General features: G+C 65.4%; 98 protein-coding genes, 2 tRNA genes and 4 pseudogenes (1 of these 104 cut by a window edge). 44 read left to right on the forward strand and 60 right to left on the reverse strand.

Features of this window, described 5'->3' with window-relative positions:
* Positions 1 to 492 precede the first annotated feature (492 nt).
* Positions 493 to 873 carry a hypothetical protein gene (locus G7Z99_RS09175; RefSeq protein ID WP_181093396.1) on the reverse strand — a complete coding sequence of 127 codons (381 nt, stop codon included), beginning with the start codon at positions 871 to 873 and terminating at the stop codon, positions 493 to 495.
* 146 nt (positions 874 to 1,019) lie between these two features.
* Between G7Z99_RS09175 and G7Z99_RS09180 the strand changes: the two genes are divergently transcribed.
* Positions 1,020 to 1,844 (forward strand): shikimate 5-dehydrogenase, encoded by an 825-nt coding sequence (locus tag G7Z99_RS09180; RefSeq protein WP_181093397.1) that lies wholly within the window; start codon positions 1,020 to 1,022, stop codon positions 1,842 to 1,844.
* 18 nt (positions 1,845 to 1,862) lie between these two features.
* Here the strand turns inward: G7Z99_RS09180 and G7Z99_RS09185 are convergent, their stop codons facing one another.
* The 3 genes from G7Z99_RS09185 to G7Z99_RS09195 form a co-directional block, all read right to left on the reverse strand.
* Positions 1,863 to 2,102, reverse strand: coding sequence for a hypothetical protein (locus G7Z99_RS09185; RefSeq protein WP_181093398.1), 240 nt, complete (start codon positions 2,100 to 2,102; stop codon positions 1,863 to 1,865).
* A 91-nt stretch (positions 2,103 to 2,193) separates the two neighbouring features.
* Positions 2,194 to 2,715 carry a lactoylglutathione lyase gene (gloA, locus tag G7Z99_RS09190; RefSeq protein WP_181093399.1) on the reverse strand — a complete coding sequence of 174 codons (522 nt, stop codon included), beginning with the start codon at positions 2,713 to 2,715 and terminating at the stop codon, positions 2,194 to 2,196.
* Positions 2,716 to 2,936: 221 nt separating this feature from the next.
* On the reverse strand, positions 2,937 to 3,311 hold the full coding sequence (locus tag G7Z99_RS09195) for a histone-like nucleoid-structuring protein, MvaT/MvaU family (RefSeq protein ID WP_181093564.1): 375 nt from the start codon (positions 3,309 to 3,311) through the stop codon (positions 2,937 to 2,939).
* 245 nt (positions 3,312 to 3,556) lie between these two features.
* Here G7Z99_RS09195 and cobF point away from each other — a divergent pair, with 245 nt between their 5' ends.
* Positions 3,557 to 4,303 (forward strand): precorrin-6A synthase (deacetylating), encoded by a 747-nt coding sequence (gene cobF / locus G7Z99_RS09200; protein WP_181093400.1) that lies wholly within the window; start codon positions 3,557 to 3,559, stop codon positions 4,301 to 4,303.
* Between the two features lie 36 nt (positions 4,304 to 4,339).
* On the opposite strand, the gene G7Z99_RS09205 is transcribed toward cobF, so the two are convergent.
* Positions 4,340 to 4,687 carry a response regulator gene (locus G7Z99_RS09205; RefSeq protein WP_181093401.1) on the reverse strand — a complete coding sequence of 116 codons (348 nt, stop codon included), beginning with the start codon at positions 4,685 to 4,687 and terminating at the stop codon, positions 4,340 to 4,342.
* Positions 4,688 to 5,074: 387 nt separating this feature from the next.
* Here G7Z99_RS09205 and G7Z99_RS20280 point away from each other — a divergent pair.
* The 7 genes and pseudogenes from G7Z99_RS20280 to G7Z99_RS09235 all read left to right on the forward strand — a co-directional run.
* Positions 5,075 to 5,410 (forward strand): annotated as a pseudogene (locus G7Z99_RS20280) (CHASE3 domain-containing protein); the annotation flags it as partial.
* Positions 5,411 to 5,530: 120 nt separating this feature from the next.
* A pseudogene (locus G7Z99_RS09210) lies at positions 5,531 to 8,416 on the forward strand (response regulator); the annotation flags it as partial.
* Positions 8,413 to 9,234, forward strand: coding sequence for a CheR family methyltransferase (locus tag G7Z99_RS09215; RefSeq protein WP_181093403.1), 822 nt, complete (start codon positions 8,413 to 8,415; stop codon positions 9,232 to 9,234). The pseudogene G7Z99_RS09210 and the gene G7Z99_RS09215, both read left to right, overlap by 4 nt.
* Complete coding sequence (locus G7Z99_RS09220) at positions 9,231 to 9,806, forward strand: chemotaxis protein CheB (RefSeq protein WP_181093404.1); 576 nt, start codon at positions 9,231 to 9,233, stop codon at positions 9,804 to 9,806. The genes G7Z99_RS09215 and G7Z99_RS09220 overlap by 4 nt, the downstream gene beginning before the upstream one ends.
* Complete coding sequence (locus G7Z99_RS09225; protein WP_181093405.1) at positions 9,800 to 11,026, forward strand: hybrid sensor histidine kinase/response regulator; 1,227 nt, start codon at positions 9,800 to 9,802, stop codon at positions 11,024 to 11,026. Before G7Z99_RS09220 ends, G7Z99_RS09225 begins: the two co-directional genes overlap by 7 nt.
* A gap of 45 nt (positions 11,027 to 11,071) precedes the next feature.
* Complete coding sequence (locus G7Z99_RS09230; RefSeq protein WP_060394135.1) at positions 11,072 to 11,449, forward strand: response regulator; 378 nt, start codon at positions 11,072 to 11,074, stop codon at positions 11,447 to 11,449.
* Positions 11,450 to 11,481: 32 nt separating this feature from the next.
* On the forward strand, positions 11,482 to 12,063 hold the full coding sequence (locus G7Z99_RS09235) for a flavin reductase family protein (RefSeq protein ID WP_181093406.1): 582 nt from the start codon (positions 11,482 to 11,484) through the stop codon (positions 12,061 to 12,063).
* Between the two features lie 10 nt (positions 12,064 to 12,073).
* On the opposite strand, the gene G7Z99_RS09240 is transcribed toward G7Z99_RS09235, so the two are convergent.
* Positions 12,074 to 12,472, reverse strand: coding sequence for a heme-binding protein (locus G7Z99_RS09240; RefSeq protein WP_181093407.1), 399 nt, complete (start codon positions 12,470 to 12,472; stop codon positions 12,074 to 12,076).
* A 156-nt stretch (positions 12,473 to 12,628) separates the two neighbouring features.
* Here G7Z99_RS09240 and G7Z99_RS09245 point away from each other — a divergent pair, with 156 nt between their 5' ends.
* Positions 12,629 to 15,139 carry a PAS domain S-box protein gene (locus tag G7Z99_RS09245; protein WP_258196990.1) on the forward strand — a complete coding sequence of 837 codons (2,511 nt, stop codon included), beginning with the start codon at positions 12,629 to 12,631 and terminating at the stop codon, positions 15,137 to 15,139.
* On the opposite strand, the gene G7Z99_RS09250 is transcribed toward G7Z99_RS09245, so the two are convergent.
* Positions 15,136 to 17,298: a GAF domain-containing hybrid sensor histidine kinase/response regulator gene (locus G7Z99_RS09250; protein WP_181093408.1), complete on the reverse strand. Its 2,163-nt coding sequence runs from the start codon at positions 17,296 to 17,298 to the stop codon at positions 15,136 to 15,138. The genes G7Z99_RS09245 and G7Z99_RS09250 overlap by 4 nt on opposite strands.
* A gap of 498 nt (positions 17,299 to 17,796) precedes the next feature.
* On the opposite strand from G7Z99_RS09250, the gene G7Z99_RS09255 reads away from it, so the two are divergent.
* Positions 17,797 to 19,767 (forward strand): BCCT family transporter, encoded by a 1,971-nt coding sequence (locus G7Z99_RS09255; RefSeq protein ID WP_181093409.1) that lies wholly within the window; start codon positions 17,797 to 17,799, stop codon positions 19,765 to 19,767.
* Positions 19,768 to 19,966: 199 nt separating this feature from the next.
* On the opposite strand, the gene yghU is transcribed toward G7Z99_RS09255, so the two are convergent.
* On the reverse strand, positions 19,967 to 20,806 hold the full coding sequence (gene yghU, locus G7Z99_RS09260) for a glutathione-dependent disulfide-bond oxidoreductase (protein ID WP_181093410.1): 840 nt from the start codon (positions 20,804 to 20,806) through the stop codon (positions 19,967 to 19,969).
* Positions 20,807 to 21,039: 233 nt separating this feature from the next.
* On the opposite strand from yghU, the gene G7Z99_RS09265 reads away from it, so the two are divergent.
* Genes G7Z99_RS09265 through G7Z99_RS09290 form a run of 6 tightly spaced genes read left to right on the forward strand, consistent with a single transcriptional unit; the run spans position 21,040 to position 26,461 of the window.
* Positions 21,040 to 21,885 (forward strand): STAS domain-containing protein, encoded by an 846-nt coding sequence (locus tag G7Z99_RS09265; RefSeq protein ID WP_181093411.1) that lies wholly within the window; start codon positions 21,040 to 21,042, stop codon positions 21,883 to 21,885.
* A 4-nt stretch (positions 21,886 to 21,889) separates the two neighbouring features.
* Complete coding sequence (locus G7Z99_RS09270) at positions 21,890 to 22,252, forward strand: STAS domain-containing protein (protein ID WP_181093412.1); 363 nt, start codon at positions 21,890 to 21,892, stop codon at positions 22,250 to 22,252.
* Positions 22,249 to 22,653, forward strand: coding sequence for an anti-sigma regulatory factor (locus tag G7Z99_RS09275; RefSeq protein WP_181093413.1), 405 nt, complete (start codon positions 22,249 to 22,251; stop codon positions 22,651 to 22,653). Before G7Z99_RS09270 ends, G7Z99_RS09275 begins: the two co-directional genes overlap by 4 nt.
* Positions 22,650 to 23,660, forward strand: coding sequence for an ATP-binding protein (locus tag G7Z99_RS09280; RefSeq protein ID WP_181093566.1), 1,011 nt, complete (start codon positions 22,650 to 22,652; stop codon positions 23,658 to 23,660). The genes G7Z99_RS09275 and G7Z99_RS09280 overlap by 4 nt, the downstream gene beginning before the upstream one ends.
* Positions 23,653 to 24,525, forward strand: a complete 873-nt coding sequence (locus tag G7Z99_RS09285) for a sensor histidine kinase (RefSeq protein ID WP_181093414.1) — start codon at positions 23,653 to 23,655, stop codon at positions 24,523 to 24,525. The genes G7Z99_RS09280 and G7Z99_RS09285 overlap by 8 nt, the downstream gene beginning before the upstream one ends.
* Positions 24,515 to 26,461, forward strand: a complete 1,947-nt coding sequence (locus G7Z99_RS09290; RefSeq protein WP_181093415.1) for a response regulator — start codon at positions 24,515 to 24,517, stop codon at positions 26,459 to 26,461. Before G7Z99_RS09285 ends, G7Z99_RS09290 begins: the two co-directional genes overlap by 11 nt.
* A gap of 437 nt (positions 26,462 to 26,898) precedes the next feature.
* On the opposite strand, the gene mobA is transcribed toward G7Z99_RS09290, so the two are convergent.
* From mobA to G7Z99_RS09305, 3 genes are read right to left on the reverse strand one after another with little or no spacing between them, the layout of a single operon-like run.
* Entirely contained in the window at positions 26,899 to 27,468 is a 570-nt protein-coding gene (mobA, locus tag G7Z99_RS09295; protein WP_181093416.1) for a molybdenum cofactor guanylyltransferase MobA, read from the reverse strand.
* A gap of 60 nt (positions 27,469 to 27,528) precedes the next feature.
* Complete coding sequence (locus G7Z99_RS09300) at positions 27,529 to 30,657, reverse strand: efflux RND transporter permease subunit (RefSeq protein WP_181093417.1); 3,129 nt, start codon at positions 30,655 to 30,657, stop codon at positions 27,529 to 27,531.
* Between the two features lie 11 nt (positions 30,658 to 30,668).
* Positions 30,669 to 31,838 (reverse strand): efflux RND transporter periplasmic adaptor subunit, encoded by a 1,170-nt coding sequence (locus G7Z99_RS09305; protein ID WP_181093418.1) that lies wholly within the window; start codon positions 31,836 to 31,838, stop codon positions 30,669 to 30,671.
* A gap of 237 nt (positions 31,839 to 32,075) precedes the next feature.
* On the opposite strand from G7Z99_RS09305, the gene G7Z99_RS09310 reads away from it, so the two are divergent.
* The 3 genes from G7Z99_RS09310 to ilvA all read left to right on the forward strand — a co-directional run bounded on the left by G7Z99_RS09310 (position 32,076) and on the right by ilvA (position 35,860).
* Positions 32,076 to 32,777 carry a response regulator transcription factor gene (locus tag G7Z99_RS09310; RefSeq protein ID WP_181093419.1) on the forward strand — a complete coding sequence of 234 codons (702 nt, stop codon included), beginning with the start codon at positions 32,076 to 32,078 and terminating at the stop codon, positions 32,775 to 32,777.
* Between the two features lie 6 nt (positions 32,778 to 32,783).
* Positions 32,784 to 34,100 carry an ATP-binding protein gene (locus G7Z99_RS09315; RefSeq protein WP_181093420.1) on the forward strand — a complete coding sequence of 439 codons (1,317 nt, stop codon included), beginning with the start codon at positions 32,784 to 32,786 and terminating at the stop codon, positions 34,098 to 34,100.
* Positions 34,101 to 34,303: 203 nt separating this feature from the next.
* Positions 34,304 to 35,860, forward strand: coding sequence for a threonine ammonia-lyase, biosynthetic (gene ilvA / locus G7Z99_RS09320; protein WP_181093421.1), 1,557 nt, complete (start codon positions 34,304 to 34,306; stop codon positions 35,858 to 35,860).
* 518 nt (positions 35,861 to 36,378) lie between these two features.
* Here ilvA and G7Z99_RS09325 read toward each other — a convergent pair.
* The 20 genes from G7Z99_RS09325 to xthA form a co-directional block, all read right to left on the reverse strand.
* A complete protein-coding gene (locus tag G7Z99_RS09325) occupies positions 36,379 to 37,569 on the reverse strand; it encodes a hypothetical protein (protein WP_181093422.1) in 1,191 nt (396 codons plus the stop codon).
* Positions 37,570 to 37,642: 73 nt separating this feature from the next.
* Positions 37,643 to 41,431 (reverse strand): leucine-rich repeat domain-containing protein, encoded by a 3,789-nt coding sequence (locus tag G7Z99_RS09330; protein ID WP_181093423.1) that lies wholly within the window; start codon positions 41,429 to 41,431, stop codon positions 37,643 to 37,645.
* 69 nt (positions 41,432 to 41,500) lie between these two features.
* Positions 41,501 to 42,325: a ChbG/HpnK family deacetylase gene (locus G7Z99_RS09335; RefSeq protein WP_181093424.1), complete on the reverse strand. Its 825-nt coding sequence runs from the start codon at positions 42,323 to 42,325 to the stop codon at positions 41,501 to 41,503.
* Positions 42,297 to 43,469, reverse strand: coding sequence for a GNAT family N-acetyltransferase (locus G7Z99_RS09340; protein WP_181093425.1), 1,173 nt, complete (start codon positions 43,467 to 43,469; stop codon positions 42,297 to 42,299). Before G7Z99_RS09340 ends, G7Z99_RS09335 begins: the two co-directional genes overlap by 29 nt.
* An 88-nt stretch (positions 43,470 to 43,557) precedes the next feature.
* Complete coding sequence (locus G7Z99_RS09345) at positions 43,558 to 45,483, reverse strand: hypothetical protein (protein WP_181093426.1); 1,926 nt, start codon at positions 45,481 to 45,483, stop codon at positions 43,558 to 43,560.
* The gene (locus G7Z99_RS09350) at positions 45,480 to 46,784 is read right to left on the reverse strand and encodes a lipopolysaccharide biosynthesis protein (protein ID WP_181093427.1); all 1,305 of its coding nucleotides are present in this window, start codon (positions 46,782 to 46,784) and stop codon (positions 45,480 to 45,482) included. Before G7Z99_RS09350 ends, G7Z99_RS09345 begins: the two co-directional genes overlap by 4 nt.
* Complete coding sequence (locus G7Z99_RS09355) at positions 46,781 to 47,791, reverse strand: polysaccharide deacetylase family protein (protein WP_181093428.1); 1,011 nt, start codon at positions 47,789 to 47,791, stop codon at positions 46,781 to 46,783. The genes G7Z99_RS09350 and G7Z99_RS09355 overlap by 4 nt, the downstream gene beginning before the upstream one ends.
* 9 nt (positions 47,792 to 47,800) lie before the next feature.
* Positions 47,801 to 48,937, reverse strand: coding sequence for a glycosyltransferase (locus G7Z99_RS09360; protein WP_181093429.1), 1,137 nt, complete (start codon positions 48,935 to 48,937; stop codon positions 47,801 to 47,803).
* On the reverse strand, positions 48,930 to 49,895 hold the full coding sequence (locus G7Z99_RS09365) for a glycosyltransferase family 2 protein (RefSeq protein ID WP_181093430.1): 966 nt from the start codon (positions 49,893 to 49,895) through the stop codon (positions 48,930 to 48,932). Before G7Z99_RS09365 ends, G7Z99_RS09360 begins: the two co-directional genes overlap by 8 nt.
* A complete protein-coding gene (locus G7Z99_RS09370) occupies positions 49,886 to 51,259 on the reverse strand; it encodes an O-antigen ligase family protein (protein WP_181093431.1) in 1,374 nt (457 codons plus the stop codon). The genes G7Z99_RS09365 and G7Z99_RS09370 overlap by 10 nt, the downstream gene beginning before the upstream one ends.
* On the reverse strand, positions 51,256 to 52,347 hold the full coding sequence (locus tag G7Z99_RS09375) for a glycosyltransferase family 4 protein (protein ID WP_258196991.1): 1,092 nt from the start codon (positions 52,345 to 52,347) through the stop codon (positions 51,256 to 51,258). The genes G7Z99_RS09370 and G7Z99_RS09375 overlap by 4 nt, the downstream gene beginning before the upstream one ends.
* Positions 52,344 to 53,918 carry a GumC family protein gene (locus tag G7Z99_RS09380; protein ID WP_181093432.1) on the reverse strand — a complete coding sequence of 525 codons (1,575 nt, stop codon included), beginning with the start codon at positions 53,916 to 53,918 and terminating at the stop codon, positions 52,344 to 52,346. The genes G7Z99_RS09375 and G7Z99_RS09380 overlap by 4 nt, the downstream gene beginning before the upstream one ends.
* Before the next feature lie 14 nt (positions 53,919 to 53,932).
* On the reverse strand, positions 53,933 to 54,955 hold the full coding sequence (locus G7Z99_RS09385) for a polysaccharide biosynthesis/export family protein (protein ID WP_181093433.1): 1,023 nt from the start codon (positions 54,953 to 54,955) through the stop codon (positions 53,933 to 53,935).
* 20 nt (positions 54,956 to 54,975) lie between these two features.
* Positions 54,976 to 55,623 carry a CpsD/CapB family tyrosine-protein kinase gene (locus G7Z99_RS09390; protein ID WP_181093434.1) on the reverse strand — a complete coding sequence of 216 codons (648 nt, stop codon included), beginning with the start codon at positions 55,621 to 55,623 and terminating at the stop codon, positions 54,976 to 54,978.
* A gap of 1 nt (position 55,624) precedes the next feature.
* Complete coding sequence (locus G7Z99_RS09395) at positions 55,625 to 56,371, reverse strand: sugar transferase (protein WP_181093435.1); 747 nt, start codon at positions 56,369 to 56,371, stop codon at positions 55,625 to 55,627.
* Positions 56,368 to 57,432, reverse strand: coding sequence for an NAD-dependent epimerase (locus tag G7Z99_RS09400; RefSeq protein WP_181093436.1), 1,065 nt, complete (start codon positions 57,430 to 57,432; stop codon positions 56,368 to 56,370). Before G7Z99_RS09400 ends, G7Z99_RS09395 begins: the two co-directional genes overlap by 4 nt.
* On the reverse strand, positions 57,429 to 58,781 hold the full coding sequence (locus G7Z99_RS09405) for a UDP-glucose dehydrogenase family protein (protein ID WP_181093437.1): 1,353 nt from the start codon (positions 58,779 to 58,781) through the stop codon (positions 57,429 to 57,431). Before G7Z99_RS09405 ends, G7Z99_RS09400 begins: the two co-directional genes overlap by 4 nt.
* A gap of 607 nt (positions 58,782 to 59,388) precedes the next feature.
* Complete coding sequence (locus G7Z99_RS09410) at positions 59,389 to 59,730, reverse strand: DUF7693 family protein (protein WP_181093438.1); 342 nt, start codon at positions 59,728 to 59,730, stop codon at positions 59,389 to 59,391.
* 326 nt (positions 59,731 to 60,056) lie between these two features.
* A complete protein-coding gene (locus G7Z99_RS09415) occupies positions 60,057 to 60,602 on the reverse strand; it encodes a cupin domain-containing protein (protein WP_060394104.1) in 546 nt (181 codons plus the stop codon).
* A 114-nt stretch (positions 60,603 to 60,716) separates the two neighbouring features.
* Positions 60,717 to 61,529 carry an exodeoxyribonuclease III gene (gene xthA, locus G7Z99_RS09420; protein ID WP_181093439.1) on the reverse strand — a complete coding sequence of 271 codons (813 nt, stop codon included), beginning with the start codon at positions 61,527 to 61,529 and terminating at the stop codon, positions 60,717 to 60,719.
* 213 nt (positions 61,530 to 61,742) lie between these two features.
* Between xthA and G7Z99_RS09425 the strand changes: the two genes are divergently transcribed.
* The 3 genes from G7Z99_RS09425 to G7Z99_RS09435 are packed head-to-tail and all read left to right on the forward strand — an operon-like array spanning position 61,743 to position 67,864.
* Entirely contained in the window at positions 61,743 to 62,393 is a 651-nt protein-coding gene (locus G7Z99_RS09425) for a GNAT family N-acetyltransferase (RefSeq protein WP_181093440.1), read from the forward strand.
* 54 nt (positions 62,394 to 62,447) lie between these two features.
* On the forward strand, positions 62,448 to 64,187 hold the full coding sequence (locus tag G7Z99_RS09430) for an autotransporter assembly complex protein TamA (protein ID WP_181093441.1): 1,740 nt from the start codon (positions 62,448 to 62,450) through the stop codon (positions 64,185 to 64,187).
* The gene (locus tag G7Z99_RS09435) at positions 64,184 to 67,864 is read left to right on the forward strand and encodes a translocation/assembly module TamB domain-containing protein (protein ID WP_181093442.1); all 3,681 of its coding nucleotides are present in this window, start codon (positions 64,184 to 64,186) and stop codon (positions 67,862 to 67,864) included. The genes G7Z99_RS09430 and G7Z99_RS09435 overlap by 4 nt, the downstream gene beginning before the upstream one ends.
* Before the next feature lie 106 nt (positions 67,865 to 67,970).
* Here G7Z99_RS09435 and G7Z99_RS09440 read toward each other — a convergent pair whose 3' ends face one another.
* Complete coding sequence (locus tag G7Z99_RS09440) at positions 67,971 to 68,360, reverse strand: transcriptional regulator (RefSeq protein WP_181093443.1); 390 nt, start codon at positions 68,358 to 68,360, stop codon at positions 67,971 to 67,973.
* Between the two features lie 403 nt (positions 68,361 to 68,763).
* Between G7Z99_RS09440 and G7Z99_RS09445 the strand changes: the two genes are divergently transcribed.
* Positions 68,764 to 68,952: a hypothetical protein gene (locus G7Z99_RS09445; RefSeq protein WP_181093444.1), complete on the forward strand. Its 189-nt coding sequence runs from the start codon at positions 68,764 to 68,766 to the stop codon at positions 68,950 to 68,952.
* A gap of 31 nt (positions 68,953 to 68,983) precedes the next feature.
* Here G7Z99_RS09445 and G7Z99_RS09450 read toward each other — a convergent pair whose 3' ends face one another.
* The gene (locus G7Z99_RS09450; protein WP_181093445.1) at positions 68,984 to 69,346 is read right to left on the reverse strand and encodes a fe2+ zn2+ uptake regulation protein; all 363 of its coding nucleotides are present in this window, start codon (positions 69,344 to 69,346) and stop codon (positions 68,984 to 68,986) included.
* A gap of 285 nt (positions 69,347 to 69,631) precedes the next feature.
* Here G7Z99_RS09450 and G7Z99_RS09455 point away from each other — a divergent pair, with 285 nt between their 5' ends.
* The 3 genes from G7Z99_RS09455 (at position 69,632) to G7Z99_RS09465 (ending at position 71,742) form a co-directional block, all read left to right on the forward strand.
* Positions 69,632 to 69,847 (forward strand): hypothetical protein, encoded by a 216-nt coding sequence (locus G7Z99_RS09455; RefSeq protein ID WP_181093446.1) that lies wholly within the window; start codon positions 69,632 to 69,634, stop codon positions 69,845 to 69,847.
* A 121-nt stretch (positions 69,848 to 69,968) separates the two neighbouring features.
* The gene (locus tag G7Z99_RS09460) at positions 69,969 to 70,478 is read left to right on the forward strand and encodes an acyloxyacyl hydrolase (RefSeq protein ID WP_181093447.1); all 510 of its coding nucleotides are present in this window, start codon (positions 69,969 to 69,971) and stop codon (positions 70,476 to 70,478) included.
* A gap of 709 nt (positions 70,479 to 71,187) precedes the next feature.
* Positions 71,188 to 71,742, forward strand: coding sequence for a hypothetical protein (locus tag G7Z99_RS09465; protein ID WP_181093448.1), 555 nt, complete (start codon positions 71,188 to 71,190; stop codon positions 71,740 to 71,742).
* Positions 71,743 to 72,026: 284 nt separating this feature from the next.
* Here G7Z99_RS09465 and G7Z99_RS09470 read toward each other — a convergent pair.
* Positions 72,027 to 72,111 (reverse strand) — tRNA-Leu (locus G7Z99_RS09470).
* Positions 72,112 to 72,161: 50 nt separating this feature from the next.
* Entirely contained in the window at positions 72,162 to 72,413 is a 252-nt protein-coding gene (locus tag G7Z99_RS09475; protein ID WP_181093449.1) for a hypothetical protein, read from the reverse strand.
* A 174-nt stretch (positions 72,414 to 72,587) separates the two neighbouring features.
* Between G7Z99_RS09475 and G7Z99_RS09480 the strand changes: the two genes are divergently transcribed.
* Genes G7Z99_RS09480 through G7Z99_RS09490 form a run of 3 tightly spaced genes read left to right on the forward strand, consistent with a single transcriptional unit; the run spans position 72,588 to position 75,586 of the window.
* Complete coding sequence (locus G7Z99_RS09480) at positions 72,588 to 73,763, forward strand: two-component system sensor histidine kinase NtrB (protein WP_181093450.1); 1,176 nt, start codon at positions 72,588 to 72,590, stop codon at positions 73,761 to 73,763.
* Positions 73,756 to 75,201, forward strand: a complete 1,446-nt coding sequence (locus G7Z99_RS09485) for an ATPase domain-containing protein (RefSeq protein WP_181093451.1) — start codon at positions 73,756 to 73,758, stop codon at positions 75,199 to 75,201. Before G7Z99_RS09480 ends, G7Z99_RS09485 begins: the two co-directional genes overlap by 8 nt.
* 19 nt (positions 75,202 to 75,220) lie before the next feature.
* Positions 75,221 to 75,586: a response regulator gene (locus G7Z99_RS09490; protein ID WP_181093452.1), complete on the forward strand. Its 366-nt coding sequence runs from the start codon at positions 75,221 to 75,223 to the stop codon at positions 75,584 to 75,586.
* Between the two features lie 64 nt (positions 75,587 to 75,650).
* Here the strand turns inward: G7Z99_RS09490 and csrA are convergent, their stop codons facing one another.
* From csrA to G7Z99_RS09520, 6 genes are all read right to left on the reverse strand, one after another.
* A complete protein-coding gene (gene csrA / locus G7Z99_RS09495; RefSeq protein WP_181093453.1) occupies positions 75,651 to 75,848 on the reverse strand; it encodes a carbon storage regulator CsrA in 198 nt (65 codons plus the stop codon).
* Between the two features lie 269 nt (positions 75,849 to 76,117).
* Complete coding sequence (locus tag G7Z99_RS09500; protein ID WP_181093454.1) at positions 76,118 to 77,137, reverse strand: DNA topoisomerase IB; 1,020 nt, start codon at positions 77,135 to 77,137, stop codon at positions 76,118 to 76,120.
* 63 nt (positions 77,138 to 77,200) lie between these two features.
* On the reverse strand, positions 77,201 to 78,289 hold the full coding sequence (gene modC, locus G7Z99_RS09505) for a molybdenum ABC transporter ATP-binding protein (protein WP_181093455.1): 1,089 nt from the start codon (positions 78,287 to 78,289) through the stop codon (positions 77,201 to 77,203).
* 1 nt (position 78,290) lies between these two features.
* Positions 78,291 to 78,971, reverse strand: a complete 681-nt coding sequence (modB, locus tag G7Z99_RS09510) for a molybdate ABC transporter permease subunit (RefSeq protein ID WP_181093456.1) — start codon at positions 78,969 to 78,971, stop codon at positions 78,291 to 78,293.
* Positions 78,971 to 79,729, reverse strand: a complete 759-nt coding sequence (gene modA / locus G7Z99_RS09515; RefSeq protein WP_181093457.1) for a molybdate ABC transporter substrate-binding protein — start codon at positions 79,727 to 79,729, stop codon at positions 78,971 to 78,973. Before modA ends, modB begins: the two co-directional genes overlap by 1 nt.
* Positions 79,730 to 79,930: 201 nt before the next feature.
* On the reverse strand, positions 79,931 to 80,248 hold the full coding sequence (locus G7Z99_RS09520) for an RcnB family protein (RefSeq protein ID WP_181093458.1): 318 nt from the start codon (positions 80,246 to 80,248) through the stop codon (positions 79,931 to 79,933).
* Between the two features lie 114 nt (positions 80,249 to 80,362).
* Here G7Z99_RS09520 and G7Z99_RS09525 point away from each other — a divergent pair, with 114 nt between their 5' ends.
* Positions 80,363 to 80,713, forward strand: coding sequence for a hypothetical protein (locus G7Z99_RS09525; protein ID WP_181093459.1), 351 nt, complete (start codon positions 80,363 to 80,365; stop codon positions 80,711 to 80,713).
* A gap of 70 nt (positions 80,714 to 80,783) precedes the next feature.
* On the opposite strand, the gene G7Z99_RS09530 is transcribed toward G7Z99_RS09525, so the two are convergent.
* Both G7Z99_RS09530 and G7Z99_RS09535 read right to left on the reverse strand, forming a co-directional pair.
* Complete coding sequence (locus G7Z99_RS09530) at positions 80,784 to 81,431, reverse strand: sel1 repeat family protein (RefSeq protein ID WP_219854159.1); 648 nt, start codon at positions 81,429 to 81,431, stop codon at positions 80,784 to 80,786.
* 318 nt (positions 81,432 to 81,749) lie between these two features.
* Positions 81,750 to 82,400, reverse strand: coding sequence for a LysE family translocator (locus tag G7Z99_RS09535; RefSeq protein WP_181093461.1), 651 nt, complete (start codon positions 82,398 to 82,400; stop codon positions 81,750 to 81,752).
* Between the two features lie 164 nt (positions 82,401 to 82,564).
* Here G7Z99_RS09535 and G7Z99_RS09540 point away from each other — a divergent pair, with 164 nt between their 5' ends.
* Positions 82,565 to 83,500, forward strand: coding sequence for a LysR substrate-binding domain-containing protein (locus tag G7Z99_RS09540; protein WP_181093462.1), 936 nt, complete (start codon positions 82,565 to 82,567; stop codon positions 83,498 to 83,500).
* Here the strand turns inward: G7Z99_RS09540 and G7Z99_RS09545 are convergent.
* From G7Z99_RS09545 to G7Z99_RS09555, 3 genes are all read right to left on the reverse strand, one after another.
* Positions 83,497 to 84,645 (reverse strand): M14 family metallopeptidase, encoded by a 1,149-nt coding sequence (locus G7Z99_RS09545; RefSeq protein WP_181093463.1) that lies wholly within the window; start codon positions 84,643 to 84,645, stop codon positions 83,497 to 83,499. The genes G7Z99_RS09540 and G7Z99_RS09545 overlap by 4 nt on opposite strands.
* 51 nt (positions 84,646 to 84,696) lie before the next feature.
* Positions 84,697 to 85,212 carry a DUF4880 domain-containing protein gene (locus G7Z99_RS09550; protein ID WP_181093464.1) on the reverse strand — a complete coding sequence of 172 codons (516 nt, stop codon included), beginning with the start codon at positions 85,210 to 85,212 and terminating at the stop codon, positions 84,697 to 84,699.
* 387 nt (positions 85,213 to 85,599) lie between these two features.
* Complete coding sequence (locus tag G7Z99_RS09555) at positions 85,600 to 85,914, reverse strand: DUF6124 family protein (RefSeq protein ID WP_181093465.1); 315 nt, start codon at positions 85,912 to 85,914, stop codon at positions 85,600 to 85,602.
* 88 nt (positions 85,915 to 86,002) lie between these two features.
* On the opposite strand from G7Z99_RS09555, the gene G7Z99_RS09560 reads away from it, so the two are divergent.
* The gene (locus G7Z99_RS09560) at positions 86,003 to 86,704 is read left to right on the forward strand and encodes a LexA family protein (RefSeq protein ID WP_181093466.1); all 702 of its coding nucleotides are present in this window, start codon (positions 86,003 to 86,005) and stop codon (positions 86,702 to 86,704) included.
* A 15-nt stretch (positions 86,705 to 86,719) separates the two neighbouring features.
* Here G7Z99_RS09560 and G7Z99_RS09565 read toward each other — a convergent pair whose 3' ends face one another.
* Genes G7Z99_RS09565 through G7Z99_RS09580 form a run of 4 tightly spaced genes read right to left on the reverse strand, consistent with a single transcriptional unit; the run spans position 86,720 to position 92,311 of the window.
* Entirely contained in the window at positions 86,720 to 88,711 is a 1,992-nt protein-coding gene (locus G7Z99_RS09565; protein ID WP_181093467.1) for an acetyl/propionyl/methylcrotonyl-CoA carboxylase subunit alpha, read from the reverse strand.
* Positions 88,708 to 89,517, reverse strand: coding sequence for a gamma-carboxygeranoyl-CoA hydratase (locus G7Z99_RS09570; protein WP_181093468.1), 810 nt, complete (start codon positions 89,515 to 89,517; stop codon positions 88,708 to 88,710). The genes G7Z99_RS09565 and G7Z99_RS09570 overlap by 4 nt, the downstream gene beginning before the upstream one ends.
* A gap of 3 nt (positions 89,518 to 89,520) precedes the next feature.
* A complete protein-coding gene (locus tag G7Z99_RS09575) occupies positions 89,521 to 91,128 on the reverse strand; it encodes a carboxyl transferase domain-containing protein (RefSeq protein WP_181093469.1) in 1,608 nt (535 codons plus the stop codon).
* Positions 91,129 to 91,147: 19 nt separating this feature from the next.
* Entirely contained in the window at positions 91,148 to 92,311 is a 1,164-nt protein-coding gene (locus tag G7Z99_RS09580; protein WP_181093470.1) for an isovaleryl-CoA dehydrogenase, read from the reverse strand.
* 324 nt (positions 92,312 to 92,635) lie between these two features.
* Between G7Z99_RS09580 and G7Z99_RS09585 the strand changes: the two genes are divergently transcribed.
* Positions 92,636 to 94,309 carry an AMP-binding protein gene (locus G7Z99_RS09585; protein WP_181093471.1) on the forward strand — a complete coding sequence of 558 codons (1,674 nt, stop codon included), beginning with the start codon at positions 92,636 to 92,638 and terminating at the stop codon, positions 94,307 to 94,309.
* 81 nt (positions 94,310 to 94,390) lie between these two features.
* Here G7Z99_RS09585 and G7Z99_RS09590 read toward each other — a convergent pair whose 3' ends face one another.
* On the reverse strand, positions 94,391 to 94,552 hold the full coding sequence (locus G7Z99_RS09590) for a hypothetical protein (protein ID WP_181093472.1): 162 nt from the start codon (positions 94,550 to 94,552) through the stop codon (positions 94,391 to 94,393).
* Between the two features lie 141 nt (positions 94,553 to 94,693).
* Between G7Z99_RS09590 and G7Z99_RS09595 the strand changes: the two genes are divergently transcribed.
* From G7Z99_RS09595 to glgB, 3 genes are all read left to right on the forward strand, one after another.
* A complete protein-coding gene (locus G7Z99_RS09595; protein ID WP_181093473.1) occupies positions 94,694 to 96,712 on the forward strand; it encodes an alpha-1,4-glucan--maltose-1-phosphate maltosyltransferase in 2,019 nt (672 codons plus the stop codon).
* A 145-nt stretch (positions 96,713 to 96,857) separates the two neighbouring features.
* Entirely contained in the window at positions 96,858 to 100,166 is a 3,309-nt protein-coding gene (gene treS, locus G7Z99_RS09600) for a maltose alpha-D-glucosyltransferase (RefSeq protein WP_181093474.1), read from the forward strand.
* Positions 100,167 to 102,377 (forward strand): 1,4-alpha-glucan branching protein GlgB, encoded by a 2,211-nt coding sequence (gene glgB, locus G7Z99_RS09605; RefSeq protein WP_181093475.1) that lies wholly within the window; start codon positions 100,167 to 100,169, stop codon positions 102,375 to 102,377.
* A 62-nt stretch (positions 102,378 to 102,439) separates the two neighbouring features.
* Here the strand turns inward: glgB and G7Z99_RS09610 are convergent, their stop codons facing one another.
* The gene (locus tag G7Z99_RS09610; RefSeq protein WP_181093476.1) at positions 102,440 to 103,447 is read right to left on the reverse strand and encodes a GlxA family transcriptional regulator; all 1,008 of its coding nucleotides are present in this window, start codon (positions 103,445 to 103,447) and stop codon (positions 102,440 to 102,442) included.
* 199 nt (positions 103,448 to 103,646) lie between these two features.
* Between G7Z99_RS09610 and G7Z99_RS09615 the strand changes: the two genes are divergently transcribed.
* The 3 genes from G7Z99_RS09615 (at position 103,647) to G7Z99_RS09625 (ending at position 105,408) form a co-directional block, all read left to right on the forward strand.
* The gene (locus G7Z99_RS09615) at positions 103,647 to 104,096 is read left to right on the forward strand and encodes an FAD/FMN-containing dehydrogenase (RefSeq protein WP_181093568.1); all 450 of its coding nucleotides are present in this window, start codon (positions 103,647 to 103,649) and stop codon (positions 104,094 to 104,096) included.
* A gap of 233 nt (positions 104,097 to 104,329) precedes the next feature.
* On the forward strand, positions 104,330 to 104,935 hold the full coding sequence (locus tag G7Z99_RS09620; protein WP_181093477.1) for an SCO family protein: 606 nt from the start codon (positions 104,330 to 104,332) through the stop codon (positions 104,933 to 104,935).
* Positions 104,935 to 105,408 (forward strand): copper chaperone PCu(A)C, encoded by a 474-nt coding sequence (locus G7Z99_RS09625; RefSeq protein ID WP_181093478.1) that lies wholly within the window; start codon positions 104,935 to 104,937, stop codon positions 105,406 to 105,408. The genes G7Z99_RS09620 and G7Z99_RS09625 overlap by 1 nt, the downstream gene beginning before the upstream one ends.
* Before the next feature lie 99 nt (positions 105,409 to 105,507).
* On the opposite strand, the gene G7Z99_RS09630 is transcribed toward G7Z99_RS09625, so the two are convergent.
* On the reverse strand, positions 105,508 to 105,825 hold the full coding sequence (locus G7Z99_RS09630; RefSeq protein WP_181093479.1) for an SCP2 sterol-binding domain-containing protein: 318 nt from the start codon (positions 105,823 to 105,825) through the stop codon (positions 105,508 to 105,510).
* Positions 105,826 to 106,065: 240 nt separating this feature from the next.
* Here G7Z99_RS09630 and sohB point away from each other — a divergent pair, with 240 nt between their 5' ends.
* Positions 106,066 to 107,088 (forward strand): protease SohB, encoded by a 1,023-nt coding sequence (sohB, locus tag G7Z99_RS09635; RefSeq protein ID WP_181093480.1) that lies wholly within the window; start codon positions 106,066 to 106,068, stop codon positions 107,086 to 107,088.
* Positions 107,089 to 107,239: 151 nt separating this feature from the next.
* Positions 107,240 to 107,313, forward strand: a tRNA-Cys gene (locus G7Z99_RS09640).
* Positions 107,314 to 107,411: 98 nt separating this feature from the next.
* On the opposite strand, the pseudogene G7Z99_RS09645 reads toward G7Z99_RS09640, so the two are convergent.
* The 4 genes and pseudogenes from G7Z99_RS09645 to G7Z99_RS09660 form a co-directional block, all read right to left on the reverse strand.
* Positions 107,412 to 108,460: pseudogene (locus G7Z99_RS09645) on the reverse strand (tyrosine-type recombinase/integrase).
* Between the two features lies 1 nt (position 108,461).
* Positions 108,462 to 108,707, reverse strand: a complete 246-nt coding sequence (locus G7Z99_RS09650; RefSeq protein WP_181093481.1) for a DUF4224 domain-containing protein — start codon at positions 108,705 to 108,707, stop codon at positions 108,462 to 108,464.
* Positions 108,708 to 108,773: 66 nt separating this feature from the next.
* Positions 108,774 to 109,169: a hypothetical protein gene (locus G7Z99_RS09655; RefSeq protein WP_181093482.1), complete on the reverse strand. Its 396-nt coding sequence runs from the start codon at positions 109,167 to 109,169 to the stop codon at positions 108,774 to 108,776.
* A 105-nt stretch (positions 109,170 to 109,274) separates the two neighbouring features.
* A complete protein-coding gene (locus tag G7Z99_RS09660) occupies positions 109,275 to 109,838 on the reverse strand; it encodes a hypothetical protein (RefSeq protein WP_181093483.1) in 564 nt (187 codons plus the stop codon).
* A 43-nt stretch (positions 109,839 to 109,881) separates the two neighbouring features.
* Between G7Z99_RS09660 and G7Z99_RS09665 the strand changes: the two genes are divergently transcribed.
* On the forward strand, positions 109,882 to 110,427 hold the full coding sequence (locus G7Z99_RS09665) for a hypothetical protein (protein WP_181093484.1): 546 nt from the start codon (positions 109,882 to 109,884) through the stop codon (positions 110,425 to 110,427).
* A 33-nt stretch (positions 110,428 to 110,460) separates the two neighbouring features.
* Here the strand turns inward: G7Z99_RS09665 and G7Z99_RS19855 are convergent.
* Positions 110,461 to 110,694, reverse strand: a pseudogene (locus tag G7Z99_RS19855) (DNA cytosine methyltransferase); the annotation flags it as partial.
* 165 nt (positions 110,695 to 110,859) lie between these two features.
* On the opposite strand from G7Z99_RS19855, the gene G7Z99_RS09670 reads away from it, so the two are divergent.
* Entirely contained in the window at positions 110,860 to 111,576 is a 717-nt protein-coding gene (locus G7Z99_RS09670; RefSeq protein ID WP_181093485.1) for a hypothetical protein, read from the forward strand.
* Positions 111,577 to 111,585: 9 nt separating this feature from the next.
* Here the strand turns inward: G7Z99_RS09670 and G7Z99_RS19995 are convergent, their stop codons facing one another.
* Positions 111,586 to 111,894, reverse strand: a complete 309-nt coding sequence (locus G7Z99_RS19995; RefSeq protein WP_308812286.1) for a site-specific DNA-methyltransferase — start codon at positions 111,892 to 111,894, stop codon at positions 111,586 to 111,588.
* 28 nt (positions 111,895 to 111,922) lie between these two features.
* Positions 111,923 to 112,777, reverse strand: partial view of a DNA methyltransferase gene (locus tag G7Z99_RS09675; RefSeq protein WP_308812287.1) — the 3' portion only. 21 nt of this gene lie beyond the right edge of the window; the window shows 855 of its 876 coding nt (coding positions 22–876); the start codon falls outside the window, past its right edge — the gene reads right to left on this strand; the stop codon is at positions 111,923 to 111,925.

Genomic DNA, 112,777 nt, shown 5'->3' on the forward strand with positions numbered 1-112,777 from the left:
ATACCGTTCGAACTGTTCGAGTGAGGGTGGAAGGCCCGAGCATATCTACAATGCGGGCTCGATGCCCTAGGAGCGGCTCTGCTTCATGGCCTTCCCTCGATGATCAGTCGAGAACTTTGGCCTGCAATGAGGCAAAAGTCGAGATACAAGGAGCGGCCCCTGTGCCGCGATGGGCCGCAAAGCGGCCCTAAAATCGATTAGCAGTAAGCCCCGGACCCTGCTAATTATCGTCATGTTCTCTGCGCGACAGCGCGGCGCCAAGGCGGCGGGCGGACTCCCACCGACCCACATTCGAGGCAACTGCCCGGTATCAGCCCACTGACTGGCCCCTGTGGGGGCGGGCTTGCCCGCGATGCAGACGCTGCCTGATCAGGTCCGGTCGCGGGCAAGCCGGTCATACACCCTGGACTGCACTGGCGTCACAACAGGCAAACGCGCTCCTGTTTACGCCTGGAGCCTTATCCAGGTCCAGCGTACTTACCCTGGCGCCTGTCACCAGCGCGGAGGGCCGTAGTACCCCGGCGGCGGACCGTAATGGCGGTAGTACTGCGGCGGTGGCGGCGGCGGCAGTACGCGCGTGTAGCGCTCGACGACATACGGCTGAGGCTGGTAGTACACCGGCGGCGGGGGAGCCTGGATGTAGACGGGGGCGGGCTCGTAGTAGACCGGTTGTCGCTCGTAATAGACCGGTTGCCGCTCGACGTACGCCGGCCGGTCGTGGCCACCTGAAACCACGGCCCCGACCACGGCGCCCACCACGGCGGCACCTAGCACCGGGCCTGCGCCGCGCCAGCCACCGCCATGGGCGGCGGCCGGGCCGCTGAAGGCCAGGATGCCGGTCAACAGGACCACGCCGGGAAGAAGACGGTTCATTGCTGCTATCCTCGCAAAACCCCAGGTTCGGGGACTGTCTATTTGACTGCCAAACCGCTTGCCCGAACACGCGCAATGGGTAAAGGTTGTGTAAGGCCCGACCAGCGGCCGACGCCTGCACACTCATCATCCAAGGAGCCCTGTCCATGACCGCCGTCCCCCCTAGCCGAGACACCGTACTGTGCATGTCGCTGGCCGGACGGCCCGGCACGTTCGGGGTGCGTTTTCACAACCACCTGTACCAACAGCTGGGGTTGGATTACTACTACAAGGCCATGAGCACCGATGACCTGCCTGCGGCCGTGGCGGGCATCCGTGCGCTGGGCATCCGCGGGTGCGGCGTGTCCATGCCTTACAAGGAAGCCTGCCTGGCCCTGGTGGATGAGCTCGATCCCTCGGCAGCTGCGATCGAATCGGTCAACACGCTGGTCAACACCGGGGGCCATCTCAAGGCCTTCAACACCGACTACCTGGCCATTCGCCAACTGCTCGACCTGCACCAGATCGACCCCACCACGGCCTTCGCCCTGCGTGGCAGCGGTGGCATGGCCAAGGCCGTGGCCTGCGCCTTGCGCGATGCGGGGTTCACCCAGGGCATGATCATTGCGCGCAATGAACAGGCAGGCCGCCACCTGGCCGACCTGTGCGGCTATCGATGGCAGTCGGAACTGGGCGACCTGTGCCCGCCCATGCTGGTGAACGTCACACCGATCGGCATGAGTGGCGGCCCCGAGGCCGAGCGGTTGGCATTCCCCGAGCAGGCCGTGGACGCGGCCGAACGGGTGATCGACGTGGTCGCGCTGCCAGCCCAGACACCCCTCGTGCGACGCGCACAGGCTGCCGGCAAACCGGTCATCACCGGGCTCGACGTGATTGCCTTGCAGGCGTTGGAGCAGTTCGTGCTCTACACCGGCATTCGCCCGGACGACGACCAGGTGGCCGCCGCCGTTGCCTATGCGCGTGAGGGCTGATCTCAAGGCCGATCGGCATCAGTGCGCAGGGCCGAGCTTCTGATCCACCAGCCAACGACCATGGGCCAGTGACGCGTGTTGCGCATTGTCCAGGTCGGCCATGAAATGCCCGCTATAGGGCAAGGGCACACGTCGACCGGTATGGCCGTCCGGGTCGGTGATGGCGCAGCCGCCTGCATAAGGCGTGACGAGCCCGGAGTGGGTCTCGACGCGTGCGGTAATGAGGTGATCGCGGTAGTGGCAGCTCAGGGTATGCATCGTCCTTACCTCGTCAAAGATGGTCGGGAAGTGCGGTCTCTCCGATATACCACGCGCAAGGGGCCAGGCAGGCCTGGCCCGACGAACGTACTTACAGGGCGGTAGGCTGGATGATCTCGACCCAGTAGCCGTCCGGGTCCTTGATGAAGGCGATGCTCTTCATGCGGCCATCGGTGAGGCGCTTCTGGAACGGCACGTCGAGCTGCTCGAAGCGTTCGCAAGCCGACTGGATGTCCGGCACGGACACGCAGATATGGCCAAAGCCACGCGGGTCGCTGTTGCCGTCATGATACACGGCGCCTTCTTCGTGCTCGGTGCCGTGATTGTGAGTCAGCTCGAGCACGCCGGGGATCGACTTCATCCACTCGGTGCGCTTGGCATCGTCTTCCGGGATCTGGGAGGCCTCTGCCAGTACCAGGAAGTACAGGCTGAACTTCGCCTCGGCGAAGTCACGCTTCTCGACCAAGGTGAACCCCAGGATACGGGTATAGAAGTCCAGCGAGCGGGTGATGTCCTTGACCCGCAACATGGTGTGGTTGAACACGAACTGCGCGGTGGCCGCATCCGGTTGCGCGGTGACACCTGGCAGGTGGGCGAGGGTTTGCAGGCTCATGGAAGCTCCAGGGCTAGGTCGGACGACAGGTCCGACGGTCAGACGAAGGTTCATGATACGGCAGTGAATCGATTGCGCAAATGAAAGCGCCCTGCTCGAGAGGAGCAGGGCGCTGGAAGAGAGGCCCGCATGTGCGGGCGCGTGATGGGGTCGCTAATCCGTTAGCTGGCTCAATGATGCAAGAGCCGCTGTGAAAAAAGTGTGAAGCGTGCGTCGATGAATCATGAGCGAACCCAACTTTCTACGGTATCGGCGCCATACTCCTGTTTCCAGGCTTTCAAGCCGCGGTGGTTGCCGCCTTTCGTCTCGATCAACTCACCGGAATGCGGGTTTTCGTAGACCTTGACCTGACGGGCGCGGCGCGTTGCCTTCTTGGGCGCACTGCCGGACTTTGGCGACGCCTGCTCGCGATGGTGCGGGTCGAGGATGTCGACGATGTCGTTCAGGCCTTTCTTGTAGCCTTTCATCAACTCCAGCAGTTTTTCTTCGAACTCGATTTCACGCTTGAGGCTGGCGTCTTGCTTCATCGATTCAAGTTGCGCGATTTGCGTCTGCAGGGCTTTTTCGGCAGCACGGAACTCAACAAGTCTGGACACGAGGGACACTCCTGGGCGTCGATCAATAAGGTGAAGTACGAAGAAGGTTGAAACACTCTACTTCAAATGCGTGGACACCTTCGAGTGTAGTAGCGACGATACGCCAGGTAAACTAAAACATTCTGTGTACGAGAAAGGAACTTTCCATACTTTTGCGCTGCACTGAAACGCCTTGCAAACTTGATAAGGCCAGGTGCATGTCATCGGCCTTCGAATGCCCATCCCTCTTTCAGGAACCTTCTTTCATGAAACGTTTGCTGCTGATCGGCATGGGGCCTGGTGATCCACGGCAGGTCACCTTCGAGGCGGTCGAGGCGATGCGCAGTGCCTCGGTGTTCTTCGTGCATGACAAGGGCGCGCGCACGGCCGACCTGCGCCAGGCGCGCATCGCCTTGCTGCATCGTTATCTCGAGCCTGACCGCTACCGTGTGGTCATGCTTCAAGACCCACGTCGTGACGTGCGCGAAGCGGATTATCAAGGCGCGGTCGGCGACTGGCACCGCCAGCGTGCATGCCTGTATGCCAAGGCGCTCGAGGACGAACTGGCGACCGACGCGGTCGGTGCGTTTCTGGTATGGGGCGATCCTGGGCTGTACGACAGTACGCTGCGCATCCTCGAGCACATCGTCCGACAAGGCGGGGCCTACGAAGTGGAGGTCATTCCGGGGATCAGCAGCGTTCAGGCGCTGGCAGCGCGTCACCAGGTGCCCTTGACCCGGCTGGGCCAGCCGCTGACGATTCTGCCAGGTCGGCAACTGGCGCAGTACCCGTCCGCGCACGACCGGGTGGTGATGCTCGACGGCAACTGCGCGTTCGCCGGGCTCGACGAGCCTGGCGTGTTCATCTACTGGGGCGCCTACCTGGGCAGCGCAGACGAAGTGCTCATCGCCGGCCCGTTGTCCGAGGTTCGCGAACGGATCCTCGAGACCCGCGACCGCTTGCGGCAAGAGAAAGGCTGGATCATGGACGTCTATCTGCTCAGGCGGCCCTGAGCCGCTTCGCCTGGGGTTGCGCCAGCGCCTGTCGACTCAGGCCAGGATGCTCTGCACCTTGTCCCGCAAGGCATCGATGCTGTAAGGCTTGCCGATCGAATGCATGCCTTCTGGCACCTGGAGGCTGTCGGCATAGCCGCTGGCGAACAGGATGGGCAGGTCGGGGCGCTCGGCCCGGACCTTGAGGGCCAGATCGGTACCTCTCATGTCCGGCAGGCCGACGTCGGTCATCATCAGGTCGACCACCGTGTCGGGATCGCTCAGGATCTTCAGCGCTGCGGCAGCGTCCTCGGCTTCCAGGACGGAATACGCCAGTTCGTCGAGCACTTCGACCGTCAACATGCGGACGATATCGTCATCTTCGACGACGAGCAGGGTGGGCATCATTAGAATCCTGTACGCAAATATTCTATATTCTGTGCCCCGCGAGGGGGCAGAAGTTCCGTCAGCATAACGTTGCCGTGGCAGCGAGGGAACGTTTGTCGCACGCGGGTTTCTGATTCCGGTCGAGCACAGCCCGGTCGTGCGCCTCTGGCCGCATCACCTGGCCGATGTCGACGCCAGCTTTGAGAGTACAAACCCTGTGCAGTTCGATCACGCGCACTTTTTTCTTCGGATCTTTCGTTCGGGCCTTCCTACATGATTCAAGCCGCCTCCATGGACCAGCGCAGTTTTCGCAAGCTGCTGGCGCGCAACGTCGGCCTGCCGCTGGGCTTGGGCCTGCTGGGCACCGTCGCCTTCGTCGGCGTGGTCGCCTACCTGTTGTCCGCGATGCAGTGGGTCGAGCACACCGACCGCACCATCGGTAACGCCAACGAGGCGGTCAAGCTGTCGATCGACCTGGAAACCGGCATGCGTGGCTTCCTGATCACCGGCAATGAAAGCTTCCTGGACCCCTACGAAGTGGCCAAGCCCCGCGTGCTCCAGGGGCTCGAGGACCTGCGCGAGCTGGTCGACGACAACCCGCAGCAGGTCGACCGGGTCAACCGCCTGATCGCGCTGCAGAACGCCTGGAACCAGTTCGCCAGCGAGATGATCGCGCTGCGCCGCAGCCAGGGCGCCTACCAGCAAGCCATCGGCAATGGGCGCGGCAAGCGCCTGACCGACGAGATCCGCCGCGAATTCGACGCGTTCATCAGCAGCGAACAGCAGTTGCGCTCCATGCGGCACGACACGGTCAGCACGGCCACCGTGACCGGCATCACCACCTTCATCCTGCTGCTGGTCTCGCTCAGCGGTCTGCTGGCCTACCTGGGTCGGCGCGATCTGCTGGCCCTGTCGGACAGCTACGTCGCCAACCTCCAGGCCCAGCAACGTGCTGCCGAACGCCTGGAACACCAGGCCTGGTTGCGCAATGGACAGACGCAACTGGCCGAGCAGGTGCTCGGTCAGCTCACCCTGGCGATGCTCGGGGACAACACGTTGCGGTTCTTCGCCAGTTACCTGGGCAGCGTGGTCGGGGCCTTCTACGTGCGTAACGCGCACGGCCAGCTGATCCGCGTGGCCAGTTATGGCCTGGGCGCCGAGGCGCAGGCGCGTGACCAGGTGCTCCAGGGCCACGAGGGCCTGCTGGCCCAGGTCGTCGGGCAAGGGCGGCAACTGCGCCTCGACACGCTGCCGGCCGATTACTACCGACTCAGCTCCGGCCTCGGTGACGGCCTGCCGCGCAGCGCGCTGCTGGTGCCGACGCGCGACGATGGGCAGGTCAACGGCGTGCTCGAACTGGGCTTCCTGCGTCCGCTGTCCGATCGCGACACCGAACTGCTCGAGCAGGTGGCGGACAACCTCGGCCTGTCGATCGAGACCGCGCGCTATCGTCAGCGCCTGCAGGAGGTGCTGGCCGAGACCCAGCAACTCAACGAGGAGCTGCAGGTCCAGCAGGAAGAACTCAAGACCGCCAACGAAGAACTCGAGGAACAGTCACGTGTGCTCAAGGAGTCCCAGGCCTACCTGGAGACGCAGCAGGCCGAGCTGGAGCAGACCAACGAGCAGCTCGCCGAGCGCACCGATGCGCTGGACCTCAAGAACAACGAGCTCAACCAGGCGCAGATCGAGCTGCAGGCCCGGGCCGATGCCTTGCAGCAGTCGAGCCGCTACAAGTCCGAGTTCCTCGCCAACATGTCCCATGAGCTGCGCACGCCGCTCAACAGTTCGTTGATCCTGGCCAAGTTGCTGGCCGAGAACGGCCAAGGCAACCTCAGCGCCGACCAGGTGAAGTTCGCCGAGTCGATCTATTCGGCCGGCAATGACCTGCTCAACCTGATCAACGACATTCTCGACATCGCCAAGGTCGAGGCCGGCAAGCTCGACATGCGTCCGGAGCATACCCCGGTGACGCGCCTGGTCGGCGGCTTGCAGTCGATGTTCGAGCCGCTGGCCCAGGACAAGGGCCTGACCTTCGAAGTCAGCCTCGAACCGGACGTGCCGGCAGCCCTGTTCACCGACCGCCAGCGCCTGGAACAGATCCTCAAGAACCTGCTGTCCAATGCCATCAAGTTCACCGACAAAGGCCGCGTCAGCCTGACGGTCAGCCCTGCACCTGACCAGGGCCTGGTGTTCGCCGTGCGTGACAGCGGCATCGGCATTCCTGCCGATCAGCACGAAGCCATTTTCGGGGCCTTCCACCAGGTCGACGGCACCAGCAACCGACGCTTTGGCGGCACGGGCCTGGGGTTGTCCATTTCCCGCGACCTGGCGCGTCTGCTGGGCGGGCAGATCCAGGTCAGCAGTACGCCAGGGGAGGGCAGCCTGTTCAGCCTCACGCTGCCCGCGCATTACGAGCCCGGCGAAACGCTCGCACCCAAGAAAGAAGCACCCGTACCTGCGGCGCTGCCCGCCGCGCTGGCAGTGCCCGTGGCACTGCCGCAAGCGCCGGTGGTACGGGTCGCGCCGACCTTCACCGACGACCGGCAGCATGCGCCTTTCGACAAGCGCTGCATCCTGGTGATCGAGGACGAGCCGAACTTCGCCCGCATTCTCTATGACCTGGCCCATGAGCTGGGCTACCACTGCCTGGTCGCCCACGCCGCCGACGATGGTTTCGAGCTGGCCGCCCGCTACATCCCCGATGCCATCCTGCTGGACATGCGCCTGCCAGACCATTCCGGCCTCACCGTGCTGCAACGGCTCAAGGAACAACCCGACACACGGCACATCCCGGTGCACATCATCTCGGTCGAGGACCGGGTCGAGGCCGCCATGCACATGGGCGCGGTGGGGTATGCGGTCAAGCCGGCCAGTCGCGAGCAGCTCAAGGAGGTCTTCGGTCGTCTCGAGGCCAAGCTGACGCAGAAGCTCAAGCACATCCTGCTGGTGGAGGACGACGCGCTGCAACGCGAGAGCATCGCCATGCTGATCGGCGACGAAGACGTGGAGATCACTGCAGTCGGTACGGCCGGCGAAGCCCTGGAACTGCTCCATGCCCACGTCTACGACTGCATGATCATCGACCTCAAGCTGCCGGACATGCTCGGCAACGAGCTGCTCAAGCGCATGACCACCGAGGACATCCGCGCCTTCCCGCCGGTGATCGTCTACACCGGGCGCAACCTGACCCGCGACGAAGAAGCCGACCTGCTCAAGTACTCGCGCTCGATCATCATCAAGGGCGCCCGGTCGCCCGAGCGCCTGCTCGACGAGGTCACGCTGTTCCTGCATAAGGTCGAATCGCAGCTCTCCCACGAGCGCCAGCGCATGCTCAAGACCGCTCGCAGCCGCGACAAGGTGTTCGAGGGGCGCAAGATCCTGCTGGTCGATGACGACGTGCGCAACATCTTCGCTCTCACCAGCGCGCTGGAGCACAAGGGCGCCCATGTGGAGATCGGCCGCAATGGCCGCGAAGCCATCGAGCGGCTCGAGCAGCACGACGACATCGACCTGGTGCTGATGGACGTGATGATGCCGGAGATGGACGGCTACGAGGCCACCCGGTTGATTCGCCAGCGTCCCGAATGGCGCAAGCTGCCGATCATCGCCGTCACGGCCAAAGCCATGAAGGACGACCAGCACCGCTGCCTGCAGGCGGGCGCCAACGACTACCTGGCCAAGCCGATCGACCTTGACCGACTGTTCTCCCTGATCCGCGTCTGGCTGCCGCAACTGGAGCGAATTTGAGTACCCACAGCAATACCGATATCGAGATCCGGCTGCTGATCGAGGCGATCTACCTCAAGTACAGCTACGATTTCCGCGACTACTCGGGTGCGTCGATCAAGCGGCGCATCCAGCACGCACTCGGCCAGTTCGACTGCCGCACGGTTTCGGCCCTGCAGGAGCGCGTGCTGCACGATCCGGCGATGTTCATGCAGCTGCTGCAGTACCTGACGATTCCGGTCAGCGAAATGTTTCGCGACCCAGGGCACTTCCTGGCGCTGCGCACCGAGGTGGTGCCGTTGCTGCGCACCTGGCCATCGATCAAGGTCTGGATCGCCGGATGCAGCACGGGCGAGGAGGTCTATTCGATGGCGATCCTGTTGCGCGAGGAAGGGCTGCTCGAGCGCACGATCCTCTATGCCACCGACATCAACCCCAGCTCGCTGGACAAGGCCAAGCAGGGCATCTATGCCTTGAACGACATCGAGCAGTACGCCGATAACTATCGCCTGGCCGGTGGCCGCCGCGATTTCGCCGACTACTACACGGCCGCCTATGACCACGTGATCATGGATGGCAGCCTGCGCGAAAACGTCACCTTCGCGGATCACAGCCTGGCCACCGACAGTGTGTTTTCCGAGACGCAGCTGGTGTCTTGCCGCAATGTGCTGATTTATTTCAATAAAAGCTTGCAAGACCGTGCCTTCGGCCTGTTTCATGAGTCGCTGTGTCATCGCGGCTTCCTGTTGCTCGGCAGCAAGGAGTCGGTCGACTTCTCGGCCTACAGCGGTCGTTTCACGCAGCTGGTCAAGCCTGAACGGATCTACCGCAAGTCATGAAGGCGATCCGTGCGGTGGTCATCGGCGCCTCGGCAGGCGGCGTCTCGGCACTGTTTCAGGTGCTCGGTGCGCTGCCTCAGGCCTTCGCCTTGCCGGTGGTGTGTATCCTGCACCTGCCCGAAGGGCGGCCCAGTCATCTGGCCGAGGTCCTGCAACGGCGCTTGTCGCGCCCGGTCTGCGAAGCCCTGGACAAGGCCACGCTCGAGCCGGGTTGGATCTACGTGGCAGGGCCGGGGTATCACCTGTCGATCGAGCGCGACTTCAGCCTGTCGTTGAGCCAGGAGGCACCGGTGCACCATTCGCGCCCGGCCATCGACCTGCTCTTCGAGTCGGCAGCCGACGCCTATGGCGAGGCGCTGCTGGGGGTCTTGATGACCGGTGCCAACGAAGACGGGGCCCGTGGCCTGGCCTGTATCAAACGCAAGGGTGGTCGGACCGTGGTCCAGGATCCTCGTGATGCCGAGGTCAGTCTGATGCCCGAGGCCGCGTTGGCCCTGCACCAGCCTGACCATCTTCTTACCCTGAGCGGTATCGGGCAGTTGCTCGCTACCCTGGAATCGAGCGCATGTTGAACACCATCACCGCCAAGCTACTGATCGTCGACGATCTGCCGGAGAACCTTCTGGCACTCGACGCCTTGATCCGGGGCGACCGCCGCGAGGTCCATCAGGCGCTGTCCGCCGAGCAGGCGCTGATGCTGCTGCTCGAGCACGAATTCGCCCTGGCCATTCTCGACGTGCAGATGCCGGGCATGAATGGCTTCGAGCTGGCCGAGCTGATGCGTGGCGCGGAGAAGACCAAACACATCCCGATCGTGTTCGTCAGCGCCGCAGGGCGTGAGATGAACTACGCGTTCAAGGGCTACGAAAGCGGCGCCGTGGATTTCCTGCACAAGCCGCTGGACACCCAGGCGGTGAAGAGCAAGGTCTCGGTGTTCGTCGACTTGTACTGTCAGCGGCAGATCCTCGGCCGGCAGCTCGAGGCGATCGAACGCAACCGACAGGAGCAGGCCGTGCTGCTGGAGCAGTTGCAGTCCACCCAGACCGAGCTGGAGCGGGCGGTGAGCATGCGCGACGACTTCATGTCGATCGTTTCGCACGAGCTGCGCACGCCGCTCAATGGCCTGATCCTCGAAACCCAGTTGCGCAAGATGCACTTGATCAACGGGAACCTGGAGGCTTTCTCGCTCGACAAGCTCAAGGCCATGACCGAGCGCGACGAACGCCAGATCAACAGCCTGATCCGGCTGATCGACGACATGCTCGACGTTTCGCGCATTCGTACCGGCAAGCTGTCGATCAGGCCCGACACCTGTGAACTGGATCGGGTGGTGCAGGCGCTGGTCGAAAACTTCGAAGCCCAGGCCGCCGCACTGGGCACCACCATCGAGCTGGAGCCTTGCGAGACCTTGTGCGGCTGCTGGGATGCGCTGCGCATCGAGCAGGTGCTGGCCAACCTGCTGTCCAATGCCCTGCGTTATGGCGAGCAGCGTCCGGTGCAGGTGCGCGTGTTCGAGCAGGACGGCATGGCCTGCGTGCAGGTCCAGGATCAGGGCATCGGCATCAGCCTGGCCAACCAGCAGCGGATCTTCCAGCAGTTCGAACGTGTGGCCCAGAGCCGGTCGGTGGCCGGGCTGGGGTTGGGCCTGTACATCTCCGACCAGATCGTCCAGGCCCACGGCGGGCGCATCGAGGTCCACAGCGAAGAAGGCCAGGGTTCGCGGTTCAGCATCTGGCTGCCGCTGCCCAAGTCCCTACATGAAACTGGTCAGGTGCAGGCAACCTCTGCGTGACCTCAAGGTCGTATGGCCAATCCTGTCGAATATCTAGGTTTTGAAATGAGTGAAGATGCACAAGATGTCGTACTGATCGTCGAGGACGAGGAGGCGATCCGCATGATCTTGCGCGATTACCTCGCCGGCGAGGGGTATCACGTGCTGGTGGCGGAGAACGGCGAGCAGGCGTTTGCCATCCTGGCGAGCAAGCCGCACCTTGACCTGATGGTCACTGATTTTCGTCTGCCCGGCGGTATCTCCGGCGTGGAAATCGCCGAGCCGGCGGTCAAGCTGCGGCCCGACCTGAAGGTGATCTTCATCAGCGGCTACCCGGCCGAGATCCTCGAATCCAACAGCCCGATCACCCGCAAGGCACCGATCCTGGCCAAGCCGTTCGACCTCGATACCCTGCGCAGCAAGATCCACGACCAATTGCGCTGACGCGTGCGTCAGCGAGAGGCAGAACCTGATCGATGAATGAACACGTTCGGCCGGTAGCGCTGGAAAAAGCCTACCGCCTGCTCAACCATGGCCCCACCGTGCTGGTGTCGGCCCGGCACGACGGCGTCGACAACGTCATGGCCGCCGCCTGGGCCTGCGCCCTGGACTTCGCGCCGCCAAAGGTCACCATCGTCCTCGACAAGATCGCCCACACGCGTGCCCTGGTCGAGGCCAGCGGCTGGCTGGCGCTTCAGGTGCCCACGGTCGGGCAGGCCGCCTTGACGCATCAGGTCGGCACGCACAGCCTGCTCGACCGACCGGACAAGCTGGCGTCCAGTGGCGTGGTGCTGCACCCGGTGGACGGCTACCCGGTGCCTCTGGTCGAGGGATGCTCGGCCTGGCTGATGTGCCGGGTGATCGACGAGCCGCACAACCAGCAGACCTACGACCTGTTCATCGCCGAGGTGGTGGCCGCCTGGGCCGATGACCGGGCGTTTCGCGACGGGCATTGGCTGTTCGAGCACGCTTCGCCGGCCTGGCGCAGCCTGCACTACATTGCAGGCGGCCAGTTCTATGCCATTGGCGAACCCGTGGTGATCGATCCGCAGGCGTGAGTCGGTCAGCCTACAGCGCGCCGACCCCGACCTTGGCGATCTCGGCATCCTGCTCGGCCTGTACGCCCGAGACGCCGATGGCGCCGATCACCAGGCCGTCGACCACGACCGGGACGCCCCCTTCGAGGGAGGTCAGGTGGGGCGCGGTCACGAAGGCCGTGCGGCCCTCGTTGACCATGCGCTCGTACTGCACCGTCTCACGCCGGCCCAGCGCTGCGCTGCGCGCCTTTTCCAGCGCGATGTAGGCACTGGCCGGTGCGCAACCGTCGAGTCGCTCCAGGGCCAGCGGGTGGCCGCCATCGTCGACGATGGCGATGCACACGGACCAGTGATGGTCGCTGGCATGCTGCCGGGCGGCCTGCAGCATGCGCAGGATGTCCTTGTGGTCCAGTACCGATTTGCTGTGCATGAGGTGCTCCGTGCCGTAGGGAAAGGCGGCAGTATGGCACCCGTGACGACCTGTCGCACGACGGTGCCCCGACAGATTGAACGTACCGCCAACAATACGCTCCTATGCACAGACGGCAACCAGATGCCCAGACCGAAGAATGCCGGGCACGCTGACATGACACGATCCTTCACCCCAGACATGACCTGCATCGATCGCGAACAACCGGGCTTCCTGCGCCAAGGCGGCGACGTCGCGCGGTTGTTGTGCCAATCCTCGTCCGTGACGCCGCTCCTGGGCGCACCGCACGACTGGCCCATGGCGCTCAAGACCGTCATGGCCACGCTCCTGCCGTCCAAGGCGCAGATCGTGCTGTTCTGGGGGCCTGAATACATCGCGCTGTACAACGATGCCTATGCGCCGACCATCGGCGCAAAGCACCCCCATGCCCTGGGCCGTCCGGCGATCGAACACTGGCGAGAGCTGTGGGATGACCTGGAGCCGCTGCTGCGCGGTGTGCGCGAAACGGGCGAGACGTTCTCGGCCACGGACCGCCCGTTCTATATCGAGCGCCATGGCCTGGGCGAAACCGCCTGGTTCGACGTGTCGTACTCGGCCGTGCACGATGAACACGGCGAGGTCGGCGGGGTGTTGTGCATCGTCACCGAGACCACCGAACGCGTGCAGTTCCAGCGGCGCCAGGCCTCGCTGTTGGCCCTGAGTCGGTCATTGCTCACCCTCAGCGACCCCGAGCAGATCCAGCGGGCAGGCCTGTGCCAGCTGGGGCGGGACCTGGAGGCCGCACGCCTGAGCCTGCTTCGCTGCGACACGCGCGATGAGCCGTGGCATGTCTGTGAAGCCTGGGCCGAGGCGGGCACGTGGCCTGCGGACGTCCCGCTGTGCCCTGTGTTCGACGCGGCGACACTCGACGCCTTGCAGCAGGATCGCGTGGTCCAGGACCACGTGGTCAGCCAAGGGCATCGCTCGACGGCCTTGTACGTGCCGATCCATCGCGCCGAGCGACTCGAGGCCTTGCTCGTGGTGCACATGCGCGACACTCGCCTGGTGCGCGAGCAGCAAGTGCAGTGGCTGGACGAGGCCGGCAAGCACATCTGGGCGGCCGCCGTTCATGCCCGCGCCGAACAGGCGCTCAAGGCCAGTTCCACGCAGTTGGCGGCCATGTTCGAGCAAGCCAGTGCAGGGATCGTCCTGTGCGACCGTACCTGGACCATCACGCGGGCCAACGACCGCTACTGCGACATGCTCGGACGCACGCGTGCCAGCGTGCTCGGCACCCGCCTGCAGGACCTTCCCGATGCCTGGATGACCGATCTGGGTGCTGCCCGGCATGTCGGCCCGCGCCAGGTCACCCGTTGCGTGCTGCGTCCCGACGGCCAGCCGGTGTGGGTGCAGTTGCAGGTCACCCGGCTGCTTCACGAGCAGGACGAACTGGCAGGCATGCTGTGCATGTGCATCGACGTCACCGCACGCGTTCAGGCCCAGGCCGAACTGCTGGCGTTGAACGAAAGCCTGGAGGAGCGCGTGGCCAGTGCCCTGGCCGAGCGCGAGGCGACCCTGGCCGAGCTGCACGAAACCCGCAAGATGGAGATGGTCGGCCAGTTGACCGGCGGCATCGCCCATGACTTCAACAACATGCTCACGCCCATCATCGCCTCCCTGGAGCTGCTGCGCCTGCGCCACGACGACCCGCGCAGTACGCGGCTCACCGATGGCGCGCTGCAGGCCGCCGATCGTGCGCGCACCCTGGTCGGTCGGCTGCTGAGCTTCGCCCAGCGGCAGACCCTCAAGCCTCAGTCGGTTTCGCTGGCCACGCTCATCGGCGACATGCGCGAGCTGATCGGGCGCTCCCTGGGGCCGACCATCGAGATCGGGCTGGACATCAATGCCTGCCTGCCCTCGGTGACCGTCGACCCGCACCAGTTGGAACTGGCCATCCTGAACCTGGTGGTCAACGCGCGTGATGCCATGCCCCAGGGTGGGCGGCTGACCCTCAGCGCGGGCGTGGAAGCCCACACGGCGCAAGGTATCCCCAGCGTCTGGCTGCGCGTCGCGGACACCGGTGTCGGCATGAGCGAAGAGGTGCTCGCCCGCTGTATGGAGCCGTTCTATTCCACCAAGACCATCGGCAAGAGCACTGGCCTTGGGCTGCCGATGGTGCAGGGTCTGGCCTTGCAGTCGCAAGGCGACTTCAGCATCCGGTCCACGCAAGGGCAGGGCACCGAGGTCAGCATCTGGTTGCCGGCCAGCCAGGCCGCGTGCGCCAGCCCGTGCGAGTCGTCCAGCGAGACGCCCATGGCTCGGCAGGTGACCCGTGTGCTGCTGGTCGATGACGAAGACATCGTGCGTCACGCCACCTGCCTGCAACTGCGTACCCTGGGCTATGACGTCACCGAAGTGGGCAGCGCGGCCTGCGCACGTGAGTTGATCGAACAAGGCCTGGGGGTGGACGTGCTGGTCACCGACCACATCATGCCGGACATGACCGGTGCGCGCTTGGCCTGCCTGGTGCGGCAACAGCGACCGGAGTTGCCCGTGCTGATCATCACCGGTTACGCCAACCTGTCGCCCGACGAATTGCAGGATTTCGACGTCCTGCGCAAGCCGTTCCGCCGGGCCGAGCTGGCGCAGAGCCTGGCACGCCTGATGACTGCCAGCGTGGTGTCCTAGGCGTCGACCTGATCCAGGAGCTTGTCCAGCAGCGCACAGACCTGCTCGGCGGAATAAGGCTTGGCGATGAACGGAAAACCCTGCACGCCGCGCTCGGCGATGACGTCGCTGTAGCCCGAGGTCAGGATCACCGGCAGTTGAGGATGGCGTCGACGGATCGCCTTGGCCAGCGCCAGGCCGTTCATGCCCGGCATCATCACGTCCGAGAAGACCACGTTCACGCAGAGGTCGTGGCTGTCCAGCAGATCGAGCGCTTCTTCGCCCGTGCGTGCCCAGCTGACCCGATACCCATGGTCCTGAAGGATTTGCTCGGCGAAGCTGCCGATGTCCAGGTTGTCCTCGACGACCAGCACGTGACTGCGCGCAGCCTCCCGTGACGACCGCTGGACGTCGGCAACCGGCACCGGGGCCGAGCGCTCTGGCGAAGTGACCTGCGGCAAGTACAGGGTGAACGTCGTGCTCTGCCCAGGCTCGCTGCGTACCTGCACCTCGCCGCCCGACTGCTTGGCGAAGCCGAAGACCTGCGACAGCCCCAGGCCGGTCCCTTGCCCGGAAGCCTTGGTGGTGAAGAAGGGGTCGAAGATGCGTTCGATCAACTCGGGGGCGATGCCCGTACCGGTGTCGATCACCGAAATCGCTGCGAAGCGTCCGAGCAAGGGCGGGTGCCCGCGCATGCTGGGCACGGCATGGTCGGGGTGCAGGCACAGGCGCAGCACGCCTTCACCGCCCATCGCATCGCGCCCATTGAGCACCAGGTTGACGATGGCGGTTTCGAGTTGCGCCAGGTCGGCGTGGATGTAGCAGGGTGCGTCGGGCAGCGTCAGCGCGATCTGCAACCGTGACCCGATGGCGGCGTCGAGCATGTCGGCGATCGCCGCCAGGCGCGGTGCGGCGGCGAAGGTTTCTGGCACCAGGGCCTGACGCCGCGCGAAGGCCAGCAGTTGCCCCGTCAGCTTGGCGCCGCGGTCGACCGAGTCGGCCATGGTCTTGATGTAGCGCGTACGCCGTGCTTCGTCCAGGTCCGGGCGCTTGAGAAAGTGGATCGACGAGCGAATGATGGTCAGCAGGTTGTTGAAGTCATGCGCGACGCCGCCCGTCAGCTGGCCGATGGCCTCGAGCTTCTGCGACTGGCGCAGCGCCGCCTCGGCATGTTGCAGCTGGGCCGTGCGTTCACCGACACGCTGTTCGAGCGTGGCATTGAGCGTGGCCAGGGCCGACGCTGCCGCCCGCGCCTCGGCGAACGACTGCACACGCTGGATGTGGGCCCAGCACCGTTCGGTGACTTCGCGGATCAGCGCCTGCTCGTATACGCTCCACACACGCGGCGCACGGTCATTGACGGCCATCAGCGCGATCAGACGGCCGTCCTTGAACAGCGGCATGCACACCGAGGCATGGATGCCGAGCTGCTGGTAGCTGACAGCGTCCGCAAGTGGCAGCTCGTCGAGCGCGTTGATCACCAGAGGCGCACCGGCACGCAGGCGACTCACCGCCAGGCTGCCGAAGCGTGACAGGTGATAGTGCCCGATCAGGCGCGGAGCGTCGTCCGCCACCCAATCGCCATCGATGCTGAAGCAGTCCTGGTCGGCATCCATCATGCCGTAGCCGCAGCTGGACAGGTTCAGCTGTTCGCCCAGCATGCGCGTGGTGGTGGCCATGATCAGGGCCGGATCGGTGGCGCTGGCGACGGCCCGGCCCAGGGTGTCGAGAAAGTGCAGGCGCTGGTTGGCCAGGACGGTCGCCGTCGTCTCGGTGACGGTGTCGAGCAGGCCGACCACATGGCCTTCGTGGTCACGGATGGGGCTGTAGCAGAAGGTGAAATAGGCCCGTTCAGGGCTGCCGCTGCGGTCGATGACCAGCGGGAAATCCTCGATGTAGAAAGCCTCACCCTGCAGGGTGCGCCGGGCCATGTCGCTGATGTCGCTCCAGGCCTCTTCCCAGACCTGGCTGAAGGGCCGGCCGAGCGCGGAAGGCTTGTCGCCCAGGATGGTGGCGAAGGCATCGTTGTGGAACGTCAGCAGGTCGGGCCCCCAGAGCACGGCCTGTGGGAAGCGAGAGGCCAGGCACAGTGCCAGGGTGGTCTTGAGCGTGTCCGGCCAGTGTTCGAGTGGCCCAAGGGGGAAGTCGGTCCAGTCGTGATTACCAATGCGGTCCGCCATGAAACCGCCACCTTCCAACCATCGTGCCCTGTACATCGTGATTCCTGTTTGCTCGAGCGTTTACTGACAGGCCATAGGGTGCACCGAGACGCCCGCCAAAGGCGAGTGATTTTCGTCGGCGTTCGAGAGGCCAGGCGCCCTGCTCATGGGGTGGCAGCGATGCTGCGGCTGCCTTCGTGGCACCGTACGACACCCTGTCACTGCCTGGCCGCTCGGTAGACAATACGCCTGGCGAACGCATGCAAGGGGTGCTCCGATTGTCCTGTCGGGTGGCCTCGGGGGGCGTCCTGTGTTTTCATGCCTTCCCTTCGGGAAGCCACGGATGTGGTGAATCGTATCAAGGGCACCGCTCGCTCGACGCTTGTCGAGTGGCTTCGCGCAGCGCGCCCGGCGTCGTTCAGCGTCTTGGTTCTCAGAGGCGAACGTCCTGGTAGGCCGCCGGTCGGAGTGTTAGCGCAAGCATAAAGCGTTGCCGTCGCATCAAGGAGTTGCCTATTAATGAATAAGAAGAACGAACCCGCCGAACTTGCCAAAATCAACCCGCCGGTCTTCTGGATCTCGGCGATCATCTTGCTGGTTCTGGTGCTGTACGCCAGTCTCTTTCATACCCATGCGCAAAACCTGTTCGCCACGATTCAAGGCTGGATCATCGGTAACGTCAGTTGGTTCTACATTCTCGCAGTCGCCGTGATCCTGGGCACCGTGGTGTTTCTGGCGGTCAGCCGCTACGGCGACATCAAGCTCGGGCCTGACCACAGCACGCCCGACTACAGCAGCACCACCTGGTTCGCCATGCTGTTCTCGGCCGGCATGGGCATCGGTTTGATGTTCTTCGGTGTTGCCGAGCCGGTGATGCATTTCGCCAAGCCTCCTTATGGCGACGGTGGAACGATCCAGGCGGCAGGCGAGGCCATGCGCATCACCTTCTTCCATTGGGGCCTGCATGCCTGGGCGATCTACGCCATCGTGGCGCTGATCCTGGGGTATTTCAGCTACCGTCATGGGCTGCCGCTGACCTTGCGTTCGGCGCTCTACCCCTTGATCGGGGAGCGTATCTACGGGCCGATCGGCCACGCCGTGGACATCTTTGCGATCATCGGCACGGTGCTGGGGGTGGCCACTTCACTCGGCTTCGGCGTCGCGCAGATCAACACCGGGCTCAACGCCCTGTTCGGGCTACCGGTATCGATCCCGATCCAGATCGCCTTGATCATCGGCACCACGTTCCTGGCAACCCTGTCGGTGGTGTCCGGCCTGGACAAGGGCGTGCGCCGGTTGTCCGAGCTGAACCTGGGGTTGGCGGTACTGCTGATGCTGATGGTGATCGTGCTCGGCCCGACCGTGCTGATCCTGCAGACGTTCGTGCAGAACACCGGGGGCTACCTGAGCGAGATCGTCAGCCGCACCCTGAACCTCTACGCCTATCAGCCAAGCGACTGGATCGGTGGCTGGACGCTGTTCTACTGGGGCTGGTGGCTGGCGTGGTCACCGTTCGTGGGGCTGTTCATCGCGCGGATTTCGCGGGGTCGCACCATCCGCGAGTTCGTGACCGGTGTGCTGCTGGTACCCAGCGGTTTCACCCTGTTGTGGATGACCGTGTTCGGTAACACCGCGATCCACATGATCCTCGATCAGGGGCTGACCGACCTGGCGCAGGCGGTGGATACCGACACGTCACTGGCGTTGTTCGCCTTCCTCGAGCACTTCCCGTTCGCGTCCGTCATCAGCACGTTGGCCATCGTCATGGTCGTGGTGTTCTTCGTCACTTCAGCCGACTCCGGGGCCATGGTGGTCGACATGCTGGCATCCAACGGGCAGGGCAACACGCCAGTCCGTCAGCGCATCTTCTGGGCGTCGAGCATGGGCCTGGTGGCTATCGCGCTGTTGCTGGCCGACGGCCTCAAAGCGCTACAGGCCGCCACCATCGCCAGTGCCTTGCCCTTCACCATCGCACTGCTGTTCAGCATGCGCGGCCTGCTCAAGGCGCTCAAGCTCGATGCCACCAAGCGCGGTCTGCGTCACCAGGCCCTGGCCATCTCACCGACGGCCTCGCGCAATGCCAGCAACTGGCAACGCCGCTTGCGGACCCTGGCCATGTTCCCTCGCCGTTCGCACGTGCAGCGTTTCATCGCCGAAGTGGGTCGCCCTGCCTGCGAGTCGGTGGCCGAGGAGTGGCGCCGCCAGGGGTACGAGTGCAGCGTGGACGAAGGCGAGGAGGGCAGCGTGATCCTCAAGGTCGGCCCGACGGACGACCCGTTCCTCTACGAGATTCGTCCTCATGCCTACGCCATGCCCAGCTTCGTGATGAGCGACACGCCGAACGAAGAGCGCAAGTACTTCCGTGCCGAAGTGCATTTGCGTGAAGGGGGGCAGGACCACGATGTGATGGGCTGGTCGAAGGACGAGGTCATTGGCGACATCCTCGACCACTTCGAACGGCACATGCATTACCTGCACCTGGTAGGTTGAGAAAAGACGGGCAGGCCCGCCCCCACGGGGTGGGCCAGTCAGTAGGCCAACGTCTGGCGGTTGCTTGGAATGAGGGCCAGTAGGAGCTGGCTTGCCAGCGATAGGGCCCGAGCCCGCTTCTACACATTGGCACTGCCGGGGGCACACGTGGCGACGATACTGGCGTCTCCCACGGCGCCCTGGGCGTGTTTCCTCCCTGTCAGTCCAGGTCCGCCGCCGAATGCCGCTCCGGCACCTGGCTGCCTTCCTCGCCCCACACCCGGTTCACCCGTGTGCCGCGCTTGACCGCCGGACGTTCGGCGATCGTCTTGGCCCAGCGCTGCACGTTCGGGTACTCCTGCACCGACAGGAACGTGGCCGCGCCGTACAGGTTGCCCAGCACCAGCTGCCCGTACCAGGGCCAGACCGCGATGTCGGCGATGCTGTAGTCGTCACCGCCCAGGTAGGCGCTTTCAGCCAGTCGACGCTCCAGCACGTCCAGCTGCCGCTTGGCCTCCATGCTGAAGCGATCGATGGCGTACTGGATCTTCTGCGGCGCGTAGACGTAGAAATGCCCGAAGCCGCCGCCCAGGTAGGGCGCCGACCCCATCTGCCAGAACAGCCAGTTCAAGGTTTCGGTACGGGCCGCGTGTTCACGGGGCAGCAGCGCACCGAATTTTTCAGCCAGGTACAGCAGGATCGAGCCGGATTCGAACACCCGCACCGGCGGCTCGACACTGCGGTCGAGCAAGGCCGGGATCTTGGAGTTCGGGTTCACGCCGACGAAACCACTGGAGAATTGGTCGCCCTCGCCGATACGAATGAGCCAGGCATCGTATTCGGCGTCGGCGTGCCCCAGGGCCAGCAGTTCTTCCAGGGCGATGGTGACCTTAACCCCGTTGGGGGTGGCCAGGGAGTACAGCTGCAACGGGTGCTCGCCGGTCGGCAGCGTCTTGTCATGGGTCGGGCCTGCCACGGCGCGGTTGGTGCTGGCGAACTTGCCCTCGGGCGAAGAAGGCTCGGTCCAGACGCGCGGGGGGACGTAGTCGGTGTCGCTCATGCAGTCGGTCTCCTGTGATCGAAAGAGGTCGCGTGAAACGGTCGCGTGAAACGGTGGACCGCACAGGTATGACATGGGTTCGCGCGCAGCGGCAAGCCATGGCGGCTTCCTGTAAGATGGCTCGATGCAATTATTCATCCGCGCGCACAACTATCCCGTGGCGCGGTGGTCACTGTCAGCACGTTGGCCCATGCCCCCTCGGCACGGGCCGCATCACCCTTCAGGAGCGCACCATGGCAGTACTGCACGACAGCACGTTGCACACCCTCAAGCAGCATCAAGCGCAACTACTGAGCGAGTGGGTTGCCGACCTCGAGACCCGCGGTGCGACCCGCAATCTCAGGGAGCACGACATCCGTCAGCAGACCACCGAGTTTCTGCAACTGCTGCTCGAAGGCCTGAGCGGTGATGCCGACATCGGTGGCGCCCACTGGGAGCAGACCCGTCGGTTCCTCGACAAGCTGTCGACCTCCCGTGCGCAGCAGGGCCATGACTCGCACCAGACGGCCTCGTTCCTCTTTGCCTTGAAAGGCCCGCTGTTCCGCCTGCTGCAACAGACCTTGCGCGAGCAACCTGCCGAGCTGACCACGCAACTGCTGAGCGTCTCGGAACTGCTCGACAGCCTGGGCCTGCATACCCTGCGCACTTACCAGAAGTCCCGCGAAGGCGTGATCAAGCGCCAGCAGGAAGAACTGCTCGAACTCTCGACGCCAGTCGTCAAGCTCTGGGACGGCGTGCTCGCCTTGCCCTTGATCGGCACCCTCGATTCGCAGCGCAGCCAGACCGTGATGGAGTCGCTGCTCCAGCGCATCGTCGACACCGGGGCGGAAATCGCCATCATCGACATCACCGGTGTGCCCACGGTCGATACCCTGGTCGCCCAGCATCTGCTCAAGACCGTCACGGCCATTCGCCTGATGGGCGCCGACGCGATCATCAGCGGCGTGCGGCCGCAGATCGCCCAGACCATCGTGCACCTGGGCCTGGACCTCGGCGCGTTGACCACCAAGGCCAGCCTGGCCGATGCCCTGAAGCTGGCGCTCAGCCGCCTGGGTGTCGACATCGGCAAGCGAGCGTAAGGACATGGAGCGCATCCCGATCTTGCAGATGGGCGAGTTCCTGCTGGTGACCATCCAGGTCGACATGTATGACCAACTGGCGCTGCGCTTGCAGGACGACTTGAGCGAACGTATCAGCCAGACCAGCGCGCGTGGCGTGTTGATCGACATCTCGGCGCTGGACATGGTCGACTCGTTCATCGGCCGGATGATCGCCAACATTTCCGCGTTGGCACGCATCATGGACGCCGAGACGATGGTGGTCGGCATGCAGCCGGCAGTGGCCATCACCCTGGTCGAACTGGGCCTGACCTTGCCGGGCGTGAGCACGGCGCTGAACGTCGAGCGCGGCATGGCGCAACTGCGCCTGCGCGTGAATGCGCGATGAGGCTGCGTGACAGCGGGACGCTACCGGTGCGTCTCGAGCAGGACGTGGTACTGGCCCGGCAACTGGTGCGCAAGCTGGCCAGCGAGGCCGGCATGCGCCTGGTCGATCTCACCAAACTGGTGACGGCCGTCAGTGAGCTGGCCCGCAACACGGTCGTCTATGGTGGGGGCGGGGACATGGACTGGAGCGTGCTGGAAGACGGCGTGCAGGTCGGTGTCCGGCTGCTCTTTCGCGACGAAGGCCCCGGCATCCCCGACCTCAAGCTGGCCCTGACCGATGGCTGGACCTCGGGCAATGGCATGGGCCTGGGCCTGACCGGCGCGCGTCGTCTGGTCGATGAGTTCGAGCTCGACACCACGCCCGGCAAAGGCACCCGGATCACGATCACCCGATGGACATGATCATTTCGGCTTCACTGACCCAGGTGCTGCCCATCGATGACGACAGCCAGGTCGGCCATGCCCGGCGCAGTGTCCAGCGTCTGGCCGAGCAGCAGGGCTTCGACGAGGTGAACGCCGGCCGCGCGGCGCTGGTCGCCACCGAGCTGGCCACCAACCTGATCAAGCATGCAGGCCAGGGCGTGCTGCATGTGCGCACGCTGCCTGGGCCCTCAGGCAACGGCCTCGAGCTGCTGGCCATCGACCGGGGGCAGGGCTTCGATGCCGACCTGTGCATGGCCGATGGCTATTCCACCTGTGGCACCCAAGGCCTGGGCCTGGGCAGCATCTCGCGCTTGACGCAGGTCTGCGACCACTACAGCGACGCCCGCGGCACCGTGGTGCTGGCGCGGCTGTACCCTCGCGCCGGCACCTGCGTGGACCTGCGCTTCGGCGTCAGCCAGCATTCGTTGCACGACGACCCGGCCTGTGGCGATACCTGGGCGCTGGCGATGACCGAGCAGGGCGTTGCCGCGCTGGTGATCGATGGACTGGGCCATGGCGAGGACGCCGAGGCGGCGGCGCACGCTGGTGCCGCCGTGTTCGAGGCGACGCCGTTCGCCGACCTGCAGGGCGCCATCGCGGCGATGCACCAGGCCATGCTCGGCACTCGTGGCGGCGCAGTGGCCTTGGCACGCTACGAACGGGCACGCCGTCATTTCAGTTTCGCCGGCATCGGCAACATCAGTGCCAGCCTGGTCGAAGGCACCCGTGCGCAGGGGCTGGCCTCGCACCCGGGCATCGTCGGCGGGCACTACCGCAAGGTGCAGGTGTTCGACTACGCTGAGCCCAGCGCACGCTGGCTGATCCTGCACAGCGACGGCTTGCAGTCGCGCTGGAACCTCAACGACTACCCTGGCCTGGTGCATTGCCATCCGGCCGTGATCGCTGCCGTGTTGCACCGCGACTTCTGCCGAGGGCGGGACGATGTGACGGTCGTGGTCATCGACCTGGAGAGCCCCCATGGCTGAGCCCTGCGCGAACGCCACCGAACAGGCGCTGCTGAACCAGCGCCTGCAGGTCGAGAACGAAGCCCTGCGCGCCGAACTCGACGAAACCAACCAGGGCGTGCTGGCGCTCTATGCCGAGCTGGACACCCAGGCCGAGCAACTGCGTCAGGCGTCGGACCTCAAGAGCCGCTTTCTGTCCTACATGAGCCATGAGTTCCGCACGCCGCTGGGCTCGATCCTGAGCATCACCAGCTTGCTGGCCGACGAGCTGGACGGGCCCTTGAGCCCCGAGCAGCACAAGCAGGTGGCCTTCATCAGCAATGCGTCGCGCGAACTCAGCGACATGGTCGACGACCTGCTCGACCTGGCCAAGATCGAAGCAGGGCGCATCACCATCTCGCCAGCCTGGTTCGACATGCTCGACCTGTTCGCCGCCTTGCGCGGCATGTTCCGGCCGATCGTCGACACCACGGCGGTCGACCTGATCTTCGAAGAACCGGTAGGCCTGCCGCGCCTGTACACCGATGACAAGAAGCTGGCGCAGATCCTGCGCAACTTCATTTCCAATGCGGTCAAGTTCACCTTGCGTGGCGAGGTCCGCATCTCGGCCCAGCTCGAAGGCGTCGACCGCGTGCGTTTCGCGGTCAGCGACACGGGCATCGGTATTGCCCAGGAGCTGCATGGCACCGTGTTCGAGGACTTCGCCCAGGTCGACTCGCCCTTGCAGAAGAAGCTGCGCGGCACGGGCCTGGGGTTGTCGTTGTGCAAGCAGTTCGCCGCGCTGCTCGGGGGCAGCGTCAGGGTCGAAAGTGTGCCAGGGGTCGGCTCGACCTTCTCGGTGATCATCCCGTTGGCACTGGCCCAGGAGAGTGCCGATGGGCTCTGACGTTCGCCTGCTGATCGTCGATGACAACGCCGCCACCCGCTACGCCTTGCGTCGTCGGCTGGACCAGCACGGCTACCGCATCCTCGAGGCGGCCACGGGCACCGAGGGCCTGGCGCTGCTCGACAGCCAGCCGATCGATGCGCTGATCCTCGACGTCAACCTGCCGGACATGAGCGGCTTCGACATCGTCCGCCGCCTGCGCGCCGACAGCCGTACCGCGCTGCTGCCGGTGATCCACGTGTCGGCCGCCTCGATCATGACCGGCGACATCATCACCGGCCTGAACGCTGGTGCCGACGCCTACCTGGTGCACCCGGTGGACACGGACGTGCTGCTGGCGACCTTGCGCACGCTGTTGCGGGTCCGCGATACCGAGCGTGCGCTGCGTGAGAGCGAGGCGCGCTTTCGCGAGATCTTCACCCACGTCTCGGCACCGATCGCCGTGCTCGATGCCGACTTCAAGGTCCACGAGTGCAACGAGGCGTTCGCCGGCATGATCCAGGACAACCACGGCCGAGAGCGGCTCGAGGCCTGCTTCGCACCGGGTCAGGAGGCCACGCTGGAGGCATTGCGCGAGCACCTGCTGCACGGGACACGCTGGAAAGGCACCCTGGTGATGAACGTGAAGGGCGAGCAGCGTGACGCCGAATGGCAATTGTCGCCGTACCGCGAGCAGGGCCTGAGCCTGGCGTTCATCGAGGACGTCACCGAGCACCGCCACCGCGAGCGTTCGCACCTGGCCCGACTCGACGACGCCACCACCCAGCTGGCCCATGAAGTGGCCGAGCGGGCCCGGACCGAAGCGCAGTTGCTGCAGCTGCAGAAGATGGACGGGCTGGGGCGGCTGACCGGCGGCATCGCCCACGACTTCAACAACCTGCTCACCGGCATCATCACCAGCCTGGAGCTGATCCGCAAACGCCTGGCCGATGGCCGCAGCGAGCGCGTCCCGATGTACACCGAGGCGGCGCTCAACTCCGCCATGAGCGCCGCAGCCCTGACGCACCGTCTGCTGGCGTTCGCCCGCCAGCAGCCGCTCGACACCCGGGCGGTGGACGTCAACGAACGCGTGCAGTCGCTCGAAGAGCTGCTGGGGCGCACCATCGGTGAACGCATCGACCTCAGGCTGCACCTGAGCGCCCAACCGGTGGTGGCCCTGGTCGACCCGGTGCAGCTGGAAAGCGCGGTGCTCAACCTGGTCATCAACGCGCGTGATGCCTTGCCCCGGGGCGGGCGAATCTGGGTGGAAACCGCGACCACCCGCGCCCTCGGCGACCCGAACCTGGTGGATGGCAGCTACGTCACGGTGACCGTGCGCGATGACGGCACCGGGATCGACCCAGGCGTGCTGGACAAGGTGTTCGATCCGTTCTTCACCACCAAGCCCCTGGGGCAGGGAACGGGCCTGGGGCTGTCGACCATCTACGGGTTCGCTCGCCAATCCGGCGGTCATGTGGCCATTCGCAGTGCCATCGGCCGTGGCACCGAGGTGATGCTGATGCTGCCGGCCAGTGCTCAGCCTGCCGTCGGTGTGCAGCCTGAGCCGCTGCCCGATCGCCAAGGCGCGGGCGAGCATGTGCTGATCGTCGAGGACATGGCCTCGGTGCGGCTGTCGGTGGCCGAAGTGCTGCGTGATGCCGGTTACCGCTGCACCTTGGCCGAAAGCGCGGCCCAGGCGTTGGCGTACCTGGAGGCCGACGGCAGCATCGAGCTGCTGCTCACCGACGTCGGTCTGCCGGGGCTGAACGGCCGGGAACTGGCCGATCGTGCCCGTGCGCTACGGCCGGCGTTACCGGTCTTGTTCATGACCGGGTACGCCGAGACCGCACTGGATCGCCAGGCGTTTCTGGGCGAGGGCATGGACATGCTGATCAAACCGTTCCAGATCGGGGAGCTGCTGGAGAAGGTGGGGCAAGGGGTGATGCGTGCAGGGTGAGCGCGCTGGTGGGTCGAGCGGGCGTGTTCAGCTTGGCGTGGCCCATGAAATGGCTGATCTCATGGGGCCGGAGGACCAGGCCTTTCAACGTCTCTGGAAAAAGCCTCAAGACAGGGTCACTGCTGCATCCATAGGCTCACCGGCCTGATACAGGCAAACCCGGTTCTTCTTGTGGGGGCTTGCTCGCGATCGTTGTGCCTGGAGGGGTTGAGTGGCTGATTTTACGGCCCCTGCGGGGCCGATCGCGGCCGGTCCGGCGCCCCGGCTGGGGCCGCTCCACGAGAACGGCGGCGTCCTGGCAAATCAGCACTGCGGTCCTCCTGTAGGAGCGGCCCCTGTGCCGCGATCGGGCCCGCAGGGGCCGCAAAGCCAGCCCTTCGGTTGCGGCAGTTGACCCGAACAGGTTCAGCGACAAGCCCGGCCTGCGCCGCGATGTCTTACAACCACGCCGGGCTGTTGAAGTTGTCCAGCCGCGCATCGTCCTCGGCACACTCCAGCGCCTGCAAGGGCATCTGTCGCAGGATCCGTTGCAGGCTGCGCTCGCCGTCCGCCCACGCGTGCTCCAGGAAGGGCAGCAGCGTACGCGGCAATACACTGAACATCGGTTGCCAATACCCGCCCTGGCGCACCATGGCCGGCTGATCGTGCGTCACGGCCAGCTGAATCAGGGCTTCGACGAGGGCACGGTCCACGCGCGGTGCGTCGCACGCCAGCAGGACCACCCAGGCGTGGCGCGCAGCAGTGAGCCCGGCGATGACCCCCGCCAGCGGACCGGGGAAGTCGGTCTCGGAATCGGCCACGCAGCGGTCGGCATAACGGGCATAGTGGGCTGCGTTGCGGTTGCAGGAAATCACCAGGTCATCGGTCAGCGGGCGTACCACGCGGTGCAGGTGCGCCACCAGCGGCTCGCCCTGCCAGCGCACCAGCCCTTTGTCGCGCCCACCCATGCGCTGCCCGCGACCCCCGGCCAGGATGAGCACTGAATAACGCGGCAACGGGGCAGGCATGGGATGGCTTCCTGGCAAAGACTCTCCAGACCCTCCCATGCCAGGCCCGACTTGTCCAGATCAGCGCGCGTCGGGCGGCGCCACCGGAGGCGTGGCGACGGGACGGCGGCGCCGTGCCAGGCGCGTCACCACCACGAAGAACACCGGCACGAAGACCACCGCCAGGGTGGCGCTGAGCATGCCGCCGATCACGCCGGTGCCGATCGCCTGCTGGCTGGCCGAGCCTGCGCCGCTGGCGATGGCCAGGGGCACCACGCCGAGGATGAAGGCCAGCGAGGTCATCACGATCGGCCGCAGGCGCAGGCGGGCTGCCTGCAGCGCCGCATCGACCGGGCTGTGCCCCTGGTCGAGCAGGTGCTTGGCGAACTCGATGATCAGGATGGCGTTCTTCGCCGACAGGCCGATCAAGGTGATCAGGCCGACCTTGAAGAACACGTCGTTGGGCAACCCGCGCAGGCTGACCGCCAGCATCGCGCCGAGGATCCCGAGCGGGACCACCAGCAGGACCGCCGTCGGGATCGACCAGCTCTCGTACAGCGCCGCCAGGCACAGGAACACCACCAGCAGCGACAGCGCCATCAGCAGCGGCGCCTGGTTGCCGGACAGCCGCTCCTGCAGCGACAGTCCGGTCCATTCCAAACCGACGCCCGCCGGCAGCGTGGCCACCAGGCGCTCGACTTCGGCCATGGCCTGCCCGGAGCTCACGCCCGCTACCGGTTCGCCGGAAATCGACACGGCCGGATAGCCGTTGTAGCGGGTCAGTTGCACCGGCCCACTGACCCAGCGCGCCTGGACGAACGCGGCCAAGGGCACCATCTGGCCGCTGGCGTTGCGCACGTGGATCTTCAGCAGGTCCTCGACCTGGCTGCGCTGGTCGCCCTCGGCCTGCACCACCACCCGCTGCATGCGGCCCTGGTTGGGAAAGTCGTTGACGTAGGTCGAACCGACGGCCGTGTCGAGCACCGCACCGATGTCGCTAAAGGCGATGCCCAAGGCGTTGGCCTGCCGACGGTCGATCTCCAGCTCGACCTGCGGGCTCTCGGCCAGCGACGCCTCGCGCACGTTGGTCAGCAGCGCGCTGTCCTTGGCCTGTGCCAGCAAGCGGTCGCGCGCCTGCATCAGCCCTGAGTAACCCAGCCCGCCGCGGTCCTGCAGGCGGAACTCGAAACCGCCCGATTCGCCCAGCCCGTCGATCGGCGGCGGCAGTACCGAGAACGCCACTGCATCCTTCAGCTGGCCGAACGCCTGGTTGGCGCGATCGGCGATGGCCTGGGCGCCATCCGCCGCGCTGCGCTCGGCCCAGTCCTTGAGCGTGGTGAACGCCAGCGCGGCGTTCTGACCGCTGCCGGAGAAGCTGAAGCCCAGGATCAGCGTGGTGTTGCCCACGCCTGGCTCGCCTGCGTTGTGCGCCTCGATCTGTGCCGCCACCTGCTCGGTGCGCATGCGGCTCGCGCCCGGCGGCAGTTGGATGTCGGTGATGGTGTAGCCCTGGTCTTCGGTCGGCAGGAAGGCACTGGGCAACTGGCTGAAGCCATACCCCAGAACCCCGAGCAGCACACCGTACAGCAGCAGGTAGCGACCGCTGCGCGCCAGCGCCTGGCCGACCCAGCGCTGGTAGCCGCCGCTCATGCGCTCGAAGCCACGGTTGAAGGCACCGAACAGGCCGCCGCGCCGGCCATGCCCCCCGGCAGGGAGCGGCTTGAGCAGAGTCGCGCACAACGCCGGTGTGAGGCTCAGGGCCAAAAAGGCCGAGAACAGGATCGACACCGCCATGGACACCGAGAACTGCTGGTAGATGATCCCCACCGAGCCCTTCATGAAGGCCATCGGCAGGAACACCGCCACCAGTACCAGGGTGATGCCGATGATCGCCCCGCTGATCTGGCCCATGGCCTTGCGCGTCGCCTCCCGTGGACCGAGGCCTTCCTCGGCCATGATGCGCTCGACGTTCTCCACCACCACGATGGCGTCATCGACCAGGATGCCGATGGCCAGGACCATGCCGAACAGCGTCAGCACGTTGATCGAGAACCCCAGCGCCAGCATCAAGGCGAAGGTGCCTGCCAGGGCCACCGGCACCACCAGGGTGGGGATGAGCGTGTAGCGCAGGTTCTGCAGGAACAGGTACATCACCGCGAACACCAGCACCATGGCCTCGAACAGGGTCATGATCACCTGCTTGATCGAGGCCTTGACGAAGGGCGAGGTGTCGTAGGGAATGTCGTACTTCACGCCAGCCGGGAACTGGTGCGACAGCTGCTCCAGGGTCTCGCGCACCCGCGTTGCAGTCTGCATGGCATTGGCGCCGGGTGACAGCTGCACCGCGAAGGCGCTGGACGGCTTGCCGTTCAGGCGTGTGCCGTACTGGTATTCCTGGGCGCCGATCTCGACACGGGCGACATCGCCAATGGTCACCACCGCGCCATCGGGGCTGGCCCGCAGGACGATCGCAGCGAACTCGGCCGGATCGCTCAGTTGCCCCTTGACGATGACGTTGGCGGTGATTTCCTGGGTTGCACGCCCTGGCAGATCGCCGATGCTGCCTGGTGCCACCTGGGCGTTCTGCGCGGTGATGGCATCGACCACGTCGGTGGGCGTCAGGCCCAGGCCGATCAGCTTGCGCGGGTCGATCCACACCCGCATGGCCCGCTCCGAGCCGTACAACTGCGCCTTGCCGACCCCCTCCAGGCGGCGGACCTCGTTCATCACGTTGCGCGCCAGGTAGTCGCTCAAGGCGATCTCGTCCAGGCGGCCGTCCTCGGAGGTCAGGGTCGCCAGCAACAGGAAGCCCGTGGAGACTTTCTCCACCTGCAGGCCTTGCTGGGTCACCGGGCGAGGCAGGCGTGACTCGACCACCTTGAGGCGGTTCTGCACGTCGACCTGGGCCAGGTCGGGGTTGGTGCCGGGCGCGAAGCTGACCTTGAGGGTGGCACTGCCCAGGCTGCTCTGCGATTCGAAGTACAGCAGGTGGTCGGCGCCGTTGAGCTCCTGCTCGATCAGGCTGACCACGCTTTCGTCCAGGGTCGCCGCCGAGGCGCCTGGGTAGACGGCGTAGATCTCGATCTGCGGTGGTGCCACATCGGGATACTGGGCCACGGGCAACTGCGGCAGGGCCAGCGCGCCGGCCAACAGGATGAACAGCGCCACCACCCAGGCGAAGACCGGGCGGTCGATGAAGAAATGCGGCATGGTTCAGGCCCTCACGGCGCGGTGGCGGCGGACGCCGACGCGGTCGGTTCGCTGGCGACCTTGACCGGGTCGCCGGGTTTGACGTGCTGCAGGCCCTCGACCACCACGCGGTCGCCGGCTTTCAGACCCTCGAGCACCACCCAGCGATCGCCCTGGGCACTGCCGAGCACCAGGGTGCGTTCGCTGACCTGGTCATCGGCGCCCACTACCAGCACTTTCGGCACGCCGGCGCTGTCGCGCAGGATCGCACGCTGCGCCACGCTCAGGCCCTGGGGTTGTACCGCCTGAGCCAGGCGCACACGCACGTAGCCGCCGGGCAGCAGGTCCAGATCCGGGTTGGGGAATGCGCTGCGCAGGGTCACCTGCTGGGTGCTCGGGTCGACCCGCAGGTCGGTGAACAGCAGCGTGCCGCTGTGCGGATAGACGCTGCCATCGGGCTGCACCAGCGTGACCGTGGCGGCCGCCTGGCCTGCCTGTCGCAGCTCGCCGGCGCGCAGGGCCTGGCGCAGCGCGGTCAGCTCGCCGATCGACTGGGTGACGTCGGCGTGGATCGGGTCGAGCTGCTGGATGGTCGCCAGGGGCGTGGTCTCGCCTTGGCCGACCAGTGCACCTTCGGTGACCTGGGCGCGACCGATGCGCCCGGCGATCGGTGCGGTGACGGTGGCGTAGCCCAGGTTCAGTCGGGCCCGCTCCCGCGCGGCCTGGGCTTCAGCCACGGCGGCGTCGGCCTGCATCAGGGTGGCGCGGGCATTGTCGTATTCCTGCCGGCTGATCGCCTCGATGTCGCTCAGCTCGGCATAGCGGCGCGCCTGCAGACGCGCCTGGTAGCGCGTCGCCTCGGCGCGCTTAACGGCCGCCTGGGCACTGTCGAGGTCGGCCTTGAAAGGCGCCGGGTCGATGCGGAACAGCACGTCGCCGGCCTTGACGTCGCTGCCCTCGCGGTACACCTGTTCGAGGACCACGCCCGCCACCCGCGCCCGCACTTCGGCGACCCGAGGGGCCAGCAGGCGGCCGCTGAGTTCGCTGCTGACGGCCAGCGGCTGGGTCTGCAGGGTTTCGACGCGTACCTCGGCAGGCGGGGCAGGCGGCGTCGGCTCGGCGGCGTCGTCGCAGCCGGTCAGCCACAGCAGGGCCAGCACGGCCAAGGTGCAGGTGCGCAAGGTGCAAGGGAAGGGCAGCATAGAAGAGGTCCGAAAAGGGGCAGGCAAAACGCCACACAGCGCGGCGTGAACGAGCACAGACAAGGGCGGGTCGGTGACCGTGCGCCGCCTGCCTGGGCAACGTTGCCATGCTACGTCACCGCGACCGATCAAGCCTGTGAACCTCTGTAGGTCATGTGTGAAAAAGTGTGAAGAAATCTCCGGCGCAGCTGTAGGATTCTTTATTCTGCCTGCCTCCGACGCCATGTGATCGCCATCATGCCCACTCTGCTCCTGGTCGAGGACGACAGCGCGCTGTCCGAGCTGATCGCCCGTTACCTGCACCGTAATGGCTTCCAGGTCCGCTGCCTGGCACGCGGTGACCAGGTGCTGGACGACGTGCGCCGTGACCCGCCCGACCTGGTCATTCTCGACCTCATGCTGCCCGGGCTCGATGGCCTGCAGGTGTGTCGCCAGTTGCGCCAGGCCTCGCAGACCCTGCCCATCCTCATGCTGACGGCCCAGGACGACAGCCACGACCAGGTGCTGGGGCTCGAGCTGGGCGCCGACGACTACGTGACCAAACCCTGCGAACCCCGCGTGCTGCTGGCACGTGTGCGCACCTTGCTGCGCCGCAGCACCCTCCACGAACCACGGCTTGACCCCCTGCGCATCGTCATCGGCGGCCTGTGCCTGGACCTGACCGAGCGTCACGTGACGTGGTGCGGGGCCGCGGTGGAGCTGTCGCGGGGCGAGTTCGACCTGTTGGTGGTGCTGGCCCGCCATGCCGGCGAGGTGCTCAGCCGCGATCGCATTCTCCAGCAGTTGCGTGGCATCGAGTTCAATGGCACCGACCGCTCGGTGGACGTTGCGATCTCCAAGCTGCGTCGCCGCTTCGACGACAACGCCGAAGAGGCGCGCAAGATCAAGACGGTGTGGGGCAAGGGCTATCTGTTCAGCCGCAGCGAGTGGGAGTGCTGATCGACCATGCTCAAGCTGCTGGTGCGCCTGTACCTGTTGATCATCGTCGCCTATGCCGGGGCCTTGCTGCTGGTGCCCGACGCGATCTTCGGCGCCTTTCAGGCGCGTTTCATGGCCTACAACCTGGACCAGGCCAAAGGTGTGCAGGCCTTGGTGGTCAGGCAATTCAAGCAGGTGCCTGAAGCCCGGTGGCCCGAGGTCGAACGGCAACTGGCCGAGGACTTCGCGCCCTTGAGGCTGCAATTGCTCCAGCGTGACCGGGCCGCGCTGTCGGACGCCGAGCGCATGCGCCTCGACCAGGGCCTGTACACCGTTCGCATCGGCGAGTGGGGGTACTACGACACCATCCTGGCGCCGTTGAACGGCCAGTGGCTGGTGCGTCTGCACTCGCCGCCGGACCCGCTGGACATCAACCTGCTGTCCTGGGGCGTCACAGTGCTGATCGGCGCCGTGTTGCTGGGCGGCCTGCTGATCTGGGTCTGGCCGCACTGGCGCGAGCTGGAGCGACTGAAGAACACCGCGCGGCGCCTGGGCCGAGGGGAATTGGCGGCCCGCACCGGGATTGGCGGGCACTCCAACATCGGTGAGCTGGCCAGCGTGTTCGACACCATGGCCAGCGACCTGGAGCGGCACATGAACCATCAGCGCGAGCTGCTCGATGCCGTGTCCCACGAGCTGCGCACCCCCCTTGCACGCCTGGACTTCGGCCTGGAGCTGCTGTTCGACGAAGTGCCCGCCGGCAGTCGCAAGCGCCTGCTGGAGATGGTCGGGCACGTGCGCGAGCTGGATGCGCTGGTGCTGGAGCTGCTGTCCTACAGCCGTCTGCACGACGCCGAGCAGGCACGCGAGCAGGTCGAGGTCGAGCTGCCGGCCTTTCTCGACAGCGTGCTCGGCGCCTTCGCCGAGGAGCTGGACAACCGGGGCGTGCAGTGGGACGTGTGCCTGGGCGATGAGCTGCGGCCTTTCGTGCTCGACCCACGGCTGACCGCCCGCGCCGTGCAGAACCTGGTGCGCAATGCCATGCGCTACTGCAACCACTACCTGCGCGTCAGTCTGGCGCTGGAGGCCGACGGCGCCTGTTGCCTGAGGGTGGAGGACGACGGCATCGGGGTACCAGCGCAGGAGTCCGAGCGGATCTTCCAGCCGTTCTACCGCCTCGACCGCAGCCGTGACCGCGCCACGGGCGGCTTCGGTTTGGGGCTGGCGATCAGCCGGCGAGCGATCGAAGGCCAAGGCGGGACGTTGAACGTCTTGCCCTCGGCGCTCGGCGGCGCCTGCTTCTGCATCCGCCTGCCCGCTGCCAGTGGGCGCCCGCTCACCTGAACGGGCCGTTCGAACGTGTTGACGTCCGAGCGCGGTACAGGCTACTGTCCCACCCATGAACACCTTCACGCCGTGCCGCGCCTTCGCCCTGATTATTACCGCCATCATTGGATTGGCGGGCTAGCGCGCACGTGCACCGAACCCGCCCTGGAGGCGGGTTCTTCGACTGACTCCCGGGCTTGCGAAACCACCAGGAGTCATCGATGACCTGCTTCGGCACCCCGCCTTCCGCTCCCGTTCGCCAGCTGCTGTCCGAACAGGTCCGCCGCATCCTCGCCGCCCCGGTCTACGACATCGCCATCGAGACCCCGCTGCACCCCGCGCCCGCGTTGTCGGCCCGCCTGGGCAATCAGGTGCTGCTCAAGCGCGAGGACCTGCAACCGACGTTCTCTTTCAAGATCCGCGGTGCCTATACGCGGCTGTCACGCCTGACCCCTGCGCAGCGTGCGCGGGGCGTGATCACCGCGTCCGCCGGCAACCATGCGCAAGGCGTGGCGCTGGCCGCCCGGCACCTGGGCCTGCAGGCCTGCATCGTCATGCCGACCACCACCCCGGAACTGAAGATCGAAGGCGTGCGTTCGCGAGGCGGGCAGGTGGTCCTGCACGGCGAGAGCTTCCCCCAGGCCCTGGCCCACGCCCTGGCCCTGGCCGAACGGCAGGGCGCGACCTTCGTGCCGCCGTTCGACGACCCGGACGTGATCGCCGGGCAGGGCACCGTGGCGATGGAAATCCTGCGCCAACAGCCAGGCGCGCTGGACGCGATCTTCGTGCCGGTCGGTGGCGGTGGACTGATCGCGGGCATCGCCGCCTACGTCAAGTACCTGCGCCCGGAGGTCAAGGTCATCGGGGTCGAACCGCACGATGCCAATTGCCTGCAGGCGGCGCTGGCCGCCGGTGAGCGAGTGATCCTGCCCCAGGTCGGCACGTTCGCCGACGGGGTCGCCGTGGCCCAGGTGGGGGCGCATTGCTTCGAGCTGTGCCGGCACTTCGTCGACGAAGTCATCACCGTTGGCAGTGACGAGCTGTGCGCGGCGATCAAGGACATCTATGACGACACGCGTTCGATCACCGAGCCGTCCGGCGCGCTCGCGGTGGCCGGCATCAAGCGCTACGTGGCCCGCGAAGGGGTCCGCGGACAGACCCTGGTCGCGATCGACTCAGGGGCCAACATCAATTTCGATCGACTGCGCCACGTGGCCGAGCGGGCCGAACTGGGCGAACAGCGCGAAGCGGTCATCGCCGTCACCGTGCCCGAGCGTCCCGGCAGTTTCCGCGCTTTCTGCCAGGCACTGGGCAATCGCCAGGTCACCGAATTCAACTACCGCGGCCAATCGGGCAAGCCGGCGCGCCTGTTCGTCGGCGTGCAGACCCACCCCCAGCACGACCCCCGCGAGCGTCTGCTCGAGGCGCTGCGCGGCGAAGGGTACGAGGTGCTGGACCTGACCGACAACGAACTGGCCAAGCTGCACGTGCGCCACACCGTGGGCGGGCATGCGGCACCGGGGGCGTCCGAACGCGTGCTGCGCTTCGAGTTTCCCGAGCGGCCAGGCGCCTTGCTGGGGTTCCTGGAGCGCCTGGGCAGGCGCTGGAACATCAGCCTGTTCCACTACCGCAACCACGGCGCGGCGCATGCCCGGGTATTCGTGGCGCTGGAGGTGCCGGAGGACGAACAGGCCGGCCTGCCGAATGCGCTGGAGGGCATGGGGTATCGGTACTGGGACGAGACGGACAATCCGGCGTATCGGCTGTTCCTGGGGTAGGGGGCGGTACTCGGAGGGGGCGAGGGGGCGGCGTCATGAACGCTGTGGGAGCGGGCTTGCCCGGGATGCAGGCGCTTTATCCGCAGGCGGATGTATGGGTGCATGCGGATTCGGTGGGAGGGGTTTTTCTGGAGGGTGGGGGATGTGCCTGCAGGGGTTGAGTGGCTGATTTTACGGCCCCTGCGGGGCCGATCGCGGCACAGGGGCCGCTCCTACACGAGAACGGCGGCGTTCTGGCAAATCAGCACTGCGGTCCTCCTGTAGGTTCACCCCTGTGCCGCGATCGGGCCCGCAGGGGCCGTAAGCCAGCCCTTTGGTTGCGGCAGTTGACCCGAACAGGTTCAGCGACACGACGCTTGTAAGACAGCTGCTTCCACACAGGAATAACCGCTTTGTCCGATCAGCGATGGAGTCCACATCGTATTGGCCAAAGACGTTGAAAAGCCTGGCCTGCAAGGCCCACAAGATAAAGCACGTCCTCCGTCCAGGCCGATACGACTTGAACAGCCAACCCCGCCTCACCGCTCTCGCATGAAGAACCCCGCCACGAACCGCCGAAACGTTTCGAGGCTCTTGAAATCGGCGTAACGCTTGAAGTGCTCGCTGTCCGGCTCCGGGCCGATCGGCTGCTCGAGCAATGACACCGACAGCACCCGGTCCCGGTCGGAGGTCAGCACCAGCTCGTCCATCACCGCCGCCCCGATCACCGGGCGGCGCATCTGCACCTTGACGCCTTTGCTCGCCATCCAGTCGATCAGCGACACCAGCGCCTTGAGCGGCTCACGCTCTTCGTCGCGGTAGACCGGAAACAGATGCCCGCGCGACAGCACCGGTACGCTGGCCACATGGATCACTTCGTAATACTGGCTGCCTGCCGTCGCCGGCGAGTACACCGCCAGGGCCAGCAGCGGGCCGGCGGTGCGCGCGCCGCCCCAGAACAGGTGATGGCCCTGCACGTCGAAGCCAGCCTCGTCACGCGTGGTGAGCACCTTGCGCGCCTTCACCGTTTCGACGCAGTCGAGCAGCAGGCCATGCCGTCTCGCGTTGCCGAACACCGTGGCGTCGCGCAAGCGGGCCTTGAGCATCATCATGTGCTTCATGTCCAGGCGGGTTTCCAGGTAGTTGCTGGCCGGCACTCGCTCGAGCAGCGGGTAGCGCGCCGCGACCCGGCGCAGTTCGGCGAATTGTCCGGTCAGGTCGCGCTTGAGGTGGGTGGCATAGAGGTTCAGGCCACTGGCTTCTATCCAGGTCAGCAGCAGCGACAGCAAGCGCTGTGGGTCACGCCGTTCGCCGGTCTGCGAGCCTGCCGTGGCGCTACCGCCAGCGGCCGATTGAAACGGGCCGATCAGCCGCAAGGGCGTGTCCGGCGGCAACCAGGCCGCCGGTGCCTCGGCCATCTGGGTGCGCTCGGCGTCCTCGCGCGCCTCCCGGGTGAAAGGGCAGCCGACCCGGTGATCGGGCGTGCCGGGGTTGTTCTTCAGAAACAGGGTACCGGTATGGCCGTTGAGCGTGACGTTGAGCACGGGTGACTCATCGGCGCGGCAGTCGCAGGCCAGCCAATGGCCTGCGCTGCGCACCTTCATCAACAACTGGTTGGCCTGCAGGACCCTGGGCCCGCCCAGCGTACCGGTGGCGAATCCCGCAAGCAGCGCTTCCTCGGCCAACGTCAGGCTGCGGACCGGGTCGCCGCTCTTTTCGATGATCCGCATGCCATGCTCCGCGCCAGTCGCCAGGGTAGGCTCAGAGCTTCCAGCAAAGCTGTCGGGCTTGCAACGGTCCGGCTCAGATCGGCCATTGCATGAGCAGGTCCGCCGGCCTCGCCAGCACCTCGGCACGCAGGGCCGGATCGGCCTGCAGACGGCGCAGCCTGCGCCACAGTTCGGCACTGGCCTGCTCGGGGTGTTGCAGGAAGAATGCGTGCTCGGTCAACCCACGCAGCTCACGCCGGTAGGCCAGGGGCAGGTCCGCCCAGATCTGCCAGTCCCCGGGCGAGATCCCGGCGAGCAGGTCTTCGTACTCGGCATCGGCCACCAGCAGGTCGACACCGGTGCGGGCGTGGTAGTCGCCGATCTGCGCCTGGACGCGGCTGGACAGCCACTCGCTTTCCAGGCGCAAGGCACGACCGGCGTCATCGGGCAGGTCGAGGTCGTCGGGCAGGTGCGTGAACTGGTTCTCGCTCAGGTCCAGGATCAAGGGTTCCTGCAAGCGGTCCAGGCCCTCAGGAAGCTGAGTCAGACTGCAGTTGACCAGGTACAGGCTGTGCAGCAAGGGGTGGTGGCTGACATTGGGGGCCTCGATCAATGGGTTGTCGGACAGGTCCACCAGACGCAGGTGTGGGTAGGTGTCCAGGCGGGCCTGGGTCTCGGCGCTCCAGGTGATGCGGTTGCCCGGCACGTCCAGCCACGCCAGCCGGTCCGGGGCGGTCACCTGGGGCAGATGGTCCAGCCGGCAACCTTCCAGGCGCAAGGCATACAACTGCGGGAAGCGCGCCAGCAACGTGTCCGGCACGCGCGTCAGGGCACGGTTGCGGCTGAGGTCGAGTTGGCGAACATGGGCGAAGTCATCCGGCAGCGACAGCGAGGCCAGGTCGACGTCTTCCAGCTCGAGGCCTGCCAGGTTCAGGGAAACCATGCTCTGACCGTCGGCCTGGTGGGTATCGAGATCGCGCCGCCAGGCATTGATCAGGGCGCGGCGTGCCCGCTGGCGACGTGGCAGGTCTCCAGCCCACTGGGTCAGGTCTGCGCGCAGCGCCTCCAGTCGCGCTTCCAGGTGGCGCAACTCGACCTCGGGCGTACGCAGGGTGCGATTCCAGTCGCGCAGTTGCCGTTCGAAGGCATGGTCGGAATCGCACGGGTAGAGACGACGATACCGCTCACGCAACGACCTGCGCAGCGGCGCCGCCATGGGGTAGTCGGTCGGCGCGCCGCCCCGTAGCGGGCCGCGCACGCGCGGGCGCTCCCCGGACGGTCGGCTCAAGCGACGTGACAGTGTCTCGCGCGAAGCGACCGCTTGCTGCCCGATGTCCGCGCGGAGCGCTCCGGCGTCATGCCACCCCAAGGCCTGGCGTTGAGCCGGCGTGAGCGCCTCGAGCACTGCCTGGCACAGGTCGGCGTGCAACGGGCCTGGGGCGGGACGCTCGCCCAGCCAGGGCTCGTACCCGCCCGGCAGGCGCAGCACTACACGCAGGTCGGTGGCCTGCAGGTGGCCTGCACTGAACACCGTCGGCCCCTCCGGGCTGGCGTCACGCAGCTCCAGGCGCAGGTGTTCGGGCCAGCGTGGCGAGCGCTCCAGGCCGGCGAGGATCAGCTGCTCGCTGAAAGGGCTGGCCAGCCGTGGCCGGTACAGGCCTTCGAGAGCGCGCGTCAACGGCAGCGCCTGGTCCACCTCACGCGCGGCGTCCAGGAAGAACGCCGGTGCGAGGCCCTCTTCGCGCCATGCCGTGCGTTCGGCTTCGCTCAAGCGCTTCAACAGGCGGCGGGCCAAGGGGCGCGAGAGGCGAGGGTAGGCCTGGCACAGCCGCGTCTCGGCGGCGTCGGCAGGGCTGGGCGGCAGGTAGGCCTCGTCGAACAGCGTCGACCATGGGGCATGGGGTGTCACGGCCAGGCGTGCCTGCGCCTGGCGTTCAGCGGCCAGACGCGCCAGCGTGTCGAGAAACAACGCCGGAGCCGGCTCGCCGCGCAGGTAGACCTGCCGCAGGCGGGCGGGGTCGACCCCCGTGCACTGGCTCGCCAGGTGCAGCTCGGCCTTGTCCAGCGTCGCACGCGAAGGCCCAAGCCGTTGCACCAGACGCAGCGGCGACCAGGTCGAGGGTCGCTCGTGTTCCACCCACCAGGCACCCTGGCCATCGTGGTGCATCACCGGGCGATAGGCCTCGGGCGTACCGGGCTTGAGCACCCGCCACTGGCCCAGACGGGCGTCCCAGGCCTGCTCGTACACCTGGCCCTCGAGGCGCACGAAGACCCGTGCGCCCTGGCGGTAGTGCCCCTGCGCGTCGGGCTGCAGCGTTTCGGGCAGCACGGCGTCGCTGGCATAGCCGTCCAGGTTCGGTTGGCGCAGGCGCAGGCTGCCATCGGCCCGCCGCACCTCGTCCAGCGATTCCATCAAGGGGCTGTTGAACAGGGCTGGCAGCGCGGTGCCTGCGGCGTGCACGCCTGCGATCAGCAGCAGGTTCAGTCCCACCGCCTGGCAATGCCGCAGGGCCAGGTCGCGGTCACCGACGCGCCAGGCCTCGTAGCCTTCGTACACCTCGTCGAGCAGTTGCCAGGCGGTGATCGCCACCAGGCAGGTGCCGACCGCCGGAATGAAGAACCCGGCCAGGGTGAGCAGATCGAGCCCCCGTTCCTCGAGTGCGGCCAGGCGTCGGCGGCGGGCCGCGTCGTCGGCATCGGCCGTCGGCACGGCAATGGCGCGCGCCTCCTCGTACACGCGACGCAGGTGATCGTCGTGCAGCCAGTCGAAGGGGTTGCCTTCGAGGGGGAGGCGCTGCACCGGCAGGCCCTTGCCCAGGTTCTGCGCCAGGATGCGCGTGAACTCGGCCTGGCGTGCATGCGGCACGTAGGCCATGAACGCGGCACACTGGGCGGCATCGCTCAAGACCGTGTCGAGCACGTCACCGAGCCGGGCCGCATCGCCCACCCAGCGCAGCGCCACTGGATTACCAGGCAGGTACAGCACCAGGCCGGCAGCGTCGGTGTGCAGCAGCAACGCTTCGTGCACGGGAATCCCGAACAGGTTGAGCGACCAGGCCGATGCCGTCTCGCCCGCGAGCCACCCGGCGATCTCGTCATGCGCCGCACCGCTGAGGTGATGGCGCAGGTAGGCCAGGTCGTTCGCCACCTGCAGGCGTGCCCGGTGCAGGGCCAGGCTTTGTGTGCGAAGACGCGCAGCGCCCTCGGCTGGCTCGAAGACCTCCCGCAGGTGCGCCTGGTAGCGTGCGCCCAGGTCCAGCTGGCGACAGGTCTCGGCGAAGGCTGCGGCGGTCAGCGGCAGGGGCGTGACCTGATAACGCTCCGACGGCAGCGCCAGGGACGCGCCAGGCAGGTCCGGGCTGACGAAGACCGACGCATGCACGGTGATCGGCGTGACCTCGATCGCGTCACGTCGTGCCAGCGCCGAGGGGGCCTCGAACACCACGTCGTCGGCGAAGTTCTGCAAGGCGGCCTGCAGCAGGCCTTGGCGCTCGTGGCGGTTGAGGTAGCGCGCGCCCTGCCAGTGCCAGGTGCGCTGCACGTGCAGCAACTGATAATCGTCCAGCGGACCGGTCAGGCCGTGGTCATGGGCCAGTCGCTCGCGCAGCAGGGGTTCGGCGAAGGCTTCGATCTGCTGCAGCCCCTTGAGGCTGCGTGCCAGCGTCTGCTCGGCGTGGCGCAGTGCGGCCTGGCTGGCCTCGACCGCCTCGCGCAGGTCAGGCGCGGCATTGGCGAACCAGGCTGCCTCCTGGCCCGGCAGGCCTTGCGTGGGGGTGTGGCTGTCGAGCACGGCGCGCCACTGCTCCAGGCCGGCGTACCGGCTCCAGGCAGGCAGGCGCTGGCGAATGAGGTCGTGGTGCGGGTTGGTGTCGAGCGAGGGCATGGGGCGTCTCCCGAAGTGAGGGAGACGTAGCAGACGGCAACCCGCGCCCGGCGACGGGGTAGCTATGCGCTACCCGGCCTTGCCTGTCCGTGCCCAGGGCCGTCGCAACGGCATCCGCGCGGCTCGAGGCGTCGCCCCGAGCATGCCGTAGCCCAGCGCCGGGACCCCGTCCAGGTGACGAAGCAGCACCTGGCTCAGCGACACCTCGGGCGCCAGGTACTCGTCGCCGAAGTCGTCGTGCCCCAGGGCAGTGGGGTGCGCCACCACTTCCAGCACCCCGTGGTCGGGTGCCTGGCCCGAGAGGAGGTCGGCCGGCGTGCAGACATGATCGGCCGTCACCCCGCAGAGGCGCTTCAGGCGCCAGTTGAGCAGCGTCTTGAAGGCCCGCTTGACGAACCCGATGTTGGCGCCGACGTTACGTGCCAGGCGCACCGGCACGCCTTGCTCGTGGGCGAAGCGGGCGACGATGGCACCGATCGGCCAGAGGTTGTGCACGTGCTGGTGCGAGTCGATGTGGCTGGGCACCAACCCATGTGCCAGGCAGTGCTGCCATTGGGCGCGCAGCTCGTCGAGCACCGCCGCGCGTTCGCGGGCGCTCAGGCGCAGTGCGTTGCGGCGCACGCACAGGTCCAGTTCGCCGTCCGCCGTGCAGAACCGGGGCTCGTCGAGCAAGGCCCGGCCCAGCGGGCGGCCGTAGGTCAGGTTGAAATGCAGCCCGATCCGGCCGCGCAGGGCGGGTTGCTGTGCCAGGACGCAGGCGGCCGCGAAGGCCGGCATGTTGGCCATGGCCGTGGCCGAGCTGATCACGCCGCGCTGGAACGCGTGCAGGATGACGGCGTTGGTGGGCGCGTCGAGCCCGAAGTCGTCAGCGTTGACGATGACCAGAGACGGCATTCGGTTGCTCCTTGGCAGGGGTAGAAGAAGGGAGGGGTGCCGGCGCGACGGCCTTGCGTCGCGCCAGGTGCGGTTTGAGCCAGCGCCAGCCGCGCAGCGCGCCGCCCAGCAGCAGTCCGTCGAGGCGCCAGCTGTAGCAGCTCAGGCGCCACTGGTCGACCTGGCCGGTCATGCGCTCGTGCAACTGGTGACTGGAGTTGGCCAGGCTGACCCGGGAGGCGTCGACCCACTCCCAACCGGCCTCCAGCCCCCAGTGGATGAACTCTTCGAGCAGCACGCGGCCACTGCCCAGGTCACGGTATTCGGGCACGAACGCCAGGTTGTAGTCATAGACCCGACCGCGCTCGAGCAGCCCCAGACGGTAGCTGATGCAACGTCCGTCGAGTTCGAGCAGCACCAGGCAGACCAGGCCCTCACGGGCCAGGGCGGTGAACGCCTGGTACATCCACTGGCGACGCTGCGGGCCGGAGAAGATGCCGACCTCGTCGTCGCCCTTCCAGCTGACGGCTTCCACGGCGCTCACTGCGTCGAGCAGGGCCTCGATGGTGTCAGGGCTGGCGATCACCCGGCGCACGGTGGCGCCGCTGGCCTTGATGCGCTTGCGCGCCCGACGCAGCTTGTAACGCGGGTCGCCGCTGACCTCCTGGCGGTCGGCCTCGCTGATCCGGTGCACCGGCACCTGGCAGGTCAGGCGCCGTTCGAAGGTCGAGCTGCGCGCCGCCCAGGTGTCCAGCCAGCTGCGGTGCGGTGTGCCATCGGGCACTTCGCTCAGGCGCAGCAAGGCATGAGGCAAGTGCTTGCGGATCGCTTGCAGTACCTGCCCGGCCAAGGCCGGTGGCAGGTCGATCAGCAGGGCGATCCGGTCGCTCAGCGGGTGCCCCAGGTGCTGCACCACGGGCACCGACAACGGCCCCGCCGGTTCCTGTTCGCGCACCAGCGGCAGGCACAGGCACAGGCGCTCGTGCCAGTACCCCAGCAGCACCTGCAGCCGTTGCCCAGGCTGCAGGGTGTCTTCGGCTGCACGCAGCCAGCCGAGGTGATTGAACGGGGTGCTGTCAGGCAGACGCTGACGCAATTGCTCGTACTCGTCGGCCGGAAACGCAGCGTCATGCAGCGAGTCGCACCAAGTCAGTCGCAAGTTCATGTCAAGGCTCCTCGACGGTGGAATAGCAGGGCAGGCAGGGCAGCAGAAGCGGCCGAAGGGACGCTTGGCAGGTGGCAGTTAGCAGACGTCATGGCGCGCTCCAGGACAGTGCGAACACCGTCTGTGCGGGCAACTCGAACTGCAGTTGATCGTCTTCGCAACGCACCGCGCCCTCGCGCACCTGCGTATCGGCGCCGAACAACGCCAGGCGCGTGGCCGGGCATCCCAGCGCCGCCAGGCTGATCCGTTGCAGGCGATCGGCCTTGTTCACGCCCAGCACGGTGCGCTGTTGGTCACGGGCCATGGCCAGGGCATCGACTTCGAAGGCATCGTTGTCCAGCGCCATCACCTGGTCGAGCCAGTGACGGGCGATGAACTGCTGGACCAGGCCCACGGGCTTGAGGCCGACCCCTGCCGGTGGGCGCACGGCCAGCATGCCTTTCGGCCAGCCGGGCTCGTCGGCCAGGTGGAACCAGTTGAGCATGTCCAGCAGGCCGTCGGCCGACGCGTTGATCACCACCGAGGTCCACCAGAGCGCCGCGTACTGGGTGTTCTGGTCGTACGGGCTGAGGCTGGCGCCACTGGAGAGGTTGGTCTGGTCGAGCAGCAGCGCCTTGCGCGGGCGCCCCTGGGCGTCACGCCCGACCAGGTCGGCCGCCTGCTGGACGCTGTCCCGGTAGCGCCGCGTGGCCAGCAGGTCACGCACCATCCATTCGTGCCAGGCCAGCGCGTCGATTTGGGCATCGTGGGCCGCCAGCAGGCGACGTGCCCAGTCGATGCCGCGGCGTGCCTGGGCCTGCTCGACGAAGGGGCCGTCCAGCAGTCGCGAGGAGGCCGGCATGGCGATGCGTACCCCGGCTTCGCGTGCGCCCGGACTCTGCTGGACGCGCTCGGCCAGGGTCTGGAAATACGCCTCGAACGCCTCGAAGCTGCGGTAGTTGAGGTTCGGCTCGTCGGCGAAGGCCAGGTAGTGCAGGCCACCGCCGCCGCGCGCACGCGTGGCGGCCAGCCAGGCATCCAGGCCGGCCAGGGTGGTGCGATCGGCCGACAGTTCGGCCACCCGACCGCGTGCGGCGAGCAGGGTGATGTCATGGCGGATGCCAAAGCGCTTGAGGTACAGGTCGCGCCAGCGGTCCTCGTAGTGGGGCCGTTCGGCCATGATGTCGACCAGGCTGTAGAAGCCGCCGGCGGTCGGCGCCAGGGCATCGAGCGCCGCGTGCGCCACCGGGGGCAGGGGCTCGTAGGGCAGGGCGACACCCAGGTCCGGGGTGTGGCCCAGCACCTGGCCACGCCAGGTCAGGTGCACCTCGCCGTCGGCAGGCGCCGCGGGCTGGGCCTGGGGCGCCAGGGCTTCCGGGGTCTGGGCGAACAGGTTGTCGCTGCCGTCGAGCCAGAACGCTGTCTTGCCCTCGCCGATCACCGTCAGGCGCCAGGTTTCGTCCTGCGTGCTGACCGGCAGCGGCAGTTGGTCGAACCGCCAGTAGCGTGGGTAGCTGTTGAGCCACAGGCGCAGGCTGTGCCCGTCGCTCAGGCGCTCGGCCAGCACGGCCCGCGCACCGCCGTGGTACTTGCCGGCCAGGACGGCCGTCTGGCCGGCCGTCACCCGCGCGTACCAGACCGGCGCGGTCCGGGTGTCCAGGCTGAAGTGCACCTTGGCCGGCGCCAGGCGCGCCACGGTGCTCGCGTCATGGCTGATCTGGTAGCGGCGAAAGCTGTAGCCGGGCACTTCCAGGCGATAGGGGCCCTGGTCGGGCGTGAGCGGCCAGCTCAGGTCGCCCCTGGGCTGGTCGGCGGCGATGTTCTGCTGGGCCACCAGTCGGCCGCGACCGTCGAGCAGGTACAGCTGCTCGGCGTTGGCACGGGCCTGCCAGGCCGGGCGCCAGGTGATGCGCAGCGTGTCGGCCTGGCGTGGCGCCAGGTACAGGCTGGCATCGCGCACCCCGTCCCAGGTCAGCGTCTGGGCACCGACCGGCAGGGCCAGCAGGCAGGCCAGCACCAGCAGCCATCCCCTCATGCCGGCCGCCCTTGCAGCATCTGCCGCAGCGGCACGTAATCGCTCGGCAGCACGATCAAGGTCTGCCACACCGGCACCTTGCCCAGGCGGCAGTAGACCATCAGCATCCAGCCGGTCACCAGCAGGTAGCACGTCGAGGTGGCGATGGCCGCACCGAGGATGCCGTAGGCCGGGATCAGGAGCACGTTGAGCAGCAGGTTGAGCGCAGCGGCCGTGCCCATGATCAGCGACACCGTGCCGGGCTTGTCCTTGCCCAGCAGGTCCAGGCGCAGGATGCTCGTGTAGCACATGGCGAACATGCCCGGCAGCAGGGCCAGCAGGGCCGGGTAGGCCGGTTCGAATTCGGCGCCGAACAGCGTGACGATCAGCCACTTGCCGATCAGCGCCATGCTCAGGCAGGCGCCGAGCATCACCGTGCCGGTCAGGCGCAGGGCGATCGGCGTCAGCTTGCGCATGTGCTCGTCCTGTTGCAGCAGGCGTTTCATCAGCGGTGTGGTGACGGCCTCGGGCACGATCAGCAGCAGCTCGGCGGCGGCGCTGGCCATGGCGTAGTGGCCCACGGCGGTGCTGCCGATCAGGGCACCGATGAACAGGTAGTCCGAACGCAGGATGATCTGCTGGAAGATCACGTCCGGATGGCTGCGTGCGCTGTAGGTCAACAGTTCACGCTGGCCGACGCGGTCCCAGCGCAAGCGCAGCGAGTGCGACCGGGACAACCACCACAGCCCCAGCGCCAGTACCACTGCCAGGCCCATCAGCCAGCTGATCAGTGCGGCCTCCAGGGCCTGGCCGCCCCACATCCAGAACATCGCCAGGAACAGCAGCAGCGGCGCCAGCGACTCGGTCAGCCGCAAGGCGTTGAAGGCATCGACGTTGCCACTGGCGTTGTGCAGGTTGAGCAGGCCGCTCTTGAGCACGGTCATCGGCACGGCGATCAGCAGCAGCCAGGCCAGCAGGCCCAGTTGCAGGGTGACCTCCAGGTCGGTGGCGAACTCGCGCACCAGCGCCACGCAGAACAGCGTCAGCAGCAGGGCCAGCAGGCACCCGTAGACCAGCACCTGAGTGAGCAGCAGGCCCATCGAGCGCTGCTTGGCCGCCTGGTAGCTGACGGCGCTGTTGAGCCCGCCGCTGGTGATGGCGCTGATCATCTCCGGCAGCGAGCTGAGCAGGGCGAACAGGCCCCGCTCGCTCGGGCCCAGGATCCGCGCCAACAGGATGTTGCGCAGCAGGCGCAGGGCGATCATCGCCAGCTTGGTGCCGACGCTCAGCACCAGGTGACGCACATAACTGTTACCGCTCATGGCCGGTTCCCTCGACTGATGCGCCAGGCCAGCAACGCTGGACGACTGGCATTGTGCTGACTGACCCCGATGCGCGGCAGCGCCAGGGGGTCGTCGTGGGCCTGGCAGACGCCGATGCGTGTGCTCAAGGCCCAGGGGTAAGCGTGCTTGGCGACGTGGGTGCGCACGCGCGCATCGTGGTCGCCATTGGGGTAGCAATACACCGGCAACGGCGCCTGGCAGCCGGCACGCAGGGCGTCGTGACTGCGCTTGAGCTCCTCGTCCAGGGCGTTGTCGTCGAGCAGCGGCAGCAAGGCATGGCTGGCCCCGTGAGGCCCGAAGCGGATCAGCCCGGACGCTTCCATGTCGCGCACCTGGTCCCAGTCCATGGCCTGGGGCAGGGACTCGGGCGGACAGACGTCGGTCAGCAGGTGCAATGCCTGCGGGCTGAGGGTCTTGAGGCTTTGCAGGTAGCGCGCGAGCAACAGGCTGCGCGCGGTGGGCTGGGCGTGCAGGAAGTAGTTCACCGGCAGGGGTCGGCCGAGCTGGCGCAACTGCTCGATCAGTCGATAGCGCGGCGCCTCGCCATGGCTGCCCCACAACGTCTCGCCGACGCTTTCCCACCAGAACCGCTGGCGGCTGCCGATGTAGTCGGTGGACAGGAAGATGCTCGCCGGCACCTGGTGCTTGACCAACAGCGGGAAGGCATTGGAGGCGTTGTCGCGCCAGCCGTCGTCGAAGGTCAGGGCCACCCGCGGGCGGGCCGGGCGGTCAGCCCGACCGTGCCCCTGGAGCAGGTCCATCAGACTGACGCACTCGAAGTGGTGCGACAGCCAGCCGAGCAGCCCATCAAAGGTGGCCTGGCCGATGCACAGCTCGTTGCGGTGCGGCAAGGCCGCACTGGCATCGTCGGGCAGCACCCGGTGCAGCATGAGGATCACCCCGTTGTCCTGCAGTTTCTTGCGGCCGGACGGGGAGTTGAAATACAACCATCCGCTGGCCTGTTTGATCAACGTCTTGAGCGGCATGTCCGGGTCTCAACGGTTCTGGTTTGGGTTCCACTGGCTGTAGCTGTGCCCACGCAGGAACTGCCACAGCCCCACGCTCATGCCCGCCAGGGTCACCAACAGGAATGCCGCCAGGCGGAATGGCCTGGGCAGGCGCCGACGCACGTCGAGCAGACCGAGGACCGCCACGCCATAGCCGAGCAACTGGGCCGCCAGCATCCAGCGGAACAGGCCTGGCTCCAGGGCCAGCCAGACGGTGGCCAGCAGCAGCGGCAGCAACAGCACCGGTGCCAGGCGGCGGATCAGCTTGTGGCTGATCAAGGCGATGGCGTACAGGCCATGGCGCATCGGGTTCAGCAGCTCGCGCCGCGCCGCCAGGCTCAGCAGGCCACCGACGGTGACCCGCTGGCGGCGACGGAACTGCTTGTCGGCCTCGTCCACACCCTGGTCGAGCACGATGGCCTCGGGAACGTAGACGATGCGCTTGCCCGCAGCGGGCGCGCAGGTGCTGATGAAGAAGTCGTCGTTGACCTGCTTGGGCACTGCCTGATACAGCGCGCGGCGCAGCGCCAGCAACGCGCCGTCGGCCGAGACCATGCAACCGGTGCGGTTCTCCACCTTGCGCACCCAGGCTTCGTAGTGCCGGTAGAGGCTGTCGCCCAGGCTCAGGCCCTTGCCGACGACCGGAATGATCATGTGCCCGGCGCTGGCACCGACCTCAGGGTCGGCGAACGGCGCCAGCAGCAGGCCCAGGGTGTCGTCGGCCCATTGGTTGTCGGCGTCGGTGAAGACCAGCAGCTCGCCGCGGCTGACACCGACCCCGGCATTGAGCACGCCGGCCTTGCCCAGGCGTGGCAGGTCGAGCACCTCCACGCGTGGGTCGCCCAGGCTGCGCGCCAGCTGGACGGTGGCATCGGTCGAACCGTCGCTGACCACCACCACCTGCAGGTCGGCGGCCTGGTAGTCCTGACGCAGCACGCTGCGCAGCTTGTCGACGATGTGACGCTCTTCGTTGTGCGCAGCGATCACCACGCTGACCCGCTGCGGCGCGAGAGGGCCCGGCCGGCGGCGAGGGAAGAACGGCGCGGCCAGGGTCAGCAGCACGGGGTAGCCGATCCAGGCGTACACGGGGAGCAGCAGGCACATCCAGAATACGAGTTCAGCCACGGGCGGGCCTCCTTGCAGTGCGGTTGAACAGACTGAGCACGAAGGCCGCGCCCGCCAGGTGCAGACGAATCCAATGCAACCCCCACAGTTGCAGCACGAACAGGGGGTCGCGGTGCTTGAAACTCTGACGCAGGCTCAGGGCCAGCGCGGGCAGGGCGCCCAGCGCGAGCAGCATCAGGGCCGGGCCGACGTGGCCGGCCGACAGCAGCGCCAGGACCAGGGCGTCGAGCAGCCAGATCCCCAGCGACAGCAGGGGAAAGCGCAGCAGGCGCATGCTGGCGCCATGGCTGCGCAGCAAGGCCAGGTGACTGCCCTGGCGCCACAGTTCCTTGCCGACCCATTCCGACCAGCTGCCTTCGAAGCCCCAGTGCAGTACCACCGGCGCGCGTACGGCGCGCAGGCGAGCGCCGGCGGCATGCAGGCGCAGGGTGAAGTCCTTGTCCTCGCCGGTGCGCAGGTGCTCGTCGAAGCCGCCGACCGCCTCGAACCAGGTGCGGCGCATCAACAGGTTCGGGGTCGGCAACCAGTGGCTGTCCTGTACCAGGGCGCCGGCACGCAAGGTGCGACGCTGCCAGGCATAGGCGAACCAGGGTGCCTGGCGCGGCGTGTCGCAGTCCAGGGCGAACACGTCGCCCTCGCCGCGCCGGTGCAGGTCGAGCAGGCGCTGGAGCCAGTCGCCTGGCACCTCGATGTCGGCATCCAGAAACGCCAGCCAGTCACCCCGGCTGGCCTGGGCGCCGCGGTTGCGCAGGGCGCCGATCGGCAGGCCGGGCACGCTGAGCACACGGGCGCCGTGCTGGCGCGCCAGGCGCGGGCCTTCGTCGTCGGAGCCGTTGTCCACCACCACCAGTTCGCAGCGCAGCCCGGCGACCGTGGCGGCCTGACGGGCCGCCTGGAGGGTACGCACGATGTGCCGCGCTTCGTTGAACATCGGGATCACGATGCTGATCAGTTGCACGGTAAGGCCTCCTGCTGGCGAGGTTCGGCGGCCTGACGGACCAGCACGCTGGACAGCGCCAGCATCAGCCACAGGTACTTGTGGTTGTAGGCGGTCAGGAACATCAGGAAGATGCCCATGGCCATCATGCTCATGGTCAGGTGTGTCATCAGGTCGGCCTTCTCGTGCTCGCCCTGGTTCAGCCAGAGCCGCCGCGCCCGCCAGAAATTGCGGATGGCCAGCAGCACCATGCCGACGAACAGCAGGCCGGCCGGAACGCCGGTCTCGCTGGTCACCTGCAGGTAGGTGTTGTGGGCGGCGCGGTACAATTCGGCGGCCTTGTTGCTCGGGGCGAAGGCCACGGCATAGCCACTGTGGGCGTAGTGCAGCGGGAAGGTGCCCGGCCCGGTGCCCAGCACCGGGCTGTGAGCGATCATCGAGCGGCCGACCAGCAGGTACGAGGCACGGCGCCCGAGGGATTCGTCCTTGTGGGCGTTCACGCCGCCCTTGAGCAGCATCAGCGACTGGATTCGCGCGGCGTAGCCTTCAGGCATCAGCGCCGCGCCGGCCGGGATCAGCACGGCCAGGCCGAGCATGGCGAAGCCCAGGTGCCGGGGACGGATGCGCGCCACCTGTTCGCGGTAGTGCACCAGCAGGATGCCCAGGCTCGCCAGCATCACCACCAGCCCCGAACGCGATTCGGTCTTGGTGATGCCCGCCAGCAGCAGCAGGCAGCAACCGATCCAGAACAGCCGCAGCGGCAGCCAGCGGGTCTTGATCGCCAGCCACAGCGCCAAGGGCATGGCGAAGGTGATCAGCAGCGCGAAGTTGTTCGGGTCGAGCGACGCCGAGGCGCGACCGCCTTGCTGGTACTTGGCCATGAACAGCGCGAACAGGCAGCTGACGCACACCGTGACGGTGACCAGCCGGGCCAGCATCGGCAGGCTCAGTTCCCGCGCCACCAAGAGGGTGATGCCGAAGATGATCAGGCCCACGCTGATTTCGCGCAGGTGTTCCAGCGACATCGCCAGCAGGTCGCTGGTCCACAGGCTCAGCAGGTACAAGGCCAGAAACGGCAACAGCAGCCGCCACTGGTTGCTGGCCAGCCGGCTGGCCGGCAGTTGGCGCACGGCCAGTTGCAGGGTGAGGATCAGGATCATGCCGACGCCGACCAGCTTGGCCCCGGACAGCAGCTTGTCCTTGAGGATGCCCTCCAGCGGGACCAGCGCGGCGATCGCCAGCAGCCCCCAGGCCGGCTTGCGGTACAGCAGCAGGGTGCCCGCCAGGCCCAGGACCGCGCCTGGCGCCAGGGCCGGGTACGGGCTGGCCAGCAGGCCGAGGCTGACCAGGGCCACCAGGCCGACCAGCGACAGAGGGATGATCATGCCAGGGCCTCCCGTGCGGCCAGTTGGTACACCTGCGCCCACTGACGCGCCAGGGTCGGCAGGTGGAAGTGCTCGCGCTGGGTCTGACGGGCGCGGGCCACCAGTTCTTCGGCCTGGGCCGGGTCGTCCAGCAAGGCCTGCAACTGCTGGCCCAGTTCCTGGGTGTCCAGGGGTGTGGCCAGCAGCCCGCTGTGCCCGTGGCGAATCACGTCAGGCACGCCGCCGACCGCGAACGCCACCACCGGTACGCCGTCCTGCATGGCTTCGAGCAGGATCATCGGCGTGCCCTCGGTGCGCGAGCTGATCACCAGTGCATCGAGGCGCGCCATCCAGCGGCGCATGTCGGTCTGGAACCCCGGCAGGCTGATGCGCTCGGTCAGCCCGGCGGCATCGATGCGCGCTTGCAGGGCTGCGCGTTCCGGGCCGTCGCCGAGCATCACCGCACGCACCCGAGGCTCGCGCTGGCACAGCGGGATCAGCGTGTCGAGAAACAGGTCAGGGCCTTTCTCGCTGCTCAAGCGGCCGACGAAGCCGGCCAGCCAGTGCGCGTGACCGTTGCTGCGTGGCGTGGCGCCCTGTGGCTCGGGCAGGCCGTTGCGGATCACCCGCAGCTTGCCGGCGGCCACGCCCGCCTGCTGGTGCAGGCGCTCGATGCTGTCGGCCACACAGACCACCTGGTCGACGGTGCGGGTCCGGCACAGCTGCAGGCTCAGCCAGGTGTAGAAGCGCTGCTTGCGACTGCGCGGGGTGAACCCGTGCTGGGTGACCACCATCGGCAGGCGCCACAGCGTGGCGCCGACCCAGCCCAGCAGCAGCCCCTTGAAGTTGTGGCTGTTGAGCAGCGGGCGCTGGCGCCGTTCGCGCGCCAGCAGTTGCAGCAGCGCGACCAGGTTCGGGCAGCTCTGGCACTCGATGCCCGCCTGGCGAAAGCGCGTCAGCAAGGCCGGCGGCGCGCCGAGGAACAGCACCCGGTGCCGTCCTGGCGTGGCCTGGCAGTGGTCGAGCAGCATGCGCTCGGCGCCGTAGAAGCCGCCGCTGTTGAGCAGGTGCAGGACCGTGCGCGGCGCGCTGGGCGCGGCGGCGTTCAATGCCGCACCCAGTGCATCAGACGCGGCAGGCTCCAGCGACGGTGCGGGTTGGCCAGGACCGGGGTGTGTTCGTTGATCACCAGCAGCACGGGCAGGCCCAGTTGCTGGCCGATCTGTGCAGGGTGCTTGAAGCGATGGTCGAAGAATTCCTTGACGTAGACCACGGCGATGGCCAGCAGCAGGCCGGTGAGCAGGCCGAACGGAATGATCAGCCCAGGCTTGGGAAACGCTGCGCTGGTCGGCTCGTACGGCGCGCTGAGGATACGGGCGTTGGACTGGCTGCCGTCGAGCAGGCCCTGGCCACGGCTTTCTTCATAGCGCTGGGCGTAGGTCGAGAAGGCGCGGTGCAGGGCTTCGATCTCGGTGTCGAGCTGACGGGTCTGGCTCTGGGTCTCGCGCAGCTGGTGGATGCGTGCGGTGTACTCGGCGATGCGCGCGGACTTCTGGTCGATCACCTGCTGGGTCACCGCTAGGTCCTGGGTGCGCTCGCGGATACGGTTGTCGACCACCTTGAGCAGCTGGTTGCGGGTGGCGTTGAGCTGTTCGCGTTGCAGCAGCATGGGGTCGGAACCGGCCTGGAAGATGGCCAGGTCACTGCTGTAGCGCGTCATCTGGTTGGTCAGCTGTTCGCCGAGCTGCTTGATCTCGCGGTCTTCCAGCGCCAGGTTGTCGACGGTGGTCACGAAGGTGTACGGGAAGCTGTAGTCGGCGAGCTTGGCCGAGTTGGCCGCGGTGCGGCTGGCCTTCAGGTAGTCCAGCCATTGCTGGTTCTGCAGCAGGCGATCGCGGGCCGCGTTGAGCGCCTGCTCCTCGGTGTTGATGGCGTTGAGGCGGAAGGTCATCTCCTCGCGCGGGTCGGACGAGCTGATCGCTTCGAGCAGGTTCAGGCGCTGGGTCTCCAGCTCGCCCAGACGGGTCTGGTAGTGCAGCTTCTTCTGCTGGTAGAAGGCTTCCGGCAGCTCGTTGGACTGCAGGTCCTGACGGTTCTTCAGGAAGTTCTCCAGCAGGCGGCCGAGGAACACCGTCCCCAGGTGCGCATCCTTGGCCGAGTAGTTCAGCGAGATCACGTTCGAGCCGGGCAGGGCGGCGATGTCGAGCTTGCTCAGCGCCTCGTCGGTCAGGCCGTCGAGTTCGCCGTCGCGTGGCACCGCGTCCTCGTCGGCGAACAGCGCTAGCACCGGCTCCACCACGTGCTGGCGCACGGGCGTGATCAGGTGGTCGCGCAGCCAGCTCGGTTCAGGCTGGTAGTAGCCTTCGGTGCGCAGCTGGCTGATGGTCTCGCGGATCAGTGACGGCGAGCGCAGGATGTTGCTCTCGGTTTCCATGTCCGCCAGGCTCGGCGGGATGAAGGTGTCGGCCTGCTGCCCCAGGGCCGAGCTGGTGTCGCTCTGCGAGAGCTTCTTGGACTGCACGATGACCTGGGCGGGGATGTCGTAGCGCGCGCTGAGCACGAACGGCAGGACCAGGGCGAACACGGCGAAGACCAGGAAAATGCGCTTCACCAACTGCTGGTTGGCGAAGAAGATCCTGAAGAACTCGTGTACGTAGTTCTCTTTGGGTTGGGTAATCATGGACGGGTCCCTGGTCAATTGCCGATGCTGTTCTTGTTGTCAGCGCGATAGCTGAAGCCGAAGTTGACGCCTTGGAACAGCACCACGTCGGCCAGTTGGCGGCTCAGCTCGCCGGCGCTGGCCAGGGCGGTCTTGGGCACGTAGAGCATGTCTTCCGGTTGCAGGTAGGCGATCTGCGCGCCGCTGCCGTCGAGGGCCTTGTCGACGTCGTAGTGCACGGCCTGCACATGGTTGCCGGTGCGGCGCATGATCACCACCGAGCCGAGCTTGGCCTTGAGGGTCGGGCCACGGGCCAGGGTCAGGGCTTCGAGCACCGAGACCGGGCGGCGGATCGGGAACGACCCCGGCTGGGCGACTTCGCCGAGCACGTAGATCTCGTTGGCGGCGGTGGCCTTGAGCAGCACGTCGACGGTCATCCGGCCGGGCAGGCTGGCGTAACGCTGGTTGAGGTGATCGCGCAGCTGGTCCAGGGTCAGGCCTTGCAGCGGCACCGAGCCGATTTCCGGGAAGGTCGCGCGGCCATCGGTGCCGACGATGATGTCGCGGCTCATGCCGCTGCCGGGGTGGCTCAGGGCGCTCTTGAGGTTGGCGTCGCTGCTCATGGGGGTGAGCACGCGCAGGGTCACCTGGTCGCGGTTGTTCTGGAACACCCGCTTGTTGCGGAACTCCTGCTGGATCACCGTTTCCGCCTGGCTGGCGGTCAGGCCGGCGACGCGCACGGCCGAATTGGTGCTGGGCAGGGTGATGCTGCCGTCGGGCTGCACCAGCTGGCTGCCGTTCAGGCCGCTGGCCGAGAGGAAGTTCAGGTCCACCGTGTCGCCGGGCTGGAGGGTATAGGTGCCGGTGCTGGTGTTGGGGAAGTGGAAGATCACTTCAAGCACGTCCTGCGGACGCAGGACCTGCTCGCGGCCACCCAGCTCGGAAGCCTGCGCTTCGGCGGGTGCGGCGGTGAGGATCTGCACCGGGATCTCGCGGCTCTGCTGACCGGCGCAGCCGCTCAGGGCCAGCACGCACAGGGCGATGGTCGGGTAGTTCATGGTCGTCTCCTGGGCCTGGTTCAGAGGTTGTTGTAGAGCCACTGGGGCATGTAGTACTTGCGTCGGTTGAAGACGCTGCCGATCAACCGCGCGCCGGCCTGGGTCAGGCGCAGGCTGGCGGCCTGGGCGACTTCCAGGCGGGTCTGCTCGGCGCACACCACCAGGATCACGCCGTCGACCATGGTGCCGATCACCAGGCTGTCGGCGTTGACGTAGATGGCTTCGCCGTCGATCACCACGAAGCGGTACTGGTTGCTGAACTGGCGCAGCAGCGCACGCAGGCGGTCCGGGTCCAGGCGCTCGCGCCCACGCAGCCAGGTACCGCCGGGCAGCACGTCGAAGGGCTGGTCGGGCAGGCGTACCACGCAATCCTGGGCCAGGGGCGGGGTGTCGCGGTCGAACAGCAGGTCGGTGAAGCCGCGCAGCTTGCCCAGGCCCAGTTGCTGGCTGAGGCTGCCGACACCGGCGCTGGTGTCGATCAGCAGCACGGTGCCGGCGCTCATCAGCGCCAGTTGGCTGGCGAAGGCCAGGGCGCTGGTGCTGGTGCCGCTACCGCTGTTGGCCGAGGTCAGCAGCAAGGTGCGCTGTTCCAGGTCGAGCACGGTGGCGGTCAGGTTGGTCTCGCTGGGGGTGGCGATGCTCAGGCGCCGGGATATAGAACCGTCCATCTCAACTTGCTCCGTGGCCGCTGAAGACTTTGAAGGGCGTCTTGAACAGGATTTTCAGGTCCAGCATCAAGCTCTGTTCGTGGATGTAGCTCAGGTCCAGCTGCACGCGCTGGTCGAAGTCGATGTCGCTGCGCCCGGAGATCTGCCACAGGCCGGTCATGCCCGGGTAGATGCTCAGGCGGGCCAGGTGCGCGTCCTTGTAGCGGTAGGCGTTGAACGAGGTCGGGCGTGGGCCGACCAGGCGCATGTCACCGGCGACCACGTTGAGCAGGTTGGGCAGCTCGTCGAGGCTGGTGCGGCGCAGCAGCGCGCCGATGGCGGTGACGCGTGGGTCCTTGTCGATCTTGAAGTCGATGGCGTCGGCGCCGTGCTTGTTCAGGTGGCGGACCGAGTCCTTCAACGCCTCGGCGTTGGCGACCATGGTGCGGAACTTGAACATGCCGAAGGTGCGGCCGCGGTAACCGGTGCGCTTCTGCACGAAGAACACCGGGCCTGGGCTGCTGCGCTTGACCAGCACGGCGAGCACCAGCAGCAGCGGCGAGATCGCCAGCAGCAGCACCAGCGCACCCAGGCACGACAGCACGCGGTTGGTGCGCGACAGGGTCCAGGCACGGCCGCCGACACGGCCGGTCAGCCAGCCGCGGCCTTGCATGTGGATGGCTGCGTCGATGCGCTGGCGATGCGCCGGGTCCAGGCGCTTGTCGTGTGTGAGCGTTTCCAGGGTCATGCTTTTCGCTTGTCCGGTCATGCCAGCCTCCGATGGTCCGCCTGCTCGCCGAACGCCGGATCTTGGCCGGCCCCTGGCGTGTAGTACTGTTGAAACCAGGCGACGAAACGCCCGAGCCCTTCATCCAGGGAAATCCGTGGGGTGAAGCCGGTGACCTGCTCCAGGGCGCTGGCATCGGCCCAGGTGGCCAGGACGTCGCCAGGCTGCAGCGGCAGCAGTTCGATGACCGCGTCGCGTTGCAGGTGATGCTCGAGCAGGGCGACGTAGTCGATCAGCTCCACCGGGCGCTGCCCGCCGATGTTGAACAACCGCCACGGCGCCTGGCTGCTGGCCGGGTCCGGCTGGGCCGGGGTCCAGTCGGGCCGCGCCACGGGAGGGCGCGGGATCAGGCGCACCAGGCTTTCGACGATGTCGTCGATGTAGGTAAAGTCGCGCTGGTGGCGGCCCTGGTTGAACAACTGGATCGGCCACCCTTCGCTGATCGAGCGGGCGAAGTGGATCGGCGACATGTCCGGGCGGCCCCAGGGGCCATAGACGGTGAAGAAGCGCAGACCGCTGCACGGGATGCCGAACAGGTGGCTGTAGCTGTGCGCCATGGCCTCGTTGGCCTTCTTGGTGGCGGCATACAGCGACAGCGGGTGGTCGACGCCGTCCTGCACGCGGTAAGGCGTGTTCTGGTTGGCGCCGTACACCGAGCTGGACGAGGCGTACAGCAGGTGCTGCACCGGGTTGCGGCGGCAGCCTTCGAGCACGTTGAGAAAACCGCACAGGTTGCTGTCGACGTAGGCCTGGGGGTTCTGCAGCGAATAGCGCACCCCGGCCTGGGCCGCCAGGTGCACCACCACGTCCGGGCGCTCGGCGGCGAACAGCTGGGCTACGCCATCGCGGTCGGCCAGGTCCAGCGTGTGCAGCGCGAACGGGCCGACCTGCGACTCGATCCAGCGCACCCGCGCGGTCTTGAGCGCGGGGTCGTAGTAGTCGTTGAAGTTGTCCAGGCCGATGACCTCATGGCCATCGCGCAGCAGGCGCAGCGTGGTGTGCGCGCCGATGAAACCGGCTGCGCCGGTGACCAGGACCTTCACGAGGCGACACCTTGCGGGGCGACCTGGCGCAGACCGATCCCGGCATAGCTCAAGCCATGGGCGGCCAGGTGCTCGGGGTTGTACAGGTTGCGCCCGTCGATGACGGTCTTGGCGCGCAGCTTGGTGGCCAGCAGGCCGAAGTCGACCACCCTGAAGTTCTTCCACTCGGTGCAGATCACCAGGGCGTCGGCATCCTGCAGGGTGTCGTCACGGGTGGCGCACAGGTGCAGGTCGTCACGGTAGCCATAGAGGCGTCGGCATTCGTCCATCGCCTCGGGGTCATAGGCCCGCACGCTGGCGCCCTCGGCCCACAGCGCTTCCATCAGGTAGCGGCTGGGCGCTTCGCGCATGTCGTCGGTGTTGGGCTTGAACGCCAGGCCCCACAGCGCGATGGACTTGCCGGCCAGCTGGCCACCGAACTGGTGCTTGAGCTTGGCGAACAGCACCTGCCGCTGCCGGTCGTTGACGTCGCTGACGCTTTGCAGCAGGCGCAGAGGCATGCCGCTGTGCTCGGCGGTATGCAGCAGCGCCTTGATGTCCTTGGGGAAGCACGAGCCGCCGAAACCGCAGCCGGGGTAGATGAAGTGGTAGCCGATACGCGGGTCCGAGCCGATCCCCTTGCGGACCGCTTCGATGTCGGCACCCAGGGTCTCGCTGAGGTTGGCCAGCTCGTTCATGAAGCTGATGCGCGTGGCCAGCATGGCGTTGGCCGCGTACTTGGTCAGCTCGGCGCTGCGGTTGTCCATGAACATCAGTTTTTCGTGGTTGCGGCAGAACGGCGCGTACAGCTCGGCCATCTGCGCGCGGGCCACCTCGTCCGGCGTGCCGACGATGATCCGGTCCGGGCGCAGGCAGTCGGCCAGGGCGCTGCCTTCCTTGAGAAACTCCGGGTTGGAGACCACGCGCACCTGCAGGTGCGCCTTGCCCAGCGCCTGCAGCTCGTCGCGGGCCAGGGCCAGCACCTTGTCGGCGGTGCCGACCGGCACGGTGGACTTGCAGATCAGGGTGCGGTCGGCCTCCATCAGGCGGGCGATCTGCCGGGTGACCTCGAGCACGTGGGTCAGGTCGGCCGAGCCGTCTTCGTCCGGCGGGGTGCCGACGGCGATGAAGATCAGCTCGGCATGGGCGACCGCGTCGCTGGCCTGGGTGCTGAACAGCAGGCGACCCTGCTTGATGTTGTCCTCGAGCATGGCCGGCAGGCCAGGTTCGCTGATCGGTGGGACTCCCATGCTCAACTGGTTGATCTTGTGGGTGTCGATGTCCACGCACAGGACTCGATGCCCGACGTCTGCCAGGGCGGCTGCTTGTACAAGACCGACGTAGCCGGTGCCAAATACGCTCACGTCCATGTCGGCGTGCCTCGCATTGAAGGGTTGAAGGAAAGGGCGAACTGACTGTGTGGAATTCTTTATAGCGCAGCTTGTCGGCTTTGCGTCAAATGAATGGCATGTTGCGCAGGGATTACACCGGGTCGAGTTAAGGCTCTTTGCCATCAAACCCTTCTGAATCGGGGGTTTGGCGGTGAAACTTATTTGACGGATCGTGGTCGGGAATCCGATGAACGGTCGTAAGTGGCTGAAAATAGGGGTTTCTGACGATAGAGAGAGAAAAATCGAGGGCTGTCAGGGCGCCAAGATACTAGATGGTTTTAGCGTCAGAAAATCGTCAATTTTTCTGAGTTGCTTATTTTTTGTCCAATCCGGAGGGTTTGGACAGTTTGCCGACCGTGCATTTGGGTGTTTCAAATATGAAACGATTTTAGGGGTGGCGTCTGTTTCAAGCAGGCGTAGGTGATGGCGCAGGCGGTCAACCCTGAAGTCGGACTGGCCGCTGGCAAGGTGCCTGACAGGGACGTCAAGGCAGGTCGAATACGTGGGGAGAGGTGCGAAGGGCTGGAGGCGATGTGTCGTCAGCGATGCAGGTGTTCCGAGCGGCGCTCGAGCATGAGCGGCGCCATCAGTTTGCCTGAGGGCGGCCTTCGTCGAGCAGGCGATCGAGCTGCGCCCGTTCCCAGGTGCTGAGCAGCTCGACCGGGTCGGTGCCCGGGCGGCTCCAGTGCTCGGCAGTGCCCTGGCGGCCCAGCAGGTCATGCGCCTGGACGCAGGACAAGCGCTGCTCATCGCTCAGCAGGACGAGCGTGCAGCCATCGATGGCAAGGCTCACATGGTTTTGCTGAGCCGTCAGCACGGTCAGGCGGGCAGTGCCCAGCGCGGCGTCGCGCAGCCATTGGCACACCTCGCGGCTGGTCAGGTGCGGCTGGGTGGACGCCGAGGGGGTGGTGGGGTCAGGTAGCAGCATCGTGACGCGCCGTGTTGGAACGAGTGAGAGGATCAGGGTATTGCCTTCGACGTGAAGGATCGCCTTGGGATGGCCTGCCAGCCGTGGTGCCTTGGCGGGCCTCATCGCCGGCAAGCCGGCTCCCACAGGTTCTGGTTTCAAGAATGCATCAGGCCCAGCGCTCCTGTTGGGGCAGTGCCTTGGCGGGCCTCATCGCCGGCAAGCCGGCTCCCGCAGGTTCTGGTTTCAGAGGCGCATCGGCCGTGAGGACTGGCGCTTGTGGGAGCAGGCTTGCCCGCGATGCTGGCACCGAGCGGGTGAGCCTGGCGCCCCACGTCAAGCCCGTTTCAGAAGTTCGCCGGGGTGTTGGCGCTGATGATCTCGGCTTCATCGGGGCCGATGTTCTTGAAGCTGTGCGGCAGGGTGGTCGGAATGTAATAGCCATCCCCCGACCCCAGCACGCTGACCTGGCCATCGACCCACAGCTCGACCGTGCCGCGCGTGACCAGCCCGCATTCCTCGCCCTGGGTGTGCACGATCGGCTCGCCCGAATCGGCCCCGGGTGCATACAGCTCGCGCAGCAGGCGCATCTGCCGGTTCTCGACGCTGGCGCCGACCAGCAGCATGCGCAGCCCGTTGCGGCCCAGGTCCGGCTGCTCGCCGGCGCGGAACACGTAGCGCTCTTCGCGCGCGGGCTCGTCGAAACTGAAGAACTCGGCCAGGGACATGGGAATGCCTTCGAGCAGTTTCTTCAGCGAGCTGACCGAAGGGCTGACCCGGTTCTGCTCGATCTGCGAGATCGTCGAGTTGGTCAGGCCGCTGCGGCGCGCCAGCTCGCGCTGCGACAGGTTGCTGCGTTCGCGTACCAGCTTGAGTCGTGTCCCCGTGTCCATAGCCGCCTTAGATGAGAGGTATCGAAAATGATGGGCGGAGCATTAAAACACACTCCGCCGAACGACGCGCTGTACGGCGTGCATGGCTGGACCCCGTGGCCTGACAGGCGGGTCTCAGGCCAGTTCCAGCCAGATCGGCGCATGGTCCGACGGCTTGTCCATGCCACGCAGCTCAAGGTCCACGCCAGCGGCCTTGAGCCGTGACAGCAGGCCGTCGGAGGTCAGGATCAGGTCGATGCGCAGGCCGCGCTTGGGCGTGTCCTCGAAACCACGGCTGCGGTAGTCGAACCAGCTGAAGCAATCGTTCACCTCAGGGTGCAGGTGGCGGAAGCTGTCGGTCAGCCCCCAGTCCTTGAGCCGCTGCATCCAGTCGCGCTCCTCCGGCAGGAAGCTGCACTTGCCGGTCTTCAACCAGCGGCGGGCGTTGTCCGGGCCGATACCGATGTCGCAGTCCTGCGGGGAGATGTTAACGTCGCCCATCACCACCAGGGGTTGATCAGGGGCGAACTGGCTTTCCAGCAGCTGCTGCAGGTCGTGGTAGAAGCGCTGCTTGGCCGGGAACTTGGTCGGGTGGTCGCGGCTTTCGCCTTGAGGGAAGTAGCCGTTCATGACCGTGATCGGCAGGCCATTGGCGTCGGCGAAAGTGCCCCAGATGAAGCGTCGCTGTGCGTCGTCCTCGTCGGTGGCGAACCCCTTGTGCATGCTCAGGGGCGCCTGGCGCGAGAGCAGGGCGACGCCGTAATGACCTTTCTGTCCATGAAAATGCACGTGATAGCCCAGGGCTTCGATGTCGGCGTAGGGAAACTGCTCGTCGCTGACCTTGGTTTCCTGCAGGCCGATGACGTCGGGCTGGTGCTTCTCGATCAGCGCGGCCAGCTGGTGCGGACGGGCGCGCAGGCCATTGATGTTGAACGAGACGATCTTCATGGGCAGGGCCATCCTGAGAAAAAGGTGCCGATCCTAACGGACATTGGCGCGCCTCACCAGGGTGATGCCGGGCGGCGAAGGCTGGCAGGCTTCAGGCGGCCCACGGCCTGTCCCGCCTCGGCCTGGTCATTCAGACCGAGCCAGGTGTGAACGATTGACCCCGCGCGAGCCTCCAAGGCTGTCACGATGCCGCTGCCAGGAGGCCAGCCCGCCATGCCCGAACCTACTGCCACACCCGCGCGCCTCTGCCTGCTCGACCGAGGCTATCGCCGCGAAACCCGCGCCTTGCTGTTCGAGGCCTATCGCCGCGAGCCGGCCGTCGGTCATCTGCTCGATGCCGATCGCCCCGGCTTCGAGCGCCGTTTGCGCACGGTGATCCGTGCCTGGGTGCGTCAGCACTACTACCTGCAACTGCCAGCGCTCGGGCTGATGGTAGGCGACGAGCTGATTGGCGTCGCGCTGATTACACCACCCCTGCGTCGTCTAGGGGTCACCGACAGCTGGGTCTGGCGTCTGTGGATGTGGTCAGGGGTGGGGCTGCGCCGTACCCGGCGTTACCTGGATTACCAATGGGCGATCAACGGCTGCCTGGCCAGCCAGCAGGTGCACCTGCTGCCGTGGCTGGGCATCGACCCTCGCTTTCAAGGCCGGCACTACGGCGAGCAGCTGCTGCAGGCGGTGCATGCCTGGTGCGCCGAGGATACCGGCTCGCACGGGGTCGTGCTGGCGACCGGCAATGCCCATTACCTCGATTTCTGCCTGCAGCAGGGGTACGAGGAGGTCGGCGAAGTCGCCTTGGGGCCGGTGCGCGAGCGGGTCTTCCATCACCCGTTGCCGCCGTCGGTCGAGATGCCCCAAGCCTGACCTGATAGACATGTCAGGCTTTCCCTCGTACTCAGCTCTGGTAGCATGCCCGGCATGACGCATACAGGAAGAATCATCTGGGGCTTGGCGCTGCTGGCCACCAGTCTGGCCGCAAGCGCTCAGAGCGAGTTGCGTGTCCAGGTCAAACCCGCCAACAAGGCGCTCAGGTCCAACGTCGAAGGCTACATCGGTAGCCTGGGCGATCGGGACGCGGAGGCCTTGACGCGTTTCAGCCGGGGTGCCGAGGAGCAGGCGCGCAAGGCGGCCCAGGCGTTGGGCTATTACCAGGCGCAGATCGACAGCGACGTGATCCCTGCGGCCGGGGACACCCCGGCGCGGCTGGTGATCAAGATCGTGCCGGGCGAGCCGGTGCGGCTGCGCCACGTCACGATCAAGGTCGAAGGCCCGGCCAGCACGTTCGATCGCTTCCGCGTGCCGGACAACCCGGGGCTGCGTTCCGGGGCGGTGCTCAACCACGGCAACTACGAGAACGCCAAGCACCAACTGGAGAACCAGGCCTCGCGCTACGGGTTCTTCAGCGGTCGCTTCACCGAACAACGGCTGGCGGTCGACCCTCGGGCCGGCATCGCCGACATTGCCCTGGTCTACCAGAGTGGGCCTCGCTACCGCCTCGGTGCTGTGCGTTTTGGCGGCGACACGCCGCTGGACCAGGACCTGCTGCAGCGCATGGTCTCGTTCACGCCGGGCACGCCCTACGATTCGCAGTTGATCGCCGAACTGAACAACGACCTGCAGTCCAGCGGCTACTTCGAAGGCGTGCGGGTCGATGCCTCGCCTGCCGCAGCCGTCAACGACGAAGTGCCCGTGCAGGTCCAGCTGGAAACCCGCAAGCCGCGCACCCTGGGGCTTGGCCTTGGGTATTCGACGGACGTGGGGCCGCGCGGCCGGGCCAACTGGACGCGCCACTGGGTCAACCCGCAAGGCCACAGCTATGGCTGGGAGGCGGAACTGTCCGCACCTCGGCAGAACGTGGGCCTGTGGTACGACGTACCGCTCGACCCACCGCTGACCGACAAGCTGCGCTTTGCCGGCGGTTACCAGAACGAAGAGATCGCCGGGACCGATACGCTCAGCAAGCTGCTCACGGTCGGCCCGGAATGGCACAGCAAGCTGCCCAGTGGCTGGAAACGCGTGATCTCGCTCAAGTACCAGCGTGAAGAGTACCGCCTGGGTGACGACTCCGGGCTGAGCAACCTGCTGATGCCGGGCGTGACCTACGCCTTCCTGCGCAGCGACAACAAGATCGATCCGCACAACGGCTACCGCCTGCAGTTCGACGTTCGCGCCGCCAAAGAAGGGCTGGTGTCGGACACCGACCTGCTTTACGGCAACGTGCTGCTCAAGGGGCTGACCACCGTGGCCGACCGACACCGCCTGCTCGGGCGCCTGGCGTTCGGCGGCAACTTCACCAACGACTACACCCACAGCGTGCCACCGTCGCTGCGCTTCTTCGCCGGTGGCGACCAGAGCGTGCGTGGCTACGACTACCAGACGCTGTCGCCCGAGAACAGCGATGGCGACCGTGTCGGTGGCCGCTACATGATCGCGGCCAGCGCCGAATACCAGTACGAGGTCGCCGACAAATGGCGCATCGCGACGTTCATCGACCAGGGCAACGCCTTCAACAGCCTCGACCTGCCCAGCCTCAAGACCGGCGTCGGCGTCGGCGTGCGCTGGGTCTCGCCGGTCGGGCCGCTGCGCCTGGACCTGGCCCACGCGCTGGACGATGACGGCGGGATTCGTTTGCACTTTTCCATGGGGCCTGAGCTGTGAGGCGTTTCCTAAAACCGGTGTTGCTGAGTGTGCTGGCCCTGCTGGTGCTGATCCTTCTGGCCCTGGGTCTGGTGCTGGGCACCTCGGCCGGCAGTCGCTGGGCGTTGGGCCTGGTGCCAGGGCTCACGGTCGAAGATTTCCAGGGTCGCCTGGGCGGACGCTGGCAGGCTCGCCATGTGCAGTGGGTGCAGGGCGAAACGCGTATCGACCTGCAGGCCCCGCTGCTCGAATGGTCGCCCGCGTGCCTGCTGCGTGCCACGCTGTGCATCGATGCACTGCGCGCCGAACGCATCGACATGGCCTTCGCGCCGAGTCAGGCCGACCCGGACAGCGGCCCGTTGCAGCTGCCCGACCTCGACCTGCCCCTGGACATCGAGCTGGGCGAGCTGAGCGTCGGCCAGTTGCGGCTCGATGGCAGTGAGCTGCTCGGGGATCTGCAACTGGCGGCGCACTGGGAGCCTGCCGGGCTGCGCATCGACACGCTCAAGCTGCAGCGCGACGACCTGCACGTCGACCTGCAAGGCCTGGTCAAGCCCGCTGGCGACTGGCCGTTGCAGGTGGCAGGGCAGGTCCGGTTGCCTGAGGTCGACGGCCGCGCGTGGCGGCTGGACGTCCAGGTGAACGGGCCATTGAAGCAGAGCCTCAATGTGGTCGCCGACAGCAGTGGCTACTTCGACGGTCGGCTCGACGGGCAGGTTCACGCACTGGCCGAGCACCTGCCTGCCTCGTTGCACTTGCAGTCCAAGGCATTCAAGCCCAGCGCGGCCTTGCCCGACACCTTGGCCCTCGACCAGCTGAGCCTCAACGCCGAGGGGGACCTGCTCAAGGGCTTCGCCTTGACCGGTGCGGCTTCCCTGCCTGCCGAGCAAGGGGCGATCCCGCTGCTGCTCAAGGGGCGTGTGGATGCCCAGGGTGCGCAACTGTCCGGGCTCGACCTGGTGGCCGGCGAGCAGCAGCACCTCACGCTTCAGGCCAACGCCGACTGGTCCTCCGGCGTGAGCGCCGACGCGCGCATCGACTGGCTGGACTTTCCCTGGCTGCGGCTCTACCCCATGGAACAGGCGCCAGCCGTCAGCCTGCACCGTTTCAGCGGGCAGGTGACCTACCGCGATGGGGCCTACGAGGGTGAGTTCAAGAGTGACCTGAACGGCCCGGCCGGTGCCTTCAGCCTGGCCAGCCCGTTCAAGGGCGACCTGACCCAGGTCAGCCTGCCTTCGCTGGCGCTGGTAGCCGGGCAGGGGCGTGCCGCCGGCAAGGTGGCGGTGCGGTTCGCCGACACCTTGGCCTGGGATGTCGACCTGCAGGTATCGAAGCTCGACCCGGCCTACTGGGTCGCCGAACTGCCTGGCACCCTGGGCGGACCGTTGCGCAGCCAGGGCGAGAAACAGGGTGATCGGCTCGACCTGACCGCGCAGCTCGACCTCAAGGGCCGCCTGCGCGGTCAGCCGGCGGTGCTCAAGGTGCAGGCAAGTGGCGCTGGTGAACGCTGGACGCTGGCCGACCTGGCGATCCAGCTGGGCGACAACCGCATCAAGGGCAGCGGCAGCCTCGAGCAGCGCTTGGCTGGGCGTGTCGACATCGACCTGCCGCGGCTGGGCCAGCTATGGCCGCGCCTGCAAGGTCAGGTCAAAGGCCAGCTCGATGTGGCCGGCACGCTTCAGGCGCCCGAAGGGCATCTTGAGCTGCGCGGCCTGCAACTGGCCCAGGAGCAGAACCGCCTGCAGCGGCTCGATGTGCAGGCGCGGTTGGACGGCAAGCAGCGCGCGACCGTGGACCTCAAGGCCACAGGCATTCAGGCAGGCGAGACCGCGCTGGGCAATCTGCAGGTGACCGGCCGCGGCGACAGTGTGCAGCAGGCCATGCAGCTGGCGTTGGACGGCCCGCAGCTCAAGCTGGCGCTGGGGGCCGACGGCAAGCTCGACCAGGGCAACTGGCGAGGGCGCCTGGGCAGCGGGCGCATCCAGGCCGGGGGCCAGGACTGGCAGTTGCAGTCCCCGGCGCGGGTGCAGTATCTGAGCAACGGCCAGATCGATGTCGGGGCCCATTGCTGGCGCTCGGGGTCGGCCAGCCTGTGTGGTGACGAGCAGCGACTGGCGCCCGAACCGCGCCTGCGCATGCACCTCAAGCAGTTCCCGCTGGACAGCCTGGCGCAGTGGATGCCGGACGATTTTCGCTGGCAGGGCCTGTTGAACGCGGACCTGAACGTCGACATCCCCGCCAGCGGCCCCAAGGGCACGGTGCAGGTGGACGCCAGCGGCGGCACCTTGCGCGTGCGCGAACAGCAGCGTGGGCAGTGGGTCGACTTCCCGTACCGCGCCTTGCGCGTGTCCAGCACCCTGGCCCCGCGCCGCGTCGACACACGGCTGACGTTCCAGGGCGGTCGCCTGGGCGAGCTCACGCTCGACACCCGGATCGATCCGCTGGGCAAGGACAAACCTCTGTCCGGCAGCTTCAACCTGGCGGGGCTGGACCTGTCGATCGCCAGGCCGTTCCTGCCGATGGTCGAGCAACTGGCCGGTCAGCTCAACGGCACCGGTCAGCTGGGCGGCACGCTGCTGGCTCCGCAGGTCAACGGCAACGTCGCGCTGACCGGGGGGCAGGTCGGAGGCGGCGAACTGCCGATCAGTGTCGAAGGCCTCACCTTGCGGGCGGCCATCGCTGGCGAACAGGTCCAGCTCAACGGTGACTGGCGCAGCGGCAGTGCCGGTCGTGGTCAATTGGCCGGCAACCTGACCTGGGGCCAGGCTCTGGCGATGGACCTGCGGCTGACTGGCCAGCAGTTGCCGGTCACCGTCGAGCCCTATGCGACGCTCGACGTGGCGCCCGACCTGAACATCCGCCTGATCGACGACAAGCTTGCGGTCACCGGCAAGGTGCAGGTGCCCAAGGGGCAGATCACCATTCGCCAGTTGCCACCCTCGACGGTCAAGGTGTCCGACGACACGGTGATCGTCGGGCAACAGACCGAGGAGGGCAAGCCGCCGATGGCCATCGCCATGGACGTGGACGTGGAGGTGGGGCGCGACAAGCTGGCCTTCAGCGGCTTCGGCCTGACCGCCAACCTGCTGGGGCACGTGCATATCGGTGACAACCTCGATACCCGCGGCGAACTGCGCCTGGCCGACGGTCGCTACCGCGCCTACGGCCAGCGGCTGACCATTCGACGCGCCCGCCTGCTGTTCGCCGGCCCGCTCGACCAGCCGTACCTAGACATCGAGGCCATCCGCCAGGTGGACGACGTGACGGCGGGCATCCGCCTGACCGGCAACGCCGAGCAGCCGACCACCGAAGTCTTCTCGGAACCGGCCATGAGCCAGGAGCAGGCCCTGTCGTACCTGGTGCTGGGGCGCCCTCTGGGTAACACTGGCGAGGACAACAACATGCTGGCCCAGGCCGCCCTGGGGCTGGGGTTGGCGGGCAGCGCCGGCGTCACCAGCAAGCTGGCGACCGGACTTGGCATCGAGGATTTCCAGCTCGACACCGAAGGCAGCGGCGATGCGACCAGCGTGGTCGCCAGCGGCAACCTCACGGACAAGCTCAGCCTGCGCTATGGGGTCGGCGTCTTCGAGCCGGCCAATACCATCGCGCTGCGCTACAAGTTGAGCCAGAAGGTCTATGTAGAGGCGGCCAGTGGCGTGGCCAGCTCCCTGGACATTTTCTACAAGCGGGATTTCTGAGGGAGGCGTTTGTCAGCGGCAAGCAAAAGCGGGATCGAGCACAGCTTCGATCCCGCTTTTTTTGTTTTTGCTTGCAGCTTGCCACGCGTGCCCCCCCACCTCATCCTCAGGTCGCAGGGCGATGACCATTGTCGAGACGGCGGATGTTGCCGATCTGTCGCAGGCTCAGGCCGTAGCGGTCGGCCAGCAGGCTGCGCGACAGGCCGTCGGCGCTCTCGCGCTGGATCTGCAGGTTGCGCACCTGGCGCAGGAAGTGATCGGCCTTGGGGATTTCCAGCGCCATGCCGGCATAGCGCTTGATCAGGGCATCCAGTGCATCGGGGGGCAGGATGTCGATCAGTTTGGTGCGCTCGCGGTACTTGGGAATGTACTTGGGGCGTCCGCCATAGGCGCACGTCAGGCGGTACGCATTTTCGATCCCGATGCACTCGATCAGTGACTGCAGCGACAGAGGCAGTTGTTCGACGTCGATCAGTTTCAAGTCATGCAGTTCCATGGATAGGCTCCTTCGACAGATGGATGCCGGAGCGTGGTCGAATCGTCACACGCCTTGGGCTCGCCGGCCTTTGTGAGGCGGCGTGATGATTCTCGGCGAGCACTCGATGGGTCGCTAGGCGCTATCTGGCCCCAGGTTTGTAGCTAGGGCAGTCTGGGTTCGCAGGCAGTGAGAGCTTCCAACGTAGGAAGTTGCCTCACCAAAACCGTGCAGCGGACGGTTTTCCTAGAGTGGTCGCAATACCTGGCGAGGAAGCTTCGCCTACCCTCTGGGTCGACGTGGACACGGTTCTGCATGCCCGTGAAGCGGCTTGCGAGGCGGCCGGACATCGTCATGGGCAAGGCGATAAGCTATGCTGCCGCGCAAAACGGCCAGCCGGCTTCAATGCAATGGGAACTCTTCAATGACACACGTGCAGCGCCTGAAATACTCGCTTCTGATCATCCTGGTGGTACTGGGCATCATGCTGGGCCTCTCGCACCTGCAAAAGCAGGGCACCATCAGCGAGCAGACCTTCCAGTACCTGGCCATTGCCGTTGCCGTGGTGGTCGTGGTGATCAACGGGATCCTGCGGCGCAAGGTCAAGCCTTGATGACAGCCGACCCTGGCGGTCGGCCACGAAGTCAGCGCGACCGCCGTTCGAGCAAGGCGCTGGCCTGAGCGTGCAGGGCATAGCACTTGTCGTCGCCCAAATGGATCACGCCTTCGCTGCACAAGCGCTTTAGCACTTCACGCACGCTGAGAAAGGACAACGGGATGTCCAGCTGTTCGAGCTGCGCATGCACCCCGCGCACGCCGATGCGTCGCCCCTCGCGCTCGGCGCGGTGCAAGGCATCGATCACCTTGAGCCGGATCAGGCTGGTGCGCAGCCCATAGACACGCAGCAGCTCGCGAATCTGCTCGTTGCACGCGCGGTCCTGTGCAGCCTGGGCCGCTTGCGTGACGGTGGTGACGGGGGAGGGCGGCGACGGCTGCGGGTCGTGCATGCGAATACTCCTTTTCGTGGGCGGTCCCGAAAAATCATGGCCTTAAGCAATAAGACGAACGAGCCGCGACAATCTGCAATGGGCGATCGAAATAGAGAGGGGCTGAATGCACCGCCGATGCCTGGGCGCACTGAGGATCGGCAGCGAGGTCTACCTCGTCGACTTCACCCTGTCGGGCGTGTTGCCCAGCTGCGAACAGGCCGAGACCGACGCTGCCAGGGCCGAGGCGGTTGACCTTGTGCGCGGATCGGCCTATACAGCCCAGCCCGGTCCAGAGCCTGCGCCATGCACGAAGACGACGATGACCTGCACGAACCCGAGCACGATCACCTGCTCGACCATGAGTTTCTCGATGACGACGACAGCGAGGACGGCGAAGACGCCGCGGATGCGCTCGACGACCTCGACGAACCGGAGGTGCACGAGGCGGCCGAAGACCTGCTGGCGTTCGACGACGAGGAACGCGACCACCCAGCCTGGTTCGACGACTGTGATGACTGAGGTGCCTTTTTCAGTCCGGTTTCAGACGTTTCAAAATTTTTCACGTTGTCAGGGAACGATTTGATGGCACTATGCTTCTGATGGGCTACGTTCAAATAACACCATTCAGAGCCACCGTGATATGAAAAAAACTATCGTCGCCGCACTGCTGTCCCTTTCCGCCTTTTCGGTCTCCGCTGCCGAGATTTCGGGCGCTGTAGGTGCCACCAGCCAGGGCGGCCTGACCGCTCGCGTCGGCATGGGTTTCGGTTGGGACAAATCCTGGTTCGAGACCGACACCGGCCGTTTGACCGGTTACTGGGACGCAGGCTACACCTACTGGGAAGCAGGCGACGCCTCGGGCGGCGCGCACTCGCTGTCGTTTGCACCCGTGTTCGTCTACGAGTTCGGTAACGGCCACGTCAAGCCGTTCGTCGAGGCCGGTATCGGGGTCGCGGTGTTCTCTGGCACGACTGCCGGCAATCAGGAGTTGGGCTCGGCCTTCAACTTCGAAGACCGCATTGGCGCAGGCCTGAAGATCGGCGAGACCCAGCGTGTGGGCTTGCGTGCCATTCACTACTCCAATGCGGGTATCAGGCAGCCCAACGACGGTATCGAGTCGTTCTCGCTGTTCTACAGTCACGCGATCTGAGTCGTCTCGTCTGAGGCCGGGGGCTGCCAGCCCTCGGCTTGACTGTCTTCTTCGTCCGTGCCGGCGTTCGTAGCGATCTTTTGGCTCTTGGCACACTCGAGTTTTAAGCGCATGGGGTACCAGGGCAGACCCACTGGTCACGGCCTTGTGCGGCACGCTTTCAACGGCACTGAACGAGATGAGTTACAACGTGGATTGGGTCGAGGTGCAACTATCGCACGCTGGAGACAACAAGATCCGGAGGACCAGTCCAAGCAACTACTTCAGACTTCACCCAGGCAACGCCGTGGGTACTCAGCTTTAATGAGTAGGTCTTGATGACCCGCTCCTGCTGGTACGGTAAGCGAAGCGCCACAGGCTGCCCATCAGCATATATGGCGCTTTGCTGAATCACTTCGAGTTGAAGCTGCCCAACACCCGCTTGGTCGCATCGTCGTCCTTGCCCTTGAGCCCCTATTTGAACGTCTGAGCGATCGCCTCGTGCTGTGTGCCCCCCACCAAGCCAGCGCAGCTTAAAAACAGGTGGCGAGCCGCTGGTGAGGAAGAACATGCACAAGCGGAGGGCCTGCTCGCTCAAGCCCGCAAGCGGCATGGCCTTGCTCGAGCTAGAGCAAGGAAGGTTTCGGTTCGATGTTCCAAATATAATCCCTGGAACCTTATTGCTGTAATTATGTCAAGATGTCCGCATGCTCTAAACTATGGGGTTACCATGATAGCACTGAAGCCAGCCTTTCAAGTTCTAGCGTTAAGTGCTCTTTGCTTAAGTAGTGCTTTTGCTGAAGAAGTAAAGTACAACTGTCAAAATTCCAAGGTCAAGGTGAATATACAGCCTCAGCCTCTCGCTTCTGCGCTAGATCAGCTGACCCTTCAAACGCATTGTCCAATCTCACGGGATGCTGATCTCAAAGGTGTGATTGGCAAAAAAGTCAGCGGTTATATGACACCCATCGATGCGCTCGTTGAGCTCTCAAAAGACACAGGGTTGGAAGCCTCAACTTTGCGCCAGGGGCTAGGTGTAGGAAAATATGAGCAGGATAAGCTAGCGCTTCGTGCTGCTGGCTTGAAGCATGACCTTGAGAAGGCTGTCGATAAAAAGTCAATGACTCAAGAGCGGGCGAGGCGCTTGAGTCAGAAGTTGGACAAGATAGTCGATGAAGCTAAAGAGCTGGCGATGAGGCAGGGTTTTGTAAGTTCTGCCGAAATCGCCAGTTATGAAAGAAGCATGGCGGATATAGCTAAATCGATTGCACCTGTCGCGCGTTAAGCGGATTGCAAAAAGCGCTCGAAGCTTCAGATTACCGGCCAGGGTTGGGCACCTTCAGTTGCAGCTCGTATCCAGACTGACCTAGGCACAGAGCTGTAATTTGGAGCGCAGCGAGTGCTACACACCGCTGCATCCTCATTCGTCCAGCTAACGCCCCATCCATGGGCGCAGCGTCAGCGAACATAGTAGGGCGCAGCGTCAGCGAACATAGTACATCGATCCGTACACTGCCCAAGCCTGAACGCAAAAAAGCCCAGCGAATGCTGGGCTTTTCCATCTCGATCTGGTGCCCCGAGCCGGACTCGAACCGGCACACCTTGCGGCGGCGCATTTTAAGTGCGATGTGTCTACCAATTTCACCATCGGGGCGCGATGTGAAGCGGCCAATTAGACACCGAAAGGCCGCGTAAATCAATAGCTTAAGCCGAGTCGGCGGCCTGTGCGCCAGGGTTTGCGGACGTAGGCGTCATGGCGTCGGCGATGCCGCGCAGCTCACTGACGGAGGCCTGCAGGTCATGGATCTGCTGGTGCACCAGCGCGATGTCGGCCTGCTGCGAGCCACGACTCAGGTAGGCGGCATGGCCCTGAAGCGCCCTTGAAATGGCTTCGAGTTCGCTTGCGGTACGTCTGAGGTCTTCTTGCAGGCTTTGCGTACGGTGGGGTGCAGACATGAACGTTCCTGGTCGGCAAGTGAGGGGCATCGAAATGGCGACTATAGGCCACTCCCCGTGTGGCTGCCATGTCTGCGGCGCCTGAACACCTGGACAAGTATTCGACCACCGGTCGCGTCGGACGCGTGGCTGATGTACCCTGCCTGTCGAATTCTTACGCGGTAGGGAGCTTCCATGGTTTCTGGCGACCGCCTCGTGTCTGGCAACGATCAGACCAACGCCTATGAGCAACTCGTTCAAGCGGTGATCGACTACGCCATCTACCGGCTCGACCCTACTGGCCGCGTCGTGTCATGGAACAAGGGCGCGCAACGCATCAAGGGCTATGCCGCCGAAGAGGTGATCGGTCAGCACTTCTCGCTGTTCTTCACCGAACAGGATTGCGCCCAGGGTCGCCCCGAGACGTTGTTGCAGCGCGCCTTGCGTGACGGTGTCTCTCAGGACGAAGGCTGGCGGGTACGCAAGGATGGCACGCGTTTCTGGGCGCTCGTCGCGCTGGACGTGATCCGCGATGAACAGGGTACGATCGTCGGCCTGGCCAAGGTGACGCGTGACATCACCGACCGCAAGGACGCCGCCGGCCAGCTCGATGCCATGCGCGCGCAGCTGTTCCAGGCACAGAAGCTCGAGGCGCTCGGGCAGCTCACCGGTGGCCTGGCCCATGACTTCAACAACCTGCTGACGATCATCCTCGGTTCGGCCCGTCTGGCCTTGGCCAGTCAGGATCCGGCGCGTGTCGACACCCTGCTCGAGCACATCGTCGCGGCTGGTGAGCGCGGCACCGAGTTGACGCAGCAACTGCTGAGCTTCGCCCGGCATCGGCAGCTGGAAGTGAGCGCCATCGCACCTGCGGCCGTGATCGCGTCTACCCAAGGCCTGATCGGGCAGGCGCTCCCTGAGCGCATCACGCTGGAGCAGGTGCTGCAACCCGCGTTGCCCTTGATCGAGGTGGATGTCGGGCAGTTGCAGATGGCGTTGTTGAACCTGGTGTTCAATGCCCGTGATGCGATCGAAGGCCGTGGAACGGTCAGCCTGCGGGCCGAACTGGCCGAGCTGTACGGCGAGCCGGAGGGGCTGCAAGGCTTCTATGTCCGGTTCGACGTCTGCGACACCGGACAGGGGATTGAACCTGCGATCATGGCGCGGGTCTTTGAACCATTCTTCACGACGAAAGCCTTCGGCAAAGGCACCGGGCTCGGCTTGAGCCAGGTGTATGGTTTCGCCAAACAGAGTCAGGGCACCGTCCAGGCAAGAAGCACCTTGGGCGGGGGTACCTGCATGAGTCTTTTTATACCGGTCTGGGCCGGTCAGTTCGATGCGGCACAGGACACAGGTCACGCACATGGTTGAAACACTCAAACGCCTCACCACGGGTATCGAAGGGCTGGACGCGTTGCTCAAGGGCGGTCTGCTGACGGGCGGTGCCTACATCGTCCAGGGCAATCCCGGGTCCGGCAAGACGATCATGGCCAACCAGATGGCCTGCCATCATGTGCGTCAGGGCGGACGTGTCCTGGTCGGCACCCTGTTGGCCGAATCCCATGATCGCCTGTTCCAGTACCTGTCGGGCCTGACGTTCTTCGACCCGGCCCTGGTGGGGCGTGAAATCCAGTATTTGAGCGCCTTCGGCACGCTGGAACAGGAAGGCCTGCCGGCCGTGGTCAAGCTGTTGCGCCGGGAAATCGCGCGTCAGCAGGCCAGCCTGCTGATCATCGACGGGCTGCTCAACGCCCGCTCGCGTGCCGACAGCAGCCTCGACACGAAGAAATTCATTTCCGAGCTGCAGGGGCATGCGGCGTTCGCCGGCTGTACGGTCCTGTTGCTCACCAGCTCGCGCCTGGAAGAAGGCAGCCCCGAGCACACCATGGTCGATGGCGTGATCGAGCTGAGCGAGATGCCTTTGGGCAGTCGTGCGATTCGTCAGGTGCAATTGCGCAAGACGCGCGGCAGCAGCGCGCTGTCCGGTGTGCACGAGTGCGAGATCACCCAGGACGGCCTGCAGGTCTATCCTCGTCTGGAAGCCCGGTACAGTCGTCCTTCACAGTTGGGCGAGGCGACCCTGCAGCGGATCTCGAGCGGTACCGAAGCCTTGGATCACATGATCGGAGGGGGGCTGCCCGAAGGCGGCGTGACGCTGGTCCTGGGCCCTTCGGGCATCGGCAAGACCTCGCTCGGGCTGAGTTTCCTGGCCGCTGCCACTCCCAGCGCGCCTGCCTTGCACTTCGGGTTCTATGAAACGCCACCGCGTCTGGTGCTCAAGGCGGCGGCGCTGGGGTTCGATTTTGCCGCGCTGGCCGAGGAAGGCGCGCTGCACTGGTGCTGGCAGCCGACCACCGAAGGGCTGCTGGATCAGGTAGGCGAACGCTTGCTGCGCCATGTGGATACGCATGGCATCAAGCGTGTGCTGCTCGATGGCCTGGGCGCGTTCGGACGCCTGACCAACGATTCGCCACGGCTCAACGAGTTCTATCGGGCGCTGACCGGCGAGTTGCGTGCGCGCAATGTCAGCAGCATGGCGACGTGGGAGATGAGCGATCTGCTCGGTACGTCATTCAACGCGCCAGCGCCCGAACTGTCGGGCATCATCGACAATCTGGTACTGATGCGCTTCGTCGAGCACGAGGCCAGGCTCAAGCGGGTGTTGTCGGTGGTGAAAGTGCGCGACAGCGATTTCGATCCAGCGTTCTATGAGGTGCTGATGCAAGCCAAGGGGCTGGGTTTGCGCAGGTTCTTCGGAGGCGGTACCGCGATGAATGCGGGTTTGCCGGTGCACAGTGCGAACCTCTGACGCAACGGTTGCCCCAGGCATGCCAACCATCCTGGTGGTCGACGACGAGTACCTGATCGCCGACATCCTCGGGTTCGCGCTCGAGGACGAAGGCTTTCATGTGTTCACGGCCAGCAATGGACGCGCGGCCCTGGAGATGCTCGGGGCCCAGTCGATCGACCTGGTAATCACCGACTACATGATGCCGGTGCTCAATGGCCAGGAGCTGGTCACAGCCATTCGCGCCGAGCCGACCTTGTCGAAGCTCCCGGTCATCCTCATGAGCGGGGCTCAGGCCAACCAGGCGCAGGTGGGCCCTGCGGCGTTCTGCGCCGTGTTCGAAAAGCCGTTCGATGTCTGGCGGATGATCGCCAAGGTGCGGGAGCTGCTGGAAGGGAGGCGGTGAAAATCATGCGCTGCCCGACGGGACGGACAGGCGAGCGCATCAAAAGGCGATGAGGCGGGTCGAATCAGCGTGGATCGTCCGCGCGCTCCGGCGCCGGGCTGCCAGCCTGGATACGTTTGAAAATCTCTTCGCGGTGCACCTGGACATCTTTGGGTGCGTCGATGCCAATTCTCACTTGCATCCCTTTGACACCTAGAATGGTGACTTTGATGTCGTCATTGATGACGATGCTTTCGCCAACCTTGCGGGTGAGTATCAGCATGTACTTCTCCTTGGTGATGAACTGCGCCGTGCAGACGGTCCTGCCACGGTCGGGAGCGGGGCCCCATGGCCTTGTCCCTCTTCCTAATCATTAAAGACGCTTGCAGCGCGGAGTAATTCCCTTCGAGGTGAAATCTCCTGCCGGTCTTCGCTGCAGGAGCCGAGTGGTTTCCGATCCGCAAACCACTCGGCGAGGTGCTCTGGTGCCAAGGATAGGGGGCTTCGCGTCAGATGGGAAATTTCTCTGAAGCATCGGTGGAATAGTCAGGCTCAATCGACGACGACTTCCAGGGCCTGGAGGAACTTGAGCAACACCACTTCTTCCGGTTCCAGCCCTTTGCGCGCACGGCTGTGGCGCAGTTCGGCCAGCTTGCCCAGGCTGAAGTGCTCGATCACCGCGGGGTGGATGTAGCACTTGCGGCACACGGCAGGGGTGTTCCCCAGCTTCTGGGCGACTTGCTTGACGATGGTCGCGACGTGCTGCTTGCCATGGGTGGGTGGCTCCCAGGGCAATGGGCGCAGCAAGTCCAGCGCCAACGCACTGCCGGCCCAGGTGCGATAGTCCTTGGCGGTGAAGTCGGCACCGGTCAGTTGCTGCAAGAACTGATTGATGTCGCTGGAACCGACGCTGTGGCGCTCGCCGTGTTCGTCCAGATACTGGAACAGGGACTGGCCCGGCAACTCCAGGCAGCGCTTGAGCACGGCGGCCAGGCGCCGGTCACGCAAGGTGACATCGTGGTCGACGCCGCTCTTGCCGCGAAAGTGGAAGCGAATGGTGTGGCCTTTGACGTCCACGTGGCGGTTGCGCAAGGTCGTCAGCCCGTAGGATTTGTTGTCGCGCACGTAGCGGTGGTTGCCAATGCGGATCAGCGTGCTGTCGAGCAGGCTGACCACCAGGGCCATGACCTTCTCGCGGTCCAGACCGGGCCGGGCGAGATGCTGGTCGATCTGCTGGCGCAGTTTCGGCAGCGCCTGGGCGAAGGCCAGCATGCGGCCGTACTTGTGCCCGTCGCGCAGGCTGCGCCATTCCACATGGTAGCGGTACTGCTTGCGCCCGCGGGCATCGCGACCGGTCGCCTGCAGATGGCCCTGCGGGTCGATGCAGATCCACACGTCGGTGTAGGCCGGCGGGATGGCCAGGGCCGCGATGCGTGCGAGCACCTCGGCATCGCGCACGCGCTGGCCGTCGGTGTCGAGGTAGATGAAGCGATCACGCCAGCGCTTGCGGCTGTAGCCGGGGTGGGTGTCGTCGACGTAGTGCAGGGAAGGGGGCAGCAGACACTCGGGCATGGCAGGGTCCGTTTCGAGGTGTTCATTCGATGGACATCAGCGGCCGGCCAGCGTGCCCCGTTTTCAGCCAAGCAGCGCCACCGACTTGATCTGCGCCCATAACGCCTGGCCCACGTGCACGCCCAGCTGGTCGGCCGAATAGCGCGTGATGCGCGCCAGCAGGGGCTGCCCGCCTGCGTCCAGGGCCACCAGCAGGTGGGCCGGGTTCTCTGTCGCCTGGCAGGCGCGCACCGTCACCGGCAGGCGGTTGAGGATGCTCGAGGCCTGATCTTCGGCCAGGCTCAGGCTCACGTCGCGTGCCTGGACCTGCACGCGCAGCCGGCTGCCGGGTGCACGCGAGCCATGGGCGATTCGCAGGCAGGCGTCCTGACCCGGCAGGCGCAGCGCCAAGAGGTGATAGTGGGCGTCATGGTCCAATACCTGGACGTCGAGGGTCACGCCGGCATCGTCGGCCTGTGCCAGCGACAGGTCCAGGCGTGCCAAGGTCTCGGCGATCGGCCCGCTGGCGAGCGCCCGACCTTGCTCGAGCACCACCAGGTGGTCGGCCAGCCGCGCCACCTCGTCCTGCGCATGGCTGACGTACACCACCGGGATGTCCAGTTCGTCGTGCAGGCGCTCCAGGTAGGGCAGGATCTCGCGCTTGCGCGGCCCGTCCAGTGCGGCCAGGGGTTCGTCCATCAACAGCAGCCTGGGGCTGGTCAGCAGCGCCCGGGCGATCCCCACCCGCTGCGCTTCACCGCCCGACAGCGTGGCGGGGCGGCGGTCGAGCAGGTGGGCGATGCCCAGCAGGGCGCAGGCGTGTTCCAGCTCGACCCTGCGCTGCGCCTGGGCGATGCGTCGCCAGCCGAACGTGAGGTTGGCGCGCACGTCCAGGTGCGCGAACAGGCTGGCCTCCTGGAACACGTAGCCGATCGAGCGTCGATGAGGCGGCAGGAAATGACCACGGGTACTGTCCTGCCAGACCTCTCCATCGACCTCGATGAAGGCCTCGTCGGCCTGCTCCAGGCCCGCGAGGCAGCGCAGGATCGTGGTCTTTCCCGAGCCGGATGGTCCGAACAGCGCACTGACGCCGCAGCCGGGCAGGCTCAGGTCGACCGCCAGCGTGAAATCCTCGCGCGCCAGGCGCAGGTTGACCTGTAGCGTTCCGTGCATGTCAGCTCCAGCTGCCGTGGCGGCGTCGGCCGGCGTACAGCACCAGCAGCACCAGGAAAGAGAACACCAGCATGACGCCCGCCAGCCAATGGGCCTGGGCGTACGCCATCGACTCCACGTGATCGAAGATCTGCACCGACACCACCCGCGTCATGTTCGGGATGTTGCCGCCAATCATGAGCACCACGCCGAACTCGCCGACCGTGTGGGCGAAGCCCAGGATCCCGGCCGTGACGAAGCCAGGACGCGCCAGGGGCAGGACCACGTGCACGAACCGATCCCAAGGGCCGGCGCGCAGGGTGGCCGCCACTTCCAGCGGGCGTTGGCCGATGGCGCCGAACGCGTTCTGCAGCGGCTGGACCACGAACGGCAGCGAGTACACCACCGAGCCGATCACAAGGCCGGTGAAACTGAACACCACGGTGCCCAGGCCCAAGGCCTGGGTCGCCTGGCCGATCCAGCCGTGCGGGCCGAGGGCGATCAGCAGGTAGAAACCGATCACCGTGGGCGGCAGTACCAGTGGCAGTGCCACGATCGCGCCGACCGGGCCGCGCAGCCAGGAGCGGGTACGCGCCAGCCACCAGGCGATCGGCGTGCCGATCACCAGCAGGATCAGCGTGGTCAGGCTGGCGAGCTTGGCTGTCAGCCAGATCGCGCCCAGGTCACTGGCATCGAGCGGCATCAGATGTCATAGCCGTAGGACTTGATCACCTGGGCGGCCTTCGGGCCTTTGAGGTAGTCCATGAAGGCGCGCGCGGCCGGATTGTCCTGGCCTTTCTTGAGAATGACCGCGTCCTGGCGGATCGGCGTGTGCAGGGTCGCGGGCACGATCCACGCCGAACCGCTCTGCAGTGCGCCATCCTTGTAGATCTGCGACAGCGCGACGAAACCCAGTTCGGCGTTGCCGGTCGAGACGAATTGATAGGCCTGGGTGATGTTCTGGCCCTCGACCCGCTTGGCCAGCGTGGCCTGGGTCAACCCCAGCTTGTCGAGCACTTCCATGGCCGCCAGTCCGTAAGGCGCGGTCTTGGGGTTGGCGATGGCCAGGTGCTTGAAGTCGCCTTGCTTGAGGACCTCGCCCTGACCGTCGACATAGCCGGGCGTGGGTGACCAGAGCGCCAGGGTGCCGATGGCGTAGGTGAAGCGTGAGCCAGGCACGGTGGCGTGTTCTTGTTCGAGCTTGGCAGGTGTGGTGTCGTCGGCGGCCAGGAACACATCGAACGGCGCGCCATTGTTGATCTGCGCGTAGAACTGTCCGGTAGCCCCGTACGCGGCGACCAGGGTATGGCCGGTGTCGTGTTCGAACGCCTGGGCCAAAGCCTTGACCGGTGCGGTGAAGTTGGCGGCGACGGCGACGTTCACCTCGTCGGCCGAAGCCGATTGGGCGCAGGCGAGCGCTAGCAGCAGTGGAGCCGCGAAACAGGAGAGCAGAGGGCGCATGAAGGGAGGTCCTGGGTTTTCGTTATAGACAGGACTATATAGCGACAGGGCCGCCGACGGGAAGCGTGCATCCATGGCGCAGGCGTGCATTGCAGGCAAGGGAGGGATCTTCAGGTTCCATGGCGGTGGAGGGGCCATGGAGTGGATCAGGCTGGTGCCTCGACTGCGCACCAGCTGAACAGTGACCCGTGCAGCGATCGATCACTTTTTCTTGGGAACGATTTCCATGATCACGCCATTGGTGATCTGCACCAGGACGTAGTGATCATCGATATCCACCCATTGGCTTACCTCGTCTTCCGGTGCCTTCAGCCCCTTGGCCTTCCAGTCCTTGATGGCCGCTTCATCGCGCTTGTACTGATCGGGCGCTTTGTCGCCCTGTTTCAGCTCACGATTGCGGGTCTGGTCGTTCTGGATGGATTCATCGGTCTTGCCAGCATCGGCGGCCTGGGCAGCCATGGGCAGACACGCGAAGGTGCCAGTCAGCAGCAGTGCGGACAACAGATGGCGCGGGTTCATGTAATTCTCCTTTCTGACATGGCATGTACTCGTCTGACAGCAACAGGCCACGAACAATTCACTCGAGCTGCACGCCAATGCTAGAGTCGGCTCCTTTTTCGAGGAGTGCGACAGATGCGACGAATCCTGACGATGGGCGCGGCAATGCTGCTGGCGGGGTGTGCCTCCTCGGTGATGCAAGAGGCGCGTCTGCGTGCGCCGGACGCCCGCATGGACTCGGCCAAGCCGCCGGTGCAGGTCGCCCAGTGCATCCAGTACAGCTGGCAGGACGAGCGCACCTTCGGGGTGGACGCCAGTGGTTACTTGGAAGCACGCGAGGCAGGGGTGTACACCGTGCATGTGCGCGATGCCGAGGTGTTCGTGGATGTGCGGCCGCAGGCCGGGGGCAGCCAGGTCGACTTCTATGCCCAGCGCCAGGAGGGCGCCGCGTTGCAGCGTCGTGCGACGGCCGCCACCTGCCTGTGACATCGGCGGCGTGGCCGTCAGGGGCAGGCAACCTGCGGCGAGGGCCCTGGCATGAGGGCATCGCCGGGCTTCAGTGATTGCTCAGCAGTCGCCGTTGCGCCGCCGCGCAGCCGTTGATCTCCACCGCCTTGAGCAGCAAGTCCCGGCGTTGCGATGAGTCCAGGTCGCCCAGCAAGCGATAGACCTCGGCCTGATAATCCCGTTGTCGACCCCACTGCATGGCCAGCCCCTGGGGACGATCACGGCTGCACTCTAGGCGTACCGCAGGCTGCGGGTAATAGGCAGCGTACAGGGTGGCCATGCCCGGGATCGCCTCCAGCGCGTCGCGGTAGCTGGCGCTGGCATTGAAGGGCGGGCACCACGTGGCGATGGCCGGGGCCGGCGGTGCGAAGCCTTGCTTCAGGCTGGCTTCCAGCAGCGGGCAGGCTGCATCGGAAATCTCGTCGGCAGGCAGGTAGTTCATGTAGTACAGCGCCAGCCGGTATTGCGCCACGGGGTGCCCCAGGCTCACGGACTTCTTCAGCAACGCCACGGCGGTCGGCAGCGTGCGCGCCATGGCCTGGCCTTGTCGGCTCAACTCGGGGTCGTTGTCCGCCGTCTGCAAGGGGCTGGCATCGTTTGGCACGTCAGCCTGCTCCAGCAGTGGCAGCGCCTGCCGGTAGAGCAGGTCGGCATGCGCGTCGATGCGCACGTCCATGGCCGAAGCGGCCACCGGCATCAGGACGGCCAGCAGGGCGGGAGCCACCCGGGCCACCGTCACAGGCAGGTCCGCTGGGCAGGGAAGGCGCCGGCAGGGCGCTGGGACGAGCGGGCGGTGTCAGTATTCATGCGGATGTCGTGGCGCCTCGGCCTATCTGGGCTACAGGGGGCTATTCTAGCCACGCTCCCCCCGTTGCCGAAAGCCATGGCAGCCCTGATTCGGATCAGCTGAGTGGATGACGAGGGTCGCAGGTGTCCGGAAAGAGTGCGTTTGCACCCTTCCAACCGCTTTAGAGCCGGTGCCGATGAGCATCTGCTCCGCTCATCGGTCTGTCCGTCATGAAACCGGGGCCAGCGCCAGATGCAGGTTGTGGAGCAGCCCCACCACGGCCATCAGCAGCAGCGCCCCACCCGAGACCAGGCTCACAGAGTGCGCATGGCGTGCTGAAGCCAGTCGGTGGGCGATGAGCACGTACAGGCTCAGCACCGACAGATCGACCAGCACCCAGACCCCGGTCAGTACGGCCAGGCTGGTCTCGAACGTGTCGGTCACGTGAAGGAATTGCGCGAAGAAGGCCACGAAGAACAGGATGTCCTTGGGGTTGCAGAGGCCGACCACGAACCCTTGTCGCACCCCGCTGGATCTGGCCGGCGCCTGCGGATCGGCCAGCGACGCCGACACGTCGGACACACGAGGGCGGTTCAGACTGCCACGCACGGCGTCCAGGCCCAGGTACCCCATGTACAGACAGCCCACCAGGCTCAGCCCGCTGAGCCAGGCCGCATCGAGCGCTGCGCCCGCGACGATCGTCCAGGCCGCCACTGCGATCAGCACCAGCGAGGCCGCATTGCTGCCCAGGGCGGTCAGAAGCGCCTGCCAGGCGCCGTTGCGGGTAGCGGCCGTGAGCACCAGCGCGACGACCGGCCCCGGTGTGGCGATCAGCAGCAGAACGGTCAAGGCATAGGTGCAAAGCAGGGCGGTATTCACAGCGGCTGATACTCCAGGCGGCATCACGGGCGCTTTTCGAGGGCGCACAAGAGGGAGGTCGAGAAGGCTCGACCCGAGGCCGGCATTTTCGGGTGCTGGAGCCACGCTGTAAAAGACCTGGAACTGGGCCTGATGATAAGTATGGCTAATGGTAAAGTCGCCCCATGTCAGAACGTATCCCCGCCCTGCAAGCCCTGCGTGCCTTCGAGGTAGCGGCTCGCCATGGGTCCTTCACGCGCGCCGCCGAGCAGTTGTGCATCAGCCAAGGCGCGATCAGCCAGCACGTCAAGACCGTGGAGGCGATGTTCGGCTGCGCCTTGTTCGAGCGTCGTGGCCCTAGGCTGAGGCTGACCGAGCACGGCCGATCGCTGGCCACGCAATTGGGGGCCGGGTTCGCCTTGATCGAAGACGCCTGCGCGGTGCTCAAGCACGAGCGGCATGGCATCCGGCTCAAGGCACCGTCTACGGTGAGCGTGCGCTGGCTGTTGCGGGCGCTGGACACCTTTCGCCAGCAGGCCGACGGGTTCGCGGTGCACTTGTCGAGCGTGTGGATGGACGTCGACCAGGTGGACTTCCAGAGCGAGCCTTACGACTGCGCTGTCCTGCTGGGCGGCCCCAAGGGGCACGGCGGTGCCGACAGCCTGGCGCTGTTCGACGAGTGGCTGGTGCCCGTCTGCAGCCCACGGTACCCGATCGATGCGCACCTGGGCCTGGCGGCCTTGAACCGGTGCCAGCTGCTGCACCCCTCACTCGACCGACGCGATTGGCGCCGCTGGCTGGCCGCCGTCGATGGCACGGGGGTCGAGGTCACACGCGGGCAGGTGTTCGACACGCTCGACCAGGGCATCAGCGCCGCTGTTCAGGGGCTTGGTGTGTCGGTGGTGGACCTGGCATTGGTCAGCGACGAACTGGCCTGTGGCCGCCTGGTCATGCCCTTCCGGCAGGCCGTGGCCACGGGCGATGGCTACCGCCTGCACTGGCCAGGCGGCAGCCCCAAGCGCGCGGCGCTCCACCGCCTGGGCGACTTTCTGCAGCGATGCCCGCCGGCCATGATGACCGACGGGATCGAGTGGATCGGCCTGCAGGACCCGGGTCGTTAACGCAGCGCGTCGACCAGTTGGCCGAGGGTGTTGAGTACTGCGCCAGCCAGGGCCTTGGAGCGCTCGCCTGACCAGCCGGTGAGGGCGTTGGGGGCGTCGTCATGGTCCTTGAACGGCATTTCCAGGGTCAGCGCCAGGCAGTCGTAGGCTTGCCCTACCGCATTGCAGGCCAAGGCCAGGTTGGCGTGCCCCGGTTGGTCGCGCAGGTAGCCATGGGTGGTCTGGAAGTCCTGGGTGACGGCGCAGAGCGTCTCGCGAAAGCGTGTTTCCAGCTCGGCGATGCGGGGCGTGTAGCCCGGATTGCCTTCGCAGGCGGCCACGAAGACGTGTGGGATTTCTTCGTCACCGTGCACATCGATGAAGGCATCCACACCGTATTGCTGCATCTGCGCCTTGGCGAAGAACACTTCCGGGCTGTCCTCGAGGCTGGCCTGCTGCCAGGCGCGGTTGAGGTCCACGCCCTTGAGGTTGGTGCGCAGGTGGCCATGCCAGGCACCGTCGGGGTTCATGTTGGGGATCAGGTAGAGGTCGGCCGCCTCGAGCAGGTGCCGGATGCCTGGTGTCGGCTGGACCAGCGCCTCGATCAGGCCTTCCATGAACCATTCGGCCATGTGCTCGCCAGGGTGCTGCTGGGCGATCAGCCAGAGCTTGCGCTTGTGCGCGGCGCCATTGCCGACGCGCAGCAGGGGGATGTCCCGGCCTTCGACGCTGCGGCCGTTGGCCAGTAGCGTGGTCGCGGGATGCGCCAGGGCCTGCTCGAGCAGCCGATGATGACGCGCCCGCGGGTACGGCTCGAAGTAGGCGAACCAGGCGGTGTCGGCCTGGGCGGTCAGCTCGAAGGTCAGTGCGTGCCCATCGAAGTCACTGGTCACCCGGAACCATGCCTGCTGATCGTACGAAGCGACGGCGCGATAGCCATGCCAGGCGGTGGGGTACGACGAGTGCCCGGCGTTCTCCAGCACGAAGCGATAGACCAGGCCTGACACCAGGCCTGCGACCTTGAAATGAAACCACTGAAAATGCGCGCTGGCCGTATCGGGACGGATCCTCAGGCGAATGTCGGTGGGGTCATGGAGATCGACCACCTCGATGTTGCCAGCGTCGAAGTCGCAGTCGATGTGCAGCGGAAGCAGCGTCACGGTCATGGCCAGGCTCCTGTGGCGTTTCTTGTGCCGCTACTGTACTACCGCTGCTGCTCAGGCCCAATAACCGAGCGCCAGTGCCGCCGCCAGGCCCAGGCCGAGGGTCAGCAGGCCGCCACCGAGCGAGAAGGCTGCGCGGCCGTGCCGGTACCAGCCGTCCGCGCCAAGCTGGCGCACACTGTCGGCCAGGCTGCGCCAGTGCAGTTCGATCGCGTGAAAGGCCTGCAGATGGTCGGGGTGAGCATCCAGCCAGCGACGAAAGTCGATGCGCTCGCACGTGGTCACCTCAGGGCTCTGCAGCCGCACGTACCACTGGCCGGCGCAACGCGTGGCCGGATCGTGCGCGGGGTGCATGGTGCGCAGGGCCTGTAGCAGCAGGTGCTCGACGTCCTGTACCGACAGGCCGAGGCGCTCGCCGATCTGGCGGAAATCCAGCCCATCCAGCGTGCTGAACAGCCACACCTGCTGCACCCGGCGAGGCAGTTGTCCGAAGCTGTGCACGCAGGCGGCCTCCGCGAAGGGGGCAACCGTGTCCGACTCAGGGCAAAACGACGACAGAAGACGCGTCATGTGCAGCTCCTTGCTCAAAGGCACGGTGAAACGAAGTCCAGGCCCGACGCACCGAAAAGGCGATTGATTCTCAAGTGCTGACAGGGGAAACGTTGCAACATCCGTTCACGAAATGATCGAGGCTTGTTATCATCGCCCTCAAAACGGTCACCTGCCTTCATTAGCCTGAAGTGCCAAAAAAAAGACCCAGCAAGAGCCGGGTCAAAAACCGTGATTAGCCTGATGAGGAGATAATCTGAACGTCCGACCTGAAGGCGTTCGGATTACCCAGCGGATCTCTCGATCCGCTGGGTGCAATAATAATCGTTATCATTTAGTCGTCAAATGTTTTTTCGCCGTTCGGTGAAAATAAAGGTCGCCCAGGTGCGGCTGCCTCGCAGCGATCCTCTATTCCGCCACTTCTGCCTGCGCTCGAACGTGATCCAGCAGGGCGCGTGCCATGTTGATCATGTGCATCAAGGCCAGCAGCAACTCCCGGGACGAACCCTGTTGAACCCCAGCGGATTCGCCTGCTGTGGTCGCGGCACAACGCAGCAGGGTCATGGCTTGCTCCTGAGCATGCTCGGAGGTGATGTCGGGCCGCAACGTCCAGAGTGAGGCGTGGGGGTCGACCTTGGCAGCGGGTGGATTGAGATAGAAATCCAACGCCCGACGAGCGGCTTCGCTGTCCAAATCCCTTTCCAGATATGTAGATGGTTTCATCCTGTTACCTTTGATTGCCTAGCAGGAAAATACGAGGGCTTCATACTAATACCTTGCGTATTCCATGCGGCAATCAAAATAATACATTATGTGTATTGAGCGCCGATCGGCAGCCCGTATCGTGCCTGCCATGGAAAAATGGATTGCCTTGGTCAAGGCCAAGATGCGTGAACTCGACATCACGCAAGAAAAACTCGCCGAACGTGTGGGCGTCACCCAGGGCGCGGTCGGGCACTGGCTGCGTCGCGAGCGGCAGCCCAAACTGGACATGATGAACGCGGTGCTCGATGCACTGGGCATGCCCCACTTGCAGGTGCGCCTGCACATCGTTCCCCAGGGTGAGCACATCGCCGAGCAGGTCACGTCCTATGGGTCCTCCACGGACGAGACCCTGAGTGCGCTGGCCGATACCATGGGCTTTCGGTACCCGGTGCTCGCCTGGCTCGAACTGCAAGGCGACCGACCGACCGACAGCCTCGTCCATCAGCTGTCCGACTACCCGGCACATGGCAAGGCCTTCTGGTTGCGGGTCGAAAGCGATGCGATGAATGCTCCGAGCGGCCTCAGCGTGCCGGAAGGCATGCTGATCCTGGTCGACCCGGGTGTGCCGGCCGCCCCGGGCCGGCTGATCGTCGCGCGTCAGCCCGGCCTCGGTGCGGTGTTCCGGCACTGGGTCGAGGAGGGCGGGATACGTTACCTGCGCCCCCTCAACCCCATGTACCCCACGGTGGCCTGCGACCCGGCGCTGGAGATCCTCGGCGTGGTCGTGCGGGCGCACGCACGCTTCTGAAAACGCCGCCGTTCATCATCGGCCCGCTGCCGTGTCCGGTGCGTCTGCGGGCACGTGCGGCGCCAGCGCCACCAGCACCTCGCCTTCGCTGACCATGTCGCCTTCGTGGCACGCCACGGCAGTCACCGTGCCGGCAAAGGGCGCACGCACACTGTGCTCCATCTTCATGGCCTCCACGACCACCAGGGGCATGCCGGGCTCGACGCAGGCACCGACCTGCGTCATCACCCGCACGACGCTGCCGTTCATGGGTGCGACCAGGCTGCCTTGCTGCCCCTGATGCGTTTCGCGAGCAGCCTCTGCTTCGTGGCGCCGCACCGTACGGCATTCACCCTGCCAGTGCACGTGAAGCGCATCGCCCTGACGGAACACCGCCTGTCGCGTGCCGACCCCTTCGTGCTCGACCCTCAACGTGCCCTCGGCGCAGGACCCTGCCGGCAGTGAATGGGCGTCGAGCGTGACCGTCTGGGTCTGCCCCTCGCAGGTAAGCGTCAGGCAGGCCGTTTCAGGCAGCCCCAGGCGCAGCCCATCCGTTCGTGTCCATGGGCTCCAGGGGTCGCTGTCGTCGAGGCGCGCAGGGGCTGTGTCCAGCCAGGCCCGTGCGGCGATGGCCCAGAACCGCGTGCACAGCGCAGGTGTTTCGGGCAGCAAGGCCTCCTGATAGCGTGGGATGAAACCGGTGTCCAGCTCGCCTGCCGCGAACGCCGGATGCGCCAGGATCCGCCGCAGGAAGCGCGCATTGGTACGCACGCCGGCGATCATCAGCTCGTCGAGCATCGCCAACAGCCGCAGCCGGGCCTGTTCGCGGTCATCCCCCCAGGCGATGAGCTTGCCGAGCATGGGGTCGTAGTAGGGCGATACGGTGTCGCCTTCCTCGACCCCGCTGTCGACCCGCCGGCCCTCACCCGGCGCCGGTTCGCGGTAGAGCGCCAGGGTGCCGGTGGCGGGCAGGAAGTCATGGGCAGGGTCCTCGGCGTACAGCCGCACCTCGATGGCGTGCCCCTTCAAGGGGACGTCGGGCTGCGTGAGCGGCAGCGGTTCGCCACGCGCCACGCGGATCTGCCATTTCACCAGGTCCAGGCCGGTGATGGCCTCGGTCACGGGATGCTCCACCTGCAGGCGGGTGTTCATCTCCATGAAGTAGAACGCACCCCGGGCGTCGAGCAGGAACTCCACCGTGCCCGCACCGACGTAGCCGATCGCCTGTGCAGCGCGCACCGCCGCTTCCCCCATGGCTTGGCGCAAGTGGGCGTCCAGGCCGGGTGCCGGTGCTTCTTCGACGACTTTCTGGTGGCGCCGCTGGATCGAGCAGTCGCGCTCGTTCAGGTACAGGCAGTGCCCATGCTGGTCGGCGAACACCTGGATCTCCACATGCCGCGGGTCGAGCACGTAGCGCTCGAGCAGCACGCGCGCATCGCCGAACGAGGCCTGCGCCTCGCGCTGTGCAGACGCCAGGGCTTCGGCCAGGTCCGCCTCGCGCTCGACCACCTTCATGCCCTTGCCGCCACCGCCCGCGCTGGCCTTGAGCAGCACCGGGTAGCCGATCTCCTGCGCAGCCTGACGGAAGCGTTCGAGGCCTTGATCGTCGCCATGGTAGCCCGGTACCAGCGGCACGCCGGCCGTGTGCATCAGCGCCTTGGCCGCCGACTTGCTGCCCATCGCCTCGATGGCACTCGAGGGCGGCCCGAGCCAGATCAGGCCGGCCTGCTCGACCGCCCGGGCGAAGGCGGCGTTTTCCGACAGAAACCCGTAGCCGGGGTGGATCGCCTCGGCGGCACTCACCCGCGCAGCCTGCAGCAGGCGATCGATGTCCAGGTAGTTCTCGGTGGCCTTGGCGCCGCCCAGGTCGACGCACTGGTCGGCCTCACGGGCATGGCGCGCCTCGCGGTCGATGGCGCTGTGCACCGCGATGGTGGTCAGCCCCATGGCCTTGGCGGTGCGCATGATGCGGCAGGCGATTTCGCCGCGGTTGGCGATCAGGATACGGGTCAGGGGAGGGCGAGTCATGGGTGCACCTGCGGCGTGGTCTGCCAGTCGGGTCGACGTTTTTCCAGGAAGGCGCGCAGCCCTTCCTGGCCTTGCGGGCTGACCCGCACGCGGGCAATGGCGTTCTCGCAGTGCCGGCGCAGGGCCGGGGTCAGGTCGGCCGATTCCACCTCGCGCAGCAGGTCCTTGCAGGCGCGCATGGCTTGCGGGCTGTTGAGCAGCAGGGTGTCGATCCAGGTCTCCAGGCGCTGCTCCAGCGCCTCCTGCGGGCAGGTGTCGGCGAACAGGCCCAGCGCCCGTGCCTCGCGGGCATCGAAGCGCTCGGCGGTCAGGGCATAGCGGCGGGTCGCCCGCTCGCCGATGGCCTTGACCACGAACGGGCTGATGACGGCCGGAACCAGGCCGATGCGCACCTCCGAGAGGCACAGCTGCGCATCCTCGGTGCCCAGGGCCATGTCGCACGCGCTGATCAGCCCCAGCGCGCCGCCGAACGCCGCGCCATGCACTACCGCCAGGGTCGGCAGCTTGAGCCGTGCCAGGCCGTACATCAGCTCGGCCAGTTCCCGGGCATCGTCCAGGTTGGTGTTGAAGTCCAGGTCTGCCGAAGCCTGCATCCAGGCCAGGTCGGCACCGGCGCTGAAGTGCTTGCCACGGCCGCGCAGCACCAGAAAGCGCAGGCCCGGGTCATCGCCGACCTGGGCGATGGCCATGATCAGCTCGCGAATCATCTGGGCGTTGAACGCGTTGTGCTTGTCTTCCCGGCTCAGCCACAAGGTAGCGAAGCCACGCGGGTCTCTGACCAGTTCCACGGTATCGAAGTCGTTCATGGTTCACATCCGGAAGAGGCCGAAGCGGCTGGCTTCGATCGGGGCGTTGAGGGAAGCCGAGAGCGCCAGGCCCAGCACATCGCGGGTCTGGGCCGGGTCGATGACGCCGTCGTCCCAGAGCCGCGCGCTGGAGTACCAGGCGTGGGCCTGGCGCGCGTACTGCTCGACGATCGGCTGGCGGATACGCGCCTCTTCGTCGGCGTCCAGCGGCTGGCCCTGGCGCGCCTGCTGCTCGCGCTTGACCTGCACCAGCACCCCGGCGGCCTGCTCGGCGCCCATCACGCCAATACGCGCGTTCGGCCACATCCACAAGAAGCGAGGGTCATAGGCGCGCCCGCACATGCCGTAGTTGCCGGCGCCGAAGCTGCCGCCGATGATCACCGTGAACTTCGGCACCTGCGCACAGGACACGGCCGTGACCAGCTTGGCGCCATGCTTGGCGATGCCGCCTTGCTCGTACTTCTGGCCGACCATGAAGCCGGTGATGTTCTGCAGGAACAGCAGCGGGATCCCGCGCTGGCAGGCCAGCTCGATGAAGTGCGCGCCTTTCTGCGCCGCCTCGGCGAACAGCACGCCGTTGTTGGCCAGGATCGCCACCGGGTAGCCGTGCAGGTGGGCGAAGCCGCAGACCAACGTGGTGCCGAACAACGCCTTGAACTCATCGAACACCGAACCGTCGACCAGGCGTGCGATCACGTCGCGCACCTCGAACGGCTGCTTGGCGTCGGCCGGTACCACGCCGTACAGCTCCTCGGCGGCATACAGCGGTGCCACCGGCGCCCGACGCTGCACCTGGCCCAGCTTGCGCCAATTGAGGTTGGCCACGCTGCGTCGGGCCAGCGCCAGCGCATGGGCGTCGTCCTCGGCATAGTGATCCGCCACGCCGCTGATACGGCAGTGCACGTCGGCGCCTCCCAGGTCCTCGGCGCTCACTACCTCGCCGGTGGCGGCCTTCACCAGGGGCGGCCCGGCCAGGAAGATGGTCGCCTGCTGGCGTACCATGATCGCCTCGTCGGCCATGGCCGGCACGTAGGCGCCACCTGCAGTGCACGAGCCCATCACCACGGCGATCTGGGGGATGCCCAAGGCGCTCATGGTGGCCTGGTTGAAGAAGATCCGACCGAAATGCTCGCGATCGGGGAACACCTCGTCCTGGCGGGGCAGGTTGGCGCCGCCGGAGTCCACCAGGTAGAGACACGGCAAGCGGTTCTGCTGGGCGATGGCCTGCGCCCGCAGGTGTTTCTTCACCGTCAGCGGATAGTAGGTGCCGCCTTTGACCGTGGCGTCGTTGGCCACGATCATGCATTCCACACCTTCGATGCGGCCGATGCCGACGATCACGCCCGCGGCGGGCACGTCCTCGTCATACACCCCGTGAGCGGCCAGCTGGCCGATCTCGAGGAACGGCGATCCGGGGTCCAGCAAACGGTCGATGCGCTCGCGTGGCAGCAGCTTGCCGCGGGCGGCATGCCGCTCCTGCGCCTTGGGTCCGCCGCCCTGGGCCACATGGGAGAGCAGGTCGCGCAGGGCCTGGAGCTGTTCGAGCATGGCCGCGCGGTTGCCGGCGAATTCGGCCGAGCGCGGGTCGATCTGGGTGTGCAAGGTAGCCATGTGCGCCTGTCCCCTGTGCTCAGCGGGTTTCGTTGAACAGTTCACGGCCGATCAGCATCCGGCGGATTTCGCTGGTGCCGGCCCCGATCTCGTAGAGCTTGGCATCGCGCAGCAGGCGGCCTGCCGGGAATTCATTGATGTAGCCATTGCCGCCGAGGATCTGGATCGCCTCCAGGGCCATCTGCGTGGCGCGCTCGGCGGTGTACAGGATCACCCCGGCGGCGTCCTTGCGGGTGGTCTCGCCCCGATCGCAGGCCTGGGCCACGGCGTACAGGTAGGCGCGGCTGGCGTTGAGCTGGGTGTACAGGTCGGCGATCTTGGCCTGGATCAGCTGGAATTCGCCGATGCTCTGGCCAAACTGCTTGCGGTCATGGATGTAGGGCACCACCAGGTCCATGCAGCTCTGCATGATGCCGGTGGGGCCGCCGGCCAGGACCACGCGCTCGTAGTCCAGGCCGCTCATCAGCACGCGCACGCCGCCGTCGAGCTGGCCGAGGATGTTCTCTTCCGGCACCTCCACCCCGTCGAAGAACAGCTCGCAGGTGTTGGAGCCCCGCATGCCCAGCTTGTCGAACTTGTTGCTGCGGCTGAAGCCTGCCCAGTCGCGCTCGACGATGAACGCGGTGATGCCGTGCGGGCCCTTGTCCAGGTCGGTCTTGGCATAGATCACATAGGTGTGGGCATCGGGGCCGTTGGTGATCCAGGTCTTGCTGCCATTGAGCACGTAGCGGTCGCCGCGCTTCTCGGCGCGCAGCTTCATCGACACCACGTCGGAACCTGCATTGGGCTCGCTCATGGCCAGGGCGCCGATGTGCTCGCCGCTGAGCAGCAGGGGCAGGTACTTCTGCTTCTGCGCCGGGGTGCCGTTGCGGTTGATCTGGTTGACGCAGAGGTTGGAGTGGGCACCGTAGGACAGCGCCACCGACGCCGAACCGCGGCTGATCTCCTCCATCGCGATCACATGGGCCAGGTAACCCAGGCCAGCGCCGCCCTGGTCTTCCGGCACGGTGATGCCCAGCAGGCCCATGTCACCGAACTTGCGCCACAGGTCGACGGGAAACAGGTTGTCGCGGTCGATCTGCGCGGCGCGCGGCGCCACTTCGGCAGCCACGAAGGTGCGCACCTGGTCGCGCAGCATGTCGAGGGTTTCGCCCAGGGCGAAATTCAGGGAAGGGTAATGCATGCGGGGCACCTTGTTGTTCTTGGATGGGAGGACGACACCTTGGCTCGCGCATCTGACGCCGTACCCATGTGGGAGCGGGCTTGCCCGCGATGAAGGTCGTGCAGGCCATGGCGGTGCGCCTGACGCTGTCGCGGGCAAGCCCGCTCCCACAAGGTCCGTATTCAATGCCAGAGTGCGATGTGTCGTTCATTGCCTTTACGTAAACGTAAGCCTGAGAGTGAAGCCTGTCAATCTCTCCGTTTCCTTTACGTAAACGTCATTGTGGTCCAGAGTTACCGTCGCTTGTTTCAGCCGTGCCCAGAACAATCACAAACAGGGACGCCCATGAATCAACCCAGCCATACCTGCGGTCACCAGGACGTGCCGCTGTTGACCATGACCATCGGCCAGGCCTTCGATGCTACCGTCGCCCGCCACGCCGACGGTGACGCGCTGGTCGTGCGCCACCAGGGCCTGCGCTACACCTGGCGTCAGTTGGCCGAGCAGGTCGACGTGCAGGCCCGTGCCCTGATGGCGCTGGGCGTCGAGCTGGGTGACCGGGTCGGCATCTGGTCGCCCAACTGCGCCGAGTGGTGCGTTCTGCAGATCGCCAGTGCCAAGATCGGCGCGATCCTGGTCACCGTCAACCCGGCCTACCGGGTCGCCGAACTGGAGTACGTGCTGCGCCAGTCCGGGTGCCGCTGGCTGGTCTGTGCAGGCGCCTTCAAGACGTCGGATTACCACGCCATGGTGCAGGCTCTGATACCCCAGGTGGCCAGTGCAGTGCCGGGCGAGTGGGCCAGTGACCGCTTGCCTGATCTGCGTGGCGCGATCAGCTTGGCAAACGCACCTCCCCCGGGGTTTCTGCCATGGCGGGCGCTGGCCGAGCGGGCAGGGCAGACCTCGCTCGAGGCGTATGCGGCGCGTCAGCAGCAGCTTCGGTGCGAGCAGCCGGTGAACATCCAGTACACCTCCGGCACCACCGGCGCGCCGAAAGGCGCCACCCTGAGTCACCGCAACATCCTCAACAACGGGCGCATGGTCGGCCGCAGCCTGGGCCTGACCGAGCGTGATCGCCTAGTGATCCCCGTGCCGCTGTACCACTGCTTCGGCATGGTCATGGCCAACCTCGGCTGCATCACCCATGGCAGCACGATGATCTACCCCAACGACGCCTTCGACGCCGAACTGACCCTGCGCGCGGTGGCCGAGGAGCATGCCAGCGTGCTCTACGGCGTGCCGACCATGTTCATCGCGCTGCTCGACCATCCACTGCGTGCGCAGCTCGACCTGTCGACCTTGCGCAGTGGCATCATGGCCGGTGCCACCTGCCCGATCGACGTCATGCGCCGGGTCATCGACCAGTTGCACATGGCCGAAGTACAGATCGCCTATGGCATGACCGAGACCAGCCCGGTATCGCTGCAGACCGGTGCCGACGATGAGCTGGAGCGGCGTGTCACCACGGTCGGGCGTACCCAGCCGCACCTGCAGACCCAGGTGGTCGATGCACAGGGTGCAGTGGTCGCCCGGGGCGAGATCGGCGAGCTGTGTACCCGTGGCTACAGCGTGATGCTGGGCTACTGGAACGACCCTCAGGCCACCGCCGAGGCCATCGATGCCGAGGGCTGGATGCACAGCGGGGACCTGGCGGTAATGGACGATGCAGGCTACGTGCGCATCGTCGGGCGCAACAAGGACATGATCATCCGAGGGGGCGAGAACATCTATCCGCGCGAGCTGGAAGAGTTCCTGCATACCCACCCGGCGGTGGCCGAGGCGCAGGTGGTGGGCATTCCGTGCAGTCGCTACGGGGAGGCCGTCGTCGCCTGGGTCAAGCTGCACCCTGACCAGTGCCTGACGGCCGAGCAGGTACGGGCCTGGTGTGCGGCCCACCTGGCGCACTTCAAGGTGCCGCAGCATGTGCGCTTCGTGGAGGCGTTCCCGATGACGGTCACCGGCAAGGTGCAGAAGTTTCGGATGCGGGAGGTCAGTGTTGCGGCGTATGGGCGCGTCTGAAATGCGGTGTTGACAGAAGACCATGGCAGACACGCCCTCCGCGGGAGGGCGTGCAGTCTCTGCTTCCTGGCGCCGCTGTGCTCAGGCCTTCACCGGCGGCTCTTCACTGGGCGGGTCACCCACCGTCGGCGGCGTGGTCGGCTGGGTCGGCAACTCGTCCGGATCGTCCTGCGGCACGGACGGCGGCAGGGACGGGTCGTCGATGTTCGGATCGGGGGTTTCCGGTGGGGTAGGAATGCTCATGAGCGCGCCTCGCGAAGGGTTGAACGTAGGGTGCGTCTGTTCAGACAGGCGCCGACGGTCAAACGCTCCGTTTTTTATTGAACCCCACTCCTGGCCGCTGCTCTGAACCCTTACCGTCCAAGCTAAACGGAGCAAGGTTCGATGTCACGTAATGAGCCCTTTGAGAGCGTGCCCATGGCGAATGATCACCCGGACCAGGCCGTCAGCCTGTCCCAGGCGCTGCTGGCCCCACGGATCGCCATCGAGGACGTCCAGCCGTCCCTCGACGGCGGCACCTTTGCCACCAAGGCCGTGCGCGGCCAGCCGGTCGACGTGTCGGCCAAGGTCTACTGCGACGGGCACGATCAGTTGGCGGTGATGCTCAACTGGCGCCAGGCCAACAGCCGTGTCTGGCACTGTGTGCCCATGCAGTCGGCCGGCAACGACCTGTGGCTGGCGTCGTTCACCCCGACCGAGCTGGGGCCGCACCTCTACAGCATCGAAACCTGGATCGACCCCTACGCCACGTTCTGCTACGACCTGGGCAAGAAATTCAATGCCGGCGTCGAGGTCAAGCTGGAGCTCGAAGAGGGTCGCCTGCTGCTGGGCAAGGGCGTCGAGCGCACCGAAGGAGCGTTGCGCGAGCAACTGGAGGCGGTCCAGCAGGGCCTGGCCCAGCAGTCGATCGACGACCAGGTCGCCACGCTGCTGTCCCCTGACACCGCACAGCTCATGCATCAGGCCGAACACCGTACCTACCTGACCCGCAGCGTCGAGTTCGCGGTCGACGTGGACCGCGAGGCGGCCCTGTTCGCCAGCTGGTACGAGCTGTTCCCGCGGTCGATCACCGATGACAAGGCGCGTCACGGCACCTTCAACGACGTGCACGCACGCCTGCCGATGATCCGTGACATGGGCTTCGACGTGCTGTACTTCCCGCCCATTCATCCGATCGGGCGTCAACACCGCAAGGGTCCGAACAATTCGCTGCACGCCGGGCCGGACGATCCGGGCAGCCCCTACGCCATCGGCAGCGCCGACGGCGGCCATGACGCGATCCACCCGCAGCTGGGCTCACGCGAGGACTTCCGTCGCCTGGTTGCCGCCGCAGCCGAACATGGCCTGGAGATCGCCCTCGACTTCGCCATCCAGTGTTCCCAGGACCACCCGTGGCTGACCGAGCATCCTGGCTGGTTCAGCTGGCGCCCGGACGGCACCATCCGCTACGCCGAGAACCCGCCGAAGAAGTACCAGGACATCGTCAACGTCGACTTCTACGCCGCCGATGCCGTGCCGGCCCTGTGGCTGGCCCTGCGTGACGTGGTGATCGGCTGGGTCGAGGAGGGGGTCAAGACCTTCCGCGTCGACAACCCGCACACCAAACCGTTGCCGTTCTGGCAGTGGCTGATCGCCAATGTGCGCAGCCAGCACCCTGACGTGCTGTTCCTCGCCGAAGCGTTCACCAAGCCGGCGATGATGGCGCGCCTGGGCAAGGTCGGTTATGCCCAGAGCTACACCTACTTCACCTGGCGCAACACCAAGAAGGAACTGACCACCTACTTCGAAGAACTCAACGAGGCGCCGTGGCGCGACTGCTACCGGCCCAACTTCTTCGTCAACACGCCGGACATCAACCCGTTCTTCCTGCAGCACTCCGGGCGTGCGGGGTTCCTGATCCGGGCGGCCCTGGCGACCATGGGGTCGGGCCTGTGGGGCATGTACTCCGGGTTCGAGCTGTGCGAAGGCGCGGCGCTGCCGGGCAAGGAGGAGTACTTGGACTCGGAGAAGTACGAAATCCGCCCACGCGACTTCACCCAGCCGGGCAACATCATCGCCGAGATCGCCCAGCTCAACCGGATCCGGCGTCAGAACCGGGCCTTGCAGACGCACCTGGGCGTGGCCTTCTTCAACTGCTGGAACGACAACATCCTGTACTTCGCCAAGCGCACGCCAGAACGGGACAACTTCATCCTGATCGCCATCAGCCTGGACCCGCACAACGTGCAGGAGGCGCATTTCGAGCTGCCGCTGTGGGAGCTGGGCCTGGATGACGATGCCCAGACCCATGGCGAAGACCTCATGAACGGCCATCGCTGGACCTGGTACGGCAAGACGCAGTGGATGCGTATCGACCCGGCCTACCAGCCGTTCGGGATCTGGCGTATCGAAAAAGCCTCGTAGACGCTGCTGCGCCTGGGTCACCGTCACGGGTGATGCCAGGTCCCGCGTCATCCGTTTCGCGGGCACGCCCGTTTGCACGGGGGCCGCGAAACGTTCGAGAGACAGGGCCGTGTGAAGGCCCGCCTGGAACTGAAAGGAGTCGCACATGGCCAAGCGTTCTCGCCCGGCAGCCTTCATCGATGACCCGTTGTGGTACAAGGACGCGGTGATCTACCAGTTGCATGTGAAATCGTTCTTCGACGCCAACAACGACGGTGTCGGCGATTTCGCCGGCCTGATCGGCAAGCTCGACTACATCGCCGAGCTGGGCGTCAACACCTTGTGGTTGTTGCCGTTCTACCCGTCGCCACGGCGCGATGACGGTTACGACATCTCCGAATACAAGGCCGTGCATCCTGATTACGGCACGCTGGCCGACGCCAAGCGTTTCATCGCCGAAGCGCACAGGCGCGGGCTGCGGGTGATCACCGAGCTGGTGATCAACCATACGTCCGACCAGCATCCCTGGTTCCAGCGCGCACGGCATGCCAAGCCCGGCAGCAAGGCGCGTGACTTCTATGTCTGGTCGGACACTGATCAGAAGTACGACGGTACGCGGATCATCTTCCTCGACACCGAGCACTCCAACTGGACCTGGGACCCGGTGGCCAAGCAATACTTCTGGCATCGGTTCTACGCCCACCAACCGGACCTCAACTTCGACAACCCCCAAGTGCTCAAGGCGGTCCTGGGGGTCATGCGTTTCTGGCTCGACCTGGGGGTCGATGGCCTGCGCCTGGATGCGATCCCGTACCTGATCGAGCGTGACGGCACCAACAACGAGAACCTGCCCGAGACCCACAAGGTGCTCAAGGCGATCCGTGCCGAGATCGATGCCCACTACCCGGACCGCATGCTGCTGGCCGAAGCCAACCAGTGGCCGGAAGACACGCGCCCGTACTTCGGCGAAGGCGACGGCGACGAATGCCACATGGCGTTTCATTTCCCGCTGATGCCGCGCATGTACATGGCCCTGGCCATGGAAGACCGCTTCCCTATCACCGACATCCTGCGCCAGACACCGGCGATTCCGGCCAACTGCCAGTGGTCGATCTTCCTGCGCAACCACGATGAACTGACGCTGGAGATGGTCACCGACCGTGAACGCGACTACCTGTGGAACCACTACGCCGAAGACCGCCGCGCCCGCATCAACCTCGGCATCCGCCGACGCCTGGCACCGCTGCTGCAACGCGACCGCCGGCGCATCGAGCTGTTGACCAGCCTGCTGCTGTCCATGCCGGGCACGCCAACGCTGTACTACGGCGATGAGCTGGGCATGGGCGACAACATCTACCTGGGTGACCGGGACGGAGTGCGCACGCCCATGCAGTGGTCGTCCGACCGCAATGGCGGCTTTTCGCGTGCCGAACCCCAGCGCCTGGTGCTGCCGCCGGTCATGGACCCGCTGTACGGCTACCAGACCATCAACGTCGAGGCGCAGTCCCACGATGCGCATTCGCTGCTCAACTGGAACCGCCGTTTGTTGGCCGTCCGGGCGCAGCAGAAGGCGTTCGGGCGCGGCACGATGACGCTGCTGTCGCCCAGCAACCGACGCATCCTGGCCTATCTGCGCGAGTACACCGACGCGCAGGGCAACAGCGACACCATTCTGTGCGTCGCCAACGTCTCGCGTGCGGCGCAGGCCGCCGAACTAGACCTGTCGGCGTATGCCGAACGGGTGCCGGTGGAGATGCTCGGCGGCAGCGCGTTCCCACCGATCGGCCAACTGCCGTTCCTGCTGACCTTGGCGCCGTACGGATTCTACTGGTTCCTGCTGGCGCCCCGCGAACGCATGCCGCATTGGCATGTCGAACCTGCCGAGGGGTTACCCGAATTGACAACATTGGTATTGAAAGCCCGCATGGAAGAATTGCTCGACAGCCCCTCCCGAGACGCTCTGCAGGACAGCATCCTGCCGCAGTACCTGCCCAAGCGGCGGTGGTTCGCCGGCAAGGAAGGGCCGCTCGACCAGGTCCGCCTGCGCTACGGCGTGCGGCTGAATACGGCCACCACGCCGGTGCTGCTCAGCGAGCTCGAGGTCACCAGCAACGGCACCGTCAGCCACTATCAGCTGCCGTTCGGCCTGCTGACCGAAGACCAGGTGCAAGCGGCCTTGCCGCAGCAACTGGCGCTGTCGCGGGTACGCCGCAAGGGCCAGGTCGGCCTGATCACCGATGCCTTCGTGCTCGAGCCGTTCGTGCGTGCCGTGCTGCAGGCCTGTCAGGACCACAAGCGCCTGCCCAGCAGCGCTGGCGAACTGCGCTTCGAGTCCACCGAAGCCCTGGCCGGCCTTGGCCTGAACGCCGAAAGCTCGGTGCGCTACCTGGGGGCCGAGCAGTCCAACAGCTCAGTGGTGGTCGGCGACAAACTCGTGCTCAAACTGATTCGTCGCGTCAACGGCGGCATTCACCCTGAACTGGAAATGAGCGCCTACCTGACCGCTGCGGGCTTTGCCAACATCTCGCCGCTTCTGGCCTGGGTCGAACGGGTGGACGCGCAGCAGCCGCACCTGTTGATGATCGCCCAGGGTTACCTGAGCAACCAGGGTGATGCCTGGACGTGGACCCAGGATACGCTGGAGCGAGCGATCCGTGACGAACTCGAACCCAGCGTCACCGACCGGGAAGGCCGTGCCAACGCACTGGCCGAACTGAAAGACTTCGCGGCGTTGTTCGGCCAGCGGTTGGGCGAGATGCACGCCCACCTGGCCCAGCCCACCGACGACGAGGCCTTCGCGCCACGCGCCAGCACCTCGCAGGACAGTGAGCAATGGGGCCGGCAGATCGCTGCGGAACTCGAACATGCGCTCGACCTGCTCGCCCAGCACCGCGATGCACTGGACAGTGACGCGCAGGCGTTGGTCGACGACCTGCAGCAGCAACGCCAAGGGCTGCTCCAGAACGTCCAGACCCTGGCCGACCAAGCGCAGGGTGGCCTGTTGATCCGCGTGCATGGCGACTTGCACCTGGGGCAGGTCCTGGTGCGCCAAGGCGATGCCTACCTCATCGATTTCGAAGGCGAGCCTTCCCGACCCTTGAACGAGCGGCGGGCCAAGCTCAGCCCGTTCAAGGATGTCGGCGGCGTTCTGCGTTCGTTCGACTATGCTGCTGCCATGCTGCTGCGCGGCAGCTCTGGCGTGGACCTGTCCGAGGCGGCGCAGCAAGCGCGGCAGCGGGTTGCCCGGCAGTACCTGCATCATTCACGGCACGCGTTCCTCGAGGCGTATGGCCAAGCCACCACCGACTTGCCCCGTGCCTGGACTCAAGGCAGTGGCGAACGCGCGGCGCTGGACTTGTTCACCTTGGAGAAGGCGGCCTACGAAATCACTTACGAAGCCGAAAACCGGCCAAGCTGGCTGGCCGTGCCCTTGCACGGCCTGCATGGACTGATCAGTACCTGGGGAGAGTCATAAATGAATGCAAGCACGCGTGACAACGGCGGCCTCGAGCGACGGGACCTCGACGCTCTGGCTCGCGCCGAGCACGCCGACCCGTTCGCGGTATTGGGCCCGCACGGCGATGGCGCAGGTGGCACCTGGGTGCGCGCATTCCTGCCCAACGCGCTCAGGGCCCAGGTCATCGCGCGCGATGACGGTCGTGTGTTGGCAGACATGCACCAGGCCTCGCTGCCGGGCCTGTTCTTCGCTCACCTGGAGCAGTCACCGGCCTATCAACTGCGCATCGTCTGGGCCAGTGGCGAGCAGGTGACCGAAGACCCTTACAGCTTCGGCCCGCAATTGGGCGAGATGGACATGCACCTGTTCGCCGAGGGCAACCACCGCGATCTGGCCGGCCGCTTCGGTGCACAGCCGACCCAGGTCGACGGCGTGGACGGCGTCTGTTTCTCGGTCTGGGCACCCAATGCCCGCCGCGTGTCGGTCGTGGGCGACTTCAACAGCTGGGACGGTCGTCGCCACCCCATGCGCATTCGTCATGAAGCCGGTGTCTGGGAACTGTTCGTGCCACGGCTTGGCGTGGGCGAGACCTACAAGTTCGAAGTGCTTGGCAAGGACGGCGTCCTGCCGCTCAAGGCTGACCCGTTGGCGCGCGCCACCGAGTTGCCGCCCAGTACCTCGTCCAAGGTCGCCGGCCCGCTCGGCCATCAGTGGCAAGACCAGGCCTGGATGGCGCAGCGCAGCCAGCGGCACGGCCTCGACCAGCCGCTGTCGATCTACGAGCTGCATGCCGGCTCCTGGCGCTGCAAGCTGGACGAAGCCGGGGATGTGTCCGGGTTCTTCAACTGGCGCGAGCTGGCGGACAGCCTGGTGCCTTACGTCAAGGAACTGGGCTTCACCCACATCGAGCTGTTGCCGATCATGGAGCACCCGTTTGGCGGCTCCTGGGGCTACCAACCGCTGTCGATGTTCGCCCCGACCTCGCGTTACGGGTCGCCCGAGGACTTCGCAGCCTTCATCGACGCCTGTCACCAGGCCGAGATCGGCGTGCTGCTCGACTGGGTGCCTGCGCACTTCCCCACCGACGAACATGGCCTGGCCCGGTTCGATGGCACGGCCCTGTACGAGTACGAGAACCCGTTCGAGGGTTACCACCAGGATTGGAACACGCTCATCTACAACCTGGGCCGCAACGAGGTCCGTGGCTTCATGGTGGCCTCGGCGCTGCACTGGCTCAAGCACTTCCACATCGATGGCCTGCGCGTCGATGCCGTGGCGTCGATGCTGTACCGCGACTATTCGCGCAAGCACGGCGAGTGGGTACCGAACCGCTACGGCGGCCGTGAAAACCTCGAGGCGATCGACTTCCTGCGTCACCTCAACGGCATCGCCGCCTACGAGGCGCCAGGCGCGTTGATCATCGCCGAAGAGTCCACCGCCTGGCCGGGCGTCAGCGCACCGACCCAGGAAGGGGGGCTGGGCTTCTCGTACAAGTGGAACATGGGCTGGATGCACGATTCGCTGCATTACATCCAGAACGACTCGGTGTACCGCCCTTACCACCACAACGAGCTGAGCTTCAGCCTGCACTATGCGTTCTCCGAACAGTTCGTGCTGCCGATTTCCCACGATGAAGTGGTGCACGGCAAACACTCGCTGATCGACAAGATGCCTGGCGATCGTTGGCAGAAGTTCGCCAACCTGCGGGCCTACCTCACCTACATGTGGACCCACCCCGGCAAGAAGCTGCTGTTCATGGGCTGCGAGTTCGGGCAGTGGCGTGAGTGGAACCACGACAATCAGCTGGACTGGTACCTGCTGCAGCAGTCCGACCACCAGGGCGTGAAAAGCCTAGTGAGCGACCTCAACCGTCTGTACCGTGAGCTGCCGGCGCTGCACGAGCAGGATGGCAAACCTCAAGGCTTCCAATGGCTGGTGGGTGACGATGCGCGTAACAGCGTGTTCGCCTGGTTGCGCTGGAGCAGCGAGGGCGAGCCGGTCCTGGTGGTGGCCAACTTCACGCCAGTGCCGCGTGAGGGCTATCGCATCGGGGTGCCGTTCGGCGAGCACTGGCAAGAGGTGCTCAACAGCGATGCAGAAGGGTACGCCGGCTCCAATATCGGCAACTTCGGCACGGTGGCCAGCGAGGCGGTGCCTGCCCATGGCCAGCCCCTGTCGCTGACCTTGCAGCTGCCACCGCTGGGCGTGCTGATCATGAAGCCTGCCTGACGCGAAGCGGGAAGGTGCGCTCGAGAGGGCCCACCTTCCCATCGTTCGGCACGGCGGCTGGGTCATTCGCCCAGTCGCTGCTCCCGCGACGGAGGATAGCCGAAGTACGCCGCATAGCACTTGCTGAAGTGCGACACCGACACGAACCCACACGCCACCGCCACCTCCATCACCGACAGGTCCGAATACTGCAGCAGCCTGCGGCTCTTGGTAATGCGCAGCTCCATGTAGTAGCGGCGCGGGGAAGTGCCCAACTGTGCCTGGAACAAGCGGTCGATCTGCCGCCGCGAACGTCCGCTGTAGGCCGCCAGCTGGTCGAGGCTGAGCGTCTCTTCGAGGTTGTTCTCCATCAGCTCGACGATGGTGCGCAGGTGCAGGCTCATGGACTTCTTCGCCCCTGGGCCGACCTGGCGGTAACGTGCACCGGAAAACGACAGGATCTCCTCGACCCCTTCGGCCAGCCCGTCGCCATGCAGGCGGCGCACCAGGCTGAGCATCATTTCCATGGCGCCGTTGGGGCTGGCGGCGGTCAGTCGGTCACGGTCCAGGGTGAAGCTGGCCGGGGTGATGCGCGTCTGTGGGCTGCGCTCGGCAAGACTGGCCCGCTGCTCGGGATGCACGCTGCAGCCATAGTCGGCTAGCACCCCGGCCCGGCCGAGGAACCAGGCGCCGTTCCACAGCCCGCCCAGGTGCAGGCCATGGGCATCGCAGTCCACCAGCAGTCGATCCAGCTCCGGGTACTTCAAGGGCGTGCGCAGGCCGCCGCAGATGACCAGCAGATCCAAGTCCCGCAGGGCACGTGGCTCCAGCTCCCCAGCGATCAGCTCCAGGCCCAGGTCGCTCAGGACACGCTCGCCGTCCAGCGACAGTGGCGAGAAGCGGAAGCTGTCGGTGCGCAGGAGGTTGGCCGTGACCAGCACGTCCATGGCCACCGTGAAGCTGGCCATGGAGAAATGCTCCAGCAGCACGAAGCCCACGCCATAGGACGGCGTGACATCGGCCGCGGCCGGCTTGAGCCTGACCATGTTGGTGGTGCTGGCTTTCTTGCTGAACTGGCGAATGGTGGGCACTGCGGGCTCCCTGGACAGGCTGGCGCCGATGAGTGTGCTCGCCGGCCTTGGGAAAGACAACCGGGCGCTGCGGCAGGCACGTGTCTGGAGGCGACCGGGGCAGGGCGTCATGCCGCGCGCGCCGACACGATCGGTTCGGTTATCCTGTCGGCCTTCATGACACGCTGGAGTCCTTCTCTTGAAACGGTTGCTGCTGCTGATGTGCCTGTTGCCGGGCCTGGCCCATGCCTTGGACCCCGGCGACCGGCTGGCCCCCTGGACCCTGCTCGATCAGCACGAGCGACCCTATAGCCTCACGCCGGACACGCGCGTGCTGCTGGTCGCGCGTGACATGCAAGGCGCCAGGCTGGTCAAGGCAGCCCTGGCCGAACAGCGCGCCGGTTACCTCGAGGCCCGGGGCGCTGTCTTCGTCGCCGACATCGAGCGCATGCCGGCCGTGATCAGCACCCTGTTCGCCATCCCGGCCATGCGCGGCTACCCCTACCGGGTCATGCTCGATCGTCAGGGCAGGGTGGTCGAGCGCTACGCCGTGCCGGATGCTCAGGTGCTGCTCATGCGCCTGGATCGCGGCACGTTGGTGTCGCAAGACGCATACGCCGAGGCCGAAGCCTTGAAGCAGGCGCTCGACGCTAGCGCGCAAGGCCACTGAGCGACGTGCTGCAGAAAGCGCCGATGCGTGGGCAGGCGTCCGATATAGGCCTTGGCTAGCAATAAAATGTTACTGATTCAAGGGCTGCGACAACAGGCCGCACGCCGTATTTCAAGGGCTGGAGCCCGATGGCCCGTCGTTGGGTGGAAGCGCACCCCGGGCCATGCCAGAATGCGCCCGTCGTCGTCTGGCCCTGCCCGAGGGCCGGCACCTTCCCTGTAAAGGATGGTTCCATGAATGATCTGTTGACCCGGCGCACGCTCGTCGCCGGGATGGGCGTACTGGGCCTTGGCCTGCTCGCCGGGTGCAGCCCGGCCCGTGGCCTGGAGTTCAAGTACGGCAAGAACATGAGCAACGAGATCCTCGGTCGCTCGTTCCGCCTGAAGGACACCGAGGGCAACGTACGCACCCTGTCCAGCTTCTATGGCTCGATGCCGATGATCTTCTTCGGTTTCACCCAGTGCCCGGCGGTCTGCCCGACCACGCTGGCGCGTGCGATGCAGATCAAGAAGTTGATGGGCCGTGACGCGGGCTTTCTTCAGGTGGTGTTCATCACCCTGGACCCGGAGCGCGACACGCCCGAGGTGCTCGACGCCTACGTCAAGGCGTTCGACCCGTCCTTCACCGCGTTGACTGGCACCCCGGAGGAAATCGCCGAGGTGGCCAAGGAATTCAAGGTGTTCTACGAGAAGGTGGCCGAAGGGGATACCTACACCATCTCCCATTCGTCCACCAGCTATGTCTACGACTCCCGTGGCACGCTGCGCCTGAGCTTGTCGCACTCGCTCAATGCCAAGGAATGCACCGAAGACCTGCTTACCCTGATGGAGATCTGCTGATGCCTGTTTCCCGTTCCGTTCTTGCGCGTGGCCTGGCCATGGCCCTGGCCAGTCTGGCCTTGCCAGCCCTGGCCGACACCACGGTCAGCGATGCCTGGGTGCGCGCCACCGTGCCGCACCAACCGTCCACCGGTGCGTTCATGACGCTGACCGCCAGCACCGACAGCACACTGGTGAGCGTCGCTTCGCCGGTGGCCAAGGACGTGCAGGTACACGAGATGACCATGAAGGGCGATATCATGGGCATGCGCAAGGTCGACGCCTTGCCCTTGCCTGCCGGCAAGGCGGTGAGCTTGGACCCCAATGGCTACCACGTCATGCTGATGGGGCTGAATACCCAGGTGAAGGAGGGCACCGAAGTGCCGCTGACCTTGACGGTCGAGGATGACAAAGGCGAGCGCCAGGTCATCGAGGTCAAGGCACCGGTGCGTGCGTTGACCACCTCCGCCGATCACGGCCACGCCATGCACTGACGCAACGATGGCGCCGGACCAAGGTCGGGCGCCATCGCGTGTCGGCATGCTTCGTCGAGCGCAAGGCTCGGCGCGAGCGCGTGTCTAGTGCACGTGCAATCAGCTCGGGAACAGTTCGCCCAGCTTCATCGACAGCATCATGTCGCCTTCGACGCGCAGCTTGCCGCCCATGAAGGCCTGCATGCCATCGAGCTCGCCGCTGACAATGTCCTTCAGGGTCTGGCTGTCCATGACCAGAGTGCAGTTGGCATCCGGGTTCTCGCCTTCCTGCAGTTGGCAGGTGCCGTCCTTGACGATCAGGGCGTAATGCTTGTCTTCATCGGTGACATTGAAGCCGAACACCAGGTCCAGCCCTTGGGCAGCGGCTGGGTTGAACTTCTCTTGCATCTTTTTCACGGCATCAGCTACGGAGGTCATGGCGTTTTCCTTGTCGTGGAGGTACGAAGGTGCAGATGGCGAACGTTCGCCCTCGAGGGGCTGAAACGCTCCGAGGGTAGGGTGCGGCTCGAAGGCTGTCAACGGAAAAACATACAAGCGTTTGAAAAGGTCGTTTGAACCTGCTGCACGCCGTGCAGGCCGCTGGCGAGGCGCCAGGCGCGGCGGTATGCTGGCAGGCCTGACGCGCCGTGAGGGCGCAGGTTTCAATGAGGAGTCACCGTGGAGTTTCTTGCCGAATACGCAAGCTTTCTAGCCAAGACCGCGACCGTGGTCATCGCCTTGCTGATCGTGCTGTCGGCCATCGCCGGCCTGCGCAGCAAAGGCCGCCGCAAGCCAGGCGGGCACCTGCAGGTCACCCGACTGAACCAGTTCTACGACGGCCTGCGCGATCGCCTCGAAGCCGGCTTGTTCGACAAGGCCGAGCTCAAGGCCCTGCGCAAGCGCAAGGCCAAGGCCGAGAAGAAACAGAAGAAGCAGCAGAGCACCGAGGACAAAGGCCGCGTATTCGTCCTGGACTTCGATGGCGACATCAAGGCCTCGGCCACCGAAAGCCTGCGCCATGAAATCACCGCCTTGCTGAGCATGGCCACCGCGCGCGACGAAGTGGTACTGCGCCTGGAGAGCGGCGGGGGCCTGGTTCACAGCTACGGCCTGGCCGCCTCCCAGCTCGCACGCATACGCCAGGCTGGCGTGCCGTTGACCATCTGCATCGACAAGGTCGCGGCCAGCGGCGGCTACATGATGGCCTGCATCGGCGACAAGATCATCAGCGCTCCCTTTGCCATCCTCGGCTCCATTGGCGTCGTGGCGCAGCTGCCCAACGTCAACCGGCTGCTGAAGAAGCACGACATCGACGTCGAGGTGCTGACCGCCGGCGAATACAAACGCACCCTGACCGTGTTCGGCGAGAACACCGAAAAGGGCCGCGAGAAGTTCCAGGAAGACCTGGACGTCACGCACCGGCTGTTCAAGGACTTCGTGTCCCGCTACCGCCCGCAGCTGTCCATCGACGAAGTCGCCACGGGTGAAGTCTGGCTGGGCGTGGCCGCGCTCAATCGCCAACTGGTCGACGAGCTGCGCACCAGCGACGAGTACCTCAACGACCGCGCTCGCGAAGCCGGCGTTTTCCACCTGCACTACGCCCAGCGCAAGAGCCTGCAGGAGCGCATCGGCATGGCTGCCAGCGGTTCGGTGGAGAATGCGCTGGTGGGGCTGTGGAGCAAGTTGAGCCGTCTGCGCTAAGACCTTGAACCTCCTGGAAATTTTTTGAGGGGAGGGGGTTGCAAGGTGGCTCGAATGCGGACATAATGGCGCCCATCGAAACGCAGCAGGCTTTCTGAAGTCGAGCGGTTCGAGGTGAGGGGTAGCGAATGCTGGCCTGATCCAACTTTGAGGCCGAGTAGCAAAGTGGTTATGCTCCGGATTGCAAATCCGTCTACGCCGGTTCGATTCCGACCTCGGCCTCCATATTCGAAAGCCCCGCAGATCTTGGTCTGCGGGGTTTTTCTTTGGGCGTTAGAAAGCCAAGCGTTCCGAAACTTTTCGGCATGGGTTCCAAAACTCGGTCACTTTGTGGGGCTGGCGATGGCCCCCACGCGGCGGTACACCCGTTCGGTAATTCCCTCTTTGGAATGCCCCAGCAACAGGCTCGCTTCTGCCACATCGTTGATCTCCGAAGCGGCCTTGGGCCGAATGTCCCTGAATTGAAATTGGGCAATACGGTTGGCCAAGTCAGACTTCTTCTCGTCGAGGGCCTTGAGCCTGGCCGCCTCCCGCGCATCGCTCCAGCGATTACGCAGCATCCCCAACTCATGCGTTTGCCGTGCTCGTTCAAGATGAAGAATGGCGAGACATGCTGCTGCGTGCGCAGTTTTATGCGCTCCAGCAGCGTCCCGAGGCTGTTATGCACACCGTTCACCTCCAGGATGATCCTCAGCCGCTTGCCGATTTTGCCTTGGCTGACCAGCAGATAGCTCCCTTCCACATCATCCTTGCGCATGGACAGAACGTCCGACGGCCGCTGGCCAGTCAGGTACGCCAGGCCCATCGCGTCCTTCAGTTTCTCTGGAGCCTCTTCGTACACTGCGAGCCACACGGTCTCATTGGCATAGAAATCGCGCGGCTTCTCCTTGTTCTTCTTGATGCCCTGGCAGGGGTTTTCCTTCACAGTCAGACCCCATTCCCTGGCCATGTTGAACACGTGCGAGAGCAGCGCTATTTCCCGGTTCGCTCGGGTCTTGGCTGAGCGAGAGTCGCGGTAGTGGGCAATCATCGATGGAGTGATCGCATCGATGGGGGCAGGGTCGAACACCGCCCGAAGCTGCTTGAGCTCATAGAGGTTGTCCTTTTGGGTTCGAGGCGCCTTCTTGGGGACGATATGTTTCTCATACTGGTCGAAAACTCCTTTCATGGTCGTCAGCTCGACCGGCGCTGACTTGGCTTCCAGTTCAGCCCACTTGAGCTTTGCTCTGGAAAGGTCGGTGCCGAGAGGAATTTCCTTACCTACTGGGTCGCGGTAGTAATACCCGACCCATACCTTGCCGCTTTTTCTGACTCGCTTGCGCCGGTACATGCCCGGTGGCAGATCGCGGTTCTCGTTACTTTTGGGTCGCATTTCACTTCACTCGTGAGAAGTCTGGTGTCCAAGCGGGTTTCGGTAGCGATGGCGGTGTGATCGGCATCAGGTCGACAACGGCGCCGCTTAGCTTGAGGCGTGCGTACTGGCGACCGACCAGGGGGCGGCCGCCTCTGCTCTCGACAAAATGCCAACCGCGCGAACTCAGCCAGCGACGCTGGTAGGCCCTGGGTTTGTAGCCGGTGATCTCTATCAATTCTTCATCGGAAAGTACTTCGGTTTCCATGGATGATCTCCACGCCGCCGACGGCGGCAGGTCAGTAGTTGGGTGATTTAGGGCGGGAAGACGGCGTTACAGCGTGTGAGCGCCGGTGGCCAGCAGGCCGTCACGGTCTTCGCGCAGACGATCTGCCAGGTGCCAGGGCGTCCAATAGCCATCGTCCATCGGTACTGCGATAGGCTGTTGTGGGCCGTTCCAGCGGAGGCCGTAGCGGGGTAGGCCATTGTCGCCTGGTGTGCGTAGTGGCGCTTCGGGCTTCAGGCCACTCAGGCGCTTATTCTCGGCCTTGAGCTGATCGATCTCGCGTAACAGGACCAGAACCGCTGCTGGGTCGGCAGCTTCATAGAACTCATACGAAGTCCGAGTCCAGGCGATGTGGCAGGCGCTGCCGCCTTTGGTGCTGAGGTCGTTATAAGCGTGCATAGCGCTCTCGGCTAGCATCTTCAGCTTTGGCTTGTCGATGGGCATGGGGAGTCCTTACTGCCACAGTGCGGCAGTGAATAGAGGGGGGAGTGATAAGGCTGGAGTACGTGTGTACTCCTATGGTCAGGTGGGCGAGTTTTCCTTGCAGCGCTAGCATTTGCCGCACGCAGTGCCCAGCTGCCAGGCGCCTTTGCAAACCGGTTCGTCGATCTCAACCGGCGCGCTCGGCTCTGCCCTGGCGGATAGGTACCCGCGAATACTGCCCCGCACGTCGTATAGCCATGGAGACTTAGCTGCCTCGCGCAGCAGCGCCTGCGCCTCGGCCAGCTGGGCGCGCATCTTCTCGCAGCGCATGTATTCCTGATGACCCGACACCGTCAGGTCGCTGACCTTCTGGCGCAGCCGCTCAACCTCGGCAGGGTTGGCGTGGGTATAGAGCTTGGTGCCTAAAGCGGGCATGCGACCCTTCGCCCATGAAACCTCGTGCAGGCCAAAGCCGAAGGCGATTACTTCGCCTACCGGCTCAGCTAGGGCGTGCTGGGTCTCCCGCGTCGCCTCATACCCGGCCCGAAACGCGGTGAAGTCATTTTGCGTGGCCGGATGCTCGAAGCCGTCGCCGTCGACCGCCAAGTCGTGATCATCCAGGCCTAGCGGGTTGAACTTGATGTAGAGGTCGCGCAGGCTTACAGAGGCATAATATATTTTAGAAGGCATAGTTTATCTGCTAAATTTGAAGAAAACTAATTTTGGATTTAAAATGCAAATAACTGATGTTTTGAGCTGTGTTGCAAGCATTTCAACCTTTCTAGCTTCTGGTTTTGCGTTTTTTGCAGTTAATAACTGGCGTAGGCAGTATGTTTTCCAAAAGAAGTATGAAGTCATCTTGGAGTTAAGAGGATACTTATTTAAATCGTCGGCGCTTGGTAAGTATGTTTTTTCTGTCAGGGAATGTTTTTCAGAATCTGTAAAAAGTGGAATTGATTCTGATCTTTTCAATGCTGACAATTTCCCTTACGCCGCGCAACAGGAATGGTTTGTTCATATAGGTGAAATGCAGATTTGCTGGGGGCTGCTAAAGTCCACCCTCAGTAAGAAAGAGCTAATGAGATTTAGTACCTGTCCTGCATGTATCGAGGAAAAAGTCAGAGAGTTGATAAATTCCATGATAAATATTTCATGTGGGAAGCCTAAGGGTAATCTGGCTGAGCTTTATAAGGTAAGTAGTCAGGGGGTGGTGGAAGTGCAGGGTCTCTACAAAAAGCTTGAAGAGCAATGTCGATTTGCTCTTAGTGAAATATCTTAAAATTAGTTGGTACTGAAAAATTTCGGTGCTCGGCTAGGCTGCATTTGTCTTAAAACAGCTTGCACGCCATGGATCATTGGCTTGAGCAAGAGCCGCCATGGGCGGCGGGCTGACGCTGTTGCCACACATGTGCACCTGCTCGGTCTTGGTGAAAGGCTTACCGTCGGCGCCGTGGTGGATGACGTAACCTCCGGAGAAGCCCTGAGTTTGGTATAGCCCGTTCGGCTGCAAGGTGCGAAGGCAGGTATCGACGGCACGCATTGGCGTGCGGCATATAGCCGCCTTGTTGTAGATGTTGGTTGAAGGTGGGGGCGAGTTTCTTCAGAAAAACATACGCCGAATAGGCTAGACGATTCAGAATGGCTATGTCTGTTGTTGAATAGTCACAGCTTTTGGAATAATCTTGGGTTGGTAGCCTAAGGAATGGAATCCATGAGAAAAGTAAATCCCCAAGACGTATGCACGGCATTTATTAACCAAGTTGATGCGGCTCTTGCGCACTACGAGCGTGTTATTTTGGCTCTACAAGGCAGTTCTAATGTAAAGCTTGATACGAGCTTGATGTCAAAGAGCTTGCTTCATCAGGTATTTGTTGATTTTGAATGTTTCCTTTCTGATCTATTTATTGCTTATCTAAATCGAGATTTTACACAATTCCATACTAAGTTTGAGAGTGAGGCAAAAAAGGCGATTAAGAAAGACAAGCACAGTCAGTGGCTTATTGATAGAGTTACTTTTACTCGTCCTTCCCACCTTACCCTCGATGAGCTTGCAGAAGCAATTGATCCAACTGGTTGGAATACAACCTTTAAAAACTGCGCTGACATGAAAGATCGTGCTAGGAAGTGGCTAGTGAAGGCGCATGCAGATCATATCAACAAGCTCGATGTTGAAAGTGAACGACTCATAGATACGTCGAGAACTATACGCAACTGTATTGCACACCAGAGTACAGGGTCAAAAAGAATCATGAATCTCGCCTTGGCCAACATAGAGCAGGGGCCAGGCACACCTAACCATGAATTGGGTCGTGGTGTTCGAGAGGTTCAGGACGTTGGCGCTTATCTTAAAGCACAAATTGAGGGCGGTGCTCGAGCGCAGGTGTATGCACGGCGATTAAAGGAGGTTGCGCAGCTTTTGATAGTATGAGTAAGTAGCTCATCTACCGAATAGACTCAGCTGCAATCCGCAAGCGTTTTCATGCTGTGCTGCGACCCTGGCCTGCTCATGCTCAATGCGAGCCTTTGTGATCGCTAAGTACTCGGGGTACAGTTCGCAGCCGATGAACTTGAGGCCTTCACGCATGGCCGCCTTGCCAGTGCTGCCGCTACCCATGAACGGGTCCAGCACAATTCCGCCGGCCGGCGTGACCAGTCGGCAGAGGTAGGCCATCAGGTCGGTGGGCTTGACCGTGGGATGGTGGTTGCCATTGCGTCTGGGCCAGTCTGCTTGCTCGCGCTCTCGCATAGTGGCGTGGGCTGCTACGGCCGACTGTTCATGAGAGTGCAGCCCATCGTTTCGATCTGCGCGGCTGGCCTTCGCAGTAGAAGAACCGGGCCGCGCTACCCGAGTCCATGCGGCGCTCGCCGGGCTTCATACGAAAGCCGACCTGGCCAACATTACCGCTGTCTGCCGAGGGCTCATCGCCGCGGCCGCGCTTCATGGCGCCCCAGGTGTTCTGTGTCTTGCGGGCTTTGCTATTCGTGCTCACGTTTGCAAGCTGTCCAGGCGCATTGGGAAACTCGCCGATCACCTCAGGACTCCCATCGTGGATCAGGTTGGCGGGCCAGCGACCATCCTTCGTATGACCCTCAAAGGCCACGCCGCTTTGATGAGTCTTGCCTGTCCTGTTCTGGTCGGCGCCTGGCGCCATGCGCTGTACCGTGTAGGCATAGCCTTGCGAGTCGACGGAGTGAATGCGGCACGCGTCGATATTGATCGCGCCAGTGCCATGCGCCAGCACGTTTGCCGCCACAGTACCGATCAGCGGTTTGCGGGCGACGGTGATCGGCTTCAGCGCGGGCTTGAGTGCAGTACCCCAGCCTTGCCATTCGCCGTCCAGGTTGTGCGACTTCGGGAAGCCCGAGCCATAGACCCAGGCAATCATGTCGCGGATCTCGAAGCCAGCGTCCTCGATGCGGACGGCCATGCGGTGCTGGGTGCGGGTGCCGGCGAAGGCCAGTAGGTGGCCACCGGGCTTTAGCACGCGCAGGCACTCGACCCAAGTGTCGACGCTGGGCACATCGTAGTCCCAGCGCTTTCCCATGAATTTCAAGCCGTAAGGCGGGTCGGTGACAATGCTATCGACCGAGTTCTCAGGCATAGCCTGCATCGCCTTGATGCAGTTGCC

The organism is Pseudomonas entomophila (genome assembly GCF_013523165.1).
Classification (GTDB): Bacteria; Pseudomonadota; Gammaproteobacteria; order Pseudomonadales; family Pseudomonadaceae; genus Aquipseudomonas; species Aquipseudomonas entomophila_A.

Bases quoted from the DNA above. Each gene is read 5' to 3' on its own strand.
- G7Z99_RS09540 (WP_181093462.1), top strand. From the start codon at position 82,565: ATGTCAGAACGTATCCCCGCCCTGCAAGCCCTGCGTGCCTTCGAGGTA.
- G7Z99_RS09225 (WP_181093405.1), top strand. From the start codon at position 9,800: ATGTTGAACACCATCACCGCCAAGCTACTGATCGTCGACGATCTGCCG.
- G7Z99_RS09555 (WP_181093465.1), bottom strand. From the start codon at position 85,914: ATGAAACCATCTACATATCTGGAAAGGGATTTGGACAGCGAAGCCGCT.
- G7Z99_RS09280 (WP_181093566.1), top strand. From the start codon at position 22,650: ATGATCATTTCGGCTTCACTGACCCAGGTGCTGCCCATCGATGACGAC.
- G7Z99_RS09670 (WP_181093485.1), top strand. From the start codon at position 110,860: ATGAGAAAAGTAAATCCCCAAGACGTATGCACGGCATTTATTAACCAA.
- G7Z99_RS09455 (WP_181093446.1), top strand. From the start codon at position 69,632: ATGCACGAAGACGACGATGACCTGCACGAACCCGAGCACGATCACCTG.
- G7Z99_RS09330 (WP_181093423.1), bottom strand. From the start codon at position 41,431: ATGCCCTCGCTCGACACCAACCCGCACCACGACCTCATTCGCCAGCGC.
- G7Z99_RS09480 (WP_181093450.1), top strand. From the start codon at position 72,588: ATGGTTTCTGGCGACCGCCTCGTGTCTGGCAACGATCAGACCAACGCC.
- G7Z99_RS09485 (WP_181093451.1), top strand. From the start codon at position 73,756: ATGGTTGAAACACTCAAACGCCTCACCACGGGTATCGAAGGGCTGGAC.
- G7Z99_RS09550 (WP_181093464.1), bottom strand. From the start codon at position 85,212: ATGACGCGTCTTCTGTCGTCGTTTTGCCCTGAGTCGGACACGGTTGCC.
- G7Z99_RS09530 (WP_219854159.1), bottom strand. From the start codon at position 81,431: ATGCCGGTGGCCGCTTCGGCCATGGACGTGCGCATCGACGCGCATGCC.
- G7Z99_RS09575 (WP_181093469.1), bottom strand. From the start codon at position 91,128: ATGGCTACCTTGCACACCCAGATCGACCCGCGCTCGGCCGAATTCGCC.
- G7Z99_RS09175 (WP_181093396.1), bottom strand. From the start codon at position 873: ATGAACCGTCTTCTTCCCGGCGTGGTCCTGTTGACCGGCATCCTGGCC.
- G7Z99_RS09425 (WP_181093440.1), top strand. From the start codon at position 61,743: ATGCCCGAACCTACTGCCACACCCGCGCGCCTCTGCCTGCTCGACCGA.
- G7Z99_RS09405 (WP_181093437.1), bottom strand. From the start codon at position 58,781: ATGGACGTGAGCGTATTTGGCACCGGCTACGTCGGTCTTGTACAAGCA.
- G7Z99_RS09395 (WP_181093435.1), bottom strand. From the start codon at position 56,371: ATGACCGGACAAGCGAAAAGCATGACCCTGGAAACGCTCACACACGAC.
- csrA (WP_181093453.1), bottom strand. From the start codon at position 75,848: ATGCTGATACTCACCCGCAAGGTTGGCGAAAGCATCGTCATCAATGAC.
- G7Z99_RS09615 (WP_181093568.1), top strand. From the start codon at position 103,647: ATGTGCCTGTTGCCGGGCCTGGCCCATGCCTTGGACCCCGGCGACCGG.
- G7Z99_RS09345 (WP_181093426.1), bottom strand. From the start codon at position 45,483: ATGAGGGGATGGCTGCTGGTGCTGGCCTGCCTGCTGGCCCTGCCGGTC.
- G7Z99_RS09625 (WP_181093478.1), top strand. From the start codon at position 104,935: ATGCCTGTTTCCCGTTCCGTTCTTGCGCGTGGCCTGGCCATGGCCCTG.
- G7Z99_RS09370 (WP_181093431.1), bottom strand. From the start codon at position 51,259: ATGATCATCCCTCTGTCGCTGGTCGGCCTGGTGGCCCTGGTCAGCCTC.
- cobF (WP_181093400.1), top strand. From the start codon at position 3,557: ATGAAACGTTTGCTGCTGATCGGCATGGGGCCTGGTGATCCACGGCAG.
- G7Z99_RS09570 (WP_181093468.1), bottom strand. From the start codon at position 89,517: ATGAACGACTTCGATACCGTGGAACTGGTCAGAGACCCGCGTGGCTTC.
- G7Z99_RS09590 (WP_181093472.1), bottom strand. From the start codon at position 94,552: ATGAGCATTCCTACCCCACCGGAAACCCCCGATCCGAACATCGACGAC.
- yghU (WP_181093410.1), bottom strand. From the start codon at position 20,806: ATGAGCGACACCGACTACGTCCCCCCGCGCGTCTGGACCGAGCCTTCT.
- G7Z99_RS09410 (WP_181093438.1), bottom strand. From the start codon at position 59,730: ATGCTGCTACCTGACCCCACCACCCCCTCGGCGTCCACCCAGCCGCAC.
- modB (WP_181093456.1), bottom strand. From the start codon at position 78,971: ATGCCGCTCGATGCCAGTGACCTGGGCGCGATCTGGCTGACAGCCAAG.
- G7Z99_RS09315 (WP_181093420.1), top strand. From the start codon at position 32,784: ATGCTCAAGCTGCTGGTGCGCCTGTACCTGTTGATCATCGTCGCCTAT.
- G7Z99_RS09460 (WP_181093447.1), top strand. From the start codon at position 69,969: ATGAAAAAAACTATCGTCGCCGCACTGCTGTCCCTTTCCGCCTTTTCG.
- G7Z99_RS09630 (WP_181093479.1), bottom strand. From the start codon at position 105,825: ATGACCTCCGTAGCTGATGCCGTGAAAAAGATGCAAGAGAAGTTCAAC.
- G7Z99_RS09205 (WP_181093401.1), bottom strand. From the start codon at position 4,687: ATGCCCACCCTGCTCGTCGTCGAAGATGACGATATCGTCCGCATGTTG.
- G7Z99_RS09350 (WP_181093427.1), bottom strand. From the start codon at position 46,784: ATGAGCGGTAACAGTTATGTGCGTCACCTGGTGCTGAGCGTCGGCACC.
- glgB (WP_181093475.1), top strand. From the start codon at position 100,167: ATGAATGCAAGCACGCGTGACAACGGCGGCCTCGAGCGACGGGACCTC.
- G7Z99_RS09340 (WP_181093425.1), bottom strand. From the start codon at position 43,469: ATGAACTTGCGACTGACTTGGTGCGACTCGCTGCATGACGCTGCGTTT.
- G7Z99_RS09580 (WP_181093470.1), bottom strand. From the start codon at position 92,311: ATGCATTACCCTTCCCTGAATTTCGCCCTGGGCGAAACCCTCGACATG.
- G7Z99_RS09235 (WP_181093406.1), top strand. From the start codon at position 11,482: ATGAATGAACACGTTCGGCCGGTAGCGCTGGAAAAAGCCTACCGCCTG.
- G7Z99_RS09305 (WP_181093418.1), bottom strand. From the start codon at position 31,838: ATGCTGCCCTTCCCTTGCACCTTGCGCACCTGCACCTTGGCCGTGCTG.
- G7Z99_RS09490 (WP_181093452.1), top strand. From the start codon at position 75,221: ATGCCAACCATCCTGGTGGTCGACGACGAGTACCTGATCGCCGACATC.
- G7Z99_RS09325 (WP_181093422.1), bottom strand. From the start codon at position 37,569: ATGCGGATCATCGAAAAGAGCGGCGACCCGGTCCGCAGCCTGACGTTG.
- G7Z99_RS09335 (WP_181093424.1), bottom strand. From the start codon at position 42,325: ATGCCGTCTCTGGTCATCGTCAACGCTGACGACTTCGGGCTCGACGCG.
- G7Z99_RS09430 (WP_181093441.1), top strand. From the start codon at position 62,448: ATGACGCATACAGGAAGAATCATCTGGGGCTTGGCGCTGCTGGCCACC.
- G7Z99_RS09525 (WP_181093459.1), top strand. From the start codon at position 80,363: ATGCGACGAATCCTGACGATGGGCGCGGCAATGCTGCTGGCGGGGTGT.
- G7Z99_RS09275 (WP_181093413.1), top strand. From the start codon at position 22,249: ATGAGGCTGCGTGACAGCGGGACGCTACCGGTGCGTCTCGAGCAGGAC.
- G7Z99_RS09185 (WP_181093398.1), bottom strand. From the start codon at position 2,102: ATGCATACCCTGAGCTGCCACTACCGCGATCACCTCATTACCGCACGC.
- G7Z99_RS09500 (WP_181093454.1), bottom strand. From the start codon at position 77,137: ATGCCCGAGTGTCTGCTGCCCCCTTCCCTGCACTACGTCGACGACACC.
- gloA (WP_181093399.1), bottom strand. From the start codon at position 2,715: ATGAGCCTGCAAACCCTCGCCCACCTGCCAGGTGTCACCGCGCAACCG.
- G7Z99_RS09440 (WP_181093443.1), bottom strand. From the start codon at position 68,360: ATGGAACTGCATGACTTGAAACTGATCGACGTCGAACAACTGCCTCTG.
- G7Z99_RS09240 (WP_181093407.1), bottom strand. From the start codon at position 12,472: ATGCACAGCAAATCGGTACTGGACCACAAGGACATCCTGCGCATGCTG.
- G7Z99_RS09385 (WP_181093433.1), bottom strand. From the start codon at position 54,955: ATGAACTACCCGACCATCGCCCTGTGCGTGCTGGCCCTGAGCGGCTGC.
- G7Z99_RS09390 (WP_181093434.1), bottom strand. From the start codon at position 55,623: ATGGACGGTTCTATATCCCGGCGCCTGAGCATCGCCACCCCCAGCGAG.
- G7Z99_RS09585 (WP_181093471.1), top strand. From the start codon at position 92,636: ATGAATCAACCCAGCCATACCTGCGGTCACCAGGACGTGCCGCTGTTG.
- ilvA (WP_181093421.1), top strand. From the start codon at position 34,304: ATGACCTGCTTCGGCACCCCGCCTTCCGCTCCCGTTCGCCAGCTGCTG.
- G7Z99_RS09660 (WP_181093483.1), bottom strand. From the start codon at position 109,838: ATGCCTTCTAAAATATATTATGCCTCTGTAAGCCTGCGCGACCTCTAC.
- treS (WP_181093474.1), top strand. From the start codon at position 96,858: ATGGCCAAGCGTTCTCGCCCGGCAGCCTTCATCGATGACCCGTTGTGG.
- G7Z99_RS09415 (WP_060394104.1), bottom strand. From the start codon at position 60,602: ATGGACACGGGGACACGACTCAAGCTGGTACGCGAACGCAGCAACCTG.
- G7Z99_RS09285 (WP_181093414.1), top strand. From the start codon at position 23,653: ATGGCTGAGCCCTGCGCGAACGCCACCGAACAGGCGCTGCTGAACCAG.
- G7Z99_RS09310 (WP_181093419.1), top strand. From the start codon at position 32,076: ATGCCCACTCTGCTCCTGGTCGAGGACGACAGCGCGCTGTCCGAGCTG.
- G7Z99_RS09475 (WP_181093449.1), bottom strand. From the start codon at position 72,413: ATGTCTGCACCCCACCGTACGCAAAGCCTGCAAGAAGACCTCAGACGT.
- G7Z99_RS09230 (WP_060394135.1), top strand. From the start codon at position 11,072: ATGAGTGAAGATGCACAAGATGTCGTACTGATCGTCGAGGACGAGGAG.
- G7Z99_RS09180 (WP_181093397.1), top strand. From the start codon at position 1,020: ATGACCGCCGTCCCCCCTAGCCGAGACACCGTACTGTGCATGTCGCTG.
- G7Z99_RS09255 (WP_181093409.1), top strand. From the start codon at position 17,797: ATGAATAAGAAGAACGAACCCGCCGAACTTGCCAAAATCAACCCGCCG.
- mobA (WP_181093416.1), bottom strand. From the start codon at position 27,468: ATGCCTGCCCCGTTGCCGCGTTATTCAGTGCTCATCCTGGCCGGGGGT.
- G7Z99_RS09250 (WP_181093408.1), bottom strand. From the start codon at position 17,298: ATGGCGGACCGCATTGGTAATCACGACTGGACCGACTTCCCCCTTGGG.
- G7Z99_RS09565 (WP_181093467.1), bottom strand. From the start codon at position 88,711: ATGACTCGCCCTCCCCTGACCCGTATCCTGATCGCCAACCGCGGCGAA.
- G7Z99_RS09380 (WP_181093432.1), bottom strand. From the start codon at position 53,918: ATGATTACCCAACCCAAAGAGAACTACGTACACGAGTTCTTCAGGATC.
- G7Z99_RS09220 (WP_181093404.1), top strand. From the start codon at position 9,231: ATGAAGGCGATCCGTGCGGTGGTCATCGGCGCCTCGGCAGGCGGCGTC.
- G7Z99_RS09520 (WP_181093458.1), bottom strand. From the start codon at position 80,248: ATGAACCCGCGCCATCTGTTGTCCGCACTGCTGCTGACTGGCACCTTC.
- G7Z99_RS09450 (WP_181093445.1), bottom strand. From the start codon at position 69,346: ATGCACGACCCGCAGCCGTCGCCGCCCTCCCCCGTCACCACCGTCACG.
- G7Z99_RS09560 (WP_181093466.1), top strand. From the start codon at position 86,003: ATGTGTATTGAGCGCCGATCGGCAGCCCGTATCGTGCCTGCCATGGAA.
- G7Z99_RS09265 (WP_181093411.1), top strand. From the start codon at position 21,040: ATGGCAGTACTGCACGACAGCACGTTGCACACCCTCAAGCAGCATCAA.
- modC (WP_181093455.1), bottom strand. From the start codon at position 78,289: ATGCACGGAACGCTACAGGTCAACCTGCGCCTGGCGCGCGAGGATTTC.
- modA (WP_181093457.1), bottom strand. From the start codon at position 79,729: ATGCGCCCTCTGCTCTCCTGTTTCGCGGCTCCACTGCTGCTAGCGCTC.
- G7Z99_RS09300 (WP_181093417.1), bottom strand. From the start codon at position 30,657: ATGCCGCATTTCTTCATCGACCGCCCGGTCTTCGCCTGGGTGGTGGCG.
- G7Z99_RS09290 (WP_181093415.1), top strand. From the start codon at position 24,515: ATGGGCTCTGACGTTCGCCTGCTGATCGTCGATGACAACGCCGCCACC.
- G7Z99_RS09545 (WP_181093463.1), bottom strand. From the start codon at position 84,645: ATGACCGTGACGCTGCTTCCGCTGCACATCGACTGCGACTTCGACGCT.
- G7Z99_RS09465 (WP_181093448.1), top strand. From the start codon at position 71,188: ATGATAGCACTGAAGCCAGCCTTTCAAGTTCTAGCGTTAAGTGCTCTT.
- G7Z99_RS09620 (WP_181093477.1), top strand. From the start codon at position 104,330: ATGAATGATCTGTTGACCCGGCGCACGCTCGTCGCCGGGATGGGCGTA.
- G7Z99_RS09355 (WP_181093428.1), bottom strand. From the start codon at position 47,791: ATGCCGCTCAAGACGTTGATCAAACAGGCCAGCGGATGGTTGTATTTC.
- G7Z99_RS09655 (WP_181093482.1), bottom strand. From the start codon at position 109,169: ATGCCCATCGACAAGCCAAAGCTGAAGATGCTAGCCGAGAGCGCTATG.
- G7Z99_RS19995 (WP_308812286.1), bottom strand. From the start codon at position 111,894: ATGCGAGAGCGCGAGCAAGCAGACTGGCCCAGACGCAATGGCAACCAC.
- G7Z99_RS09270 (WP_181093412.1), top strand. From the start codon at position 21,890: ATGGAGCGCATCCCGATCTTGCAGATGGGCGAGTTCCTGCTGGTGACC.
- G7Z99_RS09665 (WP_181093484.1), top strand. From the start codon at position 109,882: ATGCAAATAACTGATGTTTTGAGCTGTGTTGCAAGCATTTCAACCTTT.
- G7Z99_RS09595 (WP_181093473.1), top strand. From the start codon at position 94,694: ATGTCACGTAATGAGCCCTTTGAGAGCGTGCCCATGGCGAATGATCAC.
- G7Z99_RS09245 (WP_258196990.1), top strand. From the start codon at position 12,629: ATGACACGATCCTTCACCCCAGACATGACCTGCATCGATCGCGAACAA.
- xthA (WP_181093439.1), bottom strand. From the start codon at position 61,529: ATGAAGATCGTCTCGTTCAACATCAATGGCCTGCGCGCCCGTCCGCAC.
- G7Z99_RS09445 (WP_181093444.1), top strand. From the start codon at position 68,764: ATGACACACGTGCAGCGCCTGAAATACTCGCTTCTGATCATCCTGGTG.
- G7Z99_RS09650 (WP_181093481.1), bottom strand. From the start codon at position 108,707: ATGGAAACCGAAGTACTTTCCGATGAAGAATTGATAGAGATCACCGGC.